Here is a 115,343-nt window from a genome sequence, read left to right on the forward strand (position 1 = left end):
TATTTTATTTAGTTCTCTTACTAAATCATTTGTGTCCATCTTTACAAGTCGCTCAAAGATAAACGTTTCTATAAGTAAACGAACATCATATATTTCTTCGATTTCTTTCTCGGTTAAACCAATGACAACTGCGCCCATTCTTTCTAAGCGAATAATATTTTCAGAAGCTAGTACTTTTAATGCTTCACGAACGGGTGACCGACTTACAGAAAAATCGGCAGCTAATTTATTTTCCGATATGATGGTACCGCTTTCAATTTCACCTGCAATTATGCGCATTCTCAGTTCGCTCGCAACACGATCACCTGTAGAAGCTTTTGAAAGCCATTTTTCAGGATAAAGAAATTCCATTGATTTCGTCATAAATTCACCTCGTGTTAATCAAGTATACTTGTATACAAGTATTATAACTCGGATTTTTAATTATGCAAGCGCTTTTATTGTTTGCTTTGGTTGTTTTAGAGGAAAGCCCCATAATTATCAAGCTAACAAATCGAGTCGCCCCAAAAACTACTATTGTTGATGAAGAAGATTTAGGGAATGGAAAACTGAAGAATACGATATCCAAGGACTTACCTCAACAAATTTAGCACTCGGGTTTACAACTTTTTGAATCAAAAATATAGATGTTAAAAATGTAACAGTAACTGAATTTGAGCATTAAAAGCTTTTAAAAATTGAAATTGTATTGTAAAGTAGTGATTTTACAAATAGAAGCAGTTTTATATAATTAAAGACAAGTAAAGAGAATTTAAATGATCCACAATAAAAAGAGTAAAAATCAACAATTGTGCGGATTATTCAGATAACATTTCAACTTAAAGGTTATGTAGCCATCATATAGCTATGAGGTTTCATAGTGTTAGGATTTATATTATATTGGTTATTAACATTGTTAGGAGGTACTTAAATATGGAGAAAGTATTAGTATTGTTCAGTGATGCCCTCCTACTTGCTGCTCCAATCTATGAAGAAAATAAGCAGTTATGGGCCAAATGGCAAAAATATTATAACGAAGTACAAGAGAATCACGATAAATTAGTAACATCAGCTAATATATCCCCTTCATTCTCAACACTTGTTTCTTGGCTGGGGCAGAAACAAGAACAAGGAATATCGTTGTTGAACATTTATGCGAATCTAGATAAATATAAAATTGAGATTCAAAATGTATTAGATAAAATCATTGAACAAGAGTTTGGAGAAAAGTTTGAAGCAGTTGAACCAACTCAAATTTTAAATCCTGAACATGGTCATATAAAAGAGTATATAGCAGATATACCTGACGAATATTATCCTGTATCAAATGACGCAATGTACTATCAATTACGTGATGGAATAGCAAAAAATCAGTTTGAAGAAGATGAAGCAGTTGCAAAACATGTACTGCCATTAGAAACAAAGAATTCAAGCGGAGTTGCACAACTATCTTCACATAAGGATGAGGATTTGAGATTAGTGAATACAAACGAAGCAGAAAGATGGTCTATATTGGTTGATGGAGTAATTAGTAATATGGATGATCTTACAGCAGACTGTTTGGATACCATTACAATACAATGGTTAAATCAAGCTAAATCTCCAGATGAATTCATAGATTTTAGCTATGAAAATGTATTGGAATTATGTAATATGCCAAAAGCATCAGCAAACGGTGTAGAGTATTATCGTGCAGAAGATAAGATAAAGGTAGCACAACGTATTGCAGCGTTAGCAAGCATCTTTATTTATTTGAATGATGATAATGAAGTTGTAGTATTGAACGATCAAGCTGAAACTGGGGAAAAATTTGAAGTAAAACGTGAAGTAATCAAGAGGCTATTCGTACTGGACTCTGTAGTGTTATGGAGAGATAAGAATACTAATGAATATATGGGGATAGAATCCTGTAAGATTAAACCAGGTAGTTTCTTATCGGGCTATTTGTATGGGTCTAATAGCACAACTGCTTTATTATCGAAAAAAGCATTAGAGTATAATAGCTATAGACACAAGTTTCATAAACGTTTAATACGTTATTTATCCTGGCAGTGGCGAATCCGTCAACAATACAGTACTTTAAAAAGACCATACTCCATTGGTGGGGAAAAAGGTCTACTATCTGTAATGGGTATTACAACTACAAAGGGTCGCCCAACTCGAATTCGTGAACAACTAGAAAGTGTTTTAATTGATTTAGAAAAAGAATGTGTCATTTCACATTGGGCGTATGCAGAGGAATTGGATGAAACAAGGATAGGAGAACGTAATTGGTTTAAGAATTACTACTCCAAATTAGGAATCATTATCTTACCACCAAAAGAATTGATGGATAATATAGATAGTATGGTAAAGAAAAAAGTAATAGGTATGCAAGAGAAGCAGGAGGACCATTATATTGCAGAGACAGTAAAACAAACTCCTGAGGGATCAGAAGATGTGATACGAGAAAAAATTATGTATCAGCATATGCATCAAAATAAAACAATGCGTGAGATAGCAGATGAAATAGGTTTATCCCCTGCTACGCTTTCAAGATTCTGTAATAACAAAATGAAGCGTATTTCAAAAAGTGTTAATGAAAAGCTAAACAAGTGGTATGAAAGACAAATGATTATAGAGTCTATGTAAAGAGAAGCAGATACCTTTAAATGGAGAGGTAACTGCTTCTTTTTAGTTTGTTCATATTCTGCTGTTGATATCTATACGCGCCATTGTGCTCACACCTTACCCATTGATACGTTTCCTGATTAATTCTCAAGAACGTCGTGTAACCTCTCAGCAAACTCTTTATGATGCACTGTGTTATAGCCCACATGGTGTCCGGGAAACTCTACGAATTCTGTTCCGAGGTGTTCTGCTAAGTTGACTGCGCAATGGTAAGGAAAAAATTCTCGTGAAGTACTTCCGCCGGCTGGACGTACCTGTATCGATGTAGGTTTTAATGGGGTCTTTAATGCATTGATATTTAAAGTATAGCTGAGAATTCCCGGGATTTCATACTCAGTGAAATAAGTCGAATTACCGAGTAGTCGCTCTGTTAGCATATCCTTCGATAGTCCGAAATTGCTATCATCAATATTTGACAATAATTTTATGACCTCACTTTGATGATTTGTCTTAAGGTCTTCCATGAAATTTATAGCCTGCTTCAACTCATTTTCAGGTAAAAGTTGTAATAAAACCGGCTCGTGTGGGATTAGTAACTGTACCTGCTCAGGATGGCGTATGCACAGATCAAGTCCGATGACAGCACCAGAACTACTTCCGAATACATAAGCCGGTTCATTGGTCAGATTAGCTAGCAGCAGGTGAGCGTCTTCGCTATGTGTGTGCACATGATAATCCTCAGTTTTATTGACGAGGTTGCTACGGGAATGACCACGACGATCGTAAGTAACAACGGTATACCATTTAGCAAGATGGTCGGCGATATTATGGAACTTGTCGGCATCACCACCCCCACCATGGATCAAAAGAAGAATTGGACCTGAGCCACGCACCTCATAGTAGATGCTTGCTCCAAGTATTTGCAATGTTCCGTTTTTTACTATCCTCATTTGTACATCCTTCCCTTCTTCTGTTATCTCCCTTAACACTACACGATTGGCGAATGATATAAAATGCAGGAAATGACTAAGAAACAAATCCGCCATAAGAAAAAACAATGAGCATCATTTCATAAGTGTATCCTTTTTATTTATTTAGAGTAGAAAATTTTTTGATTGTTTCAATGGAGAGGTGATATTCATCAGCTATTTGATTAATCGTTCTACCGTTTAATAGAAGCATTTCTGTCATCGATCAGCTTTCTTGTCCCAGAACGTATACCCCGTCTCTGATGAGAGGTTTTAGGTTTAGGAATATATATTGTTTCTCCTGGAACATACTTTTGAATTTCTAATATCAGCTTTTTAGGTAAAATAGCCGTTGTTTTTAAATAGCCCCTTTCTGCCAACTTCATATCTGTCCGTATTAATCCATAAACGCACTCGATTACTCGGTGGATATCATGTGTACTTTTGTACATAATAAGGTTGGCAAATGTTAAAGTCAGGAGGGTTTGTATGCAACATGATAAAAAAGATATAGAAACGTCTGGTTCTATTATGAAACCAAATTTTGCAGAAACTGATGCACAAAAAGTGAAACAAGAAATTCAAAATGATGTAAGAGAAGGACAAGGCGCAATGACTTCCCGAGAAGCAGGTGCAATGCGGGATTAAGAAACCACTCCTTACTGTTTTTTATTTAGTGAATGTTTTAAACAGTAAGGAGATAACCCATTAACGGCTTTTGTTTCTTAAAAAATCGTTTTTACTTTCATATAAAGTTTATTTCACGAAGTATCCCCATTAGAAATAATCTATATTTTGTTTGACTTTTTCAAAAAAGAAGTTTAACTTGCCGTGATATAAGGAATTCCAAAATTGTCTATTGTAGTTATCATCATTTATTAATATGTTAGTATCAAACTCCACTAATTTGTTCTTCAAATCATGAAAAGTCCTTATTAGATCACAATCTTTGTAGTGTCCCTGCTCTACTAGCTGAACCCAATACTTTTTAAAGTAATTGAAGCAGGAATGCATTTTCTCTATAGAAGAATTAACAAAATATCTTTCTACTCTTTCCGTAATTTCATGTTCTAGCTCATATATTTCTCCTGTGGGCTGGTAGATAGTAATTAGATTACCTGAATCCATATTACTCCCGATAACAAGGTATGGTTTAAACTTCTCTAAACTCGCTAAAAACGCTTTAGTATATTCTTTATCCAATATCGATAAAGAAAAATCATTTTGTTTTGTCCATTCCACTACATCTAAAAGAAAACCATTTGAATAGGTGTAAAATTCTACATTGAGACATTCGAATTCATTTCCTTTAATTTGATGATTAAGTAAAAAGTGCATACTATCCATGGGCAAATTTAATTTGGCAATCTCCACTGTCATTCCTCCAACCCTTATTATGTAATCCATTTTCTGGTTCTTCACAAACTTAATTAAATTTTAGCATAAAGAAATGGTCTCCTTGGGGGAAGTTACATATGAAATAATAAAAAGGTATGAGTTTACGACCCACACCTTTTTACCAGTAGAAATATTCGTTATATGCTTAATGTATCAATCATGATTAATGTCACCTTCGATATATTGACTGAGTTTATCCTTAATTGCCGCACTTTCTGGAGTTACTTCTGCTACTTTACGATTGTGAAGACGAGAGCCACCTTCCATTTCATCTAAAGGTAATGTATTTTCATCATCTTGAGGAACAGTAGCAGCCATTTGTTGTAACCACTGCATTGTTAAGTTAGATGTTGTATTTTTACCATTGATTTCTGCAGTTCGTTGAATTTCCTGTTCCTGCTGATTATGGGTAACAGTTGATGTGTAAGCAGGTTCTCTATATTGTGGTGTATGCTTCGCCCTTGGCACTTCTATTGGAGTTTCAGTAATAACTGGTGCTTTGGTGTTAAGTTCAATAGGTTCTCTATGTTTACTTGTATCTGGTACATTTTCTTTTTGAACATCCATTACTTTATTAATTTTTGCGGATTCTGTTGTATTAGAATTAGCAATTGATGCTGTAGTGTCCTCCTTTTCTAGATTAGGAGCAGAATTTCTTGAGTAATCTTGAACAGACTGATTATTTGTTAGCTCACCTTCATTGTCAGTAACATCTTCATTATTATAAAAATCGTAAGTATCAGGATTTAACGTTTGTAACCAACCTTCTATTGCAGTAGGCGCTGTTTTAGGTGTACTCAATTCCTCAATTACAGTTTCTTCACTATCAACATCTGTATCTGTGACATAATCCTCATATTTAATTTCCGCATTTAATGACTCTTCACGAATTTTTAGCCAATAAGCAGCTGCTTCTGCATCAACTTGAATTTTAGCTGTTTTAAACTCAGTGGCAGGAACAAAGTTTGCATTTACTTGTATTCCTCCTTGAGGAGCATTATCTTTTACAATTTTAGCCGCACACTGGAATGCTTTTTGAATTAAGATATCATTTTCAGAAAGAATGGGTACTTCTGTTTTCGAATAAGAGTAGGATGTTCTACGTGTACTTTGTGTTTTCGTTTCTGCTGTTACCATATCAATTTCTTGATCACCTTCACGTGCCTCATAAATTGTTTTCGTACCCATTAGCTTACTAAACAATTTAGCGTCTTCATTAGTAACATCACCATAAACAAGTTTGTTACGAAATGTTCCTAACAGGATATCCATGAATCTTGGGCCATGTTCAATTGCCAATTGACTAATTGTTTGTGCAATAACAATTAAAGGTGCTTTATATTTACGTGATTGAGCAGGAAAACTTTTAAATGCTTTATAAATGTAATCCGCAAACTCATCGACTAAAACAGGATGGTAAGGAGATATGTTAGGCTTACGACGGAAAACAGCATTCTGTACGGCATATAAACACAATTTACCGAATACATCAGATAGATCAGAAAGTTCCCCTTTCGCTGTATTGACTAACAGAATACCTCCAAATTCCAAATGCTTCTCAAAATCAAAATTCGATGGACCACATAAAACACGACGGAGCAGAGGTTGAGCAGAAATATCATTTAATGTGTTTCGTAAACCACGAACGAAGGTTTCTTGTTTATCAATAATCTTAGGTTGCCCATAGTATTTCCCTTCAGTATGATAAACAACTTCCCCTCCCCCACGGCCACCAGAAATTTCGGGAACATAATTTAAATCAAACCATTCATCTACTTGTTTCATTATGCGCCAATGGTTTCGTTCATCTCTATCTGGAATAGATTCAATATCATTTGGAAGTCGTTCTTTTAATTTGAGATGCATCTCAAAAACGAGATTAGCATTATTATACATATCAATTAAATGTTCAAATCTAGCTTCAAATTTTGAATCATGGAGTTTTAACAAGTAAATATGTTGTTTAAGATGGGAACGCTCAGATTGAACGAAGAAAGGATTTCCAGCTCCATTATCAGAGAGCCCTGTTAATACTGAACATAACATCTCAGCGACTTTATCAACTGGACCACGAACGAAATTTATTGAAGGGGTATCAGGATTTGTTGGGTCTAAATAGAAAATAACACTTTCGGGAATCTTGTGTGCCAATACCAAGTTATATACCTTTTCACAGAAGTCATTAGATGGCTCGATAACTGTAAGACCATTTACCTGCGTTCCTTTTACATCCTCTGAATGATAATCTTTTCTTGCATATAAGGTTTTAAAGTTATTAATCATTGAAGCCATATAGTCAAGAATTTGATTAGCAATTGGTAAACCAAGTGCAGCTGATTTACCTGTACCAATGTTACCGATGATCATTATATTAAGCGTTAGAGACTTACCCTGTATAACTGCCATTTCCCGTGTTGCACTATTAGGACCAAGAAAGATATCAGGGTCTGGCAATTTTGATGGGTTTTTTTCAGTGAAAAACTTGTGTAATGAAGTAGCAAGTTTTCGTTGACGATCATCATTCAAAAAGGAAAGCATCCAACCAGGTATTTTAAATACGTATTCCCATTTTCCGAATTCATCTAAAAGCTCTTTTTTATGTTCATAAAAAATCTTAAAGAGCCATAAGAGTACGAGAATAATAATAATTACAGGTATAGCAAATACAAGGTGCATGATATTACTAAAATTTGAAAGTATAGTATCCTCTAATCCTTTGTCATTTAGTGAAACTTCTCCAGCTTTCGAATGTAAGAATGGAATAAATATCTTAGCTAATGGAACACTAAACGCCCATAAGTACTGGGCAACTATACCAATTAACATCATCGAAAAAATAAACCATCTACGCTTTATCTCCTGATAGGTCTTAACTTTGGTTGATAGTTGCCAAGTATAAATTAAAATCCAAAAGCTAAAAAAGGTTTCAATGTAATAATTAGTTTCAAACGGATTACCGAAGATACTTAAAGTAGGTAATGGAGCCCCCATTTGTATTGACCAGAAAGAAGCATATTTATAAATTCCTCTAAACGCAAAATACCAAGCTAGCAGAAGTAGTAATGTCACAACATAGTAAGATGAGCGGGCTGCTAAACGATATTTCCAGCTTTTTGTAAGGTCGATTGTAACTGTATAGGAATTTTTTTTGTTCTTTCCGGCTTTTGGATCCTCCCCATTACCTGGTGCATTATTGAGTTCAGCATTCTTTTGAACTGCATTCTCCAAATTCTTGTTTCACCCTCTCTTTTAACGAATAAAAAGCAGCGGTGAAATTAAGCAATTCAGCAGAAGTAGCCAATAATATATTCTCTGGTGCTATGGAATTGTGATACAGATCAGTAAAAATGGCTTGCTGCCCATGCTCTAATTCGTCCGCTTCATATATCCCAAAAATTTTAATTGGGTTTAGTGTTCGGTGTTGATTTTGCATGGCCAACAATCCTGATAATTGTTGTAATTTTAAGTGTGTGTTAACCTCCCCTACCTTAAGTATTGTTAATATACACAATATTTCTAAGTAATCTAAAGATTTTTTTTCTTCATCAGGTGCTTTTTTTCGTAATACCAAAATGTCTTCTGTTAGCTCAAGTAGTTTAGAATGCTGAATCCCTTTCGCTTGCATTTCGTTTTTATTAGATATCCACTCTACCGAATAAGGGAAAGAAGAATTTATGTTCAAACGTTCTGTGATTTTTTTGAGCAGATGACTTTTGCTTAAACTATTAATTTCGCGAATTTCTTGAAGAATATTGTTTATTACAAGTTCCGATCCACCCATGTTGCATACGTAAACATCTAGGTTATTCACTACACTTAAACGTGGTATATTGCTGAAAGCTTTTTTTAAATTTGTTACACGTGTAGTCCTTTTTTTGTAGGTAGAAATTGTGTGATAGGAATCATCGATTACTGAAAATAACACGTAAAACTGTTTAGACGGATTAGAAGCAGCGATATCAAGATATTTTTTCAGTTTGTTTTCTAGAAATGGAATGTTTTCTGTTCCTGTATCAACTTCAATATTGATAATAGAATCGTTACATGTAAGAACCCAATCAGGAATGATTAATGGGTTTCCCTTTGAGTCTGGATAAAACTCTTTAGATGGACGAAATGAATAAACGAGTTGAGGTAAATCTTGTTGGAAGGAAACGGGTTGAAGTTCTGGCTGAAACATTTCGCGATACTCTTCATCTTCGTATAAGAAGTAAACATCATTTGAATCAGAATACATTAGGTTGGGTAAATGTAAGTTTTGCTTCACAATTGAGTTTAGTGGAAAAAGATATTCGCCGTTACCACCTACAATTGCACCGGTATGTTCATTTTGGGATTCTGCTTCAAGTAGATTTAGCACAAATTGTGTAATAGCTATATTGTGTTCATATTGCCTTTTGGTAACAAACGAGGTATTGCGATCAGTAATTAATTTTAAACGATATAATATTTCTGCTCCCTTTGAAGCGATAGAAACGAAATCCAGTGTGAAGCCACGCTTTTTTCTCACACTTATATTTTCTTTTTTTATTACTTTCATTTTAGCCCACTTAGTTAATTTGGATGAAAATGTAGTTCGACTTATAGGCTCCCCATGTATCAATTCATAAAATTTTCGTAATTGAATTTGAGATACTGTTCGTTGTTCATATAAAAATAAAACTGTAAAAATATCAGAACGATTAAAATAAACTCCACGATCATTCTCTCCGACGATATATTTAACGGCATGATCAAATGATTTTTTCAATTTTAAACACTCCCTTGATATGGAAATAATATACGGAAACTTGCATAAAATCGAGTGCAATTGTCATGTAATGAAAGTAATTAATGTTGGATAAACTAAGCAGTTCAGTACATAAAAGTGATTAGTGTATATTTTAGCTGAAGATTGCAAAAAAACAACCCATTATCCCCTATGAACTCTTGGTTTAAAGATACATATTATTTCGTCAGGTGTGAGTAATAAAATACAATGTTATCAAGTGAAAATTTGCTATCAGAGTTCGTCATATGTATTTTGACAGTGATAAGAGGACATATGACGAACTCTAATGATAAAAAAAGGGTTCGACATATGTATTCCGTCATATATGTGTAGAGTATCAAAAATAGATAAAATGTACAGTGAATATACTTTTGTATAGATGAAATTAAATATTAAACGGAATTGCATTTAATTCTGTAGAGGTATTTATTTAGCAGAAGGAAAAATTACATCATAAAAGAAATAAGTAAATAAACATAATAAAGTAAATGAAAATTGTGTATATTTCATATTTTGCATGTTACAATTTGATTTAAGGGGTGAAAAAATGCGGAATTGGAACACAGAATATGGGTTAATAACAAAGATAATACAAAGTGAATTTGAAGCAGACTTTCTTTATAACAAGGTAACCAACACATTAAATAATGAATATGAGATAATTCCATTACGGTTTGCAGCTCTAGATCCTTATAAAATTTACAATACTTCACAAGTTAGTAGAATATTAAGGATAAAATCTAACAAATTAAGATATTTAATTAACAGATACGGTGAATACATCCAATTAAGAAAAAAAAGAACTAAATATATTATTTCATTTAAAGCTGTATATAGGATATATTTAGTGCATCTATGCTTAACAAAGAAATTAATTAGTTCATCTGAGTTTAATCGCTTCATGACCTTACATGTTAGTTATAGTGATTATATTGATATGAAATTGACAAGTTATACTGACAAGTTTGTAGAACTTAATTTCAAAGAGAATCAAATGAATGAAAATGAATCACAATTTTATGTGCTATTCCTACAAATCTCAGAAATAACTTCCGAATTAATAAAAGAAATAACTACATATAACATGACATTGACATCCCCTTTCCTTTCTGTAGACAACCAACAGAAAAATGAGTTATTAAAAAAGAAGCGGGATCATAAAGATCTGTTTAATAAACTAAGGGTTTTATATAAAACTATATAGTTAAAAGAGTAATACTCAAGAAGTATTACTCTTTTTTTAGGGTTATATACACGTTTTATTTATAAGTCTTTTATATAAGTCTTTCAAATAGGATGTATGAAATTTCTTGGTAATATTTTATTGACATGAAATTAATATGAAAGTATATAAAGCCTTTAATGATAAGTGTTTTTATACACATCTTATATGTAGTTCGTATATATAAGACGTATAAATCTAATGGCCATGATAATAGAATGTTATTTTAGAAGTATTATATATCGGAATTATAATTCTAGATAAAAATATACATAAATACTGCACCCATATTTATAATTTAATAGTTATTGTTAGTTATATGAAACCTGATATTAACATGTTTTGTTCACTGCTTATATAAACGACTTTCATGTACGTCTTATATAATTGTTGTTGGTATATAAGACATTAGTTCAATTTTACATTTTGTGAATCTTATATAAGCCTTATATATAACAACTCGATATAAGTCTTATATATAATGACTTGATATACGTCTTGCAATGGTGTAATATATTTTTAGGAATAATTAACCAACGTTTTAAGGGGGGAACAACTTGAACGAGGTATTAAGTGAAAAATATAAACAAAACAAATTTACTGAAGAAGTTGTGGAAATGTTTGCAGACATTATTGAAGAAGACGAAATACTCTACAATGTATTTCATTACATAGGATCTCAAGTAAACAAACAATACCAAGAAACAAAATATATGAGAGGTATTTCAATAAATGAGATAGTAGAAAGTGTTGTTATTGATAGGAGAGTAAAGAAACCTAAGGGTAAATCCTATTCATTAGAACTTGAAAGAACTAACATTTCAAGAAGATCAGCGGAAGGTAGTGTTGCTACTTTAGCTTCAATGTCATTAATAACAGAAAAAATTATGCATCCGTATAAGTTTTTAATTTCAACTATTAGGGGGCAGCAAGTATTAGTTGAATTAAGCAAACGTAAAAAAAGTAATGAGAATAAGGGAGAGATAAAATAATGGCAAAAAACTTTCTGAAAAACGAAGTAGCAGTGAAAATGACTATGGTTGGTTTTGGTCAAGCTGGAACTAGAATGGTAGATAAGTTTGCTGAGTATAAGCATACAGACGGTACAGCAGTTTATAATTGCCTAGCATTGAATAGTAATGATGGGGATTTAGCAGAACTGAAAAACGTGCCAAAAAGCAACCAAGTTTCACTAAAATTAGGTGGTTTGGGTAAGAATCCTGAGCGTGCTGTAAAGGTGTTAGAATCTAATGAAGAAGCTAAGGATAAACTAAAAGAATTTATAACGGAACGTGTCAGACCAACTGATGAGTTAGTGCTATTTTTTGCAGGTTTAGGTGGTGGTACAGGTACATCTACAATTATTCAAGCAATTGAAGAATTCACTGCTTTTCATAATAAACCTGTAATTGCTGAAGAACTGAAAAGTATGGCAATGAAAATTCCTAGAGAAGAATTAATCAAAAATCAACAAAAGTATGCAAGAATTGCTTTCAATAATGCAATTGAACGTAAAGATTTTATTAAAATGGGTATTGTGGTTACACTTCCAGTTAGAGCAGATGGGCCGGATGTACTAAGACAGGTGAATAAATTTTCACAAGAAATTTGGAAGTTAGCTAATGATCCAGCGAAAGGCGTTGCATTTGTTGTATTTGCAGATAACCAACATTTCTATGATGAGTTTAAGGGATTAAACGAGAATGAGAAAAAAGGCATCGGAAACTCACGAGACTATGCAAATCAGCGTATTGGAGATATTATTCATGAGTTAAATACAGCTGCAAACGGTTCAGGAACATCAGTAATTCTAGATTCTCAGGACTTTAAACGAATTTTACTAGAAAGAACAGGCTGTTTAGTAATTAATAAGGTTTCACGTAATATGAATCAAATTGAAAACAGTAAAGAAATTGTAGATATGTTCTCAGAATCATTGAAAGGAAGCTCATTCCATCACCCTATTGACCTGATGAAGACAAATGAAAATGGAGATTTAGAGGCATCAAAGGTACATCATTTTGGGATGTTAGCAATTTTAGATGAACAGAAGAACCTTGATGATTCATTTATGGATGATGCAAAAGTAGAAGTAACAAATAAACTACCAATCAATGGAACTGTTTTTAATGGTTATTTAGTTAGTAAAAATGACTTTATGGGTAGCGTGTATACTTTCTATAAGACAGATGCACTACCATCTCGATTATCTAAAGGATTAGTAGAAGAATATAATGAATTTAAGGAAAAACAAAGTCAAATTCAATATACAAAGTCTCAAATTACTACTATTGAAGCGCAAGACTCGGACGATGATTTCAATATTAACTTTGGTGATTACTTTGAATTAGAACCAGAGAAAGATGAAGAACCGCAAAAGCTAAATGATGAAGAATTAGCGGCATTTATGGATCCTGATAAGATGTTCGGAACAAAATAAAAAAATAAGCCTGGAATTTTCCAGGCCTATTTTTCTGTTTTCATTACATTTTGCATGTATTCAATCATGTTCTCATCAATATAGCTTTCTATGAAAAGTTGTTTTCTCGCAAGATCTTCCTCTTTTTTAAACCAACCCACTTTTTTAATACGAGTTTCTTCTGGCTGTGTATTCCATTCTTTTTCAGCTTGTTTTCTTAACTCTGTACGCGCTCTATGTTGAATGATTATATTATCTAGTCTTTCTTGTCTTTGGCGCTCTTTTAACCTCTCAGGGTCTTCTGGTTCAGGTAGCACCGCACGTATAGCATCTTCGAACTTTCCTTGATACTCTAATTCAATGTTTTGTAAATGCATTTGAATTTTTTGTTCTACTATTTTTTCAATAGTCGCTGCAGCTTCCTGCATGTTTAATTGGGATGAGACTTCACTGGTTTGATTTTCTGGAGAAACAGGTCTTAGTTCAAATTGATGTGGTAAAAGCTCAATAATTGCATCTAGCGACCACTTTTCATCCCTTTTTAGTTTGATAAATAAAGCTATGTCTAAATCCAGTGTGTTATATAACTTTTCGTTTGTATTATTGGTTCTTAATGTTCCGTGTAACCCCTTTTCTTCTAGGATATTGAACCAATTGTATACAGTGTTATGATGTCGACCTACTAATTTAGAAAACTCTGTTATTCGCCAAGCTTTTTCAAAAGTATCTTCATGACTAGAGTTTGTATTATTGGACTCCATATGTTCAGTTGTATTTTTGTTATCTTGTTCAATCATCGTTATACCTCCTTGAAATATAATGGCCATAGCAAAATGTAATTAACATATAAAATGAGATTAACATGTTAAGTATCTTTCGGTGATATAAACCTCAATACCTTTATTGATTGACATTCACATGAAACGTGTCATTGATATATAAAGCATCACTTGTTAACATGAAGTTGATAAATCAGCTTTTGAATTAACTATTGTTAATGTCCTGTTGATAATCCGTTAGTTATTAATGATTATTGTTGCTATGAAATTAACAAATTAGTCTACAATATATTAATGATAAGAAAATATTAGTGATTTGTAAATAAATTATAAGGATATAGCATTAAACTTAAAGACTTAAAAGCTAAAAAGTATGTATAAATGTAGAACAAAAAGCCCATACTAATAATAAAGAAAGAGCTATATTTATTATAATTTATGATAATCGGTAGTAGAAAGCTAAGAAATGTATAGTTTATTGGCTTCAGTAGGTCTTTAGAATGCACATGAAGGTTATTGAATTACTTTAATATAAACTCATTTTTTATAGGAGGCACCGCCCTTTACAAGGGATCTCTATATAATCAAAATTGATTCATACAATTGCTACTTTTAGATCGGAAGTAATAAAAAGCGATTTATTATTTTTGGCTACTATCAAAATGCCTTCAAGAATGATATCCTCCCGACTTATCCAGGGGATTTTGCTATAAAAAAGGTCTCTTAATAGATATAGAATCTAAAACTCTATTTGTATGTATATTCTCAACTTTAGAATCAACAATTGTTAATGTTATGTCAATACGCGTTAATGATAAATTGATATGACACTAGTATTAACGGACAACAAACTCTATTAACATGTCAATCTCAGGTTATATATCAATGATAAATAAAGAGAAAACTGTTATTTTTTTGACGCTAATAAGAAACTATTGATTGTATGAAGTTCTTGCTATAACTATAGTACTTTTAGAGTGTTTTTTGATATTTCGATAGAAATCTGTTGTGGCAGATAAATTTTTAACTAATGCAGATTTTGAAATCCTCAGATCTGCTTCTATGCGCGCTTCAACTTTTTAATTGTTAATGTCATATTAATGTTAAACGAAAATTGTTGATATAACATTAACAATTTAGATAGCATTTCTCTCTACGCTTAACTTTATAGACTATATGTCAATGATAAACAAAGGATGAAAAACATTGAATTGCTGTCGTCATTTATTATTACGATTAGATTTTAACTGTTTTTGATAGTGTGAAAACATTTTCTAAGATAGATCATCACTAGATTCACTTCGAGCAAACCACCACAGAAGAAAATTTTCACCAATATAGATTTTGAAATCTTGAAGACCATAAACACTTCTTCTTTTTGGACGCCTTATTGTTAATGTCATATCAATATCAATTAGAATAATATTGATAACAAAAGAAAATAGGTACTTAACATGTCAATCTCAGGTTACATGTTAATGATAAATAAAGGGAAAATTATTGATTTTTTGGGTGTTACTAATAAGAAACTATCAATTATATGGAATTTTTGTTAGTTCCTGATCACGATTATAGTACTTTTAGAGTGTTTTTTGATATTTCGATAGAAATCTGTTGTGGTAGATAAATTTTTAACCAATATAGATCTTGGGTCTTCGAGATCTGTATTTTTGCGTATTTCAACTACTTAATTGTTAATGTTAAATACAAATTGTTGATATAAGATTAACAATACAGATAGTATTCCTTTCTATGTGTTGTTTTTTAACTATATGCCAATGATAAATAAAGGATGAAAATCATTGAATTGCTGTCATCATTTATTACTCAATTGAATTTTTAGCTATGTTTTGATAGTGTCGAAACATTTTCTAGGATGAATTGACACTAGATTCACTTAGAGAAAACTACCACAGAAGACAAAATCCAGCCGATATAGACTTTGAAATCTTGAAATAAATAAACATTTCTTCTTTTCAACACCATATTGTTAATGTCATGTCAACCTTAATCAGAATGATGTTGATAACAAAAGAAAATAATCACTTAACATGTTAATAACAAACATGGGATAAAAAATCAGTTATCTTTTCAGCGGTATCAACATGAGATTGATAGTTTTATGTTGTTTCTTTTTATATCTTACTAGCATTGAAATATTTTCAATGCTAGTTTATTAATTAACATACTTCCGTAAAATCTGTTTCAATGGACTAATGTTCAACTAATATAGATCTTGAAGTTTAGATAGGTATAAACATTTTTGATAAGTATCCGCTTGTTAATGTTAATCGGTGAATACTAGTGATAAAGTTGGCACGCTTCATTTAACATGTTAATCTCACTTGATATGTCAATGTCAAATGTGGAGAAGAAGTATTGATTTTCTGTGGATATTGACATGAGATTGATAATTATATGATTGTTTACAAAAAATACATTATGGTAAACAGTAATGCGTTTAATAGCGCAATTAATTGGTTAGTAGGGAATATACTGTATCAAAAAAAATCAGCAGAGAAACATTAATGAACCGTTAATAACGGGGATCCTTATAGCTTGGTAAATATAGATTGCTAAAATAGCATCTGATTCTGAAGAAGTTCTCGCTTCAAAGAGCCCAAAAGGGGTTAAGGAGTGAGATGCTCATGTATAATTATCGTGTGGAGTTTAATAAAATCTGGAGATTATTTGATTAAATTTAGAATTTTTAGTATATTCTTATTATATCTTGTAAATTTTTTTATTTTCTAGTGATTACATAAAGCCCTTCGGGTTACGGATTAAATTACACGTTTGTGTGGTATTTAACCTCCGTATCCCAAAGGGCTTTTTTATTTGATTAAGGAAAAAGGAGATATGTGATGTCAATTGAAAGGTTAGCAGCAAGTAGAGTATTAAGACCAGTGAGAAGCATGAATAAGGGGCGTAATGAGAGATGGTTTGAATATTATAGAACAACATGCCCTATATGTGGTAAGCAAGGATGGTGCATGGTTAATGATTCTGAAACCAAAATAATATGCGGACGAATTTCATCAGAAACAAAATTCGGGGAAGCAGGCTATTTACATATAGTAGCTGAAGATCAAAAAAGGGGATATGACTTTTCTCAAGATCAGATGATTAAGGAACATAGGAAGAAAAATGATTACACCCTTGATATTATTTACACTTTATTCCTAGAATTTCTAGACGTGCGAGATGAACATATTAAAATGTTAAGGGGATCAAAACGCAGGATTACAAGAGAAGTTATAAATGTTAGAAATTACAAAAGTTTTCCTCTTAAACCTTGGGATACTACGAAAGAGCTAATAAAAAAAGTAGGGGGGAAAACAAGCTATATTGTTGGAATTCCAGGATTTTATGCAAAAGAAACAAAGGATGGAAGATATTTCACGTTTGCAGGAAGGAGAGATTCTTTATTAATACCGCAGAGAAATATATATAATCAGATATGCGGTTTTCAATGTAGAATTGATAATCCTGAATATATGACAGTTGTAAAAAATCATAAACCAAGCTTTAAGGCAGAAGTTATTGAGCAACCCAATACTATAGAGGTGACCTATGAAATTAATGGGAAGATAGAGTCTATATTTAAAGGTGAAATCGATGTTAAAGAATGGTATGAAATTAATTATGAAGGTGAAAAATTAGGTGAAGTACAATTAAAGTTAGAAAGTAAATATATTTGGATCAGCTCAGGTGGGAAATTCCATGGAACAGGAGCTGGGAAACCATTGCCAATACATGTAGCAGTACCTAGTCGGGAGCTGAAAAATTGGGAACGTGGAGAATTAATAAAAAAGGATAATGTATGGATTTCAGAAGGCGGTCTAAAGTCTGATATTGCTGCAGAAAATTTAGACGAGCTTCTAACAAATGAGGAAAAAGTAATGTATGGTACCACAGTTGTATCAATACCAGGGGTTAAAGTATGGAGAATATTAATTGAACCATTGAAAAAAATGGGAGTTAAACAGGCGACGTTCGCTTTAGATATGGATATGATTACAAATTCAGATGTTCAGCGGTCGTTATTAGAATGTGCCCAAATGCTGTATCAAGAAGGGATAAGTATTAATTATGCAAGTTGGGATATTACTCTTGGAAAGGGGCTAGATGATTTACTGTTAAACGATTATATTCCAGCAATAGAGAAAGTGAGATAAACGCTATTTTAATTGAAATAAGTTAAAAAACATATTAATAGGGGATATAAATGATTAATTACTTTTTTATAGTATAACTAGAATGAGTGATTTTTATCATTTTAGCCAAGAAGAATCCTTCCTCAAAGAACGAGAAGTGAGTAGGTGGGAGATGAATTGGCTTCGGACAAGGGATGGCAGGAAGCCATCTTAATTGTTCGACATACAGAAAGTGTTACTTCGCTACCAATCGAATGTACGTTCGGTATATGATAGGTATATACCGAAATGGAGGTGAATGAAATGATGATCAATAAAGCCTATAAGTTTCGTATCTATCCAAATCAAGCACAAGAAATTCTAATCAACAAAACGATTGGTTGTTCTCGCTTTGTATTCAATCATTTCCTATCCTTATGGGATCACGCATACAAAGAGACAGGAAAGGGCTTGACCTATGGTATATGCTCTGCCAAACTCCCTGCCATGAAGAAAGAGTTTGTTTGGCTAAAAGAAGTGGATAGTATTGCGATTCAGTCGTCTGTTCGCAACCTTGCCGAGGCTTATACACGCTTTTTAAAAAAACAAAACAGCGCACCGCGCTTTAAATCTAAGAAGAACAACGTTCAATCTTACACCACAAAACAAACAAATGAAAATATTGCCGTTGTAGGGAACAAAATAAAGTTGCCGAAACTAGGCCTTGTTCGATTTGCCAAAAGTCGCGAAGTAGAGGGACGTATTGTAAATGCGACTGTTAGACGAAACCCTTCTGGCAGATATTTTGTGTCACTATTAGTTGAAACAGAAGTACAAGAACTTCCGAAAACATATTCTTACATTGGAATAGATGTAGGACTAAAATATTTCGCTATTTTGTCAGATGGAAAACCCTATAAAAATCCGAAGTTTTTCCGATCATTGGAAGATAAGTTGGCGAAAGCACAGCGTGTTCTTTCTAGAAGAATGAAAGGATCTTCTCGCTGGAATAAACAACGAGTCAAGGTAGCTAGAATTCATGAATACATATCAAATGCTAGAAAAGATTACTTGGATAAAATCTCAACTGAAGTCATCAAAAACCACGATGTTATCGGTATAGAGGATTTGCAAGTATCGAATATGTTAAAGAATCATAAGTTAGCAAAAGCAATTAGTGAGGTATCATGGTCACAATTTCGAACTATGTTGGAATATAAAGCAAAATGGTATGGCAAACAAGTCATTGTCGTATCGAAAACATTTCCTTCCAGCCAATTATGTTCTTGTTGTGGATATCAAAATAAAGACGTTAAAAATTTAAACCTACGTGAATGGGACTGTCCTTCTTGTCGTACACACCATGATAGGGATATTAACGCAAGTATCAATCTAAAGAATGAAGCGATAAGGCTTCTAACCGCAAGGACTGCGGGGTTAGCCTAATCAATTAGAGTTCGATAGAACTCTTTACTTAGGAATCCCCCACTTTCACTTCTAAACGAAGTAAAAGTGGGGGTAGTTCAAACGTGTTCTTGATAGTCATCAAGATTTATATAAATATAATTAGTTTAATCATAAGGGAATGATAGATATTTTAATACCTCAGTATTTTTTTAAAATTTTTAGAATAATTCATTTTACATTTTGTTATAATCCTATATCATATACATACAGGAGAAATTTGGAAGAATTTTAGGGCGGAGTTTCGTATCTATGTAATATCAATAGTAGTTTTTAATTACTAAATAATACTATTCATGTATACGAGGTGAAACAAATGGAGAGACGAGTAAACGAGAAGAAAACGAAAGAGCAGTTTTTATATGAAAGAAGAAGACAATTAGAAATAATGGAAGGTATTAGTAGCATCTGCAAAGGATGCGATACTTATATAGAATTGAGAAAAACGAAAGCACATAAAGAAGTGGCCAATACATGCGCAAGGAATTGTAAGTTGATTAGTAACGTACAAAAGGAGACAAAAATGTTTTTAGAAACAATTCGTTAAAAATGAGAAGGGAGGAATAGGTATGAACGAATCATATAGCAGCTTGAATCGCGATGAGTCATTAAATAAAACTATAACACAAGGTTCTACTGCAAGAAGTATTAAGCCAATGGCTAATCTAGAAGGAAACACTTTTGAAATTAAGAGAATTGGGAATTATAAGGTACTATCAAAACAAGAAAGTTTAAAATTATTTCAGCGGTACAAACATGGTGAAAAGGATCTACGTGATTATTTGTTTCATGTGAATGTAGGACTAGTATTATCTATTGCAAGAAAGTACAAAAACAAGCACCCTGATATAGAGTTTGATGATCTGGTTCAAGAAGGTAATGAGGGAATGTTACGGGCAATGGAAGATTTTAATCCGGCTTTAGGTTATTGCTTTTCCACGTACGCTTTTTGGTGGATACAAAAAAGTATGTTAGGAATTATATGTAAAAAAAAGTCTGGGCCTTTTAAAATTCCTAATTCTGTGAATCAATTTAATTTAAGATATGTCGAGTTAGAAGATAAATATCTACAAATGTACAATAGAACCCCTTCAGTGGAAGAAGTAGTAAAAGAGTTAAATGTAACTAGCGAAACAGTCATTAGGCACAACGTATATTATAAGCGAGCTACTACTATGACTTTGGATATAGATACAATAAATGAAGATATAGGTATATCAAATCCATTCTATGATGATAGTTCAGCAATTCCGTCAACAAATGAGATGGTAATTGAGGACTTAAATTACGAGATATGGTTAATATTTGATGAAGTATTAAACCCAAAGCAAAAAATGGTACTAAATCTATGTTTTGGTCTTCTAGATGGTAAAGTGTATTTGCATAAAGAAATTGCAAAAGCACTTATGATAACAACTGAAAGAGTGTCACAAATAAAGGATGAAGCAATTAAAAAATTGAAGAAATGTGACTATAAAGATGAAATTTTTAATCTACTACATGAAAAGTTGAAAGTAATGGATGAACTTAATATGGCGTGAAAATATATATTCATATTTATCGGAATATACAGTATAATGAGCGGGTTGTATCTTTTTCTATCTAAAATCTGGATACAAAGTGATGTATTAAGGGTATAACATGCACTTCGAACTTCTCACCACTTAACGTCCTTACGGACTGTTTGAAGTGGGAGATTCCTGCGAACACCGATGTATCCACCGGTTATCTTAGCATGCTCTGCCCGTAGTCCCTACAGTGAAAACATAAGTATCTTGTACGTTGACTCACCACGTTCCCTACTTTAGCTTGGTTTTCGCAACTTCGGCAAACGTGGGGCGTAAGAACGTTGAAGATATGAGGTTGGTTGCAACATTTTTCTGCAACCAACCTCATATCTTCAGTTTTCAAAGAGCAATCTGTACAAGTATATGGTAGTAAACATGTTGGCTTATGCCAAGCGACATTCATCTCCCGCCTAAAATTGGTGTTTCATACTCTCACATTTTAAGGAAGGAGTTTTCTGTCGGAAAACGATAAACTCAATAGATGATAAATAAAAAAGGATAAATGGGTGCTACCTATTTATCCTTTTTTTTATTTATCATGCTTAAAAAAATAATATTATCTCTAATTTTCCTTAGTTTTTCTGTAGAAATATCTCATGATTAATTATGAAGGATGAATAATTTAATTACTCTCATTAATGAGGTACCGATAGAAAGGAGGCCATTGTTGTTATATGCAAAATAATAGAAAAAGAAACGTAATTAAGGAAAGGATTAGACAAGAAAAAGAACGACGAGAACGATTACTAGCAGAGGAAGAAGAACAATATGAGGATATCTATAAAGATCCAATAAGTGAGCAAATACAAAAAGAGCATTTAGAACAACCGCAGAACCAACGTGAAGAAAGTGTAAATGTAAATTTACCTAAAAATGAATCTTCAAATAGTAACCCAGCTCTTGATTGGATTACTACAATTCAAAAACAGGCAGGCACTTCTGAAAATGATTTAAATATAGAAGAAACAGAGGAAGAAGCAAGGGAACGTGAAGAAGCGGAAGCCCGTAGAAAAGCAGAAGAAGAAGCAAGAAAACAGGCAGAAGCGGAAGCCCGTAGAAAAGTAGAGGCAGAAGCAAGGAAACTTGAAGAAGTAGAAGCCCGTAGAAAGGAAGAGGAAGAAGCAAGAAAACAGGCAGAAGTAGAAGCCCGTAGAAAAGCAGAGGAAGAAGCAAGAAAACGAGCAGAAGCGGAAGCCCGTAGAAAAGCAGAGGAAGAAACAAGGAAGCGTGAAGAAGTGGAAGCGCGTAGAAAAGCGGAGAAAGAAGCAAGAAAACAGGCAGAAGTAGAAGCCCGTAGAAAAGCAGAAGAAGAAGAAGCAAGGGAACGTGAAGAAGTAGAAGCCCGTAGAAAGGCAGAGGAAGAAGCAAGGAAGCGTGAAGAAGCGGAAGCGCGTAGAAAAGCGGAGGAAGAAGCAAGAAAACGAGCAGAAGCGGAAGCCCGTAGAAAAGCAGAGGAAGAAGCAAGGAAACAGGCAGAAGCACAACGGAAGGAAGAAGAGAAAAAACTTGAGGAAGTAAGAAAAAGAAGACTAGAGGAAGAAAAGAAAATAAAAGATGCACAAAAGAGACAAAAAATAGTTGTGGCTAAAAGCGAACCCGAAAGTGATGAAATTAATTTAAATAATGAAAGAAATCAACCAAATGAAACTAAATTTGAACAAGAAGAGAAAGTCGCAATCGATAAAAAAGGAATCTTAAATAATATGAAAAAATATAAGTACGCTATTATAGGAGTCGCATCAATTGTTTTATTAGTAGTAGCAGGTTTTGCCTTTAGCAATATGAAAAATTCACAGGCTGCATCTGCAAATAATGTAAATAGTTTGGAAGTTAATGCGAATCTAATAAATGGGTTAAGGTTATCTGCAGTTCAAAAATATCAAGATGCTGCCTTGGAATTTGATAAAGTCGATTATAAAAAATTAGGAAAAGAAGATAAAAAGGCGGTTTTATTTACGTATCTATTAAGTGGTAAAGCACAGAAGGCAATTGACTTAGAACAAGATTTTGCAGAATCAGTAGTTTCATATTATATAGCTGTAGATAATTTGAAAAAAGTAAAAGAATTAAAAACAAAAAATCCACTAATTAATTTTGAAATTGCTGCATTAGATAACAAGCATGAAGAAGTTATCAAATTAAGAGATCAAGTGCCACTAGATGGCAGAAGAGAAGGAATTATTGTTAATAGTTATTTGAAATTAAATAAATCCGAGGAAGCTAAAAAGTTTGCTCAAAAGGTTGGAAATAAAGATTTACTCGAAAAAATTAATAATTCTACACCTAATAGTTCTGCTACTTCTGTAGCAACTATAAGTGCAGGTTAGGTAATAGGGAGGAATTGATTGTGCCTTTAGATTATTCGAAAATTTTAAAGAAAGTGTTACTTACGACTACTGTAACTACCTTAAGTGTTGGGGTAGTTACAGGCTGCTCACTGTTTTCTTCTGAAAAGAAGAGCACTAAAACAGCATCAGTATCTAAAAAGAAAAAGGATAGTGAAAAAGAAAAGAAAAAAGATGAGAAAAAAGAAGAAAGTAAGAATGAACCGACTGAAAATCTAAATACTAATGATTTTGATGAAATCATTGATAATGCAAAACGTAGCTCTGACCAAAATTTAGCCGGTATCATTGAAAATAACAAAACCAAAAAGAAATTTGATGACTTAACAGATTCAATTGCAACCGCAGCTATAAACTCAGATCGAAACTTAGCCTCAGTTATTGACGGTGATAAATCAAATAATCGTTTTTCAGATTTAAATACTTCAATAGCATCAGCAACAAACAATCCTTCTGTCTCGGATAATAAGGATAGTAAGAACTTTGTATTTGGTGGCGATCTAAATATTAATGATGGTGTGGCTATTGCAGATAACTCAATACCTCCAATTAATAATGATAAAAAGCCACCTACTTCGGGTGACACTAGTGGCGGGGAAGTGAAACCGCCAACAGGTGGTGAAGGTAATAATGGAGGCGGTACAAAACCACCAACAGGCGGAGATGGTAACGATGGTGGGAGCGGTACAAAACCACCAACGGGCGGAGATGGTAACGATGGTGGTACAACAAAACCAGAAAAGGATACAGTGGCACCAGTAATTACAGCGAAACAAGGTGTAACTGTTTATGTAGGAGATAGTTTAAATGCAGGAGATTTAGTAGTAGTAAAAGATAATAAAGATCCAAACCCAGTAGTAACAGTGGGAGCGTACGATACAAGTAAAGCAGGGGCAATTCAAGTAACAGTAACGGCAACAGATGCATCAGGAAATAGCTCAAGTACAACAGTAACCGTCAGCGTAGTAGAAAAAGAGGAAGAAAAGGATACAGAAGCACCAGTAATTACAGCGAAACAAGGTGTAACCGTTTATGTAGGAGATAGCTTAAATGCAGGTGATTTGGTAGACGTAAGAGATAATAAAGATCCAAACCCAGTAGTAACAGTAGGAGCGTACGACACAAGTAAGGCAGGAGAAATTCAAGTAACAGTAACAGCAACAGATGCATCAGGAAATAGCTCAAGTACAACGGTAACCGTCAAAGTAGTAGAAAAAGAAGAGGAAAAAGATACAGAAGCACCAGTAATTACAGCAAAACAAGGTGTAACTGTACAGGTAGGAGATAGCTTAAATGCAGGAGATTTAGTAGAAGTAAAAGATAATAAAGATCCAAACCCAGTAGTAACAGTAGGAGCGTACGACACAAGTAAGATAGGGGCAATTCAAGTAACAGTAACGGCAACAGATGCATCAGGAAATAGCTCAAGTACAACAGTAACCGTTAAAGTAGTAGAAAAAGAAGAGGAAAAAGATACAGAAGCCCCAGTAATTACAGCGAAGCAAGGTGTGACAGTACATGTAGGGGGTAGTCTAAATGTAGGAGATTTAGTAGAAGTAAAAGATAATATAGACCCAAATCCAGTAGTAACAGTGGGAGCATATGATACAAGTAAGCCAGGTACAATATCAGTTCAAGTAACGGCAGCTGATAATGCGGGTAACAGCTCAACTGCAACGGTAACAGTAAAAGTAGTAGAAAAGGAAGAAGAGAAGGATACGGAAGCACCAGTAATAACAGCGAAACAAGGTGTAACCGTACATGTGGGAGATAAATTAAGTCCAGGAAGTTTAGTGAATGTAAAAGATAATAAAGATTCAAATCCAGTAGTAACAGTAGGAGCATATGATACAAGTAAGCCAGGCGCAATATCAGTTCAAGTAACGGCAACCGATAAGGCAGGAAACAGCTCAACTGCAACAGTAAATGTGGTAGTTCTTGAGAAAGAAAAGCCAGAGCAAAAAACAGCTGAAACAACATTTAAAGAACAAGGTAATGGATTACTTGCAGCAAATTCTAATGATGTAGCTAAATAGGTTTTTACCAAAATGATAATATGGTAAAAGTAAAGGATCTCAACTACTAGTAGGGATTCTTTTTTTATTAATTAATATACGGAAAATTCTATTATTTTATCTTGTAATGGATTTATACTATTTTCTTAAAACTTCCCAAGTCTATTGAATGGCTTATAGCGTAGAACCGCCTTGCCTTCTATATTATTCAAAGGTATAAAGCCTAGTTCTTTAAATCTGCTGTCTAAACTTTCCTCACGATTATCTCCTAATACAAAAATTGTATCATTCGGAACCCTATCGAAACCGTAAATACTTTTTAATGAAAAATCAGCTGTCTTACCTTTTGAGTATAGATCTTTTACCACAAGTCCATTTATATAAAGCTGTTTTGATATTCTATTGTATCTCCAGGTAAACCAATTACTCTTTTTATAATTGTTTTATTATTAGAAGTGTTTTCTAGGGGGGAATTAACAACAACTATATCAAATCTTTGCAGAGCTTCTATTGAATGGATGAAGTGATTAATTAAAACCTTATCATTATTGAATAAGGAGTTTTCCATAGAAACCCCAGAAACCTTATATGGAAAAAAACGAACTGTCTTAGTAAAAGCAAGGTAATACCAATTATAAAGATTGATATTGGAAAAACAGAAATTAGACGTTTTTTCAATTTAAGATCAAATTCCATTCTGAAGGTTTATAATATTCATCATAACGTATATTTAATGAATTGAATATTATGAATATGGTTGTTTTTGTAGGTGTAATTTGTTAAAATTAAGTATACCTTTTTTTAATTTCGATTTTTTATATCTATAACTACTATAGCCCTTTCGGGGTTTTGATTTTCAAAGATAGTTTAAGTTTTTTACTTTTACTTTCTTTTTAAATACAACTCCGAAAAGGGCTTTTTTGCATTTTTTGGAGAACATCACAATGTGAAAGGATGAAGACTTTATGAAGATTAAGAGATTATTTTTAATGTTAGGCGTTTTAGCTATGATGTTTGTTTTTTATAACACCTTTATAAAGGATGAACCTCAAACAGAAGCGTTAACACCAATCAAAGTAGAAGATTTGAAAGAAAAAATTCAATACGATTATTTGTTTGAAGATGAATTATCACAAAATGTGATTAACGACTTAGGAGGGCAATTCAAATTAATATTTGATGATATTGATAAGAATGGCCACTTAACTATTTATCAAAAAAAAAGAGAACTAGAAATGTTTTTAGGAAATCATGTAACAACTGTAGAATTAGCTGATGAATTTACATCAGATTATTTTAGTACAAATAAGAATTACAAAGTTACTTATAAAAGTAAACCAAGTCTATTTAATTATGAAAAACCAAGAACTATTACAAAAGTCAAAAAAGGATTGTTTTTGGTAAAACAAAACGGCTTAATTCTGGAATTTAAATATGTACCAGAAATAAATGGATTTCGAGTTTCTGAGATTACATATTTAAAATAAGAAAATATCGGGGGATTTACTATGTTATTACAAATCAGAACTGTTATTGCTGATGCATTAAGAATTGATGAAGAAGTGAATGGTTTTTTGAAGTATTGTGCTAAGCATGGAAAAATAGTTGGAAAAATAACACCAAGCGGATTCATAGAACGTGAACAAGGCCAACCGCTTTTGGTTATGGTAATCGAATATGAAGAGAAAAATTAACTGTAGTTATGAAAAAGATGAGGATTAATTCCTTGTCTTTTTTATTTTCTAAGAAAGGTGAATATATCGAGTATGAAAATAATAAAAAAAGTGGCCGTCTTTAATAACAAAGAATTCTCGAATTCTTTGTTAGAAATGAATAATCGAGAATCAGATGTGGCGGATTTAATGGTCCCATATTATTATTTCTTATTTAAGCGTAAGGTATTGTGGTTAGTACGTGAGACAGGAACTAGAATAATAAACTTATACAACTATGAAAATGAAGAGAATAAAAAAGTAGCATTTGAGATATTGGAATTCTATATTCATCAAAATTGTAGTGTAATCTACAGCATAATTGATGGCAGATTAAAAAAATAAATAATAATCAGGCTTTTGAATTATTAGAAGGTGTAAAGGTATCAAAGAATTTGATTTGTTAACTTGAGAAAGTAAAATAACGGATAAATTTTCTGAATTTAGAGATGAAATAAACTTCATTGTGATATAATTTAGTTGCATTTTTTTCTTTTTCTATTTTTATATCACTAACTATTTATAACCTTTCGGGTTAATGAAATTACACAAAAAGGAACTTTATGTTACTTTATTTCATTGTGTAAACAATTCATTTTCCTGGAAGGTTATTTGTTTTTGCCTGAAAGGGGTGATGCTATGTCATAAGAACTAATTATTAATTAGAAACTGCTGCTGCAATGTTAAAAGTTTTTCCAAAAGGGGTGCATATTATGTTGGTTACAGTAATTGTGTCAGTTGTGGCTGGTATGGTCTCAGGATTGGCTAGTCATTACATCACAAACAAAAAGTTCTTGTTGCCTCGTAAGAGCAAGCTTGCATTTCACCCGGGTTTCTTGGGAGAGATGTTTGTAGGTAGTATTGCTTCACTCGTTGGTGTTGCAATGTTTAACCCTGAAACAATGATGGATATTCTTCAGACGAGTATTCTTGCTGGGATTTCAGGGCAAGCCTTCCTGCTGCACAATCGCTTGGCAACGGAACAAGTGAAAACCGACGAGATTCAGTCTATTTCAAAGAAATTGGCCGAACTCGAGAAAAAGAATAAGGAATAAAAGAGGAGTAATCTGGTATAAATAGAAATAGAGAGATGAGGAGATTTGGTTATGTAACGGCCAAATAAAGTGAGTTGAGGTGAGCCCGATGTCTCGAAAGGAAGTTTTTGATTATCTAGATGATCAAGAAAAAGAAGATTTAGCAGAATGGACAGAAGAGCTTAAGAATGCTCAATCTACGAAAGCAGTCAAACTTTATTCAGATAAGATAAAGGAACTGCTAGGAAAGATTGAACAACGAATGATTAGTTCAGGAGAGGAAGCAGCGACGGTTAGCTTCTAATTGAATAGCAAGAAAAAGGAAAGCTGGTGGATTTTATCCACCAGCTCTTCTTTATTATTTAAAATGTTCTATAAAAATAGAGAACCTAGTATCCAATGGGTTTTTTATTAAAAAATTTAAGAGGAGTGTTTATAATGAGTACAGATTTAATACAACAATTATTAGAAGTTGATCAAAAAGCAAGAGAACAAGAAAGAGTTCATTTAATCCAAAACTTTTTCAATTTAGGTGTTTCAGTTGAAATCATAGCGGAAGCAACTTCAGTAAGTGTAGAGGATGTAAAAAGAATAATTAAATAATAAATGTATAAGGTTAAAAAATTGTTTAATGCACTATTTAAAAATATAATAACCATCTATCGTATAACAGATAGATGGTTATTAAAATTTTTAAAAAAACTAGTTAAATATAAGTATTGAGTCAATGTATTCATCTCAAAGCGTAAAAAAAGACACAATGGATAGTGTCTTTTTTACGTTGACATGCTATGAAAGAAAATGTAGTGATCAATCATAATTTGTTGGATTCTTCTTGGTTGATATTAGTATAACATTATCATCGGTGATTTTAAATGTGGTTATGCATATATACGATTTTCATTATGTTTCGGTTTGGGTCATATTCTTTCTTCTTATATAGGGGTCCTACCACATCGCTATCAACCTAAGTGCCAGGATAGGAATGTATAAAAAATGCATAGGTCGATAGAACAAAGAAAAGAGGTTCCCTTGTAAGGGGAAGATTCCTCCTTGGCCTTGCTAATGATGCGCTATGTTAACTGCATATGTATAGAGTATGCAGCTAAAAAAGTACAATACATCGCTTCTTCTAAATGGTACAATTAGGGAAAAGGGGTGGAAGAATATGTATGATTACAAATTTGTGGAAGTCGAAATTAATGGATGGAAAGGGCAACCCAAAGAAGATTATAAGCGTATTATTATCGAACATGCTGAGGATGGTTGGGAATTTGTTCAAGTCCTTACTCTAACAATCTCAGGATATACGACTTCTATGGAGATTATTTTCAAACGAACCAAAGAACTTCTTTAAAAAACGAAAGAGGTTTGCCTTAAATTACATACAAAAAGAACTGAAATATTTTTGGATTTAATTATTATCGATTTAACTTATAAGACAAATAAGCTAATATTAATCAACTTCCAACAACGATGATTAGGTAAAATAAACGATATTCGTAGTGGCGAATAAAACGGAAGCAAATAAAAAAGTGGAAAGAATAGAAAAAGCATTTTAAAACAAAGGGGTATATGTCAATGAAACATAAGATTTTATCTTTTTTAGTAGTTCCAATGTTAATGTTAACTGGGGTTGGATGTGAGACAAAGGTTAAGAAAGATGAAGCAATGGAAGCTTCTGTTAAACAGAATAAAAAAGAAGACTTCAGTAAGAACCTAGAATATTTAATGAAAGATTTCTCCGAACAATCTAAGGAAATAGACGGTATTGTAAAAAGTAGCAAGTCAATGAAGAAAAAGTCAGAAAAGTTAAAAGAAGTATCTAAACCCTACTTAGAGTTAGTGGACAAAATAAGTAAGTTAGAGTATGAAGAAAAAGATCACCCAGTACAACATAATGTAGGTGTAGCGATGATTCATGTAAAAGATGGAGTTGCAATCATACAAGAAGGTTTAGATAAGGGTAAAGAAAATGAAGTTGATGCTGGGGTTGAAAGATTAGAGACTGCTTCTAAGTTAATTGATAAAGCAAACAAAGAATTGAAAAAATCTAAGTAACTTAACTATAGGGGAGTGTATTATATCTATAGGCTATCCTATAATTAATGGATCCTAAAGCTTAATACATAATAAAAATACCGGTTCTAATAAGAACCGGTATTTTAAATGGTATTATTTTGTAGCGCTTTTTTTACTTAGTAAAATAAGTGTATAGTCTAATTCCTATCAATAATCCGTAGGTAACATCATAATAAAACTTTTACAGTTATCAATAATCCATATACGGTGTGCTAATGGAAGTTTATCCACTTTTACATCTGTTTTGGAACGTATCTCAAAACCTGGACTTTCTGGTTGATAATTTAATACTAAATAATTATCCTCCAATTTTAAATCAAAGATGTGTTTATAGCTTAATAAAGAATTGTTTCTTAAAAGTATTTGTGTTTTAAAAAAATCCCAAATGCTTTTAGTTATTATTGAAGGAAGAATTTTATCTATACTTGCAGTTCCATAACTATGACGATAAATATTACGTATTTTCATATTGTATCCTCCTTTTCAAACCCAAAGGAGATTGAAACATTTAAGGATAAATCTAATGATGGTACATGTAAATTACCCCATGTATCTAATGGATCTTGCCCATCTATAACATATCTTTCCTCAATTCTCGCTAAATAATAGTTTTCATTTCCAATGCAATTTAGCCAATAAAATAATAGTAAAATAGATTCGCTATTTTTAGTATCGTTTATGTTTTCTCCTAGTTCCTCTGGCATATCTCATTTAAAATCCGTCCCGACAGGAATAACAACTCCATATATAACACCCTGAATTAACCCATCTGGATAATTCGGAGTATCTTTAACCCGTTCTAATAAAAATTCAGCAAACTCTTCAATTGTTTCATCATCTTGAGCGTAAAATTGAATATTTCCAAGAAGGACTAGTTCCGGAGTCTCTGGACTTTGTTGCATTGGCACTAGTTCCTGCATTAACGGTTGACGTATTTCTGGTAAGTTATAATCTAAAAATATGCCTATTGTCGAAATAACCATAGTATCCATGAAAGAAGTAATAATCAGATCTCCTTTCATTCCATAAACACGAATTGCTGCAGCTATTTGACGATAATCTTCACTATTCAAATACCCTTGAAACTCACCATTTAAATATAGACTAAATAACTCATTATTATTTTCAAACATATTATAATTCCTCCTTATTATCTTTAATAATATTTCTATCATCTTCATAATGACTTGCTGCTGCATCTGAAAATTGGTCCAACAGAAAGTGAATTTGTCTGTCTAGCAGAATAATATCGTTAAATACATGACTTCCAAAGTACATGCTAATTGATGTAATACTTTCAAAGTTAATACTCAATTCATATTGCCCTATCTTACTGTTGAAATAGAAAGTTGACTTTTGCTGCGTATTTTGGAATTTATGATGTACTTCTGTTTTTTCGAGAAGATTTCTTTCTTCAAGTTTCGGAGCGATAAAACGATATATTGCTTTAATGAGACTTGAAGAGAGTATTTCCATCATAAAAGTAAAAATTTCTGGATTCTTTTTGTAGATACGATTATAGGAATCTAAAAAAAGCATCGTTTTTGTAAATTCAATTTTTTTATTAGAGAACTTTTGAATTTCAGCATTTTCGTGAAGTAAACAGCTATCCCAGTAAGTTTCATTTAGCAGCTCAATAAAATTATTCATCTTAACTCCCTCCATAATAAAAACTCCTCAAATTTGAGAAGTCTGTTCATTACGCATACATGCGTTTAATATTTTCTTACTGTGTTTCTAATCGAAATTCTTCGTAGTCATTTCTTAAAAGTAGGTATTGTTTTGAAATGATTTCTTGAATGTCTTCATGTGTTAGATCCTGATTCTCAGTAAGAGCATCATTTTTTAATTCTGGCCATGTTTTACCGCATTGATCTAGTACGAATTCATTAAAACTCATTTATTCTCTCCTTTCTAGACAATACAAAAAGCCCTTCAAGGATACTGGATAGTAAGAACCAATGCATTTAGCATTACATTCTTCTTTCAAGTAACCCGAAGGGCTTATGTGTATTGAGATTGATTTAAAAAATAAAAAAGGTGTATATAACAAATAATATCTCAAATTTCTGAAAATGTAAATTGATTATAAAGAATTCATTTTAGACTTTGATAGATATAATTTTTAAGAAGTAAATATGAAAAAGTTAGAGAATTATCTTAGTTATTAAATAGATTCTGCCTATACTTTAAGTAGAGCCCAATTTATTAAATTTAAATAGTTTATATGTTCATATATAGAATTTTGAAGGGGGTATATTGTAAATGATTCCAACGTCAACATACGTGGCTAAATGGGTATTAGATGACTTAACACTTGCATCAAGACCAAATCAGGGGATCAAACTAAGTACATTTAAAAAATTAGAGAAACTTTATGTAGAATACAGAGAAATGATTGAGGGGGATGCTAGCTTTGAAATTACGCATTATTTGCTAGAGTTTATCAATCCGCATAATCTCTTTGTAGTAAGAGAGGGTTACTATATATTTGATAATAAAACGATGAAATTTATTAAAGTATCGGATGACATCCATTTTTCAAATCAAAGCTTAGCGTACTGTAATAATGGAGTTGCAGTGGATTTAATAAACGGAAAAATGCACTTTTTAGAAGGCCATTATTATAAAGTTAAGACCTCATATGTTGATTTATTAAAAGGAGAAACTATACCTGTAATGGTATTAAGTCATTTAGATAATAATGTTGGAGTATCAGTTCCTTTGACAATGTTTAATGAGGAAAGAACTTTTAAAATTTCAGAGAGTTATATAGTGGATCTCTCCTCGAAAAATTGTAACAATGAGAGTGAATTTAGTGAAAAGGGAAACGTAGTACGATTTCTAAAACCATCTATTGTATAGTTAAGTATATATGTTAATTAAATTCATAATGAATTTAAGAAGGTGATAAATTTGTCTTTTGAAATGTATACAGCCTTTCGAGGTAAAGTAATTATAAATGATGAATATAAAGAATTGGTGGAATTAATAAATACAGGAAGCTGGGAAGAAGCAGCGTTAAAGTTTCCATTTGTTAAAGGATATATATAAGTCAATCATAGTAAAGACATTCCATTTACAAAGGAACAATTAAATGAAGCATTGGCAGAAGATGATTTTCTATATATGAAGTAGCACGTAGGAAATTGGGAAGAAGAGAATGACTATTATACAAATTTAAAAGGTGATAAATGGTTATTTATAGCCGATCTAAAGAATTGCAGCCCTTCCCGAACGAGAAAGCCCCTCGCCTTTAGGCATGGGATGAAAGTGAGCTTGGATAAGGAGTACTACTAAAAACTGCAAAGTTGGTGGCACTCTAAGTATCCAAAATTTTGGTATCTTTTATTTATTTTTCGTGTTGCAGTTTCATAATCTAACTGATACAACGCAAACATAATGAATGATTATAGAAGAACCAAAACAACCGTGTCATTAATTAACTATCATTTTGTGTTTTGCATGCGATACAGAAGAAAGATTTTTCTTAACACAAAAGTAGAAGAACGTTTCAAAGAGTTGGTTCAAGAAATATGCGGAGAATTGGATATTTCTATTGTTGCAATGGAATGCGACAAAGACCATGTTCACTTGTTCTTAAATACACTACCAACACTTAGTCCTGCTGATACAATCGCAAAAATTAAAGGAGTGACATCAAAACGTTTGAGAGAAGAGTTTCCACATCTTCAACACTTGCCGAGCTTATGAACGCGTTCTTATTTTGTTTCTACTGCTGGAAATGTATCAAGTGAGACAATAAAACATTATGTTGAAAATCAAAAAACGAGGGGGTGAAACTTGTGCCACAAACCATCACGGTTAAAGTTAAATTGCTTCCAACAAAAGAACAAATCATGCTATTGGAACAAAGTAGCCACGAGTATATAAAAGTCATTAATGCCCTTGTATCTGAAATGGTTGAAGCAAAGAAAAGTACAAAGGATATTGAGGCTAATATCCCAAGTGCGGTGAAAAATCAAGCAATTAAAGATGCGAAAAGTGTGTTTTCTACAAAGGTGAAAAAAAGTAAATACAAAATCGTTCCGATTCTAAAAAGACCTGTTTGTGTATGGAATAACCAAAACTATTCATTTGACTTCACGCACATTTCAATTCCGTTTATGGTAAACGGAAAGTCAACTGGTTTAAAGGTTCGCGCTTTATTAATCGACAAATATAATCGCAATTTCGAATTGTTGAAACACAAGTTAGGTACACTTCGTATCACGAAGAAATCTGCTAAATGGATTGCTCAAATATCTGTCACAATTTCTACAAACGAAAAAACGGGAACAAAGATTTTAGGAGTGGACTTAGGTCTCAAAGTTCCTGCGGTAGCCATCACAGATGATGAGAAAGTTCGTTTCTTCGGAAACGGTAGGCAAAACAAATTTATGAAACGTAAGTTTCGCAGTGCTCGCAAGAAGTTAGGAGAAGCTAAGAAACTGAATGCCCTTCGTCAACTTGATAATAAAGAACAAAGATGGATGCAAGACCAAGACCACAAAGTAAGTCGTGTAATCGTTGATTTTGCAACGGATAATAATATTTCTGTCATTCGATTAGAGCAACTAACGAACATTAGACAGACGGCACGAACAAGCCGTAAAAACGGAAAAAATCTACACACTTGGTCATTCCATCGTTTAGCACAATTCATCGAGTACAAAGCGAAATTAGTTGGCATAAAGGTCGAATATGTGAACCCTTCTTATACAAGTCAAACATGTCCGAAATGTTCTGAAAAGAACAAGGCGCAAGACAGAAAATACAAGTGCCAATGTGGATTTGAGAAACATCGTGATATCGTTGGGGCGATGAATATTCGCTACGCAACTGTGGTTGGCGGTAATAGTCAATCAGCCTAAGAACCTATATGGTCTGTCTTAGGAGGGGTGATGGCACACCCTCATCTTGAAGGCTATTCAAAACAGAAATGGACTGCGAATGCTTAGTCATTCAAGAATCCCATCCGTTACACCGTAAGGTGTAGGACTTGCGGCTTTAGCCGTGGGAGTGTCAAAGAGATACAGAATATAATGTGAACCCTATTTTATTATTTATGAATTTGATATTAAAAGAAGTAGCAGATCATATTATAAAGCTGGAAGCTTGATATGGTGAAGCTGATAAACCAAAAGAATATGTTTTTATTAATAATGGATGTATAAAGAAGTTGTAGCAGTAATGAATTATTGCGGCTTTTTTATTTCTAAATACACTAAAATTATTGTTGTTGGCTTTATGTATATTCATTTATAATAGAATATGGAAAATTTTACACTGCAATAATAAAGATTTTTATTATACAAGAGCTGGGAGCAGCTCTTTTTATTTTGTTCAGGGGGAGTGTGAAAGAAAGAAGTTTATGTTAGTGGCGAAGTTAAATGATCTAATAGAAAATAAAAAATTAGAATTAGTAGAACTGGTAAATAAACATGGCTTTAGTCATACGAAAGTCCTCCATTTAAGTCAGGAAATTGATAAATTAATTAATAAATATATGATTATAAAAAAAGGAACCCTATAATAGTAGGGTTCAAAGGGAACAGATACATAAAATAAATAAAGAGAATAATTTAATTATATAAGAAATTTCATACTGTAATATTGAGAAAGTGTAAAACACTAATTTATTTCGTTTGAAAAGTGATGTAATTACTATCTTTAAATTAAGAACAGAGTTAAAAGATAAAGTTGTTTAACGATTTAAGTTAACAGAAGACAATATAGTTAGTAAACAGAGAGCGGAACATTTTGTTAATGAATTAATCAAAAAAGATTAAATGCATCTTACTGCTAGATCTTGATTTCGCAAAAAATTCCGCTTCATTTCCTCCATCCACAAAGCCACCAATATTTCTGAAAACTCCACATTCACCGGGTCCTAAATATCGTACGCCTACATAATCATTATAGCTATCAGGATCGTACTCCCATAATTCAACTTTTAACTTACTAGTTGAACCTACTTCAGCTGCTCGGCAAATCTTGTAATCTCCACCAGTCGAGGCATATACATAACTTTCAGCACCATTTGAATATAACGTTTCTTCTCCTAAGTAATCCCATCCAGAACTAAAAGGCTCTATTGTGTTTGCAAACGTAGAAGAAGGGACCAACATTACTAACAACGTCGTTACGAATGCCATCATACTCATTTTTAATTTTTTCATTCTTATTCCTCCCTTTTTTTAATTGAAATTTATTGTTCTTCACATAATACATAAAATATTTTGTTTTGTTCCAAATAAATGAATGCTTGAAAATAATGTCGTTTAAAAACACTTATATCCATATGTCAGAGCAAAAAAAATGCAATTTAAATAGTTTCATTAAAAATCAATTGAATTTCATTAATTGAAAGAGAGGAAAACACTACGATTTTTTTCAAATCAATGCATAAGACATAGAATTACCTAATAGAAAAAGCGTAGCAACATATTTATATTAATTTTCAATTTCTCCCGCTTTATATCAAAGTACGAATCTTTAATTGCCAATGATATCCATTGCATTGTAATAAGATAGGTTGTAACATTTACCGGTATTTAAATGACAAACGTTGTTTAAATCATTTCAACAAATAGTTAAGAGGAGAATACAATGATTAAAATAAAAAGGTTACTGAAACGTAAAACGACTTGGATAATTCTTATCCTATTTGTATTTGTTTATGTAAATAACAGTTCTTTTTTTGCTAAAAGGGACGAGAGGGCTCCTATTCTTCTTGCTCACCGAGGACTTTCACAAACATTCAGCATGGATGGGATTGAGGGTGATACATGTACAGCAGAACGTATAAATAAACCTGAACACTCTTATTTAGAAAATACAATTCCATCTATGGAAGCTGCATTTAAAGCTGGAGCTGATCTAGTAGAGTTTGATGTTCAACCAACTAAAGATAATAATTTTGTTATTTTTCATGATTGGACGCTTGATTGCCGTACTAATGGTAAAGGTGTTACAAGAGATTTTACAACAAAAGAATTACAAGCACTTGATATTGGTTATGGTTATACAGCTGATGGGGGTAAAACATTCCCATTTCGTGGCAAAGGGACTAATGTTATGCCAACACTTGATGAAGTACTTAACCATTTTCCGGATCGTTCTTTCCTTATTCATATTAAGAGTGATGATGAAAATGAAGGAATCCAATTGGCTGCTTATCTTAAGAAACTACCAGTAAAACGCCTTGAGCAACTAACTGTATATGGTGGTGATAAACCAATTGCTGCGATTGAGGAGCGTATCCCTAGTTTACGAACAATGTCAAAAGCAACTATGAAAAAGGATCTTCTTACTTATATTGCGTTAGGGTGGACTGGTTACATGCCTTCAAGTCTGAAGCATGGAGAGTTGCATATTCCAGACAAAGTAGCTCCTTGGCTTTGGGGATGGCCGAACCGTTTTCTTAATAGAATGGATAAAGCAGATACTCGCGTTATCATTGTAGGTGGAAATGGATTTGGATTTTCAAGTGGATTTGACTCATCCGAAGATATAAAACGTATTCCTGAAGATTATACAGGTGGAATTTGGACAAATCGGATTGATAAAATAGCACCTTTATTTAAGAATAAGTGATGATATAATACTCGAAGTGTTCATATGCTGAAAGAATTACTTTATGCTCCTAGAATTGTTTTGTAGAATTAAGTCTTTAACAAATAAGATGAATTTGTGATGTGTTTTTAAAGTAGTGCACAAGTGCAAAATCACAAAAAAGATCACCTATGAAATTGTGTAGGTGGTCTTTTCATGTTCATAAAAAAACTTTTGTTCCAATTAATCCAAATGTTTTTTTACTTATTTTCAGTAGATAAAACTACATGGGGAAAAGTAAAAAAGTGGAGAAATATTTGTCTGAATATATATAATTTTTAACAAAAATTCATAATTATGTTATATAATGATGATAACAAACCATATTTTAGGCATTACCCCCGATTGTGTAGAATAAATGATTTTTTACTGAGTTAAAGTGTTTGGCTAAAAGAACTTGTAGCGGGGCCTTGCTACAAGTTCTTTTATTTTTTCAGTAAAGGAAAATAAGAAAAAAGAAGGGGACACAAGTATGATTGGAAAATTAAAGAAAGCAGCACTGAATTCGTTAGATGGGAAATGGGGGGGAGGTATAGGAGTATCAGCTTTATTCTATTTTGTACCAACCTTAAGTGCATCAGCAATTGCCTTTTTTATGTATTTAATATTTGTACTGTTTATCGGGATAATTGGCCCTGATGCATTATTTATTTATTCAATAGGTGGGCAACCCCAAGTAGACCCTACTGCACTAGTTTTACTTATTCTAAGTTATATTTTTTTAGGACTTATTTGTTTCTTAATTTACAGTTCTATACAAGGCATCTTTAATTATGGATATTCTGCTTTTACCTTACATTTAGGTGAAAATGAAGATGCTAAAGTGGACGATGTATTTCTAGGATTTAAAAAAAGCAATTTGTTTAGATCAGTAAAATTGGGCCTGTTGCAAGCTATTTTTCTTTTTTTATGGAGTCTCTTATTAATTGTTCCAGGTATTATTAAATATTTTTCTTATTCCATGTCGTATTACATATTAGTAGAGAATCCTGATTATACAGCAAGTGAAGCGTTGAGAGAAAGTAAAAGAATAATGAAAGGACAAAAGTTAAAGTTATTTGTTCTTTGGCTATCATTTATTGGTTGGTTTTTATTAGCTGCATTTATAGGAATGTTTACGTTTAATCTATCATTTATTTTCATTTCTCCTTATTACAATACAACTGTCTCACATTTTTACTTAGATTTAATTAAAAAACAGGATATTGGAGAAGCGAAGGTAAGTATATAAGTAGGAAGAAAGTATGTGCAAGGAAAGTGTATACTATCTTGATAGTGGATATATTACGTTTATTATGATTTAAGCAAGGGTACTGCAAACATGTTGCAAGTTGAAGTGTATAAGATAAGGATAATACAAAGACTGGAGTACAGCTTACTACGAACCGTTTTGATACAGAATTATATTGTAGATTTAAAATAAAGTTTAATCAATTTGATACTAATAATCTTGATAAACGATCATAGAAAAGGGCGTGTTTTGAAAAAGATTGATCAAAACACGTTCTTAATATTTTCATTTAGTCCATTATTTCATAAAAAAATTTGAACATTTTCTGCCTGTGTTACTCCACAATCACGCCCTTTAATGGAAGATCGTTCAATAAGTTTCTGAGATATATGTCTACTTATGTTATGGGAAAAAAGCTCCAGTATGTTAAAAGTATTATTTTACTTCATATTAATAATCTTTAAATTTATCAACTACTAAATAGAGACTACTAGTTAATTTATGTAAGAAGAGGTGTGATCATGTATGAATCCATCATTGGCCTGAAAGTTAAGAAAGGAGACAGTCATGTTCAACCTTTTACCTTCGGGTCCTAATATTTAGAGCTATAGGCTGATAAAGTTCGAATCTAAACTAAGGGTTTATTACTTCCTTAAATTAGTAAAGTTCTGGACAAAAAACTCCTGAAATTTACGTTCCGCCACGGACATATAACGGCCTTCAAGCCATGCGATTTGATAGGTACGCTGACAAATAGGATTATCAATATGCACTAAATGAAATGACGTCTCTATTTTTTTTATTAAGGTTTCTGGCATAAAAGCAATACCAATTCCCATACGGATGAAATAACTTACTGCAGAATGTTCGTCAACTTCACATATAATATTCGGAGTAAATCCTGCTTTTTGACAAAATTCATCCGTCATTTCTCGGAATGGATTCCCTTGCTTTATACAAATAAAAGGATCATTAGCCACTTCTCTCAAGTCTATGTTGCTCCGATTAACAAATCGATGTGTATGAGGAACAGCTAGTAAGATTTTTTCAGTGAGAAAAGACAATCCCTCTATCCCCGTCTGCTCAATAGGAGGGAAAGTGATACAAAAATCGATATCTCCACTTCGGAGCTGTTGCACCTTTTCCCTCTCTGAAGCTTGAGTGATTTGAAGTTTGATATCAGGGTGCAAGGATATAAAAGAACCTATTACATCAGAAAAGCATTTATGAGTTGTTGTTGCTAAAGAAACACGCCCTCTTTCCATTGCCGCAAGATCTTCAACTTCTCTTCTGCCCTCTTCAAGTAACATGAGTGCCTTTTCTACTTTCTTTAGATAAGCTTTTCCAAATGAGTTGAGTCGAATCTTCCTTCCTTGGCGATCAAATAATGGTACACCTAAATCCTCTTCCAACCTAGCGATGGTTTTGCTGAGAGCAGGCTGCGCGATGTGAAGCTCTTGCGCAGCCTGCGTCATATGCTCCAACTTAGCGACTTTGAGAAAATAATGCAGTTGCAGTAGTTCCACATTCATCACTCCTTTATTCATATACTCGAGTATATAAAGAGATATATTAAAATGTCTTTTTATTTATTAATAATCAATTATAGAATAAAACATGTAAGAAATAAAAACTTTCAAAGATTTTAAAGGATTATACTGTTTTAATTATGAGTATTTTTTCTTAACTACTTCCCATTTTGGGAAGGCATTCTTAAACAGTGAATATGGAGATGAAGGTATTATACCTAAAGAGAGGAAGTGGAACCTTTGAAACTAAACCATATCAACCTAACGGTCACTGATGTTAACGCTGCTCGAAAGTTCTTGGAGAAATACTTCAGCCTACAAACTAAGAGCACGCATGGCGATTCGTTCGCTGTACTATTAGACGAAGATGGATTATTGCTCGCTTTGATGAAAGGTACTCAGGTCAGTTATCCGAAGTCCTTTCATATTGGTTTTTCACAGGAGAGCGAAGAACGGGTGAACGAGATCTATCAACACTTGAAGAATGATGGATTTGATGTAAAACCACCCAAAAGGGCCCATCGCTGGACATTCTATGTTAAGGCCCCGGGTGGATTTACCATCGAGGTGCTTAGTTGAATAAAGACATTCAATGATCGTTCAATAGCAGAACATGTCAATTCGTAATCCTGAGATTACATTTTAAAATAATGTAAAGGGCTGATTACCTATGAATAACGATCAAACGATTCGATCAATTAATCTTTTCAAACAAGAAAAAGAGATTTTAAATTTCGCCTGTCTGGGTGTTAATAAATATAATTACCTAATTCATGCTCAATTCCGCTCCACCATAAGCTGGAACCCCTACCCTTTAAGGAGGGATATAGCATGAAAGCCGCTGCAATTTCTACTTCTGGTCCTCCAAATGTTTTGAAAGTAATGGAATTTGATAACCCTCATGCTGGTGCAGGGCAAGTTCGGGTCCGGGTTAAGGCTGCTGGAATCCAGCCGTTCGATTTGGCGGTGCGTAGCAGTGGCTGGGCACCACCCGGTTTGGCGGTGCGGTATCCACAGATTCTCGGTAACGAATTCGCAGGAATTATTGATCAAGTCGGGGATAAAGTTACAGACTTCTCTATCGGCGATGAAGTACTTGGATGGGCTTTACTGGCCTGCTATGCAGAATATGTGGTGGTTAGCGTTGACCAGATTGTGCATAAGCCACAGAGTATGCCTTGGGAGGAGGCTGGTGCAATAACAGCTTCTGGTCAAACGGCTCACACCGCATTACAGGAACTTAGTGTTGACAAGGGAGACACCATATTGATTCACGCTGCAGCTGGTGGAGTTGGTACATTCGCTGTACAACTGGCCCAGGCATGGGGAGCAACTGTCATTGGTACGGCCAGTGAACGAAACCATGATTACCTTCGATCGCTGGGTGCAATCCCTGTCACTTATGGAGATGGTCTTGTTGATAGAGTTCGTGCTCTAGCACCGGATGGCGTGGACGTAGTCCTTGATGCCGCTGGGGACGATGCTCTGCGCGCATCGTTGGGGCTTGTCGAAAACAAAGAAAGAATTGGCACAATTGTTGCTTTCGACCTTGTAGAGGAGCTTGGTGTTCGCCCTATACGCAGCCAAAGGTCCGTGAATCGGCTTGCCCAGCTGGTAGAGCTTTACTCCAAAGGGAAATTGCACATCCACATCAGGAAGTCATTTCCGCTTCACCAAGCCGCAGACGCACATCGAGAGATCGAAAGTGGTCACGGCAGAGGAAAAGTGGTCCTTACAATTGGCTAAAGCGTTGCATTTTTTTTATAAACAGTTAATCTTTATTTTAAACCCACACAATAAGAAAAAGGTATCTATGATTATTAAAGTGGCCCACCTTCAAAACCAATAGGCCATCCATTGTCTTTAAATTTTACTTTATACTGAAACTCAAAGATACCTTCATAAATAAATGCTAAACTAAAACCAGGAAATATATAATCGTCAAAATTAACCATCTTTCCAAAATATATAGTGGATAGATAGTAGTTCTTCATTTCTTGATTAGGGAAGAATTTTTGTAAATATTTTAGTGCACAACTTATATGTAGATGGAGTTCATCGAATATTTTTTCTGCCATTTCGATAATCTGAACATTTGGCTTTTCATTATTTCCTTCAATAATAATATCTACATCTTCCCATTCTCCGATATTAATACTATAAAACCACCGTTCTTGAATGAGATACTTCTCATTTTCGTATACAGTAGGATTAACTAAGTTTAATTTTTTTATCTCATCTTTAGTTAGCGGTTTATCAAGAATAAGCTTTTTATGCAAAATATCTTTGATATTAGAGACAATATATTTAGATTTGTTTAATTCTAAAGAGTCCATTTTCCACCTCATAAATTATAATATAAAGTAAACTGCCCTTAATTATATCATCATCCCTATTAAACTATCTTGCGCAGTTAGTTTAAAAAGAATTAAACAATAACTTTATTATCTCTTTATATAAGAAAACAATTATTTACGACGCCTTCTCTTTGCTTTTTTTCGCTGATTTGTTTGACTATATTTTTTTATATGAGTGCTTTTGCTCCTATTATAATTAGGTAACTTTAATATAAAAACAGAAATCGCAGAAAAAATGCAAAATATAAATATTGCAATCATCCAAAGGTTAATGTCATAGTCATATAGCTTACTAATATACTTTTTGTCATGAGTAATATAGCTTACATTACTGTCAATGGTTTCTAGGGTGTAGGGAATAACCCATAAGAAACCAATTAACATAACAAATGTTCCGAGTATGAAACTGAGTATATGTTTTATCATGTTCTGTTCTCCTTAAAGTATGTTTAATGTATACGTGTATATAGTATATATGGTTTTGCTGCAAGGATTATATTTATTTGAAGGAATAATATAAATTTCTGTTGGAATCTATTTTTATTAATAGGTTATCACGGCATCACAGTCAAACCATTAAAGGCAAATGTTTCTAAATGAAGTGTTTGCTTTTTTAGTGCGGAATATACAATTATATTTTTTAGGGGCCACTTAATGAGCATGGGATATCAGAAAAAATACGTTAAGATTAGTAACTATATACTATTTGATTTTATAGAAAAGGAATGTATTCATTGTTAACGAAATTATATGTTAAATAGATAAATTATCGCAGAAACAATACTACAAAATGACTTGGGAATAACCTTATACTACGACTACGATCCCATAATTATAATCTGTTGAAAAAACCATTAAAAATAAGGAGTCACATTGTATGGGAAAAAAAGTATTGTTTTTTGGAGATTTTGGAATTGACGATACAATAGCTATCATATATGCGCACTTAACAGATAAAATTGACGTTATAGGAATTTTTGCAGACTATGGAAACGTACCTCAAGCTGAAGTTGTTAGAAATGTTCGTTTTTTACTTAAAAGTGTAGGAAAAGAATATATAAAAGTTTTTGGGGGGGCGGAGCATTCTATGTCTTCAGAAACTGAAACTTTTTATCCGGAAGTTCACGGTAAATTTGGGATGGGGCTGGGGGCATGAAACAACTAACACTAGAGGATGTTGTGAGAAGTTTCAATTACACAGCAACAAGTACCGTGGACAAATTTTTGAAGCGTAATAGCGTTATGACGTACTCAGTAGAGTTTTATGACAAAGACGAAAAGTGGAAGCTTCGTTGGTTTGAGGCGAAGTCCGAGAGCGAGGCTATAGAAATGGCTAAAAAGAAATACGAAAGGATACAAATCATTAATACTTATATTTCGGATAGAACTTTAGAGGAAATCATGAATTTGGATTAGGAGACATAGCGCTATGACATGTAAAACAAAGTTAAGGATCGTTTTTGGAACTGTGGAAAGAGCACACAGCAAATGTGTACTCATAACAATCTCAATTATTTTAAGGACCATGATATATCATCAAGGGCTTTATAAATATAGCTATACATGCGGTAAAAGAGATACTTTGGATGGTATTTTTGTTTCCAGTTCATAATAATCACCTCTCATACAAATAGTTTAATTATATTATACAGTCGTTAATTCGAATGTTAAGAAAACTTAATGTGAATTAAGGTAAATTTAAACAAAATAGTTATTTGAAAAAAAGACCTCTTACGGAAAGATAAGAGGTCATCAAGAAAATGTTGTATTTGAAACACATGATGTTTCACAAAAGAATTATAACATATATCCGTATATTAAGTATATATAATATTAAGGGCATAATGAAGATAGCACGTGAATGTTTCATAAATGTATTAAAAAAGTGATTTTGTAAATCAAGGTAGTCAGCACAGTTAACTAAGGGCTTGTTGAAAAAAAGAAGCCCCGCAGAAAATGTTACTGGGCTTCATAAAATTGAGCTATGTCGTACTCACAAGAGATTTTAACATGGATTTAGTGGTGAATAAATCGGTAAATATGTCCAATTAATCTAGAGCTATTATCTTAAACAAAAACGCTATTTTCATAGCTGAGGGGGATGAATGATGGTTGTAGAAGCAAATGTGAAATTTGAATTAGATGAAGAACAAAAATTACAGTTTCAGAATGTAAGAGAAAACGAAGGGCAGTTATCGATATTTGATATAGATGAAACAAAGATCAAGCTGTATGAAGTCTTGGAAGCTAATGGCTGCCATTACGAGATTAGGAGTTATTACCTACACAACGATTACATGGGTGAAGTTAAGTACTTCTTTATTAGAACTACAGATGACACAATTATTGACATGTGTTTAAGCCAGTTCCCTGAATTGTTCGCTGTGTACAAGGGATTCACTGAAACGCAGATCAAGAAGATATACAGAGGGAGATTGCAATAATCCTATTTTATAAAAAAAGAGAAGCCCTTAATCAGGTCGCTCCTCTTACTGCCAATATACAATAACTATTCCATTATAATGTATGAGCGTAAAATATTTAATAATTATCTTCATGGTAAAAATTTCATTTTGTATGTATTTGAAATACGAAAAGAGCACTTAATAAAGTGCTCTCGTGACGAGATCATCCGTTTGTAAAGACTAACTTATTTCATATAGAAAGGAACACAGAATATTATATGTGTTTCTTGTCAATTGAGTGCTTTTTTACAAACAAAGAGCAGCTAGCAAAAGCTAACTGCTCAATACAAGGAGATACAGAGAAAACTAAATGGATTTTGGCATACAGCCTATCAACATTATGGACATAATATTGATTTTTATTCGAAGGATTTCATGTTTTATAAATCAGATTATGATAGTCGATATTCTCCATATTGACCAGAAAAGAACCAAGAATTCTAGGAAAATTCCAAGTGTTCTTTTTCTAGTTTTTTGAAATTCTTTTACTAAATAGCCAATAGCACAAATTGCTAGAAGAATGAAAAGAATAAGTTCTAGTGTAACTGGCATTTAATCTACTCCTAATCCATTAATTAATTTAGTATATGACGATTATAAGATGTTTTTGCGGTTAATGGTGAAAAATTAAACAAAACTATCTCTATATGTAAAAAGGACCTGTTGTCTCCAACAGGACCTTTCCTAAAATGGCAAAGAGTAACTCTTACCTTACTCTTTGTTCATATACTACAAGATTGTTAAAAGAAATCCAAGACTCTTTATATTGAGAAATAAAGAAGAATCATTATAAAGAATTTTATATTTTTTCATAAATAAAAGAGCAGCTAGCAAAAACTAACTGCTCGGCCGGTTCTCTAACAGGGGGAAAGGAGAAAGGTTAGGGACTTCATTAAATGAGTTCTGGCCATCGCCTATCTATATTATTGACAGAATATTGGGTTTTATTCAGTCGATTACGTTAAATGTTTGACGATATAGTCTTTTATTAGTAAAAAAGCTGCAAGGAGAAACATTACGTCAATTGAGAACCAAAACATATCTTTTTGAGGTTTCTTAAACTCTGATATTATCGAAAACATTAAAAATAAGGCAACGGCTATTACAATACAGAGTTTAATCATATCAGACATTTATAGCACTCCTGACATTTAATCTTTTTTATTATATAGCTATTTCCAATGTTGAGGAATTTAAAAAGTGTTTTATGAGAATTCAAACAAAATAATCCTTTTACGAAAAAAGGCCCCGTTGTCTCCAACAGGACCTTTCCTAAAATGGCAAAGAGTAACTCTTACCTTACTCTTCTGCTATATAATACATAAAATACGTATAGATGTGTAGAACAAGAAATTCCAATACAATTATTTTGATATATAAATTCAATATATTTTAGCGAGATTAAACATCAGGAATTAAATTACAAATGTTGATTTATCAATGAATATCAATGGTGTGATAGAAAATAATGATTAATAAAGGAATATTATAATAAGAAAATATGAAATATTGCATATTCAATTAAAGTAGAAAGCGAGGAATAACAATGGGACAAGGAAACCGTGGTATGGCTTTTGAAAAGCTTATCAATCTAGCGAATGAAATGTATCAAAGAGGGGGAGTGGCACTTATAAACAAGCGCCCGACTCCTGTGAAGGTGTTAAAAAGTAAAGGTGGTCGTGTACTAAGTGGTTACTATGAAGCTAAAAGTACAGTAGATTATGATGGCGTGTATAAAGGGCGAGCTATAGCATTTGAAGCGAAGTCCACAGAGAATCCTACACGATTTGATTTAAAGAACATTGCACAGCATCAATTAGATTACCTGGAGAAAGCAAAGAAGATGGGAGCAATTTGCTTCTTCCTTATTGAATTTAGCAAGGACAAGTCAGTATTCGCAGTACCACTATCAGTCATTCAATCTTACGTAAGGATGTCGCATCAACCAAAAGGTAAGAAGTCTATACCGAGGGTGGACTTTGATATTTATGGGTACTTAGTAGAACAGACGGAACGAGCGCTAGTGGATTACTTACAATATGTAGACGAAGCAGTAACTCCAGTTATGTTTGACGGCATGATTCAATTTGATCAGGACCATAAGAAGGTAGCAAATAACATTGAAGTAGCAAAAGAGAAGATGGCAAAGAAGAAACGTAAATTATTAAATGCTTAATGGATAACGGAACTATGCAGGGGGATGGTGGGGATACTCGCTATGCATGTTTCTCTTATTCAACAAAGAGATAGTAAAATTTCACGTACCTGATGTGAATGTAAAAACCAAAATTCGAAATAGGGGGATTCCTTCATGGAACAATTAACTTTATTACCAGCAATCGATGACAAGAAAGTGCAAAAGGAAGTAGTCAGCATCTTAAAGGAATACCGTGCATTAAAGATGCGATTCAATAATGAAGTGGAACAAGAAGGAATCAGTCTGTTTCCAGAGATACGAAATTCAAGAAGAGTAAGCGAATTAAAGGTGAAACAAATAGAGAAGACTTTAGAACATATCTTAGATGCGGATGAAAGAAACATCATCACTATGAAGTTCTTAGACAACAAACCAGTTAAAGATTCATTCGTACAAAACGAATTGATGATGAAAATTCATACTTTTATGAGAAGAAGAGTGCAATTAAACTGATCGCTACTACATTAGGAATCATTTGAAAATGGCAGAGAAAAAGCAGAGAAATAGCATATTTTTTGGGGAGTTTTTGCAAATGAAAATAACGGTAAATTATATGTACAAGCCCTTTGACAACCGCATATCGAAGAGGATTAGTACACCTTAACGTATACCGCGGAGGGCGGGCATGGGCGGTAAGAATCTCGCCATAAGGGTGGTAAGATTCCCTTAAATGATTAATAATGACATATTCCAGTGTGGCGGGTGTGAGATAACTCGCATTCGTCATGCTGTTTCTAATTTGTATTTATCAATCAGCTCGGAACGCGTCCCCTGGGTTGATAATAAATATAAGTCTATTACACTCTAGTATGTCGGTCTTGAAAATGGAATGGGGGTGGTTGCTCATGATTGAGTGACACTTGCATTCTAAAAGTCTAAAACAGTATACGTGATCTCATGCATTAGTAATTATTCACGACTCTTATTAATGACCAAAACGAGGGCAAAGAGTTCCACTCTTTGTTTGAGCCAATACAGCGGAAATATTCCCCTTCCGTCCCCTTAGTGTATTGGTTCAAACAAGGCGTCGGAAGAAACACATACGTCTTGATATAAATCCTTTATAATTTGGCAACTGTCAGCTAAGGTCAGCGACAACCGATGTATTGACCAGGACGACAAATTCTCATAGGGAGGACTATTCTTAGTCTTCTCTCAGTCACCGAACGTAAAGTGCGTAGCTAATAAGAGCTAAAAAATTACATGATGCGGTGGCTTGGAGAAGGTTGCGAGTACTCAGCCTTGATCTAAGAGAAACTTTGCCATTTGTTTTCTCTCTTCCCCTTTAGGAGCTGTCACCTTTCGGTGATGGCTTTTTGTTTTGTAGGATATTCTTCTTTTCTGTCGAATAGATAGATTGGGAGAGGCGGGGGATAAGTAAATGAAAAAATTTATAATAAGTATAGAAGCAGTCGATGGTAAACAACACGAATTTGAAATTGAGCATAAAAAGACAGTAACAGTTGCTGCTATAGAAAATTCTATACAAGCAAGAGAAGCTAGATTCTTCAGATTTGGAGATCGTATGGTTAATTTGGACAATGTATTCTCTTTGGTGGTAAAGGAGAAGAAGGATTAAATACAAAAAAAGCATCCTTAACGGGTGCTTTTTTCTTTGTTAGATAGAAATTACACATTAAACCAGTAAAACTTTGAATGAGACAAGCATATACTAATAACTGAACACGACGTATTCATTCTTTATAATCGTATCGGACGAGCACCTTTTAGGGCTCTTTTTTTTATTGCACATAAGGAATTCCCAAACATACAATATCGAGTCAATGCCAACCAACTTATTCCTTTTCCGAGAGCTATATATATTCCGCTATAAAGCTCTTTTATGTTGCGCCATTAGAACGGGCTGGGCATTGTCGTATATTTAATACTCAGAAGCTTAGGGCACTTTATAGTGTTCTTTTTTTATTGAACAAAATGGACATTTGGGTTAAAGGATATCTATATAAATAGGTAGAATCTAATTAGTTGGTTCACATTTTAATCCAAGGGGTACTAATTCGATGCGGCGTGAAAAGGATTTGTTGAAACAATGGAAGGCGGATCTGCAAGCTATTCAAGAAGAGAAAAGGCTGAAGAAGAAGGCTAAGAAAAAGAATAAGAAATATAGCATTCCTGGTAATACAGCTGACTTCATGAATGGCAAGAATACTTATCGTAAAGAGAATGGGGTATGGAAGCAAAGAAATAAATAATGTGAGGAAATATGATTTTGATTAAGTGTATAGGAATTATCGTAGGCGCTACCGCAATCTGGGTGGCGTCTTGTTTGTTGTTAAGGAAAGATAAAGGAGAAATAAAAAAGAGAGCTAATGCCCTCTTTTTTAGATTTGGTAATTAATCGCAGATTGGTATTCCAAGTACTCTAAGAGCTAATGCTACTTGAAGAGAAATCTCCAATCTAGCAATTTCAATACCAGCTACTGAGAGAACTAAAAAAGGTTGTCCATTTACAAACACAACGCAACTATCCATGGTTACGCCTCCTTTCTAGCAATCTACTATAGTATACGTATTAAACGTTAATATGTAATAGTTGAATTAATTGATTTAATATAATTGATAGATTAACCTATTTAAACAAAACAATGGATGGTTTTAATTTTACAAAAAGAACCCGATAGAGTTCGGGTTCTTTTCAGAAGTGATGATGTTTCCTCGGCTTGGGAACTGAGAAAATATAATACAATGAGTTTTAGAGAATTTCAAGACTAAATTTGGGATTACCATGAGGGGGAGTTAAACAAGTTTCTTCCTATCAGATTGCGGATACAAAGTATATTGCTTACGGCGGTGGCCCTGCTGCTAATAAACGATTTGTTCATGTAGAATTATGCGAAACAAGCGATTATAAGAAATTTAAACGCAGCTATGATAAATATGTTAAGTTATTGGCTAAAATCCTTCGTGATCGTGGATTGTCAGTAGAAAAAGGATTATGGACTCACTACGATGTGACGAAATATCTGGGTGGTACAGGTCATGAAGATCCACTTAATTACTTAAAGTCTCATGGCGTTTCAGAAGCTCAATTTAGAGCAGACGTACAACGAGCATACAATAATTCTAATGTGGATATTTCTGTACCTGAAAAGCCATCTAAACCAGCAGAAGTTCCAACAGTTGTAACAGACGGAATCGCGTATATTGAAGGTTACAATGTTAACTTACGTAAAGGACCTGGTACAAGCTATTCTAAGGTTCGTCAGTTAAACAAACCAGAAGCTTATGTTGTATGGGCTGAAAAGGATGGTTGGTTAAATTTTGGCAGTGAGCAATGGATTAAAAATGATCCATCTTATGTGAAGTTTAGTAAGAAAAGCACAGTGGATTCTTCTATTGTAGGGAAGCGTGTTGTTTCAAAGGTTAACAATCTACGATTCTACGATGCTCCATCTTGGCAGGATAAGGATGTTGCGGGTTCTGTAGATGCAGGATTAGGTTTCACAATTGATACAAAAATAAACGTCAATGGATCCCTACAATTTAAAGTACACAATAGCAAAGGGAAAACATACTATGTAACAGCAAATGAAGCCTATGTGTATGTGAAGTAATATGAACAAAAGACCGCCTATTACGGGCGGTCAATTTTTACTAATTATTTTTTAATGCTTGTTTTATCGTTTTAACTGTTTGTTCCAGCCATTCTAATGGTGTTACTTCTAACCCATCAAAATATATTCCATCTGCAGAATACCGTATGTATTCATTTTTTTCTGTATTACTATAATCGCTTTGAATAAATTCAGTTAGAAAAATAACAGCATCTTGCAAATACTCTTTTGATACCTCTTCTAGTAATTCTTGGAGCGCTTCTTCATAGAAAGTATCTTGGTGAAAAGTACCTGCTAGAAATTGAAATACCTCATCATCTTCCCGAGTATCGAAATTGTCTTCTAATAACATAATCTTCCTCCTATTATCAAGATGGATATCCAGTTAAAATAAAACTTCCATTTCTATCCTTCTTAAGTACAATTTTTGCATTTGACATATCTTCAACTGTTATAGAACCTCTTATTACATCTCGTCCAATTATTTCAGTACCATGATAACGTAAAATTAAATTATTGTCTCTTGGACTATTTAACCAACTTTGAATGCGTGCTTGATTACGAGGGTTATTCAAGACGGTAGCCGCTATTTTTTCAGCTGATGCCCTATCAGTAAAAGTAGATGCACCTGCTATTCTAGGATCACTTTGTATTCTTTGTAATAGTTCTTCATCCGTTTTTCCTACATGTCGTTCAAGTAAATGCCCACCTCTAGCTTCATGTGCAGCTAGTCCGCCTCCTGGAGTAAGTGAACTGCTATCACCGGGTTTCACAGTAGTGGTATTTTCTCCTTTAGCAAACTGATGGGTCGATAGCTTTTCTTCAGCTTGTCTAAAATCAGGTGTATCAAATACAGAGCGTATATTATTTCCACCAGCTAAAGCAAACTCATTGTGATTTATTAAAATGTTATTTCCGTTCCTATAATGAATTATCCTTCTAGCATATTTATAAGATTTATATCATATATTAGGAGAAAGAATGCAAATTAGAAAGGAGTCGTATAGAATGAGTTATTTGGAAGAAAATGACTTGAGTGAACAACATATGGTAAGTACACCTAATCCCTACGTATATCAGACATTACAAACAGTAATTGGTAAATATGTGGTTATTGAAACTGTAAGAGATAATGTAAGAGGAAAGTTAAAAGATGTTAAACCAGATCATTTGCTCATTGAAGATACGGTACCGTATATTGTACGAATTCAACAAATTGTATGGATTATGCCAAAACAATGACTAAATTACATCTAATTTGATTTATAACAAATTGGTTTCATAGACGTCCAAATAAAAACACAGGATTTTATCTCTGTGTTTCTTCAAATTTTCGTTTTTGGATATATGCTTGAGCATGGATAATTTCTTTCTGAAGTTCTTTTAATTCTTCCGTAGATCCAGATTCAATCCTCATGTACGTAGTAACTAGACTAATCATCATATCCATCTTTTCTACTATATTTTTAAAAAGTAGGGTTCCCTAACGTGGGCAGATTGTTTCAACAGATAAATTTACTGTCGATGGTTCATAGTAGGAAGCAAGTGGTCTACAAACAAATGATCTCCTAAATTATTAAAAATTTTTAGTTCCAGTTACAGAATTCTTATTATATAAGGATTCATTTTTGTATCAAAAGCATACAAAGTAAAAAAATAAAATCGGCGAATACGATCTTATCTTTAGCACAAGGAGTAAACAAAAAGGATAACCATTATATTTTTATTTTGCTTAGATTTTTGCTGATTCTTAATATTAAAACCATAATCAACAATAGTATATATATTGAGAAAGTAATTACAAGTTTTGTTGTAATTATTTTTAAAAAATGAAAGTAAACTTTCACTTTCCTCAAACTATTGACTTAATAGAATTTTATTATCTAATTTTTTTAATGTCTTGAATAATTTCGTCATAAGGAGTATTTTCGACACCTGAATATTTTTTTAGAACTTTTCCATTTTTGTTAATCAGATAAAAACTTGTGCCATGTATAACTTGTGTATCATTTTCTGGCTTAGTTACAAGTGATTGGAAGTTTTCTTTAGCAAACTTTTCAATATCTGCTCTTTTATATCCCGTGAGGAAATGAGTCCTACTTCCATCCATTGCATAGGTCTTCATAAATTCTGTTATTTTTTCTGGTGTGTCTACTTCAGGATCAACACTAAATGATACAAATTCTACATCTTTAATCCCGTCCGTATTTAACATTCTCTGGAGTTTTGCCATATTGGCTGTCATAGGTGGACAAACTGTTTGGCAACTTGTAAAGAAGAAATCAGCTACCCAAATTTTATCTTGTAACTCAGCTGATCCAAATTGCTTCCCATTTTGATCTGTAAATGAGAACTTCTGTACATCCCAATCTAGTGAATTGTTGAGTTTTGCATCTTTGCATGCTCCAAGAGCTATAACTGTGATTATAAGTATAAGTGATCTAATGAAATTCATTTTTTTCATATGTATTTATCTCCTTTCATTTTTTATAGATTTTACGGAATGGTTATATGAACTACCCAACAATCGGTAGTATTTACTTTGGTTAATTTTTATTTTTAATAGCCATCGAATTAATCTTAACAAAACCGAATGAATCCCCTTGTTCCAGGGTATTTATAATAATACTACTATGCATATAGCTTCCTCTTTGATGTTTATAGTTCACAAGACTGCTTATAATTAAGATTGTTAGGTATGTCATTATTACATACATAGCTTCTTTATTTTACGGATCATAATAAAAGGTTAAAGGTAAAGTAAAACAAGAAGATATTATCTAGTACTTTGTTATACAAAGCGCGATATCTGATAAGAAGTATTTTATATAAGGAAAAATAGATAGTTCATTCAAGAACTTATTGATAATACTGGTAATGAATTCATCTCGGTATGATCCTTGAATTAATATCCTTCATAAGAGTGAAAAAACACTATATATTTGGCTAATGTGTTAAAAATAGAGTTAACTATAGTATAAATTAAAGATTAAATTATACATATTGAGAAAATATTTTAGAGATTGAATATTAAGATTTCTCCTATTAAAATTAAATTTGAAATGAAAGGATAATCTGTAAGCATGGCCCTTATGTAGAAAAGAGATAGGACTATTTCTATCTCTTTTTGTTATGCTGGCAGTTTATATATCTTTAATTAATTCTTTAGACACATGTAAAGGAATTTAGTTTATACCTGATATATTCCTTTTATTAAGTTAACTAAGTTAATTGATTCAAGAATTTTATAACATTAGGAGGATAACAAATGAAAAATTATCAACTTACACAGATTTTAAGAGAAAAAAGAAATATAGACAAAAATTATTATGAATTTTTGCATGAAACGGATCTAAGTATGGGAATTTATGAATTGAAAGCAGGATCTTTAGATATCCAACAACCACATACAGAAGATGAAGTATATTATATTATCAATGGCAGAGCACAACTTGAAGTAGAGAGTGAAAATATTTTTGTTGAATCTGGTTCTATTATTTATGTAAAGGCTAACATGGAACATAGATTTCATACTATTGAAGAAGATCTCACGGTACTTGTTTTCTTTGCACCTGCTGAATACTCTTGCGAAAAAGATTTTAAATTACAACGATAATTGCATAATAAGAAAGGTGAAAATAAAAGTCTTTTTATCAAGTTTGTTTAAATTGGACAACAACTAATTATAGGCAGGTATGTTATTCCATTAAAGAAAAATAAACTTTTTCAATAAATAAGAATCAATAGAAAAAAACAAAAATGTTAAAAACAGGAAATTTATGTTTAAAAAAGGTAAACTTTACGGCGTTTTTAATGAATTCTTGTTAGTTTTTTCAAGTAAAAATATCTAGTTGCATGTCTTTCAATTTGAGGTTTTTTGGGTTTTTTTTACATAAAAATATATTTACGGAAAAATATTTCTAAATATTTCTAATCTATTGAACAATCAAAAGTTTTAGTATACGATTACAACGTGTTATCAAGATATACAGAGAAGAAAAGGAGATTACATATGAAAAATAAAAAAATTGGAATCATCATGAGAAAAGGTTATAGCATTCATGGTGATCATATTGAAACAGCAGGAAGAATATCTGATGAACTTTACTTGTTTACGAGTGTACCAAGTAAAACAATGGATGCGCGCTTTAAAGAAGTAATTGTACTTGAAGAGGCTTCTGAAATAGATGCTGAAAATTATATTTTTACAAAAGGAAAAGATATAGGAATTAACTTTTTTGTAACTTGGCAAGAAACTGATATTGTATTAACTGCTAAAATTAATGAACGCTTTGGCAATAAAGCGTTATCTGTTGAAGCTGCTACGACATCTCGAGATAAATCAAAGCAGAGAGAATTTATGTTAAAGAATTCTATTGCTAGTCCTAAATTTGCAAAAGTTAATTCTATAGAGGATGCAGAGAAAGAAATAGAAAATATTCCTTTCCCTGTAATCATTAAGCCTACTATGGCTGCTAGCAGTGAATCTGTATATTTAGTTAACAGTTTAGAAGAATTGAATAATTCATTAGAAAAAATTATTAATCTTTCTAAAACAAATAAAGGATTCTATTTTAATCAAACACAACAATGTGTGGCATTAGTAGAAGAATTTCTGACTGGAGAAGAAATTACAGTTGATGGAGTCGTTTTAAATGGAGAATTTTACCTTGGTGGAATTCACAATAAAAATAAAATGATGGGTCCATATTTCGAGGAAGATGAATACACTTTACCGTATGTTGGTGTAGATGAAGACATAGTTGTTAATATTGCTAAAGAAATATGTGGAAAATTAGCTATTGAAAACAGTTTATTTAATGTAGAACTACGCCGAGATACGCAAGGGAATTTTAAAGTTGTAGAATTTAGTACTAGAATCAGTGGCGGGCATGTTTATCGTAATATACGTGATGTGCATGGAATTGATTTAGTAGCCGTTAATATTCTTGGTTTATTAGATTGTAAAGGGGATATTATGGAATTCTTCTTAACTAGATCTACAACACCAAAATCTTGTACTTGTATTAAATTTGTATATAGATCTGGAATTATAAAGAAAAATGAATTGGGAATTGTTGCTGAACAGCCAGAGTATAAGGCTTACTATCCTGTAGCAAAAGTAGGAGCTGAAGTATATCATGCTCCAAAAGGATTTGATATAACGGGCTTACTTTCATTAAGAGCACCATATAATGATAAATCTGATGTAGAAAAATTGCGCCAAAGAGCTAGAGTATTAGATAATCAATTAGATATAGAATTAGAAATTCCGGTTCATGCATAAAAACTTAAGTAAATCTGGTTGTTATATTCCTTGTTTTAAATGAGGAATATAACCGCTAGATTTATCGATAAATTATTTAATAGTATCAATTTAAAACCAAGTAATCCTATATATATTCTTATTGAAATGGAGTGGAAAATATTATGAATAAAAAAGTATCTATTTTGGGAGCACCTACTTACTTCGGAGCTAGTATAGGAGGGGTTGACCTTGGACCATATGTTATAAGATATGGCGGTATGTCGAAGCAATTAACTGAAATCGGAATTGATTTTGTTGATCTAGGAGACATTTCTCTTCCTTCAACCAATAATAAAAATTATGGAATTGTCAAACAAGAGTTTTCAAATGAAGTAATTGATATATGTAAAAATATTGCTTCGACAGTTGAGAATGAATTGGGAAAAGGGCATTTCCCATTAGTTTTAGGTGGAGATCATAGTATTGCAATTGGGACTGTAACTGGAATTCTTAGAAAAATACCACGATTGGGAGTAATCTGGTTTGATGCTCATGGGGATGCAAATACATTTGAAACATCGATTTCTGGTAATATTCATGGGATGTCTTTAGCAATTCTCTTAGGATACGGTAACGAAAAATTTAAAGATTTTCTAGAGAAAGAAACTAAAATTGATCCAAAGAATATCGTACAAATAGGAATTCGTGATTTAGACCCGGGGGAAGAAGAGTTTCTCAAAAATTTAGGAGTAACAATTTTTACAGCAGAAGATGTGAGAAAACAAGGAATAAAAAGTATTATGGAAAAGGCAATTAAGATTCTCAATAATAATACAGATGCAGTTCATCTAACATTTGATTTAGATGCTTTAGATCCTGAATTTGCTCCTGGAGGAGGATTAGCAGTTCCACATGGTTTAAGTTTAGATGATACAAAAGAGGCAATTGATATGCTAAGAAATAATACAAACCTAGTAGCTGCAGAGTTCACGGAAATAAACCCTATATTAGACAAGGATAATATTACTGTCAACACAACAATTGGACTTATCACTGAACTTTTAAGTAAGAAAGTTGCTATGTCTAAATAATTTTTTTCTGAAATTATTTTTAAAACTATAAAAAAACTATAAAAAATAAAATTATATACGAGAATTTAAAAAAACGAAAAGGACGAGTCAAATGAATAATAAAATATATGATGTTATTGGAATTGGATTTGGGCCAGCGAACCTGGCTTTAGCAACTGCTATTGAAGAAGAAAATAATTCAATGGAAAGAATTTTTCTAGAAGAAAAAACGCACTATCAATGGCATCCAGGGATGCTTTTAGATAATACAAATATTCAAATTTCATTTTTGAAAGACCTTGTAACTCTAAAAAATCCTAAAAGTAAATTCTCCTTTTTAAATTATCTACATGAAAATGAAAGACTAAGCGATTTTATTAATCTCTCAGAGTTTTATCCGTCACGACTTGAATACAATGATTATATGTCTTGGGTTGCATCTCAATTAGAAGAACACGTTTATTATAGTCGAACAGTAATTTCAGTAGACCCTATTATATCTGAAGATTCTGTCGAATTATTAGAAGTTATTGTGCAAAATACAAAGACTAATCAATTAGAGAGCTATATTACTAAAAATATTGTTTTGGCTACAGGTGGAACACCAAGAACGCCAATAAACATTGAATTGAATAATAGTAGAGTATTTCATTCAAGTCAATTTAAAAACAAAATTAATAACTTTAAACAAAATGACGCTCATAAGTTTTTAGTTGTAGGTTCGGGACAAAGTTCAGCTGAATTATTTTTCCATCTAATCAATAATTATCCGAAATCAGATATTACGGCAACGATGAGACCTTTCTCATATAAAGCTGTAAATGAAAGTAAGCTTGTTAATCGTATATTTGACGCTAATATGATTGACTTTATTTATTCTTTACCAGAAAAAAATCGAGATGCTTTATTAAAACACCACAGTGATACTAATTATGCAGCTGCGGATGGAAGTTTAATAAGCCAAATTAATAAAGCTTTATATAACCAAAAATTTCATGGAGAAGATCGTTTTAGAATAAAGCCATTTTTAGAATTAACGGAGATAAAAACACTATCTGATAAAGCGGTTGTTTATTACAAAGACATAGTTAAACATACAGAAGTTGTTATTGAAGCTGATGCTGTAATTCTTGCTACTGGGTACGAAAGTAAAAAGAACCATCCTTTATTAAAAAATCTTAACTCGTACATTTCAGATAATATTGAAGTTTCCCGAAATTATCGTTTAGAAACAACGGATAAATTTAAACCTGGTATTTATTTACAGGGTGTAAATGAAAGCACTCATGGACTGAGTGACACTTTATTATCTAATTTATCTATTCGATCAAATGAAATTTTAAAAACCGTACAAGAAAATAATTCATTAACAGAAGAAAAAACTAAAAACGTGGTTTCATAATATAGGGGGTCTAAAGATGCATATTGAAAAGATAAATCCACAGATTTTTACAAATGAATATGATATTATGTGTCAACGATTATTTCCGCATTCTAATAAATTATATGATTCACCATTTGGTGCAATGTGGGGAATCATAGAACCTGGAGAAATTTCTAAAATTCATGGACATCATGAAGTTGAAACTTTTATTATCTTTAAGGGTGAAGGAATAGTTAAAGTGGGTAAAAAAGAAGAACCTGTTACGCAAGGGGACGCCATCTTTATTCCACCATTTGAAGAACATAGTTTGAAAAATACATCAGATGAAAATTTGATATTCTTCACCATATGGTGGGAAAATGCTTTTAGTAAAAAAAATAGCAAGAAGTTAGATTCAGGTAAAAAGAAATATTTAATAACGGCCACACCACCAACACCTAATGGTGATTTACATGTAGGGCACCTATCTGGTCCATATACAGGAGCTGACATTTTAACTAGATATTTAAAACTTAAAGGAAACGAAGTCTTTTATATGAGTGGGGCGGATGATCATCAAAGCTATGTGCCGTTTAAGGCGGGACAATTAGAAAAATCTCCTAGAGAAACGGCAGATCATTTTGCTAATGAAATTGAAAAAACATTAAGACTAGCAGAAATTAATCCGGATATTTTTGTAAAACCTCATTTTTCAACATTCCACATTGAGTTTGTCAAAGAGTTTTTTGAAAAACTGTGGAATGAAGGTAAATTAGTAGAAAAAGAAGTCGACATTCTATTCTGTAAGCAATGCGATAAGCACCTTTATGAAGCTTATGTGAGAGGTAATTGTCCACATTGTGATGAATTATCAGATGGCAACGCTTGTGAAAAATGTGGTAGACCTAATTTGTGTATAGATTTATTAAACCCAACTTGTAAATGTTGTGGTAGCGAACCAGAGAAATCTAAAATTAAACAACTATTTTTCCCATTAAGTAATTATAAAACACAATTAAAACAGTACTACAAAGAATTAAAAATAGGGCCACATCTAACGGCATTATGTGAGAGAATGCTAGATGAAGATTTTCCTGATATTCCTATTTCACATGTATCTGATTGGGGAATTCCAGTTCCGGTAGAAGGATATGAAAATCAAACTATATATGTATGGTTTGAAATGGCACCTGGATATTTATCTGCGACAAACGAATTAATTCAGGATAAAAACCTTTCGTATACGTTAAGGGATTTTTGGAATAATCAAGATACGACTATCATTAATTTCTTTGGATATGATAATGGCTATTTCCATTCAGTGCTTTTCCCAGCTATTTGGCTAGCATATAGTGAAGATATAACTCTTCCTAAAACAATGATAACAAATGAATTTTATCAACTAGAGGGTCTTAAGTTTTCAACAAGTAGGGGACATGCTGTATGGGGCAAAGAATTATTAGAAAATGCTTCACATGATGTTGTAAGGTATTATTTATCTTATAGTAGACCGGAAACAGTTGAAACAAACTTCACTATGGAAGAATTTAATCATATTGTAGATACGAACTTAAACCAAGAATGGGAATCATGGTTACATGATTTAAAATGCAAGTTAGAAGCTGAGTCTTCAAATGGTGTTCCAGAATTAGAGACACTATCAGGTAACTATTTAATGTATTATCAACATGTAAATCGAATTATGAATGAAATTATGAATGCATATGAACCAAATACATTTTCACCGCAAAAGGTAGTTAGATTATTAAATGAACTAGTCAGAATTGCTAAAAAATTCTCGGCAGGAGAAGAATTTTTAACGGTATTAAAGAATAATCAACAAAGAAGAAATACTGCTATTGCACTAGAATTATATACTGCAAAAATTTTAGCATTATTTTCTAGCCCAATCATGCCTACATTTGGTAAAATGCTATGGGGGGATTTGGGATTTAATGTTGACATGCAGTTGGATGAGGAAGTAAGCTTTTTGCCTGCTGGACAGAAAGTGGATCTTCAAGAGAATTATTTTTCAAAAACAAACGACAGTTTTTATCTTCAGAATATTTGATAATATGAGGGGGGGAGTACTTACCTCCTCATATTTCCTAATAAAAAATATATAGGGAGCTCAAATTATGAAAGAGAAAATAAAAATTGGAGTAGTAGGCCCTTTTTCAGGTCCTAGGTCTGTATACGGACAAATGTTAATTGAGGGTGTAAATCGTGCGAAGCTAAATTATGCTGGTAACATCGAATGGGTTTATCAAGATGATAAAGGAGATCCAAACACCATCAAAGATATTTCTAAAAAAATGATTGAATCAGGGGTTGTTGCTGTAATTGGACACTTTAATAGTGCATGTGCTTTAAAAGCAATACCGTTTTATTCCAAGGCGAAAATTCCATTCTTAGTTCCTGCATCGACTAATTTAGACGTTACGCTTAATAACGAGGAATTAGTATTTAGGTTTTGTTCTAATGATTTGGTACAAGCTGAAACTGTTATTAATTTTTTGAAAACTAAAGATATTCAAACGATTAAGGCAGTTTCTGATGAAACATTTTACGGGAAAAGCCTAGCAGATTTACTGTATCAAAGTGCAAATTCTTCATTTAAAGAAGTTACTAGAATTGAAGATTTTAATAGTGAAAATAATAAGCATAGCGATGCAATATTCTTTGCTGGGACACACTTTAACTCCGCAACTTATCTAAGGGAACTGAGGATGAGAGGGTATAAAGGAATTTTTATAGCTTCAGATGATTCTTATGTAGATGAATTTATAGAATTAGCCCAAGATTATTCTAACGATGCTTTTACCATAAAAGCAAAAGAGGATTATGTAGAAACATCATTTCTTGCAGCTTCGTATCTATTAGAATGTATTGAATCTAATGTAGAAAATTTAATTAATGAATTAGCAACAGGTAATTCTACAATTAAATTTTCAAGCAATGGAGATCGTTTAGGAGCTTCATGGATAATTGCACAAGTTATTGATAAATCTTTTGTTGAGGTGAATTATCATAAAACATTCAGCTGATGTAGTTATTATTGGCGGCGGCATTATTGGTGCAGCTATACAGTATTATTTAACCAAGCAAAATATTACAAATACAATTTTATTAGAGAAAAATTCCTTTAGTAGTGGATCAACAGGCCAATCCGGAGGTTTTATAAGGGTCTATCATAATGATCCTTATCTAACTGAAATAGCAAAAGAAGGAATAAATGATTTTTTTAGTATTAGTGAAGAGGTTAAATTTAAGCAGACTGGAATGTTATATGTTGAAAATGAAACACAACATATAAAAATGGAAAAGCAAATTGGAGAACTTAGAAAATCTGGACATAAAATTAGTATCCTTTCATCTGAAGTATTAAAGAAAGAATTTGAATTTATAAATTTGCCTAAAAACAGCTGTGTGGCTTACGAGGAACAAGCAGGGTACATTAGCCCATCGTTAGCCACGAATACATGGATTGAAACATCTAAAACTAAAGGTGCATTAGCTTGTGAAGGAATAGAAGTGAAAGGAATTTTAATGGATAATAACTGTGTTGTAGGTGTTAAAACCTCCTATGGGACTATACATTGTAAACATGTTGTTGTGGCAGCTGGAGCCTGGAGTGGAAATATATTAGATACTATAGGTATTAAAATTCCAGTAAGAAGTAAAATTATTCAAATTCATTTCTTTGATGGAATAGGACAAAAAGACCATCCAATTTTTATAGATGATAGTACTGGATTATATGGCAGACCTGATAATCTAGGTACTTCTCTAGTAGGATATCCAGTAGATAAGTATGATATTGATCCAGACAAAAAAATGTCAATTGACCCAAATGACTTAGAAAAAATGCTTCAAAATTCAAAAAGTAGATTGCCATATCTAAATAAAAACTTATTTATAGGTGGAAGAAGAAGCTTTGATGCATATACATCAGATAATCGAGGAATTATAGAACAATTTCCACAAGTAGAAGGTTTAATCGTTGCAACTGGCTGGAGTGGTGGTGGAGTAAAGTTGGCTCCTGGTATTGGTAAGAGAATAGCGAAAATGATTACTGGAGTATAGGGGGAGAAAAGACTATGAACAATCTCGAGAATATTGAAATTTTTGAAGCGACCTATGATGATAGAGAGACTGTTATCAATTTAATTAGAATATATATGGAATTCTATGAAAAGCCTGTGCGTGAAAAAAGTTCTTTAGATAAATTAGTAAATACTATAATAGAAAATAAAGATTTGGGATTATTCTATGTTTGTACGATTAATAAAGAGCCAATAGGATTTGCTACTTTATATACCACTTTCAGTACGTTAAGTATGGGAAGAGCAATGATTTTAAATGATTTATTTGTTATCCCTGATTATAGAAAATTGGGTATTGGGGATATGTTATTTAATACTTGTAAAAAGTACGTCCAAGACAATAATTATGCATATATGGAATGGGTTACCGCAAAAGATAATATAGTTGCCCAAAATTTCTATAAAAAACAAAAAGCAAATAAGAGTGATTGGATTGTTTACAGTATTTAAATAACAATCTAATAGTATTTAGGGCGGGTATAACAGAACATTTTCAATGTGCAATTTTGTTATGTATTTTCCAAATCCCTTTCTTTAAACAAGTTAAAACAAATTTAAGGTCAAACAACCGATATAAGAAAGAAGGAATGTATAATGCCAATTCAATTTATATTTATAGTACTATTGGCGCTGACTCTTTGTGGGGAAGGTATGTTAACAGTAACTCTAACCTGGACAATTTTGGATAAAGGGGGATCAGTTACTCATTTAGGAATTATATTAACATTAATGAGTTTGTTACCATTCTTTATGCAAAAATATTCGAAAAGTCTTAAGATGTGGTTAACAAAAAGTCCATTGTTAATTTTCTCTGGTGTCCGTTGCATCGGTATTATTCTGATTATAATAAGTCTTTTGAATAGTGATCATATTAATGTTTTTACTTTATATATTTTTGCAGGTGTTTTTTCTATTATTTTATTTTTATCTACGCAAAGCTTGGAAACTTATATGTCTCAAATGGTATTATCAGGAGAAATTCCAGCAGGAAAGGCTTCAAATATGTTACAAACTGCAATACAAATTGGAGCATTTGGTGGGAACGCAATAGCAGGATTTATGATGAATGTAGGTGGATTTAATAATGTACTTTATGGTTTAGCATTCTCTTTAGGTATTGGGGTATTTTTACCTCTTCTAATGCCGCTATTAAAAAGTAAAGATGTTCAGCAAAATAAAAAACCTGTATCAAATCATATTGAAAAAATAAATCCAATAGATAATTCAAAAATATTATGGATTACAATTACTGGTATTGCTGTTTTAACAATACAACTTGCATCATTTAATTTTTTAGTACCAATTTTATTTCACGATGTATATCGTTGGGATCCTATGCAGTATGGATTTGTTAGTGCTGCAGCAGGTTTAGGGGCTTTATTAGCTACACTTGTTGGGAAATTTGAAAAATTTATTCCAAGGTCAATTTTTCTATTAATTGCTGTTTTTGATATTACTTTAGGATTAGTGCATTCCTGGTATTTAGCAATTGCCGTTTCATTTATGCTTGGTTTTGTTTTTAATCGTTCACGTATCAATCAAAGAACTGTCATGTTTGACTTTATTAAAACAAAAGAAGAAACGGTTATTTGGTCTAGTCGATCTACACTAGCATTCCAGTTTACCAAAGCCGCTTTACCTTTATCGTTAGCATTACCTATTCAATGGATTGGGATTATGAATGCAGGTCATCTTTTTGGAGTGATAGGTACGGTTGTTGCTGCTACTATGATGGTAATTTATCTTAACGAACTAAATCATAGAAAAAAAATAGAAGTTTTACAACAAGAAGTTGCTCCAAAATCATTTTAATAGCAGCGTATTAAATGAAAAGAATAGCTAATGAAGTAAATTTTATAACGTCGAAACAACGTATAAATAACTATGTAGAAATGAGTACTGTATTATACAGTACTCATTTCTTTTAGTTCGCCTTTAATTATAATTAAAATAGTCAATATCATTTCCTAATTCCAATTCAAATAAGCAATTAAATTTCAACTACGCTATTAGTAGATTTCTCAAATGAAACAATATCCACATTAATTCTTTATATAGATATGAGAGTATTAGTACCATTTTACTATGCATTTTGTGTAGTAATGTATTTATATTATGTTTTAGAGTTGTGACTTAAACTTAATTTATATTGTCAAAAAACTACACCCAAATTGTTAGGAGTGTAGTTTTTTGTTATGGTGTTTATTATTAGGAAAAGTCGCTTATAACCTTAATTATCTGTCAAATCATAATTAGTATTTGTTTTGAATATTATAAGATTAGATATTATTTGAGCTACAGAAATATAATTATCAACAAATTCTTCTAATTCTCTCAAATCAGTTATTATAATTTTAGCAATAAAGTCAGTCTTTCCTGTAACTCTATAACAAAATTCAATATTTGTTTCAAGCTGTATACAATCCATAAATTCCCGGAACTGTCCTTCTTTTACTTTTATTTCTAATATTGCTTGTAAAGAATTTGTAGTTGTTTCCTTATTGCTATTTTCCGTTCCAATCATGTTAGTGGATTTAGTTTGAATAGCGGTATTTTTCATTTGATAAAAAATCCTTTCAAATTAGTTTCGAATAGAAAAAATATAACCTTTTTCCATTACAGGTGAAATGGTAAGTCGAAGTAGGGTTTAGTATTATAAAGTTATTCAGATATGGATATGAAATATTATAGGATAAAAAATTTTAAAAGGAGGAATTTATATTATGAAAAAAACATCGGATGATCAAAAGTTATTGAGTATCTATTTTCAACAAATTGTAAAAGCAATTATACTCATGAAATAGTATAACATTCTATCATTCATTAAGAAGTATATTTTTGGAAAAATTTAATAGATTTTGGTAATTATAATAGTTTTCCAAACGCTAAAGAGTAATTTTATAAAACTGAAAATATTGAGAAATAAGAAAAGTTAGTCACTTAATATTGGATTTATTACGCGAAATGTTATAATATATATATAAGCATTATTTAAAAAAGCAACTCGAACCCCAATCCGAGTTGCTTTTTTATTATCTGTTTAATTATAAAATAACAACTAATTGAGTTGTTATTTTATAATATGTGATTGTTTGAAAATTGAATTTTTATATGCAATATTGCATATAAAAGCTTTTGTATAACATGTTATAATTTTGTTAGTAAATTATTCATCCATTAATTTACTGCTATTCATATCAACAGATATGAAAACCCTAAATTTATAAATAAAAAGAGAAGAACTATGGTGGGTTCTTCTCTTTTTATTTATAATTATTTATTACTTTTAAAAAAAGTATATAGAATCTCAGTCATTTTAAATTTGCTAATAACTATTTTCAAGTATTAGAATATTTAGCAAGTTTGTATTCTAATCAAGTGTTTTTGTACAAGTAGCAGATATAAAAATTCAATTAAAATATGACATGCATAGTGAGAAATTTTTAAGTTGAAGTATGTGAGAATAATGATTATACCTATAGAATAGGTTTAGATGGAACAAATACATGATTTTTATTTATTTGTTGCAAATTTAATAGATCTTTAAAAATGAAGTTTATTTTTAAGGTATTGATTATTGTGATTCTGTAAAATTAGAAAAACTAATATGCCACTTATACGTGCATTTGATTAGCAGTCTTATTTGTTTTCCTACTATTCTCCACTTGTTTATGAATATTTGATAAAAGAAATTAAAGAATTAACAAGGCAATCATCGTAGCAGTTTAATTTTTTGCAGAAAAACGGACAAACATCCTATAGAAATGAGAAGAAAACAATCTTATTATCCTAGGGCATTGTGTAAAATTTTAATTTGTCCCACATTTGTGTATCTTAATTTTAATAATATATTATTAATTGTTTATATTCATATCTGGTATTTAAGACTTAGGGATTTGCTAGCTTATTAAGGCTATATCTGATTAAAGATTAGAATGAATTTGAAATAAATGGGGTGCTTGTGAAAATTCAGGTGTACAAAAACGAAACCTTTATTTCATAGCAAGTAGGAAGAATAAGCGTATAAGCATGCTCTTAAAAAAGCTAGATTTTTATGAGTGAAGTGTCTGTATAAAATAACATATGTCTATCTAGTTAAAAAATATTATCTTATTAGTGAGAAAATTAAGAAGGACCTGATGTATTAAATCAGGTCCTTAAATTAAAGCACTTGAAAACAAACTGTCACCATTATAATAACAATAAAGGGAATTTAATTCAATATGTTAAATGTTGAGAAATAAACGATAATAATTCCATTTTATCGTAAATAAAAGAGTACTTACTTCTCATAAGTATTGCCACAATAGGTAAAGTGATCATACCAGCAATAATTAGACGCCTGTGAATCAGCATCACTATTTAAATTTTTACCAGAGAGCAATTTATTTAATTGGAAGAAAAAAAGAAGGGCCTATTTGACTCCTTCCTTTTTCTCATACATACATAACGCTTGTTGACAACTTATGAAATAATAGCATTCATCGCTATTAAAATATAACACTAAAAGTAATTAAATAGATATGTAATTATGCATTCATCGTGCTATTTCATGAATGGGAACAAAACTATTTATCTCTTTCGGATTGGGAAATAAATAGACTCAGGTATACTTAAGGTAAAAACACCTGATTATTGATTGCTGGTTAAACCATATTTCTACATATCTGAAACAAATTATTTCACTGGATTGCATGTTAAAGAGGGGCAGGGCTTTATGAAATGTAGATTGTTCCTTAGTTTCTTGCTCGTGATTTTACTAGTAGGATGCATCGGAAAAGAATTCACGTTATATACGATTCCAAAAGGGGGATTAGTCAGTGCCCCCAAAGACACGCTCCGTTTACGGTTTCCTATCCTACTAAATTATCATTCTAAGTAGATTCCTTCTCTTTCAAACAATTCCATTTAATAAAGTTAATTCCGCCATACGTATCGCGTGGCATGGTAAAGGGGAGCACATATATGGATGCAATCATTGAAAAAGTCAGGAAAAAATAATTGTGTTCTTAGTGAGATGTAACATAGTACCAATTTTTTTTATTTTCATTATATCTCTAAAGATACTATTAAAATCGTCTTCATTTGGTTTTACATCATTGGGCGAGTAAATAAATCCAGAAAAGTTGTCTATTAGGCCACGATAAGTATAGAAGAAAACTGAAGCATTTTTCTTCCCATAGTGGACAATTACATCTCCTCCCCCCTTTGATGTAGCTTTAAATTTTGGAGGCAAATGAATTTGGTTATTATCATAGGATACATTAGGGATTAAGTTTTTATGTTCTATAAGTTCTATAACTTGTTTTCGATCGTCTTTGTAAATTAAAAAATCTAATTTTATATATATATTTGTAAAGGGGGTATATATCCAAATAATTATTATGATTAATTGAATAATTAAAGGTTTCGGATTTTTATATCTAGCAAGATGTATAATTAATAATATGAAAAACCATCCATGAATTGCTATTGAAAGAAGTGGCATAACAAATGGAGTAAGGAATTGAGTTAAATACCATTTTTAAAATTGATAGAATATTAAGATAATACCGCTTATCATTGTGATTTTGGTTAAATTTTTTTCATATTTTGTATGTCCTTTCACTCTTAAATAATATGTGATTTTAGTGATTGATTTTTTCATTTATTCCTTTTTAAACGATTGATTTAGGCGTGAAATATTTAGTGATAGCAGTAAATTCTTTAAGTGCATTAATGTCAGTTAAACGCGACGCTCAATTGTTACAAGAGTTGTGTGAGAATTTGGGTGTCCGTGAGGTGCAAATATTCACATTTGATACTTATGGAGAGGATTTTGATTTTCACACTAGAAATCTGTGCCCCAGGGAAGGTATGGAAGATCCTGCTTGTGGTATGGGGAACGCTGCTGTTGGAGCATATCTTGCCAAGAATTATTATAGTAAACAAAAATGTATTCACCTTCTAGCTGAGCAAGGTATGATTGTAAAAATGCCTTGTCTAATAGAATTGTTTATATCTAAAAAAGAAAAAGATATAGAACTTTATATAGGTGGTACTGGTAAAAAAGTGGTTGAGGGTAAGTTCTTTATTTAATTTATAATAGGACCATCCATCTAAGATGAATTTATATCTATAATTCCAAAAAAACGCTATTCTTTTTGTAGAAATATACAGAAAGGATGGCGTTTTTGGTATGAATTTAGCGATTTCTGATGAACTAGAATTGTTTTCTAAAGAATTGCAACGATATATGTCACCGCATGCTTTAGAAAAGTTAGCCAGAGAACTAGGATTTGTCCAACGAAAAAGCAAATATCGTGGACAAGATTTAGTTGCTCTGTGTGTCTGGTTAAGCCAAAACTTAGCGAACACTTCATTGACACAACTATGTAGTCGATTAGAAGCTAACACATGTATTTCTATGAGTCCAGAAGGACTCAATCAACGCTTTAACTCTCAAGCTGTTCAGTTTTTACAATAAATATTAGCATCTTTACTCCATCAACAATTTTGTTCATCTAGCCACATTCTAACATCGTATACAAACTATTTTCGTAGGATTCGTGTATTGGATTCTACACATTTTCAGATTCCAGATAAATTCGCCTCTACATATCAAGGTTCAGGAGGTAGTGGGCATAGTGCAGGTGTGAAAATTCAACTTGAGTATGATTTACTAAGTGGTCAGTTCCTACATGTTCATGTAGGATCGGGAAAGCACAATGATAAAACTTATGGTTCTACATGTTTAACGTCTCTTCAACCACACGATGTATGTATACGTGATTTAGGATACTTCGACTTAAAAGATTTACATACTATAAGCGAGTGTGGTGCTTATTTTATTTCACGATTAAAGCTCAATACTCGTATATATCAGAGAAACAAAGAGCCTGAATACTTTCAAAATGGAATGATGAAAAAACATTCTGAGTACATCCAACTAGATATGGAACAATTTATTGACCAATTACAACCTGGTGAAACATATGAAATCCCTGAGATTTATATCGGAATGTATCAAAAGCTTCCTGCAAGACTTATTCTGTATAAATTAACTGAAACGCAAATGAAACGTAGGCAAAAGGATTTAGCATCTAAAGAACATAAGAAGCAAATGACCTATAAAGATCGCAGTAAACGACTTAGTGCAATTAACTTTTACATTACAAATATTCTATTGGAATATCTACCAAAAGAACAAGTATACGATTTTTACTCCTTACGATGGCAAATTGAACTTATCTTTAAAACATGGAAATCATTTTTTCGTATTCATCACTGTAATTCTGTAAAATTAGAACGACTAGAATGTCACTTATACGGACAATTAATTAGCATCCTTCTTTGTTCCTCCACCATGTTTCAAATGCGCCAATTAATCCTCATCAAGAAGAAACGAGAATTAAGCGAATATAAAGCGATTTATATCATAAAAGATTATTTTCCACTTATCTATCAATCTTTACAAAAAGACATCCAAGAATTAACAAAAAACTTTTTTCGTTTGTTCAATCTCTTGCATAAAAATGGACGGAAGTCCCATCGATATGAGAAGAAAACAGTCTTTGATATATTGGGTGTCGTGTACAATTATTTCGTTACTCACAATCATGTAGCTTAATTAAAAAAATGAAACCCGTTAGGGTTTATTTGGTATGCAGATTTTTAGAAAGCTGATATCAACTCTTTAGAAAATAGAAAAAATCTAGTTGACGGACTTTTACTTAATCTTAGCTTGATGGGCATGGGGTACCGCCCACATTTTAACGAAAATATACGCTAAGCAAATTTCGACATAAAAGAAGCTGATTTTTCTACTCTAAGAAATTTTCGGCTCTAATTTGTTATAAGTTAGTTGCTACTTTGTTTTCTTCATATTCCTTCACTATTTTATAAAAAGTATTTTTCTTCAGTTCTAATAGCTCCATAAACTTAACTCCTGTTATTTCTCTATTTTTCCACTTTGGAAAAGTTTCTTCTATATTTATAATGAAAATTTCATTTTAATACAAAAGGGAATGGATATGAAAGAAACAGAACAACTCGAACAACTTAAAAAGAACATTTTGAGTTTGTCAATGTCTATGATTGATGCGCCATTACGTGGATTAAGCGGATCACAGATATGGACAGTTAATAAAACTCTGGAAAATATATTAGGGAAAACAGATATCACGATAGAAAAGTTAATGGATGAAGCAAAAGAATAAGGATGGTTTAAACCAAACAATAAATAAGAGCAGCTAGCAAAAGCTAACTGCTTGGTTCTCCAAGGGGGAACAAGGAGAAAATCTAATGTCATATACAGTATTGACAGAATATTGAGTTTTATTCTATTAAAATCCAAAAAACAAATTTAATAATTACGATGCGATTAAAGATACTTAAAACACACTATTAATATTAAGTACAAAAGTAAGAACAATGTAAGTGTGATTGTAATTATACTTCTAATCGTTGTTTTCGAAGTAGTTGGCGTATTCATTCCTATAAGGCCACCAATGAATGTCCAAGCTGTTAATATTAGTAAAAAAATTATTGGGTCGGTAGAACTCCAATTCATCGCTGTATTAATAGATTCATTTTCAAAGTATAGGATAAGTAAACCAACACAAATAAATGAAAAAATAAAAGACCATAAGTTTATAGTATGCTTCATGATTGCTTCTCTATTAACATGATATTTTTTACTAAATTTTAGCAAAGAGTAAATGGAATTTAAACAAAATAATCCTTTTACGAAGAAAGGACCTGTTGTCTCCAACAGGCCCTTTCCTAAAATGGCAAAGAGTAACTCTTACCTTACTCTTCCGCTATATAATACACAAGACAAGTATAGATGTACAGAACAAGAAATTCCAGTATGATTATTTTAATATATAAAATTAACGTGTTATAAGAGAAATAAACATCAGGAATTAAATTACAAATGTTGGTTTATTAATGAATTTCAATGATAGGATCGAAAGTGATAAATAATAAAGTAATATTATAATAATAAAATATGAAATATTGCATATTTTATTGAAGTAGAAATTTACATGTAGGAAGCGAGGAATAACAATGGGACTAGGAAACCGTGGGGTGGGATGGCATTTGAAATGCTTATCAATTTAGCAAACGAAATGTATCAAAGAGGGGGCGTGGCGCTTATCGACGAGTGTCCGATTCCTGTGAAGGTGTTATTTTCGAATTTCCCCAAAAAAGTACGCTATTCTATGCAAATGACGTCCTACGTGAAAACACCTCATATCATTTTAAGAAAAGGTATTTAGAAAACGAAAAATCAACTCATCCGGCTGACGCGCCATTTCCCCTGTACAAGGATTCTCCCACCACAGAACGATAAAATTATTGAAGAGAATTATGAGCCTTACTTGACGAAACCAATGATAGGAAATTCATGTTGAGATATACATATTCATTATTGAAATTAGTAATAATAAAATGTATTATTGAAAAGCACTATTTATAATTCAAGTAATCAAGGCTATGTATCCACAATAATTTGAACATTCAGAAATTATAATATTATCTAAAAATGAGGTGAGATTAATAGAAAAAGTACATATTAAATGGTATGGATTGTATAGTTTAAATGATTTTTATAGTAGAGAAGAAGCTTTTAAGAAGGGAATATTTGCAATCTCTAGAGTATATGCTAAAAATGAAACATTGATCTATATAGGAAAAACCAAAAGAAGCTTTATACAAAAGATAAGGGAACTTAATAAGGATTGGACTTTTGATGAAAGCGAATTAAAGATTACATTAGGAATAATAGAGTTTCCTAGTGGTGAAAGTTACTCTGAAAAAAAGGTAAAAGAGATAAAATCCCTTCTGATTTTACGACATACCCCAGTAGAAAACAACACATCTTTATTGTACCATAGAGGGCAGTTTAATTTAAAAATTATAAATAAGGGAAGAAGGGGCTTAATTGTTAAAAAGATTTCTACAGGAGATCTAATGTGGACGTAATTGGAATCATCTTTGAATAAAATTGAAGGTTTCTTACGAACAGGAGTTTATCAATTTTTAATGTATTAAAATATTTTTGAATAACATATGTCAGATGCTTGAATCAACACAAATTTTATTATGATATGAAATCTTGTATGGGAATTGTGATTTATTTCCATCGTTTAATAAAAATATTAAGAATTATAAGAATAATGCATAAAGATTAGAAGAGAAAATAAACTCGGGGGTTTAAAAAATGGGACAAGTAAGCAGGTTTCAAGAAAAACAACAAAATCGTCGTAAAAAGGTGGTTTTTAATATTGCATTTACTTTGGTATTAGTGACAGTTGGTATAGTGACATACCAGTTGTTTTCCCCTTCTGATACATCAAAGAAAGCAATTGCTCAAGAAAAGAAAGCAACAAAGATAGAAGAGAAGAAACGTAAAGAGAAAGAAGCAGCGCAGTTAGAAGAGAAGAAACGTAAAGAGAAAGAAGCAGTACAGTTAGAAGAGAAGGAACGTGAGGAGAAGGAAGCAGCGCAGTTAGAAGAGAAGGAACGTGAGGAGAAAGAAGCAGCGCAGTTAGAAGAGAAGGAACGTGAGGAGAAAGAAGCAGCACTGTTAGAAGAGAAACAAAAAGCAGAAAAATCGGTAAAAATGAACGGAAATGAAAATAAAGAGGGAGAAAAAACGGCATCTCAAGAAAAGGGTTCTCAAACTAATCCTTCTTGGAAGCCAATTGGTACAGTGCAAGGAGCAAAACCTGAAATGAAATTTAAAGAAGGAACAGTAGATTGGAGTGAGATGAAACAAGCAATTTCTTATGCTGTTGATGTTCCAGAGAGCCAATTGATTTTCGATTTTATTGGGAATAATGGTGATAATAAAGCCTACGGTAATGTACGAGATAAGCAAAGTAATAAAAAATATAAGGTTGATATTGATTGGGTAGAGAATCAGGGGTGGAAACCAGCATCTGTTCAAGTGGTGAAATAAATAATAGAAATGTAATTATGTGTTTAAAAGTTTACTTTTTTAAAAACTCCAAAAAGAGTCCGTATCAATCAGGACTCTTTTTGTTATGTTGACAGCATTAATTACTTGGACTCATTTGTTAGATCCTGATGTGGATCAACTTTGATAATCAATAAAGTCTCATCTCGTGTGAGCGTTCATCTATTAACCAAAGAACAACAAAAAAACGATTACAGGATTAAGTTGTACAAGAAAATAGAAAGGAAGGAAATATTCTCCTCGTAGTAAACGACTTAGTAGTATCGATCTTTATATGACCAACACTCCTGCACCTAGAGAAAACAATGAAAAGCTCAAGGAAAGAAAACAACAAAGATAGAAGGGAAACACAAAGCAGAAAAATCGGTAGCTACATGTGAATGATTTGAAAAATCTTCATTATAAATTTAGGCTAACTTCACATAGAGCACATATTAATATTTTATTATTTATATGTAATGTAAGAATAAATAAAGTGAATTGTATTTCGTTCTGTTTTTAAAAATTTAAAATTCCTTTATTTTTATATAAAGGTTTTACATCGGAGTTTTAAATATTTTGGAAATAGATCAAAATAAAAGGAGTTCATATAAAAGGGGAATGTCCTATGACAACATATACAAGTGAATTGAGAAAAAGTTTAGTTTCAGAAGAAGATGTAGATATTTTGAAAATTATGGCGCATCCAATCCGCTTACAAATTGTAAATGAATTAAGTACGAGAAAAACGTGTAATGTAACACAATTAACAGAATTACTGAATATTCCACAATCGACAGTTTCACAACATTTATCAAAAATGAAGGGTAAAGTGTTACGAGCTGAGCGAAAAGGTTTAGAAATTTATTATCATATTCATAATTTAAAAGCGAGTAAGATTGTAAGTGTTTTAGGATATATAAACTAATGAAGTATTTTCATATAAAATAGCCGCTGCTGGTGAGAAGGGGCTATTTTGTGTTGCTTTATGTATTTGCATTTGAAATTTTATAGTTTTTATGATTTACAATGGTTCGATCAAATTCAAAAGTACACCGCTTACTACAATCATATCCCATAATAATAGTTCCTCCTTTTTAGATAAGGGGGGATTAGAGCTCATTTCATGGACTATAACGGGTTCACTTTACCTTGTGTTTTTAAGGATGAATTGAGCGGGTCTCTGTAAAAATAGAAAAAACATCTTAATGCGCATTTATCTAAAATTTTTTTGTGTCATTAGCCCTTTTTACTACATAGCTTATTATAAATTGTTTTAGGGAGGGGTATAAGTAATGGCATATACTTTAAATGATATTTGTATCGATGTGTGTCTTATAGTTACGTTTACTCCGAGTGGTGGGGTAGAATCAATTGTAAGTGGTGGAGAAGAGTGTGGATCTAGTCCTAGTATAGTGATTAATTCTGATGGCTCAATTACTATTACATTACCATTAGTAGCCTGTTTATCCCTCGTATTAAAAAACGACTTAAGTGTTGGGACATCATTAACAAGCTTGTCTTTTAAAACTTCTTAAGTGAGTTACTAATTTTATAATACTTAGATTAATAATATTGTTTACTTAAAAATAGAGTACTTTCTTAAAAATCATTTTTATTTCTGCTTTAATAGGGATAGAATTACATGTATTAATGGATTTTATTCCTATAATCGGATGACTGAGTAAAGAGGTATCAAAGTTATTATAGGTTTATTTTAAGAAAATAGATAATTTAGGAAGACCACTTCCTTTATTGAAAGGGGTGGTCTTTTTTAAGTTGAGGTTGTATTCTCGTAAATAACTGTTGTAGTTTTCGAAAAATGTTTGATTAATTTAACGTTATGATCCCTGATAGAAGAACAAAAAGAAAAAGTGCATTCGGAAAAATTTTTTTATTAAAACATGCTTTTTCTAAGTTCAATTTAATTTTGTTTCAAATTCAGCTAAAGTACTTGAAGCGCTACTAAACTTTTGTTCAGAAAGTTGTCTTGATTTTTGAGCTTCCTTCATTCTGTCTTCCATTGGAGCTACACCTCGTGCCCCTTGCAATATAGCATTTGCTGCATTTTCTCTATAATTTGCCGCAAGACCAAACTCTTCTCTAAATTTATTTATTTTTTCTTTTAGAACAGGGTCATTTATTTTATCAGCAGCATTAAAATTGATATTCACTTTTGACAATTCCCTGTATTTAGTTGATACAATCTCCATTTGTTTTTGTAAAGTATTTTGGTCTACAGTTGCTGGAGTTTCTCCCTCTTTGTTGAAAACTGATTTTACTTCTTGATTCCATATATCATTATACTCTTTTATCATGGAATCAATTTTAGGTTTAATTTCATTCTTGTATGTAGCAGCATCCTTGTCTGAAGAAGATTGAGGCTGTTCTTGTTTAGTTGTAGTCTCTGTATAATGCTGATTTATATTAAATCTAATTTTATATTTTTGTGTCTTCGCAATGGTTATTTCAGGACTTTGTTTATTTATTTCAAAAGTAAAATCAATCCACTGTATAGATTCCAAATCTTTTGTTCCGTAATCATTAAATACAATTTTATTATCCTGTGTATCATCTATTTTTTTAGTAGGATTTATAAAATTTTGTTTAATAAATGTGGATGGCTCAAATAGATCACCCTGATTAGTAGTAGCACGTATCCTATTAAAGCTAAAAGAGAAAGTAGAATTTGTTGTATTTTCAATTGTAAATGCAATTCGGAGAGAACCCACATCTTTTCCATTTAAAGTTCTTTCTTTATTAGTTAAAGATAGTTGGTTCATATATACTTTAAGCCCATCAAAATTATCTTCGAATTTTGCATTATCATAAATTATGAAATGCTCATTATTTGTACCATTAGGACTATATTTATAGGGCCCAGCATTAATAGTTGCATTTATTTCTTTTACCGGCACCTCTTCTTTTGTATCTTTTTTCTGTGTATCGCTTGATTTTTTTGAGCTCTCTTGCTTGGATTTTTCCGCTGTGCTAGCAGTATCATTAGATTCACAAGCTGTCATCCCCATAAATAAAGTACTACATGTTAAAGCTACTAATAATTTCTTATTCAAAATTCAATTCCTCCAAATATTCAAATGTAATATTTATTATAAAAAATTTAGTTCCCTATTTTTTTAAAAGTATCCACTTTGGTGTCTTAATTTAAAAAAGTACCCATTTTCTTGTCTTGATATGAGGACAAAAAAATGGGTACTAAATAAAATGTATCTGTTAATAATTCAGTATTTTACACTATAAGATTAGTTCCTACTTTCATGTCTTTGTACACATTGCTATTAAGTTAAAATTTATAAATCTAAAAAAGCGTGGAAAGATTTATTTTCCAGGCTTCTTATTATTAATAAATATTTACTGTTGTTCTAAATTTTTTATATAAGATTTCACAGCTTGCAATAAGAATTCTTCCTGTCCCATACCAGCATTCGTTGCCATTTGCACTATTTTTTGCTTAAATTCATGATCCGCATGAAAAGTTAATGGATCTACATTACTTTTAAAGTAAACTCCTTCTACATGTGGAAGGATCGTACCTGATTTCATATGAGAATGTAAGTATTTAATCTCTTCTTGAAACTGTAATGGATCAACTTGTAATATGAAAGGTTTAATTTCTAATTTAATAGTATCTGATGAAATACTCAATCGCATATTTGTGACACCTAGCTCTTTGTAAAATAAATTTATTAGATTATAAGTAATGGAATTAAATAGCTGAGGTTTTTTAAATGAAAAAGATAAATACCCTCGTTTTGTAATTACAGCTTGCTTACGGAAAGGTTCAAAGGAGTAATTATGTTCTTTATACGTGGATAGAGGGAAAATTTCTTCGTCTTCTGTAAGAATCTTGCCGTCTGCTCCATTGATTTCTATTACTCTCGCTATTTTTCTGGTATGTTGATGGGTTAATAATTGATATAAATATATATCTTCGTCTTGAATCTTAGCAATGAATGTTTTTCGCTCTTTTGATGTAGTTTTTTCATAAGTAAGTTGAAAAGTTTCAAGGTCATCTTTATCAATGATATATACTTCTTTTCCGCGCTTTTCAATCTTTGAAGCAGGTAGTTTTCCAGATTTGATATATGTAAAGACAGTAGATGGTGCTACATTAAGAATCTCAGCTGCTTCTTTTGTACTATAACCCTCAATCTCTTCGATATTTTTTAAACGTTCAATATCCTCTAAATAGAAAATCTTACTACCGAATTGCTTCCAGTTATCTTTATATACACATTCTATTAATCCATCTTTTTCTTTCTTTAAAATTGTTTGTACCGTTACTCCTAATAAGTCGGCTGCTTCTTTTGTCGTTACAGTAGGTTTTGTAATGAACAATAAATCCTGTGTCATGAAAGGACACCTCCATAACTATTGTTTACTAGTATTTTAGATATGTATATATCATATCAGAATATGAGATATATTTAAAATGAGAAATAGAATTTATTAAAGTTCTTATGAATTTTTGTAGTTTAAAAGTATTTTTGATTTGTTTTATCCTTTAATGTGTTTTTAAATTTATCTTCATTGTAAAATGGATTTAAAATATAAGATATTATCTATTAAAAGATATCTATTTACTAATAAATTATAAAAAAATATACGTATAGGATAATAGAGAAGAATATAGGATTCTTACAGAAAGAAAATGAATTATCATTTGTATAATATATAGCAGTAAAATAAAATGATAAGTAAGGATAATAAAGAGAATTATATTCATAATCTTCAATAGGAGAGGTGAATTCGAATTATGGATAAACAAAATGAAAAAGAGAACATACCTATAATAAAGAATCAAAGTGAAAATATAGATACATATGTAGAAAACATAAGAGATATGGTTCCATTCCTGCATGATAGTCGTTATGTAGATAAGTTGGAAGAAAAGATGGAGGTTGCAGAAAAAGAGGGAAAGAGTAAATATACGTATTTAAGTGATCTGGAAGTCATTTATCATTTCGTACATTTACAAAAAGATATGGATGAGAAGAAGAATAGAAAAGAGGATACGAAAAAGAGTTATGTTTCTGAAATCTTATCATTTTGTCAGTGCATGGTGCAGCATGCAGAGGAATTCGAATTGAATGGGGAAGAGGTACAGCAAAATGATTCGTTATTAAAAACATTAAAGCCTTGGCATATTCGTAAATATAATGCTTGGTTGAAGCAGGTAGAGAACGGTAGAAATGGAGATACGTACGCAGTCGCAACACTTGCAAAAAAATCAGTACTTATACGTTCTTTTCTAAAACATCTTCATGTATTTGCTTATATTGAAAGACCTCTTCATGAAGAACTGCAGCGCGCTAATGTAAATGAACAGGATCGGCCAAATCGGGACCTATCCTATGATGAAGTGATGAAAATTTTAGGGTTTTATAAAGAACAAGGGCATTTAGTAAACTATACAATTTTACTAGCTCTAGCAAGTACCGGTGCAAGAATTCAAGAATTGTGCACCGCGAGAGTGAAAGACTTACATTATGACGGAAAGTACTGGTTAAAAGTCACTGGAAAAGGGGATAAGGTGCGTGAACTTTTCATTTCGGAACATTTATACCAGTGTATTTGTGAAATGAGGCGGAGAAGAGGATTCCAAACAATATTGGATCGGGGAGATGAATCTCCTTTATTCGTAAATCAAAGAGGAAATTTTTATAATCCGAAAACGTTATCAAATCAGGTAACAGACATGATAAAAAAGACAAATTTAGATTTTCTACAGTATCGTGAAAATCCTGTAACAGCACATACATTCCGTCATGCATTTGCCATTATGGCAGTTGAACAAGGAAACGCGGATCTATATCATTTAATGCAAACGCTGGGTCACGAAAATATCCAAACAACAAAAATATATTTAGAGAAGCATATGAAAAGAAAGAATAATGTGGGGACTTCATTTGCGGATATGTTGATGTAAGGTTTTAATATAAGAACCTAATTTTATTATGTGGTTTTTATATGATTAACAAGGGTTTTATTGGTATGAAAAAGCAATAAGAAAGTGATTCTATTGATATAAAAATATATTCAATCAAAAGTACTTTTGTAGTTAAGTTTAGTGATAGCTTGTAAATTAGGAGCTACACTTGGAATAGATACATTAGCACGTGCGATTGGCTCTGTCAGTAGAGAGAGCCAATCCCTCAATGATTAATAGTTGAAGCAAACTGACTTTTAGAATTAGGTATTTTCCTAATTAATTTCATTGCTATTTCCTATTTTGGGAGTGGGAGTCTTACTGTTTAATTTGAGATTTAGCAAAATAAAAGAGCGTGTTTAAAGTAGGAAAACAGACTTTAAAAGCTTAAATAAGAATTATAAGTATAAATATATTTTTGGATGAAGAGGTGGGGGAATTGGGATATTTAATTTTAGCATTTATGTTTGCAGTTAGCGTATATTTCCTAGTTTTTGATAATCCTTATATAACTATATTCATTATATTTCTCATCATGGTAGGGAAGTCACTATATGACAACAGAAAGAACAGAGAATAATCAGGGATACAGAGAGAGTATGTGAGTAAAATAGTGAAATATTGATACATTTTACTCATAAAGTAGGTGATGTTCGAAAATGATTTTTGAAAATGTTAGTACGATGGGCGCGCTTGTTTTTCTATTTTTGATGATTTACCTTGCGACGGATCCTAAAGATGTAAGTTTGCTTACAATCCCAGCTTACTTCGGTGGAATGTGGGTCACTAATTGGCTTACTGAAAATGGATTTCAAGGTACCTTTATGTATATGAGTTGGATAGCAGTCTACGTCATTTTAATGTTTTACCTTATATTCGCTTCGATTCGTTTAGGCATACGTAACATAAAATATATTAAAGAGAAAATAAGAAAACGTAGAGCTATAAAAAAATAACGTAAAGAGAGACCGTCCTCACGGGCGGTTTTATTGTTATACTGAAGTGCAATGTAGATTATTTAACATTTGAGGAGGGTTAATTATAGAATACTCAAGAATCTACACATTAAGAAACGGTCAAGAAAAATCTATAAAGGTAGAGTCATGGCGCTCATTTCGAGAAGAAATGAACGTATTAGGAATTCAGGATTCAGATATTTTTCAAGTTCAGTTAGTTGAATATGGGAAAGAGAGAACGAAAAAGAATTTCCCTAAAAATCCCAGAAGAAAATAGTCTACTTACGTATAAATATCATAATTAAGCACATGTTATATACAAATATAGTGGAGGTGCAATTATGAATATTCAAAGACACGAAAGTAATACAAATGAAATTCTTATTTCTGCTGCTGCAAGTGCTATTGAACAAATGAAGTATGAAATTGCCCGTGAATTAGGAGTCACACTTGGACCTGATACATCATCACGTGCAAATGGATCTGTCGGTGGAGAAATTACAAAGCGCTTAGTTCGAATGGCGGAAGAACAATTATCAGGACAATACAGATTACATTAAGTTAAAATAACAACAGGAAAAAGGCTCCATAAAACGGATCCTTTTTCCTGTTATTTATATAAAATCTGAAAATTAATTTTTATAACTTAAAAACGACCTTTCAAATTCCTTTATAAGAGGTTTTATTCAATAAGGTAATACAATAAGGGCTAAATTTAAAATAATCCATTACAAGTAGATTAAGAGCTATTTTATATATTCTTATTATATTTTATAAATTTTTTACTAGTTTATTAAAAATTTATAATTAGTGAAGTCATCTCTTTAATTAACCATTGATATTGATCGATAAATAGGGGTCACCATATCATTTCGGGAGTCTGATAATCAAGCGGCTTAATTCAAAAAAATGAAACCTGTTAGGGTTTATTTCGTATGCAAATCTTTAAATTCCCTACACGTAACCTTTAGAAAAAAGAAGCAACCTCTACTATGATTGATGTTGTATGAGCTTAGCTTGATAGAGATGGGGTTTACCGTATGAAAAAATATAGATTGGGATTACGTCGCCCCACCATCCGTTAATAAAAGCGGAAAGTCGAATCTTCAACTAGCTTTAGATGGCGGGGTACATTTTATAACAGGATAACTACAAAATTGAGTTGCATTATTTAACGCAAAAAGAACCTGGAGCAATGGTTGAAATACCAGCCAATAAACATGATGAATTTACTAAAGCATTACATGGTTTAGTAGAATCAGGAGAAAGTTTTAGAAACGACAAAGAGCTATATAAACATAAACAGTATAATAATTTTAGAAACAACTATTGGAAAATGAGAACGCGAGAACATTTAGAAGGGAAATAAAAAGATGAATGACAAGATTATTTCAATCATTACCACATATGAAAAAAATGGCGATTTTATGGGAGGGGTAAATGAAGATACAATTCGAGAAGCAACACAAATGCTAAACATTAATTTCCCAGACAGTTATCATTGGTTTTTAAAACAGTACGGTAGCGGCGGACTGGATGGTATGGATATTCATGGTTGTGAGACAACAGCTGTGGATTCTTCCGTTGTTTACCACACCAAGTTATATAGAGAAACATATAACCTTCCTGAACAATACATTGTTTTAAATGATATCGATGGCACTGTGACATGTTTAGATACCAATCAAATGAAAGATGGCGAGTGCCCTGTTGTCTTTTGGAGTCGTTTTTCAAAAGAACTGTATACCATTACTTATGAAAACTTCAGCGACTATCTATTAGATTCTTTACAGGAATCTGTAGATAATTTGTATGATGAGGATTAATTGATTATAGAATACTAAGAATCATATTTTATGTAATAATATATATTTATAGGTTTCATATGATTTTATTTTTTTGATTTACAAAGAAAAAGCCGATTATCTCTCTAAACTTAGAGGAAACGGCTTTTTTCTATGAAAATTTGCCTAGCGTACGAAATTCGCGTTTTGTTGGTGCTACCCCATATTGTAATCGATTCTTCATATTACGGCTTTTTGATGTTTCATATATAGATTTTAAAAACTCTGTAAGTGTTTTGTAACATTTACGAGAGACTTTTTTAACAGTTATGAGAGAGAAAAGAAAGATTTGTTATATATGATGAAATTAATCTTACTAGTAGGTGTTCTAATTGATCTAGAAACCAAGGAGGAAAAATAACAATGAAACAATTGAAGCCAGCAATTAGTGTATTAGGTAGTGTATCAATGGTACTGACTCTAGCATCTCCTGCTTTAGCAGATGTAAAACAACCGAATCCAGGAGGTACAGTTGAAATATTCAAAGAGAATGCAAATGCAAAAAAAGAAGATAAGAATTTCACGCTCGGATCTGATGGGGAGATAGGTTCGCTCATTACACAAAACATTGAAATGGCAAACAATGATTGGGACAAAGATGGTATTTCTAACGACTTAGAGATTAATGGTTATAAAATTGAATTCAATTCACAAACTGGAAAAAATGAAGCGAAAGCATGGGATCCTGAGAAGGATAAAGGGAAACCAAAATTTATATCGAATCCTATGAATGCAAATACGGATGGTGATCCTTTTACTGATATGTATGAGGTTGAGAATTATAACAACGATTCTGATACTAATTTCAATCCGATAGTTGCCAACATACCTAATTTGCAAATTGGTGTCAAACGAATTGAAGTAATTCCTATTGCAACCATTACGGATAATAATGGCGGATCAGTTAGCAGAGGATGGGAAAAAAGTGTATCTACACAACATTCATTTAATGTAGGTTTAAGTGGTTCAGGTGGTGTAGAAGGCTCAGCAGCCGGTCCTGTTCCTTCCGGAAGTGTTTCTGCAAATTTGGGATATGGATATTCAAAAACAACTACGGAAACGGAGAGTTATACAAATAATTTTGATTGGTCTACTGCAACAACTGTTGATACAGCGAACGCAGCAAAATTACGGGTACATTTGGAATATAAGAATGTAGGAACAGCATCCGCTGAAAATGTTTCGCCACATTTTAATATTCGTTTAGGAAACAAAATTATTAATACTGTAAAGGCAACACAAGATCGTTATAAAGCAAACTATTTAAGTACAGAAAAAGGTGGACGGAATAAAACAGAAGTAGTAATTGACAGTTTAGAAGGACAAGCAGATGCAAATATTGTCTTATCTTTGGATGAATTAAAAGCTGTTGAACAAGGGGAACTTCTTTCGATTGAAGTTTTACCTACAAGTACAATGGATTTATCTATTGAAAAAGGTGAAGAAATTATGCATTTGGGGGATTCAGGGAGATATGAGTCTAGAGTGAATGCAGCTACTGAACAATTAGAAACAGATATAGGAAATATACCAAAGTTTAGGGTATATACTCCTAAAGACAAATCCCTTGCTGATAAGCCAGTTTTATCCTATAACGAAGTTTTTCAACATGTAAATATAGATACGAAAAAAGTGAATCAAATTGTAAACAAGGCTAAAAGTACTAATAACGTATCAGTGGTTTCAGCTAATAATGGAACTGATACATTAAACGATTTAAAAGCGGGACAGGGAGATCGCGGTTATTTACATAAAGATTCTGTACACGGTGCTTTTGCAAAACTACAGCAACCAACATTAGTAGAAGGTAGTTATGATTCTGTGACGCAAAAGATTAGGGCAACAGTTTTACCTGGTTTATTTGGAGTGAGTAAAGAGATTCCTACTACGTATAACAAGAAATGGAATGCTCCATCACAAACAGTAACACTAGTTAAACGTGAGAATGGATTTACATATGAGTCTAGAGAAAATATACACCCTATTAAATCTGAAATTGCTGCGCACAGAAAAGTTACATTTGAAATCAATGACGCACACAATTTAACGCCTATACAAAAGATTGATACTGAAATTAAAGCTAATAAAGAATTTGAAGATTATGTAGTAGATAATTCAGGTGAATTTGTTACAGAAGGAGTTCCTTATACTGTGGCCTCATATGGAAATACAGCTTATTGGGGAAGTCATCATGCCGGGAATAAATGGGAGTATCTTTGGTCTGAAAAATCTAGCGATGAAAAAGTGAATGTAATTATTGAAAGAGTAGGTCAACCTAAACCTGGAAAACCAATTAAAAAGGATGAAGAGGTATTAATTAAATTTCAAAATCCTATTTATTCAGATTATGCATATTTAAAACTTCAAGATAGTTATATCCATTTAGATCAAAAACAGAACGCAAGTACTTTTAAATTTAATCATGCATATCCAAAGAATTTCACTGGACACCATAAGCAATGGAACATACTATCTAATGGTAACAAGTTAAAGGTAGGATATTTAATCGATTATATGAAATATGGTAATGGAGAGAATGGGACTGATACTATAGCATGGAATCTATCAAGAGTTCAGTAATAGGTAATAGTTCTGTTGCTAAGTTTGGAAAGAGAAACGGAAATGAATTGAATCCGAAAAGTTAGATACAATAATTTAGGTTACTAATAAGGAATGAGTTCGATGTTAAATCGGACTCATTTCTTTTAATTTATATGATTTAGTAACTAATATTTTAAATACTTATCTAGTCATATAAGTAATCAAATGTTAAGATTACTATCTATATTACATAATTTATTTTCCGAATTTTCATTTGTTTCGAGGCTGAAATGTGGAATTCTGATTTATTTATGTGATTAGTTTCTATATCTTTACCTATAAAGATATTTTTATTGGATAATAGAAAAAATAAATTTTGTGTTATTGGTGAAAAAGAAGTGAGGATAGTATATGAAGAAAAGAATTTTAATCATAGAAGATGAAGAAAATATTCGAGAAGTATGCAAACGGTATTTAGAAAGAGAAGAATATGAAGTTTATACAGCTGTAAATGGTAAAGAAGGTTGGGATTTATTTCTTACACATCAACCAGATTTAATTATATTAGATTTGATGATGCCAAAAAAAGATGGATGGGAATTATGTGAGGAAATTCGTCAACAGTCAAATGTCCCTATTATTATGTTAACTGCTAAGGGAGAGGAAAGGGATCGAATTTTAGGCTTAACAATGGGGGCAGATGATTATTTGACAAAGCCATTTTCCCCTCGTGAATTAGTATTAAGGGTTCAAATTATACTAAGAAGAGGAAGTCATGTACCAATACAAGCGAAAGAATCCCTGTTGGAAGTGATAGAGTTTTCAGATTTAAAAATATATCCAAAGACAAGATATGTACTTGTTTGTGATAAGGAAGTGGAGTTAACGGTGAAAGAGTTTGAGGTACTTTATCTCATGGCAAAGCATCCAAAACAAGTATTTTCTCGCTCGCAGCTTCTTGAATTAATTTGGGATTTTGGACATGAAGGGGCATCAAACACAGTTACCGTATTAGTGAGTCGTTTACGTGAAAAGCTCGAGAAGCATACGATAAAGAATCGTTGGATTCATACGGTTTGGGGTATAGGATATCGCTTTGAGCCAAATGGAGGAAATGAAACATGAGATTACGTATTCAATTGTTACTCATGAATCTATTAAGTACCAGTATTATGGTAATTGCTATATGGTATAGTGAGACCAAAATGTTACTTGAACCGGAACAAACGCGGTTATTAACAGTAATTGCATTTGTGGCATTCATTATTTCAACGTTTATTTATTGGTTAATGACACGTCCTATCATGAGATCTATACAAAATTTAATAAAATTGACGAAACAATTTAGTGATAGACACTTTGAAACAATGTATATAATTGGGCAAGAACCACGTGAGTTTAAAGAATTAGCAACAGCCTTTCAACAGATGGCAAAAAAATTAGAAGAAGGGTTTACTAAGTTAGAGGAACAGGAAAACTCTCGTAAGGAGCTAATTACCAATATCTCACACGACTTACGAACACCTATGGCTAGCATGCAAATAATGATAGAAGCATTACAAGATAACCTGATTGAAGATCCTGAAATGAAAAAGCAATACTTAGCAACGGTTTTAAAAGAAATAGAAAGATTAAATGGATTAATTAACGACTTATTTGATCTTTCAAAGTTAGAGTTTGAGCAAGTAGATTTTCACCCAAGTTTCACACATTTAGATAAAGTTCTATTAGATGTATTAGAGTCACATTCTGTCTTATTAGGGGACAAACAAATCCATGTGCAATTGGATGTCCCTGATACATTACCTCGACTTTTGATTATGCCTTGTAAAATAGAAAGGGTCATAGGTAATTTATTACATAATGCAATTCGATATTCTCCTATCTCTGGAACAATTGAATTGACTGTAGTGGAAAATAAACTAACTCAACAGATCCAATTCACTTTGCGAGATGAAGGAATAGGAATTTCTCCAAATGATCAATTACGTGTATTTGAACGTTTTTTTAGATCAGATCGATCAAGAAGTTCACAATCTGGAGGTTCCGGCCTTGGATTAGCTATTGCAAAATCATTAATTGAAATGCACAAAGGGGAAATTGGTGTAAGGAATCGCGCAGATGGTAAGCAGGGAAGTGAATTTTGGTTCACTCTTCCCATCACATCGGTAAAAAAATAAGATGACTGAAAGACTTTTGTAACATTTACGTTAGAAATATGAAAGACCTTCTTGTTAATATACTACTACACAGTATGTTACAGGAGGGTTTTTACTTTATGAAAAGAAAATATGTATGGCTTATAGGTGGTTTGATAATTGTATTGGGGATTTTATGGTCATTGTTCCGACCAGAGAAATTATTTATTGATAAGCACGTAAATGAATCATTGCCACAAGCAGAGATACAATCAAGTGAAGTAAAGCAGCAAAGTGATCGAGTAATAAGGGAAGGTCAGTTTCAAAACGGTGTCCATGAAACAGCCGGAACGGCAAAAATTCACCAATTAGCGGATGGAAAACGTGTTTTACGACTTTCTAATTTTGCAACATCTAATGGGCCAGATGTACGAGTTGTATTAGTTCCTACAAATCGTTTGAAAAATAATGAAGACGTGAAAAACTATCAGTATATTGAATTAGGAAAATTAAAGGGAAATAAAGGAGACCAAAACTATGAAATTCCTGAAGGGATAGATGTAAATGAATATGGTTCGGTTTCTGTTTGGTGTAAAAGATTTAATGAAAACTTTGGTGCGGTTTATTTTAATAATTAAATATGAACTTAAAATATCCTCTTACAGGAGAAATTCATATGGGTAATGGTAGTAGCTGCAGCGGACTTAGTTGCTAAGAAGGGCACTCATAAGAGTGTCTTTTTCATATTTCTCAATTTTGGTATATTTTAAAGATATTGGAGGTTTACGGAGAGATTTTATTCGTGCACAAATAATTTTAAGAGTATGTCAGGAAATCTTTGATTTATAAAAAAAATTAAATTTTAAATGTATTATATACAGAAGCCACTTGAGGGGAGGAGTGTTAAATTACAAAACGTATCATAATGTAAGGGGAAGATTTTAGTGAAAGTTTAATGATATGATGGTCACTACATTTTAATTAGGAAGGAAAGAACATGAAATTTCTGTCTCGTTTCTTCTTGATGTGGAAGTAATTGATGCATTTGAAACATGCTGGAGGGACAGGAAAAATGCCAATTAGTATTTCATATAAATGACACTCTAGCCATTCTAATTTCACAGAATTACAGTGATGAATATGAAAAAATGATTTCCATGTTTTAAAGATAAATTCAATGAAATAACCCGCATAGCCATCAAGATGAAGTAGTATATAGTAAATATAAAATAAAAAAGCACCCATCTGGATGTTTTTCATTTTGGAATAGAAATCCCTTTGTTAACAGTATTTTATATATAACTAATAATTATGGTAATTGAAATTTTATTAAGTGTGTAGATATAAGATTATATTTAATAAAATTAGGGGAGAATGGCATATAAGATGATGGATTAAATATATTTACTTTTATAAAAATGGAGGAGTGTTATGAACGCAGTTTCTAAAGAGTTTAAGCAGACCATAAACGCATTAAATGCTGCCAACACATATTTAGATTGCTTAGTACAAACTAAAACGTATCTGCAGTTTCTAATACTTATCATATTTTGTATTATTACTGTTTACATACCTTTTCCATCATTCATGCTTAATTATATAAATGAATTAGATATACTGATGCAACACATAATTAAATCTGTTTATTTTTCTTTTCCTATTTCATTAGTTTTCCTATTTATAATGAGGGATCAAAGGTTTTTGTTTTCTAAAAAAATCACTTTCCAGCAACTAAAAATTTCTTTTTTCTGTGCTTTCATTATTTATGCTATTATGTTGTTATTTTTAGCCGTACTAATATCTTTTACAACATTCAGAGGAGCATCTAATCCCATTGAGAATGAAGGGATTACTAATATGCTTCACAAAACACCTGGGATTGCAATTCAATTAATCGGAGAGAACATTATGTTTGTATCTATATTGTTCTTTTGGCATAAGATCATACGCTCTTTCATAATAAGCCCCATATCTTCAATTACAGCCTCTTTAATATTGTCTGGAAGCTCATTTGGGTTACTCCATTTCTCTACGTATAACTATAATTGGGATACCAGCTATCGCTCAAATGATTTTCTTTCTAATATTTAAAAATATTCATATGGGATACATACTTCACTTCAATTACAATTTAATCATTATACTTTTTAGTTATATAGCTTCTATTTAAAATAATTTACCACTGAAAATAAAAGAAAAGGTACCCCTGCTGCAAGGTACCTTTTCTAAGGGGTATAACTCATTAGCTAAGCGGCCGTTGGTCAAGTATACCGCCTAGACTATTACATGAGTTATGTTTTTATTATACATTGATCATATCAAAAATATTATCATTAGTGAAATTAACTTCTATTATTTTTTAATTTTAAAGCTGCCACCATAATAATAATTTTCTCCAAGTTTCATAACAGCTACATATCATCCTGGCTCATAAACTGATGTAATAGGGGGCATCATACTATTTGGGTAAAATTGTACTTTTATAAATAATTTGGGAACGATTCAATGTTACCACTTATGACTATGTATATATGATAGTTAACTTTCCTCTATATGGATATGCAATTTTACATATCCATATAGAGGAAGAAATATGTGAAGAGTATCGAAAAGTTATATTAAAATATTTTTTCGAAAATGAAAATTCATCTACTTAAATTAAATTAGGTATCATTTTATGATGCATAATCAAATTATAATTATTTTAATTATAAGAGTGAGCTTCCATAGCAATTTTAGAAGTATAGTATTTTAATTTGTACACATATTAAATAATTAAGATAAAAAACAAAAGAGGACAAAATTATACAAAAATCAACAAAATTTTACTATATACGCAATGAAAATTTGATGTTTTAATAAGGGCACAAGATGTTAGTTGCATTTTAAGACATATAAAATCAAAATTATCTTCGTATATGCCTTTTATGTAATGACTTAGGAAATAAGTTTATAGTAGGGCATTATGTACAAATGTTTACAATCTATATTTATATTCCTAAAAATTAATCTTTAAAATAATCTATATAGATTAATAGTTACAATGTTAGATTTCAAATTAATTAAAATTTAGTCCAACTATTTTATCAAAAGACACCAATAAATGGGAGGAATCACCATGAAAAAAGCGTTAGTCGCAGGGTTATTAGTCACAGCAGTATCTACAAGTTGCTTCTCACCTGTAAATATTTTTGCAGAAAGTAATACAACTTATTTACAACCAAGTAGTATACTTGGACCCGCTATGGATAGGTTATCAAATTCGATTACGAACTTAGGATCACAGACGCCATTAATTCAAGGATATGGGCTAATCATATTACAGCAACCAGATCTTGATGTAAGTACTATATATGGAATAACAACTGATCAAGGCACTGTAAGAAACCATGTTCGAGACTGCCTGGATGTAAATAACCACAAATTATCCGTTGTAAATCAAGAGATACAGAGTTTTGGAATAAGATTTACAAATTACTACAATAAATTAGTTGAACTATCTGGAAAGATGAATGAAGATTCGGAAGCAAGAGCATTATTTGTACGTATTTTTAACTTACTTCAAGGTGACGCGCAAAAAATTCAGTATATTATGAAAATAACTTCAGAAGACTTAAACGATTCTAAAAATGAATTGGTTGAAGATAGTAATAAATTTTCTAGTAAAGTTAGCAAAGCGTTTGAATCTTATAAGGGTTCCGACGGAGACATTGAAAAATTAAGAACGGAAATGGGACAACTTAATGCAGGCATTCAAGAAGATTTTGAAAAACTTCTAGCTCTACCAAAAGAAAATCTAGACGGTTCTTTAAATATTACAAAGTCGGTTATTAATATTTTGAAAGACGGAGTTAAGGATAAAACTGTAGACTTGTCTAATTTAGAAGCGGTTTATAACCAATATGGACAACTTACAAACGATAAAGTAACAGAACTGAATAAAGCTATTGCTCAAAAGCAACAGAAACTAATTCAATTGGTGCAAAATTTATCGAATATTGAAGTGCAAGCAACTCAAATGACACTTATTGAGCAGCAATTAAATAACTTTACAAGAACAGTTAAAAAGCAAACTCAGAGTTTTGACAATCTAGTAAGTAGTTGGGACACTTTTAATATCATAATGATTGAAACGGGGACAAGTCTTAATACTGATACGAAAATAGATTCTAATTCATTACAAGCACGATTAAAGGAGCTTAAACAGTTTACGGATGAATTGAAAAAACAAACAACGGAATATCAAGAGAGTGTTACAAAAATAAAAGTAACAGGTTGAGATTTGTAGAATTCAGAACAATAATTCTTAATAATATAATGTAAGGAGAGAAAAATGTGATGAAAAAACCTTATAAAGTAATGGCTTTATCTACATTAATAGCAACAATAGTAGCGGGTGGCATTATGCCATCATATGCCTCGGCAGAGGAACCAGCACCTATTTATGCAAATCAAAACCTTAAATACCCTAGTTATTACCTTGGACCAACAGGGCTTGATAATGCGATGAAGGATACTAAATCCAATATGTTGGTAATGGACCTGTATGCTTTAACTATACTTAAACAAGCAGATATTAATTTGGATGGTTTACCTTCAGTTGGCGATGATTTAAAAACAGATATTAAAGCCAACCAAAATATTACTAGAGAAAATGCAACATACTGGTTAAATAATTTGAAATCAGGAATAATTACGACGAATCAAAATATTATCAGTTATGATACAACATTCCAAAATTATTCTCGTTATTTATTACAATATAAAAATGATCCAGTCAAACTAACAGCTTTGCTTACAAAGTTGAATGGTGAAATTTCACAGAATAAAGGTCAAGTTACCAAATTAGTGGATGATTTGAAAAGCTTTCGCGGCAAACTAGAAAAAGATACACAAAATTTAAAAGGGAATGCTGAAAAGATTGTAAATATTTTAACTGGTGAAGAAGCTGGAATTCCACTGTTCCAGCAACAAATCGAAGCAAATAAAGCATTAATTGATGAAAATAACAAAATTTATATTGGATCGTCGGTTGCAACTGCTTTTAGTGTATACTTAATTCTTTCACCTTTTGCGCCTCTTGGTGCAGCTGGATTAGGAGGCTCGATATTCGGAGTTGTTTCATCGCAGCAACAGATAATCAAAGCACAAGAAGAAATTATAAAGCTAACACAAAATATTTCAATGGCGAAACTACAGTCAGGTAGGTTAACGATAGTGCAAGGTGATATTAAAAATTTAACAGATACAATTGATAAAGCTATTGTTTCCCTTGAAAATATAAAGACTACGTGGGATGTAATGGGTACAAAATATGACGCATTGATTGATAAAGCTAAAAAGGTTGACCCAGAATTCCTTGCTATGGATATAGAAGCAGATCTGGATACAGCGAAGGAGCATTGGGCGGATATTAGAAAGTATGCTGAAAAAATTCAAAGTAGTGAGATTTCATTCGTAGAAGATAAAAAATAATATTACTTCAAGAAATTGCCGAAGAATATATTGAGTTTCCTTTTTGAAGAACATATAATGTGAGTCTCCTGTTCAAGTATGAGCAGGAGACTTCCTATATAGTTATGAAACTTAATAAAGATTATAGAATAAGAAAGTACGAGAATCTCTATTTTAATATGTTGTTTTATTTGCAATCATCGTAATTCATTTGAAGTAAAGAATCGAAACTTATGAATTTAATAAAACATATGATGCATGTGAAAAAGTAGGTGAAAAAGATGAATAAGAATTTATATAAGAAACTTATTTTGTCAACAATCATTACGGGAATAGCAGCGAATAATGTAATTCCACTTCATACTTTGGCAGCAGAACAAACTGTGTCCCAACAGCAAGAAAGTTTGAAGAACTATTCCCTTGGTCCTGGTGAATTTAAAGAAGTAATGGGAAAAATGGTGGCAAATATCCTTACAATGGATTCATATGCCAATACAATCAGTAATCAACAGCTGACAGATTTAAGTAAAATAAGTTCTATAAATGGTGATTTACAAGCAAACATGATTAAGCATCAACGGGATGCAATAGAGAATGCCGACTTTTGGTTCATGTATTTTAAAACTCGTATTATGTACACGCATCAGAATATTGTAAGTTATAATGATACGTTTCAAGCAAGTTATAAGCTTTTACTAACTGCTATAGAGCAAAAAGATACAGAGAAATTAAAATATGAACTAGAAAATTTGTACAATAGTATTTTGTACAATAGTCAAAAATTAGATGTACTGTTAGAAAAATTGAAAAATTTCCAAGGTGAAATAGCAGAAAATACAAGAAATTTCAAAGAAGATTTCAATCAATTGGAGAATATTCTAGAAAGTACGAATGCTGGTATTCCGCTTCTACAACAACGAATTGAGAATTGTAATAATACAATTAAAGAAAACTATGATAAACGTGGTGGCTATATAGCTTTATCTGTATTTATGCCTCCGATTGGTATACCATTGATTGTCACTGCTGACAAGAATATCGCATCTGCTCAACAAGAAATAGAACAATTAAAGTCCAGAATTTCTGGAGCAGAGGCAGAAGTAGTTATTTTGACTGATGCCAAAAATAAAACGGAACATATGGCTGCAACAGTTGGTACAGCTGTTACTGCTCTTGAAAATATAAAGACTCAGTGGGGGACAGTGGAGAAAAAATATAAATCATTGATTGACAGTGTTGACAACATTAGTCTAGATTTGTTTGATGAGATTATAAGAGCAGATCTGAATACAGCGAAGGATAATTGGCAGGACCTTAAAAATTATACTGATAAATTATATGAAGGTGCTAAGATTGTACAAGGAGAATAGATTATAAAAGTAGACCCACCAGAAGAACGAATTATACAAATGGCACCGGATTGCTATTGAAAACGTGTAAAATAACAAAATTAAAATTAAATAATAAAAGCTGACCGTAAACTAAAAGAAGCATAAGATGGCCGTTTTGGTCTACTTATGCTTCCAGGATTTGAAGAATATTTTTGATGTCACCTTTAAATAAAGTCGCAACTTTTAGGGCTAGCATCACATCACCATCAATCTAAGAATAGAAAATACCCTAAAACGAATAGACGAGCTGAATTTCCATGAATAAATGTAAAAAGAACAAACTTCGTTTTGAAATGTATTCAAAACGAAGTTTGTTCTTTCTGGGGTCTCGCTACATGCCTATCAAGCTAAGGGGTACCACCACATGCCCATCAATTTAAGGAATGTAAACACCCCCAAAACAAAAAATGAGCTAACTTCTCAAAATAGTTTCACAGAAAAAAGAAAAGCAGACTCCCATAAAAGAGCCTGCCTTCCCTGCTTTGTAAAACTAAGAAGCTTTACGTACGTTTGAAGCTTGAGGTCCACGTTGACCTTGCTCCAAATCAAAAGTCACTGCTTGACCTTCTTCTAAAGTTTTATAACCTTCGCCTTGAATCGCTGAGAAATGAACGAATACATCGTCTCCACCTTCACGTTCGATGAATCCGAAGCCTTTTTCGCCATTAAACCATTTTACATTACCTTTTTCCATTTGTATTGCCTCCTAGTGTGTAAACACACACAATGTAATACTATCCTTGCTCTCAGTGATCATAAAGGTGAAAAGTTACAAATCCTTTACACCGAACAAAAATAATTCATTTTAATAATAACATTTTTTGTAATAAATGTCAAGATGAAGGAAAAATGTTAAGCTCACTATTTCTTTATCATTTTAGCTAAGAAGACTCCTTCCTCAAGGAGCGTTAAGGGTCACAGCCCAGTGAGTAGGTGGGAGATGAATTGGCTTCGAACAAGGGATGGCAGGAAGCCATCTTAATTGTTCGACATACAGAAAGTGTTACTCCACTATCTATCGAATGTACGTTTGGTGTATAATAGTCATATACCGAAATGGAGGTGAATCAAATACTGATGAATAAAGCCTATAAGTTTCGTATCTATCCAAATCAGGCACAAGCAATTCTAATCAACAAAACGATTGGGTGTTCTCGCTTTGTATTCAATCATTTCCTATCCTTATGGGATCAAAAGGCTTGACCTATGGTACATGCTCTGCCAAACTACCTGCCATGAAGAAAGAGCTTGTTTGGCTAAAAGAAGTGGATAGTATTGCGATTCAGTCGTCTGTTCGCAACCTTGCGGATGCTTATACGCGCTTTTTCAAAAAACAAAACAGCGCACCGCGCTTTAAATCTAAGAAGAACAACGTACAATCTTATACCACAAAACAAACAAATGAAAACATTGCCGTTGTAGGGAACAAAATAAAGTTGCCGAAACTAGGTCTTGTTCGATTTGCCAAAAGTCGCGAAGTAGAGGGGCGTATTGTAAATGCTACAGTTAGACGGAACCCTTCTGGTAGATATTTTGTGTCACTATTAGTTGAAACAGAAGTACAAGAATTTCCGAAAACACATTCTTACATTGGAATAGATGTAGGACTAAAAGATTTTGCTATTTTGTCAGATGGAACACACTATGAAAATCCGAAGTTTTTCCGATCATTAGAAGATAAGTTGGCGAAAGCACAGCGTGTTCTTTCTAGAAGAATGAAAGGATCTTCTCGCTGGAATAAACAACGAGTAAAGGTAGCTAGAATTCATGAATACATATCAAATGCTAGAAAAGATTACTTGGACAAAATTTCAACTGAAATCATCAAAAACCACGATGTTATCGGTATAGAGGATTTGCAAGTATCGAATATGTTAAAGAATCATAAGTTAGCAAAAGTAATTAGTGAAGTATCATGGTCACAGTTTCGAGCCATGTTAGAATACAAAGCAAAATGGTATGGCAAACAAGTCATTGTCGTATCGAAAACATTTGCTTCCAGCCAACTATGTTTTTGTTGTGGATATCAAAATAAAGACGTTAAAAATCTAAACCTACGTGAATGGGACTGTCCTTCGTGTCGTACACACCATGATAGGGATATTAACGCAAGTATCAATCTAAAGCATGAAGCGATAAGGCTTCTAACCGCAAGGACTGCGGGGTTAGCCTAATCAATTAGAGTTCGATAGAACTCTTTACTTAGGAATCCCTCACTTCTAAACGAAGTGAAAGTAGGGGTAGTTCAAAAAGGTTTCCTTTAAATATGATTATTGTATTTCGAGAGGTTCATTATAAATCTTAGCTATATATTTTACAAAATCAATGACGGGATAGTGTATGAGTGAACGGTGCTGCGTAAAACGAACCCCTGCTTTTTCCATTTTCGAAATGAGTTGTTCAACTTCTAACTCTTTTTGTTGTATTCTATTATAATTTTGATATACAATGTTTTTCCATTGATAGGAAGAGCCATGAAAATAACTCTCTCCTTTTACCCTGTGACTAAATATAATTTCTATTTTTTCTCTACGTTGTTTTTCCCTCATATGCGCTTCTGTTGACTGCATGTTTATCACCTCTTCCTTTTGTGTTGTATGCTATTTCACAAAATTTGGTCTAACCCATCATAGCCAATGTACATTGATCTTGTTGGGAATTGTAGTTTAAGGCTATCTCATCAACTGTATTTGTTTTTCAAATGCTTAATCTAATATATTGGATTTTACATCTAAATAGGTTGATGGTTTGTATAAAATACTATCAATACTTATTATAAAACGATTCTTTATAGACATGCATATTTTTACACTCAACAAGATTTACAACATGACGAGTATCATCATCCATGAATGTTACCCTCAGGATCCCTTTTTATATGAAGAAATCATATGAAAACATAGTGCTCTTAAAAAATTTTGTTACAAATTTATTATGTTTAACTTAAAAAAAGGAAAGTAATATTTATTTGTAGAAAATTTTTAAGGATAAAAATAGGATGAATATCCATGGTAAGAAAAGGGGGCACTCATATGCTAACGAATGATTTAGATTTTCGATTAGAACCACGTTTAAAAGAAATGTATGAACAACATAAAATAAGAGCGCAGAAGATAGACTGGGGTTATCATGAGTTTTTGCCATGGGATAAGGGAATGGACTTTAAAAGAGTTCCTTGGGATGAAAGTCAAGTTACTCTTCCTTCTGGTGTAATTACGGCCATTGAAACAGCTTTATTAACAGAAGTGAATTTGCCATGGTTTACAACGTATTTATCTGCGACTTTTAAAGGATCCCTTTCTGTTATTACAGACTTCATTCATACTTGGACCTCAGAAGAGGATCAACATTCGAATTTATTGGAGACATATTTACTACTCACTCGAAGTGTGAATCCTAAGCGAATACATGAATTAAGAAAGTCAGTCGTTGAGGGTGGATTTGAGCCTGATTTTCATACACCAATCGAAGCCATGACGTATACGACGCTACAAGAACTTGCAACGATGGTGTTTTACAATAATGTTGCTAAAGTTGCAAGTAAGCATGATTCAGATCTTGCTACATTATTACGCCGTCTTGCAAAAGATGAAACACTTCATTATGCGTTTTATCGAGACGTTATTCGAATTCATTTAGAATTGGAACCAAATTATTGCTACCATATTGCCAATGTGATTAGGAATTTTAAAATGCCAGGTGCCGTCATGCCAGATTTTGAAAATAGAATGGCTGTGATTGCAAAAGAAGCAAACTATGGACCACTACAATATTTTGATCAAGTACTTGATGTAGTGGTTGAGTATTGGGGGTTAAAAGACTTACGACCAATTGCCCCTCTTGCAGAAAAAGCAAGAATTGAGATTTTGGAGTACCACACAAGATTGAAAAAAATAAGGGATCGATTTGGTCGTTTTCAAGGGAAAACGGATCTACGTTTATGAGTAGAGGTTTCAGAATATGCGAGGGGAAATTCCCCTTCCCTTTATTAGAAATCTTACACAATCCTTATGGTTTTTGTGCTAGTTTTACTTAATTTGATTTTTAAAGAAAAATCAATTGACAACAAAAATAATTTTATGATATTATAAAATTTTTGATAAAAAACAACATATGTGTTAAACTTGAGAAGGTTACCACATATGGAGGTGGATTATATGTTTCAAATTGGCGATAACATTGTTTATCCAATGCACGGAGCAGGTATAATTGAAGCCATAGTAGAAAAAGAATTCTCAGGAAAAAAACAACAGTATTTTGTCATAAAAATGTCGATCAGTAATATGCAAGTCATGATTCCTACGGGTAAAATATTGAATTCGAATATACGCCCAGTTACTGATATACTTGCATTAAAGCACATTATACACATTTTTCAGCATGGAGAATCAGATAAATTACTGCCGTGGAAACAAAGGTATAAAGTGAACACGGACAAAATAAAAACGGGTGAAATACAAGAAGGTGCTGAAGTTGTACGTGATTTAATGCGTATGAAGAAAGAAAAGGCACTTAATACAAGCGAAAAAAAAATGTTGGATAACGCACATGAATTTTTGATTAGTGAACTAGGATTAATTAAAGGGATCACTGAAAATCAAATAAAAAGTTTCTGTTAAGATTCATTATAGATAATGTATTACATCCCCCGAAAAATAACCTGAATTTTTCGGGAATATGATTATTATTAAAAGTAAATCATTTCAAAGACATTCAACTTCTTCAACTCACTTTTAGAGTAGGAGCCTCTTTTGTTATTACTTCATTCTAATCCATTTTTATTATAAAATTTCTTTTACGAACGTTCAAAGTTTCATCAAATAACTCGATTAAATAGTCACTTGATTTTTGCAATCCTGATTCACACTGGCACGGACAAGGAGCCGTAAGGATGAAAGAGAGGTAGGGCTTTCATTGTTTTAGGTAATATACTATCTAAGTCATTATTTCTAGAAGAAAAAACAATCAATTCCATCTCTATCTTTAAGAATTTTTTACATGTATTGAGACAGTGAATAGTAATTGTTTATCTTCTTTACGTAAAATTGATAAACGAACTGGTAACACCATATGGTCAACTACAAAAAAATGGTTTCCAGACCAGGAAACCATTTTAAATTTTATTTACATACCAATAGTAAATTAAGCAGTAAGAAGGAGTGCACACATGAAAAAAATGTTAACAAAAGAATTAAGTAATGAATTAAAGAAGCGAGAAGGGATCATTTCTATTACAGTTGAGCCTTATGAAAAAATCGAAGTTGGTGGAATTCGTGTAGATGGACCAGCTGTTATTCTAATTAATCAAGAATAGCTAAAAATAGTTGCATACAAGAAGAAAAGGATCAGCCTTTAAGAGAAGGGAGGATCCTTTTTGTTTGCTGCAACTTTTATTTGATGTGTTGGGGTTAAAAGGAAGGAGAGGGTCGGGATTATCATGGTGGAAAGCTTAATATTGGTAGGATTTCTTTTTAAGGGCGAGATTTATTTGATAGTGAAATGGATAATTTAAAGGAGGAATTTAGATGGATGCAAGGAAAGAACGCATAAAATACGAAAAGATGTCAAAGAATTATGACCGTATTTATTCAGTTTCGTTTATCCTATTAATTATACTTGTTTGTAGTAGTGTGATTATCATAGGAGCTACAGGAGGAAAATATGGAGTGTTTTTATTGTTAGCAATTTTACTTAATGCACGTATTATGAAAGAATCTCAAAAAAAGTATGAGCACTATTCTAATAAAGGGCGTATTTAGCTACTTTTATGATTACTTCTAAAACTCCCCACAGCTACTATGCAGGGGAAAAATACGCATTGATTGAGTTATTTAATGATAAAGGAGAAAACATTTACACAAAAGAAATGGAAGGAACAAATGTAACAATGGGGACGGGCGTTATTCCTTTAAAAGAAGGTTATCAAATTAAGGTTTATCATGATGAAACAAAAAGCCGATTAAATAGCAAAGCTAATATCATTAATCCTTCGAGTAAAACAAACAGTTTCATTATGACAAAATGGGGATTGAAAAATTCTTCTCTTCAAAACAATCCAGAAGAAGACCTCATGAAGAGGATTGATAATGCAGCAGCAGTAATTCTAAACAATCCTAGTTTAAAAGATATTCCTGTGCAACAATTAGAAACGAAAAAACATTTATGGACGGCAATAAATATTTTGCCAGATCCATATAGAGTAAGTTATATGAATAAATATCAAAATATCCTTCAATAAACAAAATGAGCTACTCTTAGAAAAAATAGATCATATGTACTTAATAATATCTTCTTTATCTAAAGTCTTGAATCTTTGTCTGAATTCCCAAGTTTAATTTTGTCACTCAGCTTACAGTGGATGTGGTAAAACACATGTACTCACTATAGGATATAGGAGATGTGCAACAAAAAAATTCAGTACAGATTTAAACAAAAAGACATGGTGTATTCCATGTCTTTTTTCGTTCTTCATTCTTAAGTTGATACAATTAAGTCAATCTACAATTGACCATTGTACTAAGACAAGAAATTCCAAACTAAATTTTCAACGTAGAATATTGATTTAACAGTACTTGTAGTATGATGGTTTTTAGATACTTTCTTAATTTGTCTGACGACACAAACTTGGGGACCGGCTGATATACTAAACATCTTAAAAGGTCCCCAAGTTTGTATCATATAAGTACCTAGTTTGGTGCCGCCAAACATAACATAACGGTAAAACTGAAAAAATACTTTATAAAAAATTCTCCATTTTCTTGTCCCAAAACAATGATAGGAATAGAAGTATCCACTTTCTTGTCTAAAAAGCATCCATTTTTCTGTCTTTCTGTAGAAAGACATGAAAGTCTAAACTAAAATCTCATGAATAATCGCTGATAATTGGCTGTTATGATAAATTTTATAGGTACTTTTATGTCTTAATAACGGGACATGAAAGTCTAAATTTTTTGAAAATAGGATAAGAAACTCTAAAATACTTAGCCAGTAATATTACAATATTTGAAAGTCAATCTTTGAATAGAAGTTTACTTTCACAGTTTCAATAAGAAAAACCACAGCAATTTGAAGTGAACCCCGAAAACGGGACACCAATCAAAACACCTAAACCACTTGTTCCCTAAATTCTTTAGGGGATAGGTGGTTTAATTTTTCTTGAATTCGCACACAATTGTAGTAATGAATGTATTCTAGCACAATCTTTCGCACAGTTGTGTTGGATACTTTTGTTAGCTCTTGTGAATAGAAAGCTTCACTTTTCAAATGACCAAAGAAGCTTTCCATGACGGCATTATCATGGCAATTTTCTCTCCGGGACATGCTGGTGATAATGCCGTTTTCTTTGGCATACGCTTGAAATTCTTTTGCTGTATAAATACTTCCTTGATCTGAGTGAAGAAGGACATCTTTTACTTTTCGCCCTCGCATTGCTCGTTTTAATGTTTTCATTGCTAATGGCAGTGTTTGTGTCTCACTGATGACATAACTAATAATTTCCCGGTTAAAGGCATCCATAATCGTCGATAAATACAAGGTACGTTCTCCGAATAAGAGATACGTCACATCTGTAAACCACTTTTCATTTGGTCCAGATGCATTGAATTGGCGCTCCAATCGATGAGGGGCTACTACTGGTTCCGCACCATTGATATATTTCTTTTTCTTTCGACGTACTTTTGAGAGAATATGATTTTGTCTCATGATTCGTAAGACTTTTTTATGATTCACACACAGTCCCATTTTTCAAAGAGTAGCGGTCACTCTTCGATATCCATACCGTAATTTATGCCTAAGACAAACGTCCTTTATTGTCTTTTCTATATCATCTCTAAGATCCTCTGTCCGTTTTAACCAGCGATAAAATGTGGAACGGGGTAATTCTAATACGTTACACAATTCTTTTACAGTTATTTTTGTTTTTACATCTTTCCATAAAGTAACTACAGCTTCTCGTTTCAGCCCCTTTCGATTTCCAGATACTTTCCCCATACAAGTAATTTTGTTTTTAAATGTTTATTTTCTAAACGTAGTTGTTCTAATTCACTGAGCCCTTTTGGTCCTTTTCCATAAGAATATTGTTTTCCTACAGGTTGTTGAAAACGATACGTTTGATCTGTACGATACCATTTCATCCATGTCTTAATTTGGGAAACATTTTTAATTCCGAGTTTCTCCATAATTGTACGGTTTGAATAACCATCTTTCTTCATTTCAATTACTTTCCACTTTGTTTCTTCTGGGTAATGAACTCTTGTCGTCATACGAAAAAACACCTCCATTGAATTTGCATACTTAGTATGCGAATTCAGGAGGTGTTTTTTTCATGTACCACTATTCGGGTTCACTTCAATATTTTGGGTTTTGTTTATGAGTATACCACCTCCATTCATCAGGTAGCATAATTATAGTGAAAAAATTGTAACCCGTCAGGGTTTATTTGATATGACTACTTTTAGGTTATCTATAAAAAATAATAAAAAACTACATGGAAAGATCCGCCTTTGTATAAACATATACCTTAAGTTGATGGATGTGTGGTGATGCCCCTAATAGTGATGTGACGGATTCTTCTAAATCACTTATTTCACTCTATGTATTCTCCTCATTTAAACTCATTAATCATTCAAAAAGAATTTTATATCACGTTTCAATCCATAATATATATAGATTAATTAGTGTTCTATTTTATCCTTTGAAAAATTTGTTATATTTTTTTATTAAGAAGTAATTCACAGTAATAACCAAATAAGGAACGGAGATAAATTTATAATGAAAATAACAAATGCTAAAGGAATATGGAAAAAAAGAATGCTTATAACTCTCATGATAGTTTTTGTATTGGCTCTTGCAGGAATTAGTTATTGGAACCTTTCACCAGTTCCAAAAGCATTTTTGATTAAAAAAGCATTTGAAGGTGGGACGTTTGTTCCGCCAGCTGATTATGACCATGCTCTAAACGAAACAAAAATTGATAAGGATATCAATTATAATTCTAAATTCCCGGATGGTAAATTAGATCTCATCTATCCGAAAAATCATACAGAAAAAACTCCTATTATTTTTTGGGTACATGGCGGTGGATTTGTGGGGGGAGATAAATCAGATATTACTGGGTATGCGGTAAGCCTAGCTGCTCGTGGTTATATAGTGGTGAATATAAACTATGCTCTTGCTCCTAAAAGAGAATATCCTACACCAGTACTCCAACTAGGTGAGGCTTATAAATACATAAATGAAAATGCAAAGAAATATGACTTAAATCTGAATCGTGTTTATTTTGCAGGAGATTCTGCTGGAGCACAAATATCTGGTCAATTCGTTAATATTCAGACATCTAAAGAGTATGCAAAATTAGTAAAGATTGACGCTATTGTTGACCCTTCTACAATAAAAGGTGTACTGCTATTTTGCGGTCCATATAATATGCCTGAATTAGCTAAGATAGAATCAACTAAAGAAATACAAGATTTCATGCGTACCGTTGGTTGGGCTTATTTGGGTAGAAAAAATTGGGAAGGGTTATTAGAAGTAAAAATAGCTTCAATTTTAAATCATGTTACAAAAAAATATCCACCAGCATTTATCACAGATGGGAACACTGGATCATTTGAAGATCAAGGTAAAGCATTGGCTTCTGCTTTACAAAGTAAAGGAGTGTCTGTAGATAGTCTTTTCTTTAATAAAGATGTTTCGGGTGAGTTAGCACATGAATTTCAATTCAAAATGAATACCCAAGCAGGTTTAAAAACCTTCAACAAAGTTCTGGAATTTTTAAGTAAAACTAAATAATATGTTTAAAATTACTATTAAAACAAAATGTGCTTTTCGGGGGATCAAAAAAGAAAAAGCTTACCTTGAAATTAGAATTATATAAGCTTAAGTTGATGGATGTGGGGTAGCACCACATGCCCAGCAATCTAAGTTTTTTTCTTAAGCTGACGGCAATTTATAGTGATCCCTATTACAGATACTAGAACACCAACAGGAAAATTCTTTTAACTGTCATGGCTGCCTTTAGTGAACTTGATCGAGAAATGATTAAAGAAAAGCAACGGGCGGGAATAAAGTTAGCGAAACAAAAAGGCGTGTATAGAGGAAGATTGAAGAAATATACGGATAAGCACCCAGGTATGAATCATGTGATTGAATTGCGAAAGCATACCAATAAAACTGTTAAAGAAATATGCCAAATTACAGGTGTGAGTCAGGCCGCTCTGTATCGTAGATTAAAAGAACTTGAATAAAGTTCTTTTTTGATTTGTAATTAAACCCCAGATTAGCCCCTCATACCCAGAATCGTTTCGGGTACCCCCAATAACCAACCAAGTACCATAAACGGTCGTTTATGGTACTTGGTTGGTTACACTAATTCACTAAATATATTATCTTTTATTTATCATATAAAGTTTCAAAAAATTACCATTTACACACAATCAGTATTAGTGTATTATTTGTCTAGTACACTAATACTGAGGAGGGGAGAAATGGAAACTGAGTTTTCTCCTAATATCCCGATTTATATTCAGGTAATGGAATACATAAAAAAGGAAATTGTAACAGGTCGTTTAGCACCGGGTGATAAAATCCCAGCTGTACGTGAATTAGCCAGTGAATTACAAGTAAATCCAAATACGATTCAACGCACATTTCAAGAGCTAGAACGAGAAGGTATTGCTGTGACAAGAAGAGGAACAGGGAGATTTGTAACGAGTGAAAGAGAAAAGATTACTGAACTACGCAAAGAAATGGCAACAGAGTTGCTTGATAATTTTATAAATGGAATGGACAATTTAGGATTTACGAAAGAAGAAATTCTTCCAATCCTCCATTCTTCATTAGAAAAGAAAAGGAAGGAAAACGAATGACAGAGTTATTAAAAATTGAAAATCTGTGGAAAAGATATAACTTAAAAACAGTGCTTCAAGATCTAAATGCAACAATTTCTGAAGGGAAAATTATTGGTCTTGTTGGTGATAATGGTAGCGGAAAAACGACATTATTAAAAATGATTGCTGGTTTGCGTTATCCTTCTAAAGGAACTATCACAATTGAAGGTCAGAAGGTAGGAATAGAAACAAAGAAAATGGTTTCATTTATGCCTGATAGTCCTGTTTTTGACGAGTGGATGACGATAAAAGATGCTGTAGTTTTCTATCAGGATTTTTATAGTGATTTTGATTTACATCAAGCAATGGACTTAATAGCTGAGTTTAAAATGCCATTAGAAGAGCATATAGTTGCTTTATCAAAAGGTGAAGTGGAAAAATTACAACTTATCTTAACTTTCTCCAGGAAAGCAAAGTTATATATATTAGATGAGCCATTGGGTGGCATTGATCTTGTTTCTAGAAAACATGTACTAGATTTAATTCTTAAATTTTACCGAGAAGATTGTACCATTCTCATTTCAACTCATTTAATAGAAGAGGTCGAAAATATATTTGATGAGGTAATCTTTTTAAAAGACGGAAATATTGTATTACATGAAAACGTAGAAGAAATTCGTTTTCATCAAGGGAAAGCAGTACATGAGTTGTTTAGGGAGGTTTTTGAGAAATGAATCAACTTTTTCTCTATTTATATAAGTGCAATAGAAAAAAAATAGCTGTTTTTTATTCTGGTTTTATTATTATTTCTTTACTTCTTTTGTTTAGTACGATAGGACTCTCAAGGGTACTACCTCCGTTTATAAAGGATTTAATATTACTCATATTCCTGATAATAATTGGTATAGCTGCATTTTTACTTCTTTTCATAGCGCTGCCTTCTTTCAATAAAATATTAAAAAATTCTATGATTCGTTATACAGCCATCCCAACCTCAAAATATATATATGCGAATTTATTGTTTTTCACATTAATGTTTATTATTTTATTAGGTATAGGCTTAATTTTTTCATATTATTTTTCACAAAGTCTTTATGATGGAAAAGTAATTGGTTATGATCCCAGTTTTTATGGTGGGGAAATAACCGGGGAATTCCGACAAGAATATCACAAGTTATATAGTTACGGAATCTTCCAACACATATTTGCTTTTCTTTTATGGGGAATCGATTTCATGAGTATCCTTATTTCTTGTTATTTTATCCTGGCAATTATAAGACTATTTCCAGTGAAGTCATGGATGAGTAAAATAATTTTATTCATCATTTTCGTTGCTATTTTTTCAACAATACAAACAATAATAATGAATGTGTTAAGTAAATTAGAGACATATGCAGTTACTATTAAGAGTTCTGGGTTAATGAATAAGAATAATTTTTTTGATACATCATTTTACCCTATTGAAGATTTCACTATTTTTGGTCTATGTTTTACTTGCTTGTTAATAATTGTACTCGTAGCGATTACTGGCCGCATCATCGATAAGAAACTAGAGATATAAAAAATTCACTTTAAACGCAAAACAAATTTTAGGAGGAAATAATGAAAACATCTAATCCAATATTAAAAAAAGACAAATTTCATAAAGAGAAGACAAATGCTTCTACGATGACTATTGGCGGAACGATAGTAAAAACATTCATTTTGCTTATCTTACTTCTTGCAGCGTCTGTCTATTCCTACGTACAGATGACACAAGGGGCAATGAAAATACCTGTGTTAATTGGAATTATAATAGTTACTCTAATTATCGCTTTTGTAGTTATATTCATTCCGCGCATATCCCCAATTTGCGCACCGATTTACGCAGTATTACAAGGGGTTTTATTAGGAAGTATTTCAGCGTATTATACAATGCGCTTTGGTGATTCTATCGCTTTAATTGCCGTATTACTAACAATTTCGATTTTATTTGCCATGTTAGTGTTATATGCAACTCGAATAGTAAAAGTAACGAAAAAATTCCGTTCAGTTGTAATGGTTGCAACACTTGGAATTTTTATTATGTATTTTATCGTTTTCTTACTGGGCATTTTAGGTATGACTGTTCCATATATTCACCAAGGTGGGACAATTAGTATCATCATAAGTGCAATTGTAATTATTGTTGCTGCATTAGATTTATTACTAGATTTCGATTCAATTGAAAATGGTGTTCATAGTGGCGCACCAAAGTATATGGAATGGTACAGCGCAGTAGGGCTTATGATGACATTAGTATGGTTATACCTTGAGATCCTTCGGCTGGTTTCTTACATTATGAAAAACAAAGACTAAAAACATCCTGCATGGTTCAAACATGCAGGATGTTTTTGTATCTCATAGTATCAATTAGGGGTACGGAAACGATTCGGGGGATGAGGGGCCACTCTGGGATTTAATTACAAATATAAAACAGAACTTTATTCAAGTTCTTTTAATCTACGATATAGAGCGGCCTGACTCACTCCTGTAATCTGACATATTTCCTTTACTGCTTTATTAGTATGTTTTCGTAATTCAATTGCATGGTTCATGCCAGGATGTTTATCTGTGTATTTCTTCACTCTTTCTCTATATACTCCTTTTTGTTTTGCTAGTTTTATTCCCGCATGTTGTTTTTCTTTAATCATTTCTCGATCAAGTTCACTAAAGGCAGCCATGACAGTTAAAAAGAATTTTCCTGTCGGTGTTCTTGTATCTATTCCTAAATTTAAAATCGCAAAGTGAACATCCTTTTCCCGAAGTTGTTCTACTAATTGTAATAGTTGAATGGTATTTCGACCTAAACGATCCATTCTAGTTACGACTAAAGTATCCCCAGTAGTTAGTTTTGAAAGTATAGTGTCTAATTCTGGCTTTTGTTTGGTTACTCCACTTATTTTTTCTTTAATAATTTCATCTATTCCATATTTCATGAGCTGTTCAATCTGTGTATCTAGATTTTGATCTTGTGCACTGACACGAGCGTATCCATAAACCATTTTTCTCTTCATTTCAATTGTATTTTTGATAAGTGTTATTGAGAGTCTCTGAGACTAATAATATCAAGGAAAGGGATTACTTCTCAATAGGGTACACTCTATCGAGAAGGTGAATATGCAATTATGCATATTTATATTTTTTTATTTTAATAGAAATGAAACCTAATATATAATTAAAAGGTTTTTTATGAATTGATAAGGAGATGCGAGTATGAAGAAAATCATAGGACTTATATTATCATTATTTTAATTATTTTCTACCTATGCACCAATGTTTAAAGAGGAAGTCGAAGTTTTAAATCAAATAGGCCGCGTCAAAGAGAAAGGAGATTGGTATTATTATGGATCTCGTCAACATAATGCGAATTTTACACTAAGGGATTTTCACATTAAAAAGCTTGGTTTTACTGTAGATTAAGAAGGTTCCATAAACGGGCTACTACATTTAAAAAATGAAACATCTTATGAATTAATTATTGTTTAGACAGAATGACTTAGGTTGTCCTTATGCGAAATATCAGTATGAATAGAAATTTGATAATTATATAAAACGCCGTAAATGAAGGATAAAATAAGTACTGATTTTGCAATTATATTTTTAACAATTGAATAGGAGCTATTATGAATACAATTAAGAAATTATTTTTAAGTTTTATGGTATGTATTTTATTATTCAGTACAGTAGGAACAGCGTATGCAGAACAAAATGGTCAAGTGAATTCATCATCTTTTATTGACGTTCCTAAAACACACTGGGCGTATAAAGAAATGATGTACATGGCTGAGAATAAGATTATAACAGGATACGGAAATGGGTATTTCGGTGCTACGGATCCTATTATTCGCGAACATCTTGCTGCTTTCTTGTATCGATATTTAAAACCGCAAGATAGCACCAATAATCCATTTGTTGATATTGGTAACAGTGGTTTCAAAAAGGAAATTTTGGCACTTACGGCACGTGGTATTTTCAGTGTAAATACTGAGAAAAAATTCAATCCGAAAAATAATATGACACGTGCTGAAATGGCAACTGTACTTGTAAAAGCATTCGATTTAAAACCACAAGGGAATTTTGAGTTTGTGGATATGAAAGGTCACTGGGCCAACGAATATGTGAAAATATTAGCTGGTAACAACATAACAAGTGGTACAGGTGACGGCAATTTTAATCCAAATGGAATTGTTACAAGAGAGCAATTTTCTATGTTCTTATATAGGACAATGATGGTAACAACAGGTATAAAAAATAATAACGTGGTTGGCTGGGTTGTAGATGGAGAAAAGAAATACTATTATGACAAACCAGGCGTGAAACATACTGGATTATTGCGTTCAGGGGATGATACATATCTCTTCGATAAAAATGGTAATCTAGCTTCGGGATGGAATACTGTAGGCGGAAAGGACTACTATTTTGATAATGTAAGTGGGGCCGCACAAAAAGGATGGTTCTCTCAAACTACCCATTGGTATTATGCAGACGATAACGGTGTGATTCAAAAAGGCGATGTAACCTACAAAGGGAAGAAATTCCAATTTGATAGAACAGGTAAGATGGTAAAAGGGTGGATAACGATCAAATCCCTCAATCAAAATATCTACAAATCAAGAACAGTTGCAAGAGGATTTGACCCTATAAAAGTTAGAGACGATGAAATTCTTGAAGTAGTAGGGGAAGATGGTCCTCTATGGTTTAAGGTGAACTACAATGGTCAAACATACGTTGTGCAAAAATTATTTGCCGTCGTGTTTGATCAATCTTTATCTAATAAAATAGATACGATTCGTCAAGATATTGACGATTTAAAAACGAGTGCTGAGTTAGTAAAGAAATATTCCGAACGCTATAAAAAAGCAAAAGAAACTAAAAATTATGATGTGGCTTTAGTTGAATCAAGTGAATTTACACAAAGTGTCACTCAATTACTAACGACACTAAAAAAATCTGAATTGAAGAATACTGTAGATAAGATTTATGAAAAAGAAGCTGATCCAGCTGTAAGAGAAAAATACAATTCTACTATTGCAACTTTAGAAATGATGAATGAGGATTTTGGGAAAATCCATAAATTAATGCTACTAAAAGATAGTATTATGGTTATTGATAAAGTGAATCAGGATTCAGGTAATATTATTCAACAAATTCAAGAAGGTAAATATTTGGTACAGCAGGATAAAGCTTACCTTCAAAACTATGTGAATGGTTTAACAGATTATAAAAATAGTATGACATCCTATAAAAAGCAAATGTTGGATTGGTTTGTAGATACTTTAGATGCAGGAACAGATGCCATGATAATGTTTACGGACATGTCAACAGCTTACTGGCTCTCAATTAATACGGTGTTTGTTGAACCTGCAGAAAAATGGGTTGGCACATTACCAAAAGGTGAAATAGAAAAATTTGCAGATGGTGTTCGCGACTATGGACAACAACTTACTGCCATGCAGGAAGGATTCAAAAACAGACTGCCTGAATATAAACAAATGGCCAATGATTTACGTGTAGTAAATCAAAGTTTCCATAAGTTTGGAGATTCTGTACAAAAAGGTGGTGCATCACTACATAAACAAGCAGTAATGGCTGATGGACTAATTAATAGTGTCTCAACGCATGTTGCAGAAGCCCAACAAGCATTTCCAACAATACATACAGATATTATGTCTGGATTAGACGCTGCCAATAATATTATGGACTCTGCTAATAAAATTGCGAGTCATAAAATTGATGTACCTGCAGCATCCAAAAATATTGGAAATATTGACTTGAGTAATGCACTACGTGATTTAGGTGCTGATCCATCTAGAGTATATGATCGTAAGAATGATGGAGATTTATCTTTCATATTGGGTATTACGCCTATAATTGGTACAGGAAAAGAAATTGGGCAACTCATAAAAGGGGAAGACTTAGTAACAGGTCAAAAATATGGTCCAGAAGATTATGCATGGGGGACACTGGCTGCCGTATCTGGTGGTACAACACGAGTTGTTGGTAAAGTTTTTGGAAAGGTTGGTGATCTTGAGAAGAAAGGTAAGGCTTTAGAAACGGCTGCTAAGAATACAAAACATGAAGTGAAAATATTAGGAAGAGGCTCTACGGGTAGAACTACTGCAAATACATTAGAAGAGCAACTTGCAATGAAAGAAGTTAGATCAAATCCACAAGGTAAGGAAATAAGGGTACCTATGACAGATCCTAGATGGCCTAAGGAAGACGGATGGGTCAAAATGGCCCATAATGTAAATGGTGTGGAAATACATTATGTTAAAAATACAAAAACTGGTGAATTTGATGATTTTAAATTTAAAGATAAAAAATAAATAAGGGGCGTTTATTATGAAAGTAACTTGTTTGTACAACACTGGAGATTATCTAACAAAGGCAACCGAGGAAATATTTAATTTAGTTATTAAAAAGGAGTATATTGTTTATGGCATATGCAAGTTACAAAGTGGTGAGTTGACATATTTAATTTTAGGAGAACGTGAAAATATGCCATCATGGTATCCAGCAGAATTATTTAAAATATCCAATGCCCTACAACCTTTAGAATGGTACTGTGCAGATCACAGACATGTTAAAAATACATATATAGATTATATATGGGGATATAAAGAGTTAGCTTTGGATGATACACATGCTCTTGGATTAATAGAAAGAGAAAATAAAGATATGAAACTATTTTTAAAGCGTAAAGCTGAAATTGATGAATTTGAGGAATTGTAATAGTAAATGAATTCATTTACTTATAAAAAACGTAGGAATTAAATATTCCTACGTTTTTTTGTACATAACATTTAAATAAACACCTTGTTTTTTGAAAAAGTAGAAGGATCAAATGGAAGATTTTCTGGTATTCGATTTGAATCAATATGATACTTTCCAAATCGATTTACGTGCGCTGTCATGTAAGGACTTAAATAACAAATTAATTCTATATTAAATCCCTCTTTTTGTTTTTCATACTCATGAATTAGTTTAGATATAGAAAACACATTATAAAAGATAAGACAGTTGGCAACCAAGTGATTATACTTAATAATTTTCTTTTGTTTTTCACGATCATTCTCAGAAATAATGCCTTCCCCACCAAAAAAGAGCCACTTTGTAAATCCATTAAATGCTTCAGATTTGTTTGTAGCAGATTGAATGGTACATCGTAATTCTTCATTAGACATGAATTGTAACAAAAACATCGTCCTAATAGCTCTGCCTAATTCACAAAATGCCTGATATAATTTATTTCTCTTACTATATGAGCCTAGTGTATTCAATATAGTAGATGGAGTAATTTTACCAGCTTTGATGGACATCGCGATCCTAAGCATATCTGGGTAGTGATTTTCAATCATACTCCAATTGATTTCCCCTGAAAATAGTTCATCAATATGTTCATAATTGTCTTGTGTATTGGGGCGAAATAATTTTAATTGTTTCCAATTGCGAATGCGAGGCATTAACTGAATACCTAATAAAGTAGCTAACCCAAAGACTGTGGCGCTTTGTCCTTGTGTATCCGAATGTAGAATTTCCGGTTGAATATCTACCTTTTCATTCATCAAAATATCTAATATATGTATTCCTTCCCAAACGCCACAAGGAATAAAATTACTAAATAAAGCAATATATGTGTCGGAAACATGATAATATCCAATGCCTCCATAACCTCCATATCGAATATGATTTTCAGATAAAAGATTTTGTTCATAGACATCCCATATCGTTCCGTCTGCTGATGCACTTTTTCCATCTCCCCAATATTTTGGAAGCTCAAAACGATTATAAGCATTAATAATATATCGAATTGCTTTGTCTAAATCTTCAACCGTTACATGTCTTTGATTAATCCAAGCAATTTGCTTTCGATCTATTTCTTGTATTGAACGAGCTGTTTGAGTAGAACCTAAGTTACATCCGTAGCAGAATGTATTTGTTACATAACGTTCAACATGATTTTCTAATTTGCCCTCATATCCGGAAATAGGTCCAAAGAAACGAGTCCAATTGAGCCAGTACTCTGTATCTGCTAACATATCTAGAACGTTAATCGGTTCTAAATTATACATAATATAATTTTCAAGCTCTTTTAATTCAGAAGGAACCTTCTTCTTTTTTAGTTTTCCAATTACTACTTCCCCTTTTTCAATTCGAATTTGTTGATTATGCGGGAAAGATTTGTTGGTATTATAACAAACTTGTTGAAGGTCATCATGCATCTTTTTTGTGAAATCTGAACCTAAACTAGGTAAGTTTAATTGATTACAAAATTCTTCAAGGTTCTCCTCATATTCTTCCCATGAAATCAGTTGTTTTCGATAATCTGCATATTTTTCACTTCCTTCAATATATAAATCTCCAGATTTCAAACCCCACATAATTTGTGAAAATACACATACTTCAAAATGCCGACGATTCAGTTCCTCTGGAACAACGTCTCTTTTCCTTTTAGGGCTTAACCATCTCCACCAACCATCAGGTATCCAGGACAAGTTCAGAAGAGGTGTCACTTCCCTTTTCCACAGTCCAATCTTCTTTATATGAGCGACTAATATCCATTCTTTTCTGGTATGTTGATGAGATAATAGAAATTGAATGGCTTCTACTATAGATGAATCCTGATTTGTTGACCGTAAAGGAACTACCTCTAAAATTTTGAATAGTGTAGAGCGGTGACTTTTAAAGAATTTTTGTAAAAACAAATAGTAATTATCTCCACTAAGCGCTAGATGATCCTCGCAATCTTGTAATACTTGAGCTTCTTTATCTCCAAGTACTTGTTGGATGGCTTGTAAACGTTCTCCAGGCATTCCTTCCGTTTGATAGGCCATCAGTACATGCTGTAAAGTGGCTACTAAAGAATCCGTTCGTTTTTGTGTCTGTTTTTTATAATTCTGTAAAAATTCACGTCCTTTTTTATGGATACTCATCATACGTTTTATCAGCATTTCACCAATATTATCTAGTATTCTTGATGTTTGTACAGAAATCAAAGAGATGGCTAACGTATATCTTTTCTTCTTTTCTATTTCTGACATACGATAAGCATCTAATGTTTTAGCTTCAGCAGCCATTTGTTGTATCTTGGTTGAAGAAAAGCTCTCAAGAAGGTAAACAGGTATTTTTTGATGTATTAACCAATCGTAATGCAGAATTAACTCTTTTAAATGAAATAAGGAGGCACGTTTGGCGTCTTCTTTGAAACGATTCCACGGGCTATAAAAGGTGTCAGGTTCTGTTTGGAATAAACAATCTATGTGTCGTATTTGTTGCTCATGTAAGGATTCATATACTTGCTCATAAATTAAACGATACGATTTGCGTCTTATTTCATTAGCCGCTTCTTTAAAAGTGTTATAAACGGGTAATTCATATCTTTGATGTATTAATTCTTCAATAGCTGCATTAATTAAATCAGCTGGATCATCTTTGCTTCCAGCTATATGTTTCATTGTATCAAGCATGATTTGGCGAGCATTATGATCAAATTGTTGAATTTTTAGATACTGTCTTACAAAGTGATAATGTCTTTTTATAGTACGTGTTCTACTGTATGCTTCCCATTCAGTTTCAATAGGGAAAGGTAATTGAGCGGACTGAGCAATGTGTTTAATTATAATTGGAGGTATATCTGAAATACGTGTAAAAAAGCCAAGATTTTGTACAGTTTTTAGTAAAATTAGTAACGCTAGTTGCTGTAATGTTCCTTTTGTTTTCAAACTTGTCCATTCTATTTTTCTTCTGGTTGGCGTGTATAAACTCCTTAAATCTTCCGTACTTAGATTATGTTTGATTCTTGGATATATCGTATCTTGAATACTAGGCATAACTAATCCCCCTAGAATCTATATATGTTTCAATATTCAACTATCTTCATTGTAAAATAAAAACCTATCTGCAGATAGGTTTCTTGTTTATATTCACCTTATTAATTTGAATATTTTCCCATAGTGGCCCCTCATACTTTGAATCGTTTCCGTACCCCAATTAGGTCACGTTAGTCAGTGGAGA

The 115,343-nt window shown here is 32.2% G+C and carries 94 protein-coding genes and 21 pseudogenes; 82 read left to right on the top strand and 33 right to left on the bottom strand.

What is annotated here, in order from left to right; genetic code table 11:
- Nucleotides 1-363: GntR family transcriptional regulator (locus QCI46_RS27455; RefSeq protein ID WP_353841935.1), on the bottom strand; the 363-nt coding region annotated here is incomplete at its 3' end.
- A gap of 549 nt (nucleotides 364-912) precedes the next feature.
- Here QCI46_RS27455 and QCI46_RS27460 point away from each other — a divergent pair.
- On the top strand, nucleotides 913-2,610 hold the full coding sequence (locus QCI46_RS27460; protein WP_353841936.1) for a helix-turn-helix domain-containing protein: 1,698 nt from the start codon (nucleotides 913-915) through the stop codon (nucleotides 2,608-2,610).
- Nucleotides 2,611-2,729: 119 nt separating this feature from the next.
- Here the strand turns inward: QCI46_RS27460 and QCI46_RS27465 are convergent, their stop codons facing one another.
- Together QCI46_RS27465 and QCI46_RS27470 are read right to left on the bottom strand one after the other, a co-directional pair.
- Entirely contained in the window at nucleotides 2,730-3,539 is an 810-nt protein-coding gene (locus QCI46_RS27465; protein WP_353841937.1) for an alpha/beta fold hydrolase, read from the bottom strand.
- 136 nt (nucleotides 3,540-3,675) lie between these two features.
- Nucleotides 3,676-3,943 (bottom strand): annotated as a pseudogene (locus tag QCI46_RS27470) (CD3324 family protein).
- Between the two features lie 103 nt (nucleotides 3,944-4,046).
- Here QCI46_RS27470 and QCI46_RS27475 point away from each other — a divergent pair.
- Complete coding sequence (locus tag QCI46_RS27475; RefSeq protein ID WP_179864138.1) at nucleotides 4,047-4,205, top strand: hypothetical protein; 159 nt, start codon at nucleotides 4,047-4,049, stop codon at nucleotides 4,203-4,205.
- A gap of 129 nt (nucleotides 4,206-4,334) precedes the next feature.
- On the opposite strand, the gene QCI46_RS27480 is transcribed toward QCI46_RS27475, so the two are convergent.
- The 3 genes from QCI46_RS27480 to QCI46_RS27490 form a co-directional block, all read right to left on the bottom strand.
- Nucleotides 4,335-4,937: an SUKH-4 family immunity protein gene (locus QCI46_RS27480; RefSeq protein WP_353841938.1), complete on the bottom strand. Its 603-nt coding sequence runs from the start codon at nucleotides 4,935-4,937 to the stop codon at nucleotides 4,335-4,337.
- Nucleotides 4,938-5,108: 171 nt separating this feature from the next.
- Nucleotides 5,109-8,183 carry a type IV secretory system conjugative DNA transfer family protein gene (locus tag QCI46_RS27485; RefSeq protein WP_353841939.1) on the bottom strand — a complete coding sequence of 1,025 codons (3,075 nt, stop codon included), beginning with the start codon at nucleotides 8,181-8,183 and terminating at the stop codon, nucleotides 5,109-5,111.
- On the bottom strand, nucleotides 8,155-9,705 hold the full coding sequence (locus QCI46_RS27490; protein ID WP_353841940.1) for a replication-relaxation family protein: 1,551 nt from the start codon (nucleotides 9,703-9,705) through the stop codon (nucleotides 8,155-8,157). The genes QCI46_RS27485 and QCI46_RS27490 overlap by 29 nt, the downstream gene beginning before the upstream one ends.
- A 538-nt stretch (nucleotides 9,706-10,243) precedes the next feature.
- Here QCI46_RS27490 and QCI46_RS27495 point away from each other — a divergent pair.
- The 3 genes from QCI46_RS27495 (at nucleotide 10,244) to QCI46_RS27505 (ending at nucleotide 13,388) form a co-directional block, all read left to right on the top strand.
- A complete protein-coding gene (locus QCI46_RS27495) occupies nucleotides 10,244-10,930 on the top strand; it encodes a hypothetical protein (protein WP_353841941.1) in 687 nt (228 codons plus the stop codon).
- A 575-nt stretch (nucleotides 10,931-11,505) separates the two neighbouring features.
- Entirely contained in the window at nucleotides 11,506-11,940 is a 435-nt protein-coding gene (locus QCI46_RS27500; RefSeq protein WP_064472955.1) for a hypothetical protein, read from the top strand.
- Nucleotides 11,940-13,388 (top strand): FtsZ/tubulin family protein, encoded by a 1,449-nt coding sequence (locus QCI46_RS27505; protein WP_064472956.1) that lies wholly within the window; start codon nucleotides 11,940-11,942, stop codon nucleotides 13,386-13,388. Before QCI46_RS27500 ends, QCI46_RS27505 begins: the two co-directional genes overlap by 1 nt.
- 26 nt (nucleotides 13,389-13,414) lie before the next feature.
- On the opposite strand, the gene QCI46_RS27510 is transcribed toward QCI46_RS27505, so the two are convergent.
- Nucleotides 13,415-14,164, bottom strand: a complete 750-nt coding sequence (locus QCI46_RS27510) for a MerR family transcriptional regulator (protein WP_064472957.1) — start codon at nucleotides 14,162-14,164, stop codon at nucleotides 13,415-13,417.
- A 2,846-nt stretch (nucleotides 14,165-17,010) separates the two neighbouring features.
- On the opposite strand from QCI46_RS27510, the gene QCI46_RS27515 reads away from it, so the two are divergent.
- The 6 genes from QCI46_RS27515 (at nucleotide 17,011) to QCI46_RS27540 (ending at nucleotide 25,695) form a co-directional block, all read left to right on the top strand.
- A complete protein-coding gene (locus QCI46_RS27515; protein ID WP_353841942.1) occupies nucleotides 17,011-18,324 on the top strand; it encodes a DNA primase in 1,314 nt (437 codons plus the stop codon).
- 282 nt (nucleotides 18,325-18,606) lie between these two features.
- Nucleotides 18,607-19,728 (top strand): IS200/IS605 family element RNA-guided endonuclease TnpB, encoded by a 1,122-nt coding sequence (tnpB, locus tag QCI46_RS27520; protein ID WP_353841943.1) that lies wholly within the window; start codon nucleotides 18,607-18,609, stop codon nucleotides 19,726-19,728.
- A gap of 334 nt (nucleotides 19,729-20,062) precedes the next feature.
- Nucleotides 20,063-20,293: a hypothetical protein gene (locus tag QCI46_RS27525; RefSeq protein WP_353841944.1), complete on the top strand. Its 231-nt coding sequence runs from the start codon at nucleotides 20,063-20,065 to the stop codon at nucleotides 20,291-20,293.
- Between the two features lie 22 nt (nucleotides 20,294-20,315).
- Nucleotides 20,316-21,287 (top strand): sigma-70 family RNA polymerase sigma factor, encoded by a 972-nt coding sequence (locus QCI46_RS27530; protein WP_353841945.1) that lies wholly within the window; start codon nucleotides 20,316-20,318, stop codon nucleotides 21,285-21,287.
- Nucleotides 21,288-21,988: 701 nt separating this feature from the next.
- Nucleotides 21,989-23,641 carry a cell envelope integrity TolA family protein gene (locus QCI46_RS27535; RefSeq protein WP_353841946.1) on the top strand — a complete coding sequence of 551 codons (1,653 nt, stop codon included), beginning with the start codon at nucleotides 21,989-21,991 and terminating at the stop codon, nucleotides 23,639-23,641.
- 20 nt (nucleotides 23,642-23,661) lie between these two features.
- Complete coding sequence (locus tag QCI46_RS27540; RefSeq protein ID WP_353841947.1) at nucleotides 23,662-25,695, top strand: adhesin; 2,034 nt, start codon at nucleotides 23,662-23,664, stop codon at nucleotides 25,693-25,695.
- A gap of 125 nt (nucleotides 25,696-25,820) precedes the next feature.
- Here the strand turns inward: QCI46_RS27540 and lepB are convergent.
- Nucleotides 25,821-26,370: pseudogene (lepB, locus tag QCI46_RS27545) on the bottom strand (signal peptidase I).
- A 269-nt stretch (nucleotides 26,371-26,639) separates the two neighbouring features.
- On the opposite strand from lepB, the gene QCI46_RS27550 reads away from it, so the two are divergent.
- The 8 genes from QCI46_RS27550 (at nucleotide 26,640) to QCI46_RS27585 (ending at nucleotide 30,481) form a co-directional block, all read left to right on the top strand.
- Complete coding sequence (locus tag QCI46_RS27550) at nucleotides 26,640-27,161, top strand: peptide ABC transporter ATP-binding protein (protein WP_353841948.1); 522 nt, start codon at nucleotides 26,640-26,642, stop codon at nucleotides 27,159-27,161.
- 21 nt (nucleotides 27,162-27,182) lie between these two features.
- Nucleotides 27,183-27,368, top strand: a complete 186-nt coding sequence (locus QCI46_RS27555; RefSeq protein ID WP_088062789.1) for a hypothetical protein — start codon at nucleotides 27,183-27,185, stop codon at nucleotides 27,366-27,368.
- Between the two features lie 72 nt (nucleotides 27,369-27,440).
- Nucleotides 27,441-27,731: a hypothetical protein gene (locus QCI46_RS27560; protein ID WP_353841949.1), complete on the top strand. Its 291-nt coding sequence runs from the start codon at nucleotides 27,441-27,443 to the stop codon at nucleotides 27,729-27,731.
- A gap of 368 nt (nucleotides 27,732-28,099) precedes the next feature.
- Complete coding sequence (locus QCI46_RS27565; RefSeq protein ID WP_000961797.1) at nucleotides 28,100-28,441, top strand: DUF4257 domain-containing protein; 342 nt, start codon at nucleotides 28,100-28,102, stop codon at nucleotides 28,439-28,441.
- A gap of 88 nt (nucleotides 28,442-28,529) precedes the next feature.
- Complete coding sequence (locus QCI46_RS27570) at nucleotides 28,530-28,724, top strand: hypothetical protein (protein WP_000087398.1); 195 nt, start codon at nucleotides 28,530-28,532, stop codon at nucleotides 28,722-28,724.
- A 134-nt stretch (nucleotides 28,725-28,858) separates the two neighbouring features.
- Complete coding sequence (locus QCI46_RS27575; protein ID WP_353841950.1) at nucleotides 28,859-29,023, top strand: hypothetical protein; 165 nt, start codon at nucleotides 28,859-28,861, stop codon at nucleotides 29,021-29,023.
- A 565-nt stretch (nucleotides 29,024-29,588) separates the two neighbouring features.
- On the top strand, nucleotides 29,589-29,777 hold the full coding sequence (locus QCI46_RS27580; protein ID WP_061682331.1) for a DUF4177 domain-containing protein: 189 nt from the start codon (nucleotides 29,589-29,591) through the stop codon (nucleotides 29,775-29,777).
- A gap of 218 nt (nucleotides 29,778-29,995) precedes the next feature.
- A complete protein-coding gene (locus QCI46_RS27585; RefSeq protein ID WP_353841951.1) occupies nucleotides 29,996-30,481 on the top strand; it encodes a hypothetical protein in 486 nt (161 codons plus the stop codon).
- Between the two features lie 168 nt (nucleotides 30,482-30,649).
- On the opposite strand, the gene QCI46_RS27590 is transcribed toward QCI46_RS27585, so the two are convergent.
- The 4 genes and pseudogenes from QCI46_RS27590 to QCI46_RS27605 all read right to left on the bottom strand — a co-directional run bounded on the left by QCI46_RS27590 (nucleotide 30,650) and on the right by QCI46_RS27605 (nucleotide 32,402).
- Entirely contained in the window at nucleotides 30,650-30,970 is a 321-nt protein-coding gene (locus QCI46_RS27590; RefSeq protein WP_353841952.1) for a DUF960 family protein, read from the bottom strand.
- Nucleotides 30,967-31,329: pseudogene (locus QCI46_RS27595) on the bottom strand (hypothetical protein). Before QCI46_RS27595 ends, QCI46_RS27590 begins: the two are co-directional and overlap by 4 nt.
- 307 nt (nucleotides 31,330-31,636) lie before the next feature.
- Complete coding sequence (locus QCI46_RS27600; RefSeq protein ID WP_353842113.1) at nucleotides 31,637-32,152, bottom strand: hypothetical protein; 516 nt, start codon at nucleotides 32,150-32,152, stop codon at nucleotides 31,637-31,639.
- Nucleotides 32,153-32,228: 76 nt separating this feature from the next.
- Complete coding sequence (locus QCI46_RS27605) at nucleotides 32,229-32,402, bottom strand: hypothetical protein (protein WP_172794985.1); 174 nt, start codon at nucleotides 32,400-32,402, stop codon at nucleotides 32,229-32,231.
- A gap of 365 nt (nucleotides 32,403-32,767) precedes the next feature.
- Between QCI46_RS27605 and QCI46_RS27610 the strand changes: the two genes are divergently transcribed.
- The 5 genes and pseudogenes from QCI46_RS27610 to QCI46_RS27630 all read left to right on the top strand — a co-directional run bounded on the left by QCI46_RS27610 (nucleotide 32,768) and on the right by QCI46_RS27630 (nucleotide 36,038).
- Complete coding sequence (locus QCI46_RS27610; protein ID WP_353841953.1) at nucleotides 32,768-33,367, top strand: hypothetical protein; 600 nt, start codon at nucleotides 32,768-32,770, stop codon at nucleotides 33,365-33,367.
- A gap of 63 nt (nucleotides 33,368-33,430) precedes the next feature.
- Nucleotides 33,431-33,724, top strand: a pseudogene (locus QCI46_RS27615) (hypothetical protein); the annotation flags it as partial.
- A 177-nt stretch (nucleotides 33,725-33,901) separates the two neighbouring features.
- Nucleotides 33,902-34,303 (top strand): annotated as a pseudogene (tnpA, locus tag QCI46_RS27620) (IS200/IS605 family transposase).
- Between the two features lie 5 nt (nucleotides 34,304-34,308).
- Nucleotides 34,309-35,376: an RNA-guided endonuclease InsQ/TnpB family protein gene (locus QCI46_RS27625; RefSeq protein WP_353841954.1), complete on the top strand. Its 1,068-nt coding sequence runs from the start codon at nucleotides 34,309-34,311 to the stop codon at nucleotides 35,374-35,376.
- A gap of 500 nt (nucleotides 35,377-35,876) precedes the next feature.
- A complete protein-coding gene (locus tag QCI46_RS27630; RefSeq protein WP_074593997.1) occupies nucleotides 35,877-36,038 on the top strand; it encodes an aspartyl-phosphate phosphatase Spo0E family protein in 162 nt (53 codons plus the stop codon).
- A gap of 238 nt (nucleotides 36,039-36,276) precedes the next feature.
- Here the strand turns inward: QCI46_RS27630 and QCI46_RS27635 are convergent, their stop codons facing one another.
- The gene (locus QCI46_RS27635; protein ID WP_000734339.1) at nucleotides 36,277-36,684 is read right to left on the bottom strand and encodes a hypothetical protein; all 408 of its coding nucleotides are present in this window, start codon (nucleotides 36,682-36,684) and stop codon (nucleotides 36,277-36,279) included.
- A gap of 430 nt (nucleotides 36,685-37,114) precedes the next feature.
- Between QCI46_RS27635 and QCI46_RS27640 the strand changes: the two genes are divergently transcribed.
- Together QCI46_RS27640 and QCI46_RS27645 are read left to right on the top strand one after the other, a co-directional pair.
- Nucleotides 37,115-38,101, top strand: a complete 987-nt coding sequence (locus QCI46_RS27640; protein WP_353841955.1) for a glycerophosphodiester phosphodiesterase family protein — start codon at nucleotides 37,115-37,117, stop codon at nucleotides 38,099-38,101.
- A gap of 490 nt (nucleotides 38,102-38,591) precedes the next feature.
- The gene (locus QCI46_RS27645) at nucleotides 38,592-39,350 is read left to right on the top strand and encodes a DUF975 family protein (protein WP_353841956.1); all 759 of its coding nucleotides are present in this window, start codon (nucleotides 38,592-38,594) and stop codon (nucleotides 39,348-39,350) included.
- Between the two features lie 644 nt (nucleotides 39,351-39,994).
- On the opposite strand, the gene QCI46_RS27650 is transcribed toward QCI46_RS27645, so the two are convergent.
- Nucleotides 39,995-40,876, bottom strand: coding sequence for a LysR family transcriptional regulator (locus QCI46_RS27650; protein ID WP_353841957.1), 882 nt, complete (start codon nucleotides 40,874-40,876; stop codon nucleotides 39,995-39,997).
- Between the two features lie 243 nt (nucleotides 40,877-41,119).
- Between QCI46_RS27650 and QCI46_RS27655 the strand changes: the two genes are divergently transcribed.
- Both QCI46_RS27655 and QCI46_RS27660 read left to right on the top strand, forming a co-directional pair.
- Entirely contained in the window at nucleotides 41,120-41,458 is a 339-nt protein-coding gene (locus QCI46_RS27655) for a VOC family protein (RefSeq protein WP_097859115.1), read from the top strand.
- Nucleotides 41,459-41,710: 252 nt separating this feature from the next.
- On the top strand, nucleotides 41,711-42,625 hold the full coding sequence (locus QCI46_RS27660) for an NADP-dependent oxidoreductase (RefSeq protein ID WP_353841958.1): 915 nt from the start codon (nucleotides 41,711-41,713) through the stop codon (nucleotides 42,623-42,625).
- Between the two features lie 74 nt (nucleotides 42,626-42,699).
- On the opposite strand, the gene QCI46_RS27665 is transcribed toward QCI46_RS27660, so the two are convergent.
- Together QCI46_RS27665 and QCI46_RS27670 are read right to left on the bottom strand one after the other, a co-directional pair.
- Nucleotides 42,700-43,215 (bottom strand): hypothetical protein, encoded by a 516-nt coding sequence (locus QCI46_RS27665; RefSeq protein ID WP_353841959.1) that lies wholly within the window; start codon nucleotides 43,213-43,215, stop codon nucleotides 42,700-42,702.
- Between the two features lie 132 nt (nucleotides 43,216-43,347).
- The gene (locus QCI46_RS27670) at nucleotides 43,348-43,662 is read right to left on the bottom strand and encodes a hypothetical protein (protein WP_098961717.1); all 315 of its coding nucleotides are present in this window, start codon (nucleotides 43,660-43,662) and stop codon (nucleotides 43,348-43,350) included.
- Between the two features lie 451 nt (nucleotides 43,663-44,113).
- Between QCI46_RS27670 and QCI46_RS27675 the strand changes: the two are divergent.
- From QCI46_RS27675 to QCI46_RS27705, 7 genes and pseudogenes are all read left to right on the top strand, one after another.
- Nucleotides 44,114-44,380: pseudogene (locus QCI46_RS27675) on the top strand (nucleoside hydrolase); the annotation flags it as partial.
- Between the two features lie 8 nt (nucleotides 44,381-44,388).
- The gene (locus QCI46_RS27680; protein ID WP_088064959.1) at nucleotides 44,389-44,652 is read left to right on the top strand and encodes a hypothetical protein; all 264 of its coding nucleotides are present in this window, start codon (nucleotides 44,389-44,391) and stop codon (nucleotides 44,650-44,652) included.
- Nucleotides 44,653-45,434: 782 nt separating this feature from the next.
- A complete protein-coding gene (locus QCI46_RS27685; protein WP_088123271.1) occupies nucleotides 45,435-45,680 on the top strand; it encodes a hypothetical protein in 246 nt (81 codons plus the stop codon).
- 1,567 nt (nucleotides 45,681-47,247) lie between these two features.
- Nucleotides 47,248-47,877, top strand: coding sequence for a Holliday junction resolvase RecU (locus QCI46_RS27690; protein WP_353841960.1), 630 nt, complete (start codon nucleotides 47,248-47,250; stop codon nucleotides 47,875-47,877).
- Between the two features lie 135 nt (nucleotides 47,878-48,012).
- Nucleotides 48,013-48,377, top strand: a pseudogene (locus QCI46_RS27695) (ArpU family phage packaging/lysis transcriptional regulator).
- Nucleotides 48,378-49,279: 902 nt separating this feature from the next.
- Nucleotides 49,280-49,477, top strand: a complete 198-nt coding sequence (locus QCI46_RS27700) for a hypothetical protein (RefSeq protein WP_016119215.1) — start codon at nucleotides 49,280-49,282, stop codon at nucleotides 49,475-49,477.
- A gap of 442 nt (nucleotides 49,478-49,919) precedes the next feature.
- Nucleotides 49,920-50,111, top strand: coding sequence for a hypothetical protein (locus QCI46_RS27705; RefSeq protein WP_074603283.1), 192 nt, complete (start codon nucleotides 49,920-49,922; stop codon nucleotides 50,109-50,111).
- A 142-nt stretch (nucleotides 50,112-50,253) separates the two neighbouring features.
- Here the strand turns inward: QCI46_RS27705 and QCI46_RS27710 are convergent, their stop codons facing one another.
- Nucleotides 50,254-50,391 (bottom strand): DUF3956 domain-containing protein, encoded by a 138-nt coding sequence (locus QCI46_RS27710; protein WP_000376554.1) that lies wholly within the window; start codon nucleotides 50,389-50,391, stop codon nucleotides 50,254-50,256.
- Between the two features lie 284 nt (nucleotides 50,392-50,675).
- Between QCI46_RS27710 and QCI46_RS27715 the strand changes: the two are divergent.
- Nucleotides 50,676-51,473: pseudogene (locus QCI46_RS27715) on the top strand (N-acetylmuramoyl-L-alanine amidase); the annotation flags it as partial.
- A gap of 40 nt (nucleotides 51,474-51,513) precedes the next feature.
- Here the strand turns inward: QCI46_RS27715 and QCI46_RS27720 are convergent.
- Together QCI46_RS27720 and QCI46_RS27725 are read right to left on the bottom strand one after the other, a co-directional pair.
- Nucleotides 51,514-51,825: a contact-dependent growth inhibition system immunity protein gene (locus tag QCI46_RS27720; protein WP_353841961.1), complete on the bottom strand. Its 312-nt coding sequence runs from the start codon at nucleotides 51,823-51,825 to the stop codon at nucleotides 51,514-51,516.
- Nucleotides 51,826-51,841: 16 nt separating this feature from the next.
- Nucleotides 51,842-52,366, bottom strand: a pseudogene (locus QCI46_RS27725) (RNase A-like domain-containing protein); the annotation flags it as partial.
- 115 nt (nucleotides 52,367-52,481) lie between these two features.
- Between QCI46_RS27725 and QCI46_RS27730 the strand changes: the two are divergent.
- Complete coding sequence (locus tag QCI46_RS27730) at nucleotides 52,482-52,715, top strand: YuzF family protein (RefSeq protein WP_353841962.1); 234 nt, start codon at nucleotides 52,482-52,484, stop codon at nucleotides 52,713-52,715.
- A gap of 637 nt (nucleotides 52,716-53,352) precedes the next feature.
- Here QCI46_RS27730 and QCI46_RS27735 read toward each other — a convergent pair.
- The gene (locus QCI46_RS27735; protein ID WP_098155382.1) at nucleotides 53,353-53,937 is read right to left on the bottom strand and encodes an SCO family protein; all 585 of its coding nucleotides are present in this window, start codon (nucleotides 53,935-53,937) and stop codon (nucleotides 53,353-53,355) included.
- 804 nt (nucleotides 53,938-54,741) lie between these two features.
- Here QCI46_RS27735 and QCI46_RS27740 point away from each other — a divergent pair.
- From QCI46_RS27740 to QCI46_RS27780, 9 genes are all read left to right on the top strand, one after another.
- On the top strand, nucleotides 54,742-55,089 hold the full coding sequence (locus tag QCI46_RS27740) for a cupin domain-containing protein (protein ID WP_097890057.1): 348 nt from the start codon (nucleotides 54,742-54,744) through the stop codon (nucleotides 55,087-55,089).
- A gap of 396 nt (nucleotides 55,090-55,485) precedes the next feature.
- Complete coding sequence (locus tag QCI46_RS27745; protein ID WP_149212462.1) at nucleotides 55,486-56,760, top strand: ATP-grasp domain-containing protein; 1,275 nt, start codon at nucleotides 55,486-55,488, stop codon at nucleotides 56,758-56,760.
- Nucleotides 56,761-56,903: 143 nt separating this feature from the next.
- On the top strand, nucleotides 56,904-57,812 hold the full coding sequence (gene rocF, locus QCI46_RS27750) for an arginase (protein WP_353841963.1): 909 nt from the start codon (nucleotides 56,904-56,906) through the stop codon (nucleotides 57,810-57,812).
- 91 nt (nucleotides 57,813-57,903) lie between these two features.
- Nucleotides 57,904-59,193 carry a lysine N(6)-hydroxylase/L-ornithine N(5)-oxygenase family protein gene (locus tag QCI46_RS27755; protein ID WP_097890060.1) on the top strand — a complete coding sequence of 430 codons (1,290 nt, stop codon included), beginning with the start codon at nucleotides 57,904-57,906 and terminating at the stop codon, nucleotides 59,191-59,193.
- Between the two features lie 16 nt (nucleotides 59,194-59,209).
- Complete coding sequence (locus tag QCI46_RS27760; RefSeq protein ID WP_353841964.1) at nucleotides 59,210-61,225, top strand: class I tRNA ligase family protein; 2,016 nt, start codon at nucleotides 59,210-59,212, stop codon at nucleotides 61,223-61,225.
- A 67-nt stretch (nucleotides 61,226-61,292) separates the two neighbouring features.
- A complete protein-coding gene (locus QCI46_RS27765; protein ID WP_097890062.1) occupies nucleotides 61,293-62,201 on the top strand; it encodes a branched-chain amino acid ABC transporter substrate-binding protein in 909 nt (302 codons plus the stop codon).
- Between the two features lie 10 nt (nucleotides 62,202-62,211).
- A complete protein-coding gene (locus tag QCI46_RS27770; protein WP_262720456.1) occupies nucleotides 62,212-63,240 on the top strand; it encodes an NAD(P)/FAD-dependent oxidoreductase in 1,029 nt (342 codons plus the stop codon).
- A 14-nt stretch (nucleotides 63,241-63,254) separates the two neighbouring features.
- Nucleotides 63,255-63,710 carry a GNAT family N-acetyltransferase gene (locus QCI46_RS27775; protein ID WP_353841965.1) on the top strand — a complete coding sequence of 152 codons (456 nt, stop codon included), beginning with the start codon at nucleotides 63,255-63,257 and terminating at the stop codon, nucleotides 63,708-63,710.
- Between the two features lie 144 nt (nucleotides 63,711-63,854).
- A complete protein-coding gene (locus QCI46_RS27780) occupies nucleotides 63,855-65,072 on the top strand; it encodes an MFS transporter (protein ID WP_097890065.1) in 1,218 nt (405 codons plus the stop codon).
- 418 nt (nucleotides 65,073-65,490) lie between these two features.
- Here the strand turns inward: QCI46_RS27780 and QCI46_RS27785 are convergent, their stop codons facing one another.
- Nucleotides 65,491-65,820, bottom strand: a complete 330-nt coding sequence (locus QCI46_RS27785; protein WP_353841966.1) for an Lrp/AsnC family transcriptional regulator — start codon at nucleotides 65,818-65,820, stop codon at nucleotides 65,491-65,493.
- Between the two features lie 2,449 nt (nucleotides 65,821-68,269).
- Nucleotides 68,270-68,823: pseudogene (locus tag QCI46_RS27790) on the bottom strand (hypothetical protein).
- 113 nt (nucleotides 68,824-68,936) lie between these two features.
- On the opposite strand from QCI46_RS27790, the gene QCI46_RS27795 reads away from it, so the two are divergent.
- Entirely contained in the window at nucleotides 68,937-69,338 is a 402-nt protein-coding gene (locus tag QCI46_RS27795) for a PhzF family phenazine biosynthesis protein (RefSeq protein WP_353841967.1), read from the top strand.
- A 100-nt stretch (nucleotides 69,339-69,438) separates the two neighbouring features.
- Nucleotides 69,439-70,869, top strand: a pseudogene (locus tag QCI46_RS27800) (IS4 family transposase).
- 223 nt (nucleotides 70,870-71,092) lie between these two features.
- Here the strand turns inward: QCI46_RS27800 and QCI46_RS27805 are convergent.
- Nucleotides 71,093-71,239: pseudogene (locus QCI46_RS27805) on the bottom strand (recombinase family protein); the annotation flags it as partial.
- Nucleotides 71,240-71,272: 33 nt separating this feature from the next.
- Here QCI46_RS27805 and QCI46_RS27810 point away from each other — a divergent pair.
- The 5 genes and pseudogenes from QCI46_RS27810 to QCI46_RS27835 all read left to right on the top strand — a co-directional run bounded on the left by QCI46_RS27810 (nucleotide 71,273) and on the right by QCI46_RS27835 (nucleotide 75,133).
- Nucleotides 71,273-71,458 (top strand): hypothetical protein, encoded by a 186-nt coding sequence (locus tag QCI46_RS27810; protein WP_097890069.1) that lies wholly within the window; start codon nucleotides 71,273-71,275, stop codon nucleotides 71,456-71,458.
- Between the two features lie 853 nt (nucleotides 71,459-72,311).
- Nucleotides 72,312-72,439, top strand: a pseudogene (locus QCI46_RS27815) (Holliday junction resolvase RecU); the annotation flags it as partial.
- 355 nt (nucleotides 72,440-72,794) lie between these two features.
- Nucleotides 72,795-73,229 (top strand): hypothetical protein, encoded by a 435-nt coding sequence (locus QCI46_RS27820; protein ID WP_002004029.1) that lies wholly within the window; start codon nucleotides 72,795-72,797, stop codon nucleotides 73,227-73,229.
- A gap of 238 nt (nucleotides 73,230-73,467) precedes the next feature.
- Nucleotides 73,468-74,208: a YrrS family protein gene (locus tag QCI46_RS27825; RefSeq protein WP_262751746.1), complete on the top strand. Its 741-nt coding sequence runs from the start codon at nucleotides 73,468-73,470 to the stop codon at nucleotides 74,206-74,208.
- A gap of 625 nt (nucleotides 74,209-74,833) precedes the next feature.
- Nucleotides 74,834-75,133, top strand: coding sequence for an ArsR/SmtB family transcription factor (locus QCI46_RS27835; protein WP_060487300.1), 300 nt, complete (start codon nucleotides 74,834-74,836; stop codon nucleotides 75,131-75,133).
- 58 nt (nucleotides 75,134-75,191) lie between these two features.
- Here the strand turns inward: QCI46_RS27835 and QCI46_RS27840 are convergent.
- Nucleotides 75,192-75,257, bottom strand: a pseudogene (locus QCI46_RS27840) (DUF2187 family protein); the annotation flags it as partial.
- Between the two features lie 243 nt (nucleotides 75,258-75,500).
- On the opposite strand from QCI46_RS27840, the gene QCI46_RS27845 reads away from it, so the two are divergent.
- A complete protein-coding gene (locus QCI46_RS27845; RefSeq protein WP_353841968.1) occupies nucleotides 75,501-75,743 on the top strand; it encodes a hypothetical protein in 243 nt (80 codons plus the stop codon).
- A gap of 381 nt (nucleotides 75,744-76,124) precedes the next feature.
- On the opposite strand, the gene QCI46_RS27850 is transcribed toward QCI46_RS27845, so the two are convergent.
- The gene (locus QCI46_RS27850; RefSeq protein WP_353841969.1) at nucleotides 76,125-77,279 is read right to left on the bottom strand and encodes a ribonuclease; all 1,155 of its coding nucleotides are present in this window, start codon (nucleotides 77,277-77,279) and stop codon (nucleotides 76,125-76,127) included.
- 298 nt (nucleotides 77,280-77,577) lie between these two features.
- A complete protein-coding gene (locus QCI46_RS27855) occupies nucleotides 77,578-78,579 on the bottom strand; it encodes a helix-turn-helix domain-containing protein (protein ID WP_353841970.1) in 1,002 nt (333 codons plus the stop codon).
- Nucleotides 78,580-78,982: 403 nt separating this feature from the next.
- Between QCI46_RS27855 and QCI46_RS27860 the strand changes: the two genes are divergently transcribed.
- From QCI46_RS27860 to QCI46_RS27905, 10 genes are all read left to right on the top strand, one after another.
- On the top strand, nucleotides 78,983-80,155 hold the full coding sequence (locus QCI46_RS27860; protein ID WP_353841971.1) for a tyrosine-type recombinase/integrase: 1,173 nt from the start codon (nucleotides 78,983-78,985) through the stop codon (nucleotides 80,153-80,155).
- 659 nt (nucleotides 80,156-80,814) lie between these two features.
- Complete coding sequence (locus QCI46_RS27865; RefSeq protein WP_098015946.1) at nucleotides 80,815-81,111, top strand: hypothetical protein; 297 nt, start codon at nucleotides 80,815-80,817, stop codon at nucleotides 81,109-81,111.
- Nucleotides 81,112-81,193: 82 nt separating this feature from the next.
- Nucleotides 81,194-81,388, top strand: a complete 195-nt coding sequence (locus QCI46_RS27870) for a hypothetical protein (protein ID WP_353842114.1) — start codon at nucleotides 81,194-81,196, stop codon at nucleotides 81,386-81,388.
- 64 nt (nucleotides 81,389-81,452) lie between these two features.
- Nucleotides 81,453-81,671 carry an alpha/beta-type small acid-soluble spore protein gene (locus QCI46_RS27875; RefSeq protein WP_002161812.1) on the top strand — a complete coding sequence of 73 codons (219 nt, stop codon included), beginning with the start codon at nucleotides 81,453-81,455 and terminating at the stop codon, nucleotides 81,669-81,671.
- A 602-nt stretch (nucleotides 81,672-82,273) separates the two neighbouring features.
- Complete coding sequence (locus tag QCI46_RS27880) at nucleotides 82,274-82,480, top strand: HNH/ENDO VII family nuclease (RefSeq protein ID WP_353841972.1); 207 nt, start codon at nucleotides 82,274-82,276, stop codon at nucleotides 82,478-82,480.
- A gap of 4 nt (nucleotides 82,481-82,484) precedes the next feature.
- Nucleotides 82,485-82,937, top strand: a complete 453-nt coding sequence (locus tag QCI46_RS27885; RefSeq protein WP_353841973.1) for an SMI1/KNR4 family protein — start codon at nucleotides 82,485-82,487, stop codon at nucleotides 82,935-82,937.
- A 381-nt stretch (nucleotides 82,938-83,318) separates the two neighbouring features.
- Nucleotides 83,319-85,535, top strand: coding sequence for a binary toxin-like calcium binding domain-containing protein (locus tag QCI46_RS27890; RefSeq protein WP_353841974.1), 2,217 nt, complete (start codon nucleotides 83,319-83,321; stop codon nucleotides 85,533-85,535).
- A gap of 372 nt (nucleotides 85,536-85,907) precedes the next feature.
- A complete protein-coding gene (locus QCI46_RS27895; RefSeq protein ID WP_353841975.1) occupies nucleotides 85,908-86,621 on the top strand; it encodes a response regulator transcription factor in 714 nt (237 codons plus the stop codon).
- Nucleotides 86,618-87,676, top strand: a complete 1,059-nt coding sequence (locus QCI46_RS27900) for a sensor histidine kinase (protein ID WP_353841976.1) — start codon at nucleotides 86,618-86,620, stop codon at nucleotides 87,674-87,676. The genes QCI46_RS27895 and QCI46_RS27900 overlap by 4 nt, the downstream gene beginning before the upstream one ends.
- Nucleotides 87,677-87,774: 98 nt before the next feature.
- Nucleotides 87,775-88,272, top strand: coding sequence for a DM13 domain-containing protein (locus tag QCI46_RS27905; RefSeq protein ID WP_353841977.1), 498 nt, complete (start codon nucleotides 87,775-87,777; stop codon nucleotides 88,270-88,272).
- Nucleotides 88,273-88,610: 338 nt separating this feature from the next.
- On the opposite strand, the pseudogene QCI46_RS29960 reads toward QCI46_RS27905, so the two are convergent.
- Nucleotides 88,611-88,813: pseudogene (locus tag QCI46_RS29960) on the bottom strand (IS4 family transposase); the annotation flags it as partial.
- 252 nt (nucleotides 88,814-89,065) lie between these two features.
- Between QCI46_RS29960 and QCI46_RS27910 the strand changes: the two are divergent.
- Nucleotides 89,066-89,804, top strand: a pseudogene (locus QCI46_RS27910) (hypothetical protein).
- 182 nt (nucleotides 89,805-89,986) lie between these two features.
- Here QCI46_RS27910 and QCI46_RS27915 read toward each other — a convergent pair.
- Nucleotides 89,987-90,082: pseudogene (locus QCI46_RS27915) on the bottom strand (DUF5065 family protein); the annotation flags it as partial.
- Between the two features lie 670 nt (nucleotides 90,083-90,752).
- Between QCI46_RS27915 and nheA the strand changes: the two are divergent.
- The 3 genes from nheA to nheC all read left to right on the top strand — a co-directional run bounded on the left by nheA (nucleotide 90,753) and on the right by nheC (nucleotide 94,458).
- The gene (nheA, locus tag QCI46_RS27920) at nucleotides 90,753-91,913 is read left to right on the top strand and encodes a non-hemolytic enterotoxin subunit A (RefSeq protein ID WP_353841978.1); all 1,161 of its coding nucleotides are present in this window, start codon (nucleotides 90,753-90,755) and stop codon (nucleotides 91,911-91,913) included.
- Between the two features lie 59 nt (nucleotides 91,914-91,972).
- Nucleotides 91,973-93,109, top strand: a complete 1,137-nt coding sequence (gene nheB / locus QCI46_RS27925; protein ID WP_353842115.1) for a non-hemolytic enterotoxin subunit B — start codon at nucleotides 91,973-91,975, stop codon at nucleotides 93,107-93,109.
- 260 nt (nucleotides 93,110-93,369) lie between these two features.
- Nucleotides 93,370-94,458 (top strand): non-hemolytic enterotoxin subunit C, encoded by a 1,089-nt coding sequence (gene nheC, locus QCI46_RS27930; protein ID WP_353841979.1) that lies wholly within the window; start codon nucleotides 93,370-93,372, stop codon nucleotides 94,456-94,458.
- A gap of 511 nt (nucleotides 94,459-94,969) precedes the next feature.
- On the opposite strand, the gene QCI46_RS27935 is transcribed toward nheC, so the two are convergent.
- On the bottom strand, nucleotides 94,970-95,173 hold the full coding sequence (locus tag QCI46_RS27935; RefSeq protein WP_000410775.1) for a cold-shock protein: 204 nt from the start codon (nucleotides 95,171-95,173) through the stop codon (nucleotides 94,970-94,972).
- A gap of 362 nt (nucleotides 95,174-95,535) precedes the next feature.
- Between QCI46_RS27935 and tnpB (QCI46_RS27940) the strand changes: the two are divergent.
- Nucleotides 95,536-96,653: pseudogene (tnpB, locus tag QCI46_RS27940) on the top strand (IS200/IS605 family element RNA-guided endonuclease TnpB).
- 96 nt (nucleotides 96,654-96,749) lie between these two features.
- On the opposite strand, the gene QCI46_RS27945 reads toward tnpB (QCI46_RS27940), so the two are convergent.
- Nucleotides 96,750-97,049 (bottom strand): hypothetical protein, encoded by a 300-nt coding sequence (locus tag QCI46_RS27945; protein WP_001192003.1) that lies wholly within the window; start codon nucleotides 97,047-97,049, stop codon nucleotides 96,750-96,752.
- Between the two features lie 462 nt (nucleotides 97,050-97,511).
- Here QCI46_RS27945 and QCI46_RS27950 point away from each other — a divergent pair, with 462 nt between their 5' ends.
- The 5 genes and pseudogenes from QCI46_RS27950 to QCI46_RS27970 all read left to right on the top strand — a co-directional run.
- Complete coding sequence (locus QCI46_RS27950) at nucleotides 97,512-98,423, top strand: acyl-ACP desaturase (protein WP_353841980.1); 912 nt, start codon at nucleotides 97,512-97,514, stop codon at nucleotides 98,421-98,423.
- 213 nt (nucleotides 98,424-98,636) lie between these two features.
- Entirely contained in the window at nucleotides 98,637-99,098 is a 462-nt protein-coding gene (locus QCI46_RS27955) for a CarD family transcriptional regulator (protein ID WP_353841981.1), read from the top strand.
- 548 nt (nucleotides 99,099-99,646) lie between these two features.
- Nucleotides 99,647-99,793: a BC1881 family protein gene (locus tag QCI46_RS27960; RefSeq protein WP_000738547.1), complete on the top strand. Its 147-nt coding sequence runs from the start codon at nucleotides 99,647-99,649 to the stop codon at nucleotides 99,791-99,793.
- Between the two features lie 211 nt (nucleotides 99,794-100,004).
- On the top strand, nucleotides 100,005-100,238 hold the full coding sequence (locus tag QCI46_RS27965) for a hypothetical protein (protein WP_098116689.1): 234 nt from the start codon (nucleotides 100,005-100,007) through the stop codon (nucleotides 100,236-100,238).
- A pseudogene (locus QCI46_RS27970) lies at nucleotides 100,238-100,717 on the top strand (putative mucin/carbohydrate-binding domain-containing protein); the annotation flags it as partial. The gene QCI46_RS27965 and the pseudogene QCI46_RS27970, both read left to right, overlap by 1 nt.
- Before the next feature lie 866 nt (nucleotides 100,718-101,583).
- Here the strand turns inward: QCI46_RS27970 and QCI46_RS27975 are convergent.
- Nucleotides 101,584-102,740: pseudogene (locus QCI46_RS27975) on the bottom strand (IS3 family transposase).
- 508 nt (nucleotides 102,741-103,248) lie between these two features.
- On the opposite strand from QCI46_RS27975, the gene QCI46_RS27980 reads away from it, so the two are divergent.
- The 6 genes and pseudogenes from QCI46_RS27980 (at nucleotide 103,249) to QCI46_RS28005 (ending at nucleotide 107,642) form a co-directional block, all read left to right on the top strand.
- Entirely contained in the window at nucleotides 103,249-104,268 is a 1,020-nt protein-coding gene (locus QCI46_RS27980) for an alpha/beta hydrolase (protein ID WP_353841982.1), read from the top strand.
- A 177-nt stretch (nucleotides 104,269-104,445) separates the two neighbouring features.
- Nucleotides 104,446-104,723: pseudogene (locus QCI46_RS27985) on the top strand (recombinase family protein); the annotation flags it as partial.
- A gap of 240 nt (nucleotides 104,724-104,963) precedes the next feature.
- Nucleotides 104,964-105,344 carry a GntR family transcriptional regulator gene (locus QCI46_RS27990; RefSeq protein WP_353841983.1) on the top strand — a complete coding sequence of 127 codons (381 nt, stop codon included), beginning with the start codon at nucleotides 104,964-104,966 and terminating at the stop codon, nucleotides 105,342-105,344.
- Complete coding sequence (locus QCI46_RS27995) at nucleotides 105,341-106,039, top strand: ABC transporter ATP-binding protein (RefSeq protein WP_353841984.1); 699 nt, start codon at nucleotides 105,341-105,343, stop codon at nucleotides 106,037-106,039. The genes QCI46_RS27990 and QCI46_RS27995 overlap by 4 nt, the downstream gene beginning before the upstream one ends.
- Nucleotides 106,036-106,866, top strand: a complete 831-nt coding sequence (locus QCI46_RS28000) for an ABC transporter permease (protein WP_353841985.1) — start codon at nucleotides 106,036-106,038, stop codon at nucleotides 106,864-106,866. The genes QCI46_RS27995 and QCI46_RS28000 overlap by 4 nt, the downstream gene beginning before the upstream one ends.
- 41 nt (nucleotides 106,867-106,907) lie before the next feature.
- A complete protein-coding gene (locus tag QCI46_RS28005; RefSeq protein ID WP_353841986.1) occupies nucleotides 106,908-107,642 on the top strand; it encodes a Bax inhibitor-1/YccA family protein in 735 nt (244 codons plus the stop codon).
- 125 nt (nucleotides 107,643-107,767) lie between these two features.
- On the opposite strand, the gene QCI46_RS28010 is transcribed toward QCI46_RS28005, so the two are convergent.
- Nucleotides 107,768-108,328, bottom strand: a complete 561-nt coding sequence (locus tag QCI46_RS28010) for a recombinase family protein (protein ID WP_353842116.1) — start codon at nucleotides 108,326-108,328, stop codon at nucleotides 107,768-107,770.
- A gap of 621 nt (nucleotides 108,329-108,949) precedes the next feature.
- Here QCI46_RS28010 and QCI46_RS28015 point away from each other — a divergent pair.
- Nucleotides 108,950-111,655, top strand: coding sequence for an S-layer homology domain-containing protein (locus QCI46_RS28015; RefSeq protein WP_353841987.1), 2,706 nt, complete (start codon nucleotides 108,950-108,952; stop codon nucleotides 111,653-111,655).
- 16 nt (nucleotides 111,656-111,671) lie between these two features.
- Nucleotides 111,672-112,061, top strand: coding sequence for a hypothetical protein (locus QCI46_RS28020; RefSeq protein ID WP_353841988.1), 390 nt, complete (start codon nucleotides 111,672-111,674; stop codon nucleotides 112,059-112,061).
- 71 nt (nucleotides 112,062-112,132) lie between these two features.
- Here the strand turns inward: QCI46_RS28020 and QCI46_RS28025 are convergent, their stop codons facing one another.
- Nucleotides 112,133-115,159 (bottom strand): Tn3 family transposase, encoded by a 3,027-nt coding sequence (locus QCI46_RS28025; protein ID WP_353841989.1) that lies wholly within the window; start codon nucleotides 115,157-115,159, stop codon nucleotides 112,133-112,135.
- Nucleotides 115,160-115,343: the final 184 nt, after the last annotated feature.

Source organism: Bacillus cereus group sp. RP32 (genome assembly GCF_040459735.1).
In the GTDB taxonomy this organism is placed as follows: Bacteria; Bacillota; Bacilli; order Bacillales; family Bacillaceae_G; genus Bacillus_A; species Bacillus_A wiedmannii.

Bases quoted from the DNA above. Each gene is read 5' to 3' on its own strand.
- QCI46_RS27590 (WP_353841952.1), bottom strand. From the start codon at position 30,970: ATGAAAATACGTAATATTTATCGTCATAGTTATGGAACTGCAAGTATA.
- QCI46_RS27895 (WP_353841975.1), top strand. From the start codon at position 85,908: ATGAAGAAAAGAATTTTAATCATAGAAGATGAAGAAAATATTCGAGAA.
- QCI46_RS27765 (WP_097890062.1), top strand. From the start codon at position 61,293: ATGAAAGAGAAAATAAAAATTGGAGTAGTAGGCCCTTTTTCAGGTCCT.
- QCI46_RS27730 (WP_353841962.1), top strand. From the start codon at position 52,482: ATGAGTTATTTGGAAGAAAATGACTTGAGTGAACAACATATGGTAAGT.
- QCI46_RS27785 (WP_353841966.1), bottom strand. From the start codon at position 65,820: ATGAAAAATACCGCTATTCAAACTAAATCCACTAACATGATTGGAACG.
- nheA (WP_353841978.1), top strand. From the start codon at position 90,753: ATGAAAAAAGCGTTAGTCGCAGGGTTATTAGTCACAGCAGTATCTACA.
- QCI46_RS27515 (WP_353841942.1), top strand. From the start codon at position 17,011: ATGTCAATTGAAAGGTTAGCAGCAAGTAGAGTATTAAGACCAGTGAGA.
- QCI46_RS27525 (WP_353841944.1), top strand. From the start codon at position 20,063: ATGGAGAGACGAGTAAACGAGAAGAAAACGAAAGAGCAGTTTTTATAT.
- QCI46_RS27945 (WP_001192003.1), bottom strand. From the start codon at position 97,049: ATGCAGTCAACAGAAGCGCATATGAGGGAAAAACAACGTAGAGAAAAA.
- QCI46_RS27855 (WP_353841970.1), bottom strand. From the start codon at position 78,579: ATGACACAGGATTTATTGTTCATTACAAAACCTACTGTAACGACAAAA.
- QCI46_RS27865 (WP_098015946.1), top strand. From the start codon at position 80,815: ATGATTTTTGAAAATGTTAGTACGATGGGCGCGCTTGTTTTTCTATTT.
- QCI46_RS27480 (WP_353841938.1), bottom strand. From the start codon at position 4,937: ATGACAGTGGAGATTGCCAAATTAAATTTGCCCATGGATAGTATGCAC.
- QCI46_RS28015 (WP_353841987.1), top strand. From the start codon at position 108,950: ATGAATACAATTAAGAAATTATTTTTAAGTTTTATGGTATGTATTTTA.
- QCI46_RS27630 (WP_074593997.1), top strand. From the start codon at position 35,877: ATGTTAGTGGCGAAGTTAAATGATCTAATAGAAAATAAAAAATTAGAA.
- QCI46_RS27680 (WP_088064959.1), top strand. From the start codon at position 44,389: ATGAAACAACTAACACTAGAGGATGTTGTGAGAAGTTTCAATTACACA.
- QCI46_RS27565 (WP_000961797.1), top strand. From the start codon at position 28,100: ATGTTGGTTACAGTAATTGTGTCAGTTGTGGCTGGTATGGTCTCAGGA.
- QCI46_RS27465 (WP_353841937.1), bottom strand. From the start codon at position 3,539: ATGAGGATAGTAAAAAACGGAACATTGCAAATACTTGGAGCAAGCATC.
- QCI46_RS27535 (WP_353841946.1), top strand. From the start codon at position 21,989: ATGCAAAATAATAGAAAAAGAAACGTAATTAAGGAAAGGATTAGACAA.
- QCI46_RS27965 (WP_098116689.1), top strand. From the start codon at position 100,005: ATGGATGCAAGGAAAGAACGCATAAAATACGAAAAGATGTCAAAGAAT.
- QCI46_RS27555 (WP_088062789.1), top strand. From the start codon at position 27,183: ATGTTATTACAAATCAGAACTGTTATTGCTGATGCATTAAGAATTGAT.
- QCI46_RS27745 (WP_149212462.1), top strand. From the start codon at position 55,486: ATGAAAAATAAAAAAATTGGAATCATCATGAGAAAAGGTTATAGCATT.
- QCI46_RS27605 (WP_172794985.1), bottom strand. From the start codon at position 32,402: ATGAGTTTTAATGAATTCGTACTAGATCAATGCGGTAAAACATGGCCA.
- rocF (WP_353841963.1), top strand. From the start codon at position 56,904: ATGAATAAAAAAGTATCTATTTTGGGAGCACCTACTTACTTCGGAGCT.
- QCI46_RS27575 (WP_353841950.1), top strand. From the start codon at position 28,859: ATGAGTACAGATTTAATACAACAATTATTAGAAGTTGATCAAAAAGCA.
- QCI46_RS27690 (WP_353841960.1), top strand. From the start codon at position 47,248: ATGGGACAAGGAAACCGTGGTATGGCTTTTGAAAAGCTTATCAATCTA.
- QCI46_RS27875 (WP_002161812.1), top strand. From the start codon at position 81,453: ATGAATATTCAAAGACACGAAAGTAATACAAATGAAATTCTTATTTCT.
- QCI46_RS27495 (WP_353841941.1), top strand. From the start codon at position 10,244: ATGTTACAATTTGATTTAAGGGGTGAAAAAATGCGGAATTGGAACACA.
- QCI46_RS27510 (WP_064472957.1), bottom strand. From the start codon at position 14,164: ATGATTGAACAAGATAACAAAAATACAACTGAACATATGGAGTCCAAT.
- QCI46_RS27935 (WP_000410775.1), bottom strand. From the start codon at position 95,173: ATGGAAAAAGGTAATGTAAAATGGTTTAATGGCGAAAAAGGCTTCGGA.
- QCI46_RS27710 (WP_000376554.1), bottom strand. From the start codon at position 50,391: ATGGATAGTTGCGTTGTGTTTGTAAATGGACAACCTTTTTTAGTTCTC.
- QCI46_RS27570 (WP_000087398.1), top strand. From the start codon at position 28,530: ATGTCTCGAAAGGAAGTTTTTGATTATCTAGATGATCAAGAAAAAGAA.
- QCI46_RS27580 (WP_061682331.1), top strand. From the start codon at position 29,589: ATGTATGATTACAAATTTGTGGAAGTCGAAATTAATGGATGGAAAGGG.
- QCI46_RS27740 (WP_097890057.1), top strand. From the start codon at position 54,742: ATGAAAAATTATCAACTTACACAGATTTTAAGAGAAAAAAGAAATATA.
- QCI46_RS27900 (WP_353841976.1), top strand. From the start codon at position 86,618: ATGAGATTACGTATTCAATTGTTACTCATGAATCTATTAAGTACCAGT.
- nheC (WP_353841979.1), top strand. From the start codon at position 93,370: ATGAATAAGAATTTATATAAGAAACTTATTTTGTCAACAATCATTACG.
- QCI46_RS27460 (WP_353841936.1), top strand. From the start codon at position 913: ATGGAGAAAGTATTAGTATTGTTCAGTGATGCCCTCCTACTTGCTGCT.
- QCI46_RS27635 (WP_000734339.1), bottom strand. From the start codon at position 36,684: ATGAAAAAATTAAAAATGAGTATGATGGCATTCGTAACGACGTTGTTA.
- tnpB (WP_353841943.1), top strand. From the start codon at position 18,607: ATGATGATCAATAAAGCCTATAAGTTTCGTATCTATCCAAATCAAGCA.
- QCI46_RS27640 (WP_353841955.1), top strand. From the start codon at position 37,115: ATGATTAAAATAAAAAGGTTACTGAAACGTAAAACGACTTGGATAATT.
- nheB (WP_353842115.1), top strand. From the start codon at position 91,973: ATGAAAAAACCTTATAAAGTAATGGCTTTATCTACATTAATAGCAACA.
- QCI46_RS27475 (WP_179864138.1), top strand. From the start codon at position 4,047: ATGCAACATGATAAAAAAGATATAGAAACGTCTGGTTCTATTATGAAA.
- QCI46_RS27955 (WP_353841981.1), top strand. From the start codon at position 98,637: ATGTTTCAAATTGGCGATAACATTGTTTATCCAATGCACGGAGCAGGT.
- QCI46_RS27760 (WP_353841964.1), top strand. From the start codon at position 59,210: ATGCATATTGAAAAGATAAATCCACAGATTTTTACAAATGAATATGAT.
- QCI46_RS27980 (WP_353841982.1), top strand. From the start codon at position 103,249: ATGAAAATAACAAATGCTAAAGGAATATGGAAAAAAAGAATGCTTATA.
- QCI46_RS27665 (WP_353841959.1), bottom strand. From the start codon at position 43,215: ATGGACTCTTTAGAATTAAACAAATCTAAATATATTGTCTCTAATATC.
- QCI46_RS27550 (WP_353841948.1), top strand. From the start codon at position 26,640: ATGAAGATTAAGAGATTATTTTTAATGTTAGGCGTTTTAGCTATGATG.
- QCI46_RS27610 (WP_353841953.1), top strand. From the start codon at position 32,768: ATGATTCCAACGTCAACATACGTGGCTAAATGGGTATTAGATGACTTA.
- QCI46_RS28010 (WP_353842116.1), bottom strand. From the start codon at position 108,328: ATGGTTTATGGATACGCTCGTGTCAGTGCACAAGATCAAAATCTAGAT.
- QCI46_RS27705 (WP_074603283.1), top strand. From the start codon at position 49,920: ATGCGGCGTGAAAAGGATTTGTTGAAACAATGGAAGGCGGATCTGCAA.
- QCI46_RS27885 (WP_353841973.1), top strand. From the start codon at position 82,485: ATGAATGACAAGATTATTTCAATCATTACCACATATGAAAAAAATGGC.
- QCI46_RS27600 (WP_353842113.1), bottom strand. From the start codon at position 32,152: ATGAATAATTTTATTGAGCTGCTAAATGAAACTTACTGGGATAGCTGT.
- QCI46_RS27960 (WP_000738547.1), top strand. From the start codon at position 99,647: ATGAAAAAAATGTTAACAAAAGAATTAAGTAATGAATTAAAGAAGCGA.
- QCI46_RS27860 (WP_353841971.1), top strand. From the start codon at position 78,983: ATGGATAAACAAAATGAAAAAGAGAACATACCTATAATAAAGAATCAA.
- QCI46_RS27825 (WP_262751746.1), top strand. From the start codon at position 73,468: ATGGGACAAGTAAGCAGGTTTCAAGAAAAACAACAAAATCGTCGTAAA.
- QCI46_RS27810 (WP_097890069.1), top strand. From the start codon at position 71,273: ATGAAAGAAACAGAACAACTCGAACAACTTAAAAAGAACATTTTGAGT.
- QCI46_RS27720 (WP_353841961.1), bottom strand. From the start codon at position 51,825: ATGTTATTAGAAGACAATTTCGATACTCGGGAAGATGATGAGGTATTT.
- QCI46_RS27505 (WP_064472956.1), top strand. From the start codon at position 11,940: ATGGCAAAAAACTTTCTGAAAAACGAAGTAGCAGTGAAAATGACTATG.
- QCI46_RS27905 (WP_353841977.1), top strand. From the start codon at position 87,775: ATGAAAAGAAAATATGTATGGCTTATAGGTGGTTTGATAATTGTATTG.
- QCI46_RS27835 (WP_060487300.1), top strand. From the start codon at position 74,834: ATGACAACATATACAAGTGAATTGAGAAAAAGTTTAGTTTCAGAAGAA.
- QCI46_RS27775 (WP_353841965.1), top strand. From the start codon at position 63,255: ATGAACAATCTCGAGAATATTGAAATTTTTGAAGCGACCTATGATGAT.
- QCI46_RS27530 (WP_353841945.1), top strand. From the start codon at position 20,316: ATGAACGAATCATATAGCAGCTTGAATCGCGATGAGTCATTAAATAAA.
- QCI46_RS28000 (WP_353841985.1), top strand. From the start codon at position 106,036: ATGAATCAACTTTTTCTCTATTTATATAAGTGCAATAGAAAAAAAATA.
- QCI46_RS27585 (WP_353841951.1), top strand. From the start codon at position 29,996: ATGTCAATGAAACATAAGATTTTATCTTTTTTAGTAGTTCCAATGTTA.
- QCI46_RS27845 (WP_353841968.1), top strand. From the start codon at position 75,501: ATGGCATATACTTTAAATGATATTTGTATCGATGTGTGTCTTATAGTT.
- QCI46_RS27780 (WP_097890065.1), top strand. From the start codon at position 63,855: ATGCCAATTCAATTTATATTTATAGTACTATTGGCGCTGACTCTTTGT.
- QCI46_RS27755 (WP_097890060.1), top strand. From the start codon at position 57,904: ATGAATAATAAAATATATGATGTTATTGGAATTGGATTTGGGCCAGCG.
- QCI46_RS27645 (WP_353841956.1), top strand. From the start codon at position 38,592: ATGATTGGAAAATTAAAGAAAGCAGCACTGAATTCGTTAGATGGGAAA.
- QCI46_RS27660 (WP_353841958.1), top strand. From the start codon at position 41,711: ATGAAAGCCGCTGCAATTTCTACTTCTGGTCCTCCAAATGTTTTGAAA.
- QCI46_RS27735 (WP_098155382.1), bottom strand. From the start codon at position 53,937: ATGAAAAAAATGAATTTCATTAGATCACTTATACTTATAATCACAGTT.
- QCI46_RS28005 (WP_353841986.1), top strand. From the start codon at position 106,908: ATGAAAACATCTAATCCAATATTAAAAAAAGACAAATTTCATAAAGAG.
- QCI46_RS28025 (WP_353841989.1), bottom strand. From the start codon at position 115,159: ATGCCTAGTATTCAAGATACGATATATCCAAGAATCAAACATAATCTA.
- QCI46_RS27560 (WP_353841949.1), top strand. From the start codon at position 27,441: ATGAAAATAATAAAAAAAGTGGCCGTCTTTAATAACAAAGAATTCTCG.
- QCI46_RS27700 (WP_016119215.1), top strand. From the start codon at position 49,280: ATGAAAAAATTTATAATAAGTATAGAAGCAGTCGATGGTAAACAACAC.
- QCI46_RS27990 (WP_353841983.1), top strand. From the start codon at position 104,964: ATGGAAACTGAGTTTTCTCCTAATATCCCGATTTATATTCAGGTAATG.
- QCI46_RS28020 (WP_353841988.1), top strand. From the start codon at position 111,672: ATGAAAGTAACTTGTTTGTACAACACTGGAGATTATCTAACAAAGGCA.
- QCI46_RS27950 (WP_353841980.1), top strand. From the start codon at position 97,512: ATGCTAACGAATGATTTAGATTTTCGATTAGAACCACGTTTAAAAGAA.
- QCI46_RS27890 (WP_353841974.1), top strand. From the start codon at position 83,319: ATGAAACAATTGAAGCCAGCAATTAGTGTATTAGGTAGTGTATCAATG.
- QCI46_RS27670 (WP_098961717.1), bottom strand. From the start codon at position 43,662: ATGATAAAACATATACTCAGTTTCATACTCGGAACATTTGTTATGTTA.
- QCI46_RS27995 (WP_353841984.1), top strand. From the start codon at position 105,341: ATGACAGAGTTATTAAAAATTGAAAATCTGTGGAAAAGATATAACTTA.